This window comes from Gordonia sp. DT30, from assembly GCF_049844915.1.
Classification (GTDB): Bacteria; Actinomycetota; Actinomycetes; order Mycobacteriales; family Mycobacteriaceae; genus Gordonia.
In genome coordinates, this window is the sequence record NZ_JBNCLY010000003.1 from 114,976 (window position 1) to 230,318 (window position 115,343).

At 67.9% G+C, this 115,343-nt stretch carries 107 protein-coding genes, 2 tRNA genes and 1 pseudogene (2 of these 110 only partly in view); 38 read left to right on the plus strand and 72 right to left on the minus strand.

Annotation, left to right across the window (positions count from 1 at the left end; translation table 11 throughout):
* Positions 1-159, plus strand: partial view of an RNA degradosome polyphosphate kinase gene (locus tag ACLQ3C_RS04230; protein ID WP_425703728.1) — the 3' end only. It extends 2,025 nt beyond the left edge of the window; 159 of the gene's 2,184 nt are visible here — the last part of the coding sequence; its start codon lies off the left edge, out of view; its stop codon occupies positions 157-159.
* A 114-nt stretch (positions 160-273) separates the two neighbouring features.
* Positions 274-1,212 (plus strand): NUDIX hydrolase, encoded by a 939-nt coding sequence (locus ACLQ3C_RS04235; protein ID WP_425703729.1) that lies wholly within the window; start codon positions 274-276, stop codon positions 1,210-1,212.
* A 137-nt stretch (positions 1,213-1,349) separates the two neighbouring features.
* Here the strand turns inward: ACLQ3C_RS04235 and ACLQ3C_RS04240 are convergent, their stop codons facing one another.
* The 3 genes from ACLQ3C_RS04240 to leuC form a co-directional block, all read right to left on the minus strand.
* A complete protein-coding gene (locus tag ACLQ3C_RS04240; protein WP_425703731.1) occupies positions 1,350-1,955 on the minus strand; it encodes an HU family DNA-binding protein in 606 nt (201 codons plus the stop codon).
* Positions 1,956-2,135: 180 nt separating this feature from the next.
* Complete coding sequence (gene leuD, locus ACLQ3C_RS04245) at positions 2,136-2,729, minus strand: 3-isopropylmalate dehydratase small subunit (protein WP_425703733.1); 594 nt, start codon at positions 2,727-2,729, stop codon at positions 2,136-2,138.
* Positions 2,730-2,832: 103 nt separating this feature from the next.
* Positions 2,833-4,275, minus strand: coding sequence for a 3-isopropylmalate dehydratase large subunit (leuC, locus tag ACLQ3C_RS04250; protein ID WP_425703734.1), 1,443 nt, complete (start codon positions 4,273-4,275; stop codon positions 2,833-2,835).
* 105 nt (positions 4,276-4,380) lie between these two features.
* Between leuC and ACLQ3C_RS04255 the strand changes: the two genes are divergently transcribed.
* Positions 4,381-5,112, plus strand: coding sequence for an IclR family transcriptional regulator (locus ACLQ3C_RS04255; RefSeq protein ID WP_425703736.1), 732 nt, complete (start codon positions 4,381-4,383; stop codon positions 5,110-5,112).
* Positions 5,113-5,170: 58 nt separating this feature from the next.
* Positions 5,171-5,668: a pyridoxamine 5'-phosphate oxidase family protein gene (locus tag ACLQ3C_RS04260; protein ID WP_425703737.1), complete on the plus strand. Its 498-nt coding sequence runs from the start codon at positions 5,171-5,173 to the stop codon at positions 5,666-5,668.
* A 119-nt stretch (positions 5,669-5,787) separates the two neighbouring features.
* Here ACLQ3C_RS04260 and ACLQ3C_RS04265 read toward each other — a convergent pair.
* From ACLQ3C_RS04265 to ACLQ3C_RS04285, 5 genes are all read right to left on the minus strand, one after another.
* Positions 5,788-5,860, minus strand: a tRNA-Glu gene (locus ACLQ3C_RS04265).
* A gap of 16 nt (positions 5,861-5,876) precedes the next feature.
* Positions 5,877-5,948 (minus strand) — tRNA-Gln (locus ACLQ3C_RS04270).
* A 75-nt stretch (positions 5,949-6,023) separates the two neighbouring features.
* Positions 6,024-7,553: a glutamate--tRNA ligase gene (gene gltX / locus ACLQ3C_RS04275; RefSeq protein ID WP_425703739.1), complete on the minus strand. Its 1,530-nt coding sequence runs from the start codon at positions 7,551-7,553 to the stop codon at positions 6,024-6,026.
* Positions 7,554-7,587: 34 nt separating this feature from the next.
* Positions 7,588-8,412 (minus strand): alpha/beta fold hydrolase, encoded by an 825-nt coding sequence (locus tag ACLQ3C_RS04280; protein WP_425703741.1) that lies wholly within the window; start codon positions 8,410-8,412, stop codon positions 7,588-7,590.
* A complete protein-coding gene (locus ACLQ3C_RS04285) occupies positions 8,409-9,182 on the minus strand; it encodes a fumarylacetoacetate hydrolase family protein (protein ID WP_425703742.1) in 774 nt (257 codons plus the stop codon). The genes ACLQ3C_RS04280 and ACLQ3C_RS04285 overlap by 4 nt, the downstream gene beginning before the upstream one ends.
* Before the next feature lie 149 nt (positions 9,183-9,331).
* On the opposite strand from ACLQ3C_RS04285, the gene ACLQ3C_RS04290 reads away from it, so the two are divergent.
* Positions 9,332-10,555 (plus strand): MFS transporter, encoded by a 1,224-nt coding sequence (locus ACLQ3C_RS04290; RefSeq protein ID WP_425703744.1) that lies wholly within the window; start codon positions 9,332-9,334, stop codon positions 10,553-10,555.
* 43 nt (positions 10,556-10,598) lie between these two features.
* On the opposite strand, the gene ACLQ3C_RS04295 is transcribed toward ACLQ3C_RS04290, so the two are convergent.
* Both ACLQ3C_RS04295 and serA read right to left on the minus strand, forming a co-directional pair.
* On the minus strand, positions 10,599-11,609 hold the full coding sequence (locus ACLQ3C_RS04295) for a 3-isopropylmalate dehydrogenase (protein WP_425703746.1): 1,011 nt from the start codon (positions 11,607-11,609) through the stop codon (positions 10,599-10,601).
* Positions 11,606-13,201, minus strand: a complete 1,596-nt coding sequence (gene serA / locus ACLQ3C_RS04300; protein ID WP_425703748.1) for a phosphoglycerate dehydrogenase — start codon at positions 13,199-13,201, stop codon at positions 11,606-11,608. The genes ACLQ3C_RS04295 and serA overlap by 4 nt, the downstream gene beginning before the upstream one ends.
* Before the next feature lie 296 nt (positions 13,202-13,497).
* Between serA and ACLQ3C_RS04305 the strand changes: the two genes are divergently transcribed.
* On the plus strand, positions 13,498-14,163 hold the full coding sequence (locus ACLQ3C_RS04305) for a serine protease (protein WP_425703750.1): 666 nt from the start codon (positions 13,498-13,500) through the stop codon (positions 14,161-14,163).
* Positions 14,164-14,280: 117 nt separating this feature from the next.
* On the opposite strand, the gene ACLQ3C_RS04310 is transcribed toward ACLQ3C_RS04305, so the two are convergent.
* From ACLQ3C_RS04310 to ACLQ3C_RS04340, 7 genes are all read right to left on the minus strand, one after another.
* The gene (locus tag ACLQ3C_RS04310) at positions 14,281-14,649 is read right to left on the minus strand and encodes a hypothetical protein (protein WP_425703751.1); all 369 of its coding nucleotides are present in this window, start codon (positions 14,647-14,649) and stop codon (positions 14,281-14,283) included.
* A complete protein-coding gene (locus ACLQ3C_RS04315; protein WP_425703753.1) occupies positions 14,642-15,502 on the minus strand; it encodes a hypothetical protein in 861 nt (286 codons plus the stop codon). Before ACLQ3C_RS04315 ends, ACLQ3C_RS04310 begins: the two co-directional genes overlap by 8 nt.
* Positions 15,499-16,782 (minus strand): hypothetical protein, encoded by a 1,284-nt coding sequence (locus ACLQ3C_RS04320; RefSeq protein WP_425703755.1) that lies wholly within the window; start codon positions 16,780-16,782, stop codon positions 15,499-15,501. Before ACLQ3C_RS04320 ends, ACLQ3C_RS04315 begins: the two co-directional genes overlap by 4 nt.
* Positions 16,779-17,081 (minus strand): hypothetical protein, encoded by a 303-nt coding sequence (locus ACLQ3C_RS04325; RefSeq protein WP_425703757.1) that lies wholly within the window; start codon positions 17,079-17,081, stop codon positions 16,779-16,781. The genes ACLQ3C_RS04320 and ACLQ3C_RS04325 overlap by 4 nt, the downstream gene beginning before the upstream one ends.
* 174 nt (positions 17,082-17,255) lie before the next feature.
* Entirely contained in the window at positions 17,256-18,269 is a 1,014-nt protein-coding gene (gene ilvC / locus ACLQ3C_RS04330) for a ketol-acid reductoisomerase (RefSeq protein WP_425703758.1), read from the minus strand.
* Between the two features lie 74 nt (positions 18,270-18,343).
* Complete coding sequence (ilvN, locus tag ACLQ3C_RS04335) at positions 18,344-18,844, minus strand: acetolactate synthase small subunit (RefSeq protein WP_425703759.1); 501 nt, start codon at positions 18,842-18,844, stop codon at positions 18,344-18,346.
* Positions 18,841-20,796 (minus strand): acetolactate synthase large subunit, encoded by a 1,956-nt coding sequence (locus ACLQ3C_RS04340; RefSeq protein WP_425703760.1) that lies wholly within the window; start codon positions 20,794-20,796, stop codon positions 18,841-18,843. Before ACLQ3C_RS04340 ends, ilvN begins: the two co-directional genes overlap by 4 nt.
* A gap of 354 nt (positions 20,797-21,150) precedes the next feature.
* Between ACLQ3C_RS04340 and ACLQ3C_RS04345 the strand changes: the two genes are divergently transcribed.
* The 3 genes from ACLQ3C_RS04345 to ilvD all read left to right on the plus strand — a co-directional run bounded on the left by ACLQ3C_RS04345 (position 21,151) and on the right by ilvD (position 23,977).
* Positions 21,151-21,666: a PH domain-containing protein gene (locus ACLQ3C_RS04345; RefSeq protein ID WP_425703762.1), complete on the plus strand. Its 516-nt coding sequence runs from the start codon at positions 21,151-21,153 to the stop codon at positions 21,664-21,666.
* Positions 21,667-21,763: 97 nt separating this feature from the next.
* Complete coding sequence (locus tag ACLQ3C_RS04350) at positions 21,764-21,892, plus strand: hypothetical protein (protein WP_425703763.1); 129 nt, start codon at positions 21,764-21,766, stop codon at positions 21,890-21,892.
* Positions 21,893-22,132: 240 nt separating this feature from the next.
* Positions 22,133-23,977, plus strand: coding sequence for a dihydroxy-acid dehydratase (gene ilvD / locus ACLQ3C_RS04355; protein ID WP_425703764.1), 1,845 nt, complete (start codon positions 22,133-22,135; stop codon positions 23,975-23,977).
* A 92-nt stretch (positions 23,978-24,069) separates the two neighbouring features.
* Here the strand turns inward: ilvD and ACLQ3C_RS04360 are convergent, their stop codons facing one another.
* Entirely contained in the window at positions 24,070-25,251 is a 1,182-nt protein-coding gene (locus tag ACLQ3C_RS04360) for a DoxX family protein (protein ID WP_425703766.1), read from the minus strand.
* A gap of 82 nt (positions 25,252-25,333) precedes the next feature.
* Between ACLQ3C_RS04360 and ACLQ3C_RS04365 the strand changes: the two genes are divergently transcribed.
* Positions 25,334-26,533 (plus strand): PQQ-dependent sugar dehydrogenase, encoded by a 1,200-nt coding sequence (locus ACLQ3C_RS04365; RefSeq protein ID WP_425703768.1) that lies wholly within the window; start codon positions 25,334-25,336, stop codon positions 26,531-26,533.
* Between the two features lie 26 nt (positions 26,534-26,559).
* On the opposite strand, the gene gatB is transcribed toward ACLQ3C_RS04365, so the two are convergent.
* The 4 genes from gatB to ACLQ3C_RS04385 all read right to left on the minus strand — a co-directional run bounded on the left by gatB (position 26,560) and on the right by ACLQ3C_RS04385 (position 31,306).
* Positions 26,560-28,062, minus strand: coding sequence for an Asp-tRNA(Asn)/Glu-tRNA(Gln) amidotransferase subunit GatB (gene gatB / locus ACLQ3C_RS04370; protein WP_425703770.1), 1,503 nt, complete (start codon positions 28,060-28,062; stop codon positions 26,560-26,562).
* 56 nt (positions 28,063-28,118) lie between these two features.
* Positions 28,119-29,153 (minus strand): 6-phosphofructokinase, encoded by a 1,035-nt coding sequence (locus tag ACLQ3C_RS04375; protein ID WP_425703771.1) that lies wholly within the window; start codon positions 29,151-29,153, stop codon positions 28,119-28,121.
* 127 nt (positions 29,154-29,280) lie between these two features.
* Positions 29,281-29,964 carry a LuxR C-terminal-related transcriptional regulator gene (locus ACLQ3C_RS04380; RefSeq protein ID WP_425703773.1) on the minus strand — a complete coding sequence of 228 codons (684 nt, stop codon included), beginning with the start codon at positions 29,962-29,964 and terminating at the stop codon, positions 29,281-29,283.
* Between the two features lie 10 nt (positions 29,965-29,974).
* On the minus strand, positions 29,975-31,306 hold the full coding sequence (locus tag ACLQ3C_RS04385) for a sensor histidine kinase (RefSeq protein ID WP_425703775.1): 1,332 nt from the start codon (positions 31,304-31,306) through the stop codon (positions 29,975-29,977).
* A 176-nt stretch (positions 31,307-31,482) separates the two neighbouring features.
* On the opposite strand from ACLQ3C_RS04385, the gene ACLQ3C_RS04390 reads away from it, so the two are divergent.
* Both ACLQ3C_RS04390 and ACLQ3C_RS04395 read left to right on the plus strand, forming a co-directional pair.
* Positions 31,483-32,112, plus strand: a complete 630-nt coding sequence (locus tag ACLQ3C_RS04390; RefSeq protein ID WP_425703777.1) for a hypothetical protein — start codon at positions 31,483-31,485, stop codon at positions 32,110-32,112.
* The gene (locus ACLQ3C_RS04395) at positions 32,109-33,245 is read left to right on the plus strand and encodes an alpha/beta-hydrolase family protein (protein WP_425703779.1); all 1,137 of its coding nucleotides are present in this window, start codon (positions 32,109-32,111) and stop codon (positions 33,243-33,245) included. Before ACLQ3C_RS04390 ends, ACLQ3C_RS04395 begins: the two co-directional genes overlap by 4 nt.
* Positions 33,246-33,264: 19 nt before the next feature.
* On the opposite strand, the gene gatA is transcribed toward ACLQ3C_RS04395, so the two are convergent.
* Entirely contained in the window at positions 33,265-34,764 is a 1,500-nt protein-coding gene (gene gatA, locus ACLQ3C_RS04400; protein WP_425703781.1) for an Asp-tRNA(Asn)/Glu-tRNA(Gln) amidotransferase subunit GatA, read from the minus strand.
* Entirely contained in the window at positions 34,761-35,051 is a 291-nt protein-coding gene (gene gatC, locus ACLQ3C_RS04405) for an Asp-tRNA(Asn)/Glu-tRNA(Gln) amidotransferase subunit GatC (protein WP_425703979.1), read from the minus strand. The genes gatA and gatC overlap by 4 nt, the downstream gene beginning before the upstream one ends.
* Positions 35,052-35,251: 200 nt before the next feature.
* On the opposite strand from gatC, the gene ACLQ3C_RS04410 reads away from it, so the two are divergent.
* The 3 genes from ACLQ3C_RS04410 to ACLQ3C_RS04420 all read left to right on the plus strand — a co-directional run bounded on the left by ACLQ3C_RS04410 (position 35,252) and on the right by ACLQ3C_RS04420 (position 36,839).
* A complete protein-coding gene (locus ACLQ3C_RS04410) occupies positions 35,252-35,581 on the plus strand; it encodes a YbjQ family protein (protein WP_425703783.1) in 330 nt (109 codons plus the stop codon).
* Between the two features lie 71 nt (positions 35,582-35,652).
* A complete protein-coding gene (locus tag ACLQ3C_RS04415; protein ID WP_425703785.1) occupies positions 35,653-36,321 on the plus strand; it encodes an amino acid-binding protein in 669 nt (222 codons plus the stop codon).
* 8 nt (positions 36,322-36,329) lie between these two features.
* On the plus strand, positions 36,330-36,839 hold the full coding sequence (locus tag ACLQ3C_RS04420) for an O-acetyl-ADP-ribose deacetylase (protein ID WP_425703787.1): 510 nt from the start codon (positions 36,330-36,332) through the stop codon (positions 36,837-36,839).
* A gap of 28 nt (positions 36,840-36,867) precedes the next feature.
* Here the strand turns inward: ACLQ3C_RS04420 and ACLQ3C_RS04425 are convergent, their stop codons facing one another.
* The 5 genes from ACLQ3C_RS04425 to ACLQ3C_RS04445 form a co-directional block, all read right to left on the minus strand.
* Entirely contained in the window at positions 36,868-37,053 is a 186-nt protein-coding gene (locus ACLQ3C_RS04425) for a hypothetical protein (protein WP_425703789.1), read from the minus strand.
* Between the two features lie 43 nt (positions 37,054-37,096).
* Positions 37,097-37,957 (minus strand): 3-hydroxyacyl-CoA dehydrogenase, encoded by an 861-nt coding sequence (locus ACLQ3C_RS04430; RefSeq protein ID WP_425703791.1) that lies wholly within the window; start codon positions 37,955-37,957, stop codon positions 37,097-37,099.
* A gap of 90 nt (positions 37,958-38,047) precedes the next feature.
* A complete protein-coding gene (locus ACLQ3C_RS04435; RefSeq protein ID WP_425703793.1) occupies positions 38,048-38,374 on the minus strand; it encodes a nuclear transport factor 2 family protein in 327 nt (108 codons plus the stop codon).
* A gap of 28 nt (positions 38,375-38,402) precedes the next feature.
* Positions 38,403-39,185 carry an SDR family oxidoreductase gene (locus ACLQ3C_RS04440; protein WP_425703795.1) on the minus strand — a complete coding sequence of 261 codons (783 nt, stop codon included), beginning with the start codon at positions 39,183-39,185 and terminating at the stop codon, positions 38,403-38,405.
* Entirely contained in the window at positions 39,145-39,288 is a 144-nt protein-coding gene (locus ACLQ3C_RS04445; protein WP_425703797.1) for a hypothetical protein, read from the minus strand. The genes ACLQ3C_RS04440 and ACLQ3C_RS04445 overlap by 41 nt, the downstream gene beginning before the upstream one ends.
* A gap of 48 nt (positions 39,289-39,336) precedes the next feature.
* On the opposite strand from ACLQ3C_RS04445, the gene ACLQ3C_RS04450 reads away from it, so the two are divergent.
* On the plus strand, positions 39,337-40,269 hold the full coding sequence (locus ACLQ3C_RS04450) for a LysR family transcriptional regulator (RefSeq protein WP_425703799.1): 933 nt from the start codon (positions 39,337-39,339) through the stop codon (positions 40,267-40,269).
* Here ACLQ3C_RS04450 and ligA read toward each other — a convergent pair.
* Positions 40,229-42,313, minus strand: coding sequence for an NAD-dependent DNA ligase LigA (ligA, locus tag ACLQ3C_RS04455; protein WP_425703801.1), 2,085 nt, complete (start codon positions 42,311-42,313; stop codon positions 40,229-40,231). The genes ACLQ3C_RS04450 and ligA overlap by 41 nt on opposite strands.
* A 124-nt stretch (positions 42,314-42,437) precedes the next feature.
* Here ligA and ACLQ3C_RS04460 point away from each other — a divergent pair, with 124 nt between their 5' ends.
* The gene (locus ACLQ3C_RS04460) at positions 42,438-42,821 is read left to right on the plus strand and encodes an MmcQ/YjbR family DNA-binding protein (protein ID WP_425703803.1); all 384 of its coding nucleotides are present in this window, start codon (positions 42,438-42,440) and stop codon (positions 42,819-42,821) included.
* 131 nt (positions 42,822-42,952) lie between these two features.
* Positions 42,953-44,224 (plus strand): MFS transporter, encoded by a 1,272-nt coding sequence (locus ACLQ3C_RS04465; protein ID WP_425703805.1) that lies wholly within the window; start codon positions 42,953-42,955, stop codon positions 44,222-44,224.
* 15 nt (positions 44,225-44,239) lie between these two features.
* Here the strand turns inward: ACLQ3C_RS04465 and ACLQ3C_RS04470 are convergent, their stop codons facing one another.
* From ACLQ3C_RS04470 to ACLQ3C_RS04520, 11 genes are all read right to left on the minus strand, one after another.
* A complete protein-coding gene (locus ACLQ3C_RS04470) occupies positions 44,240-45,271 on the minus strand; it encodes a vitamin-B12 independent methionine synthase (RefSeq protein ID WP_425703807.1) in 1,032 nt (343 codons plus the stop codon).
* A gap of 3 nt (positions 45,272-45,274) precedes the next feature.
* Entirely contained in the window at positions 45,275-46,429 is a 1,155-nt protein-coding gene (gene mnmA / locus ACLQ3C_RS04475) for a tRNA 2-thiouridine(34) synthase MnmA (protein WP_425703809.1), read from the minus strand.
* Positions 46,429-47,634 carry a cysteine desulfurase family protein gene (locus ACLQ3C_RS04480; protein WP_425703811.1) on the minus strand — a complete coding sequence of 402 codons (1,206 nt, stop codon included), beginning with the start codon at positions 47,632-47,634 and terminating at the stop codon, positions 46,429-46,431. The genes mnmA and ACLQ3C_RS04480 overlap by 1 nt, the downstream gene beginning before the upstream one ends.
* Before the next feature lie 87 nt (positions 47,635-47,721).
* Positions 47,722-49,095: an FAD-binding oxidoreductase gene (locus ACLQ3C_RS04485; RefSeq protein WP_425703813.1), complete on the minus strand. Its 1,374-nt coding sequence runs from the start codon at positions 49,093-49,095 to the stop codon at positions 47,722-47,724.
* Between the two features lie 131 nt (positions 49,096-49,226).
* The gene (locus tag ACLQ3C_RS04490; protein ID WP_425703815.1) at positions 49,227-52,697 is read right to left on the minus strand and encodes a BTAD domain-containing putative transcriptional regulator; all 3,471 of its coding nucleotides are present in this window, start codon (positions 52,695-52,697) and stop codon (positions 49,227-49,229) included.
* A gap of 65 nt (positions 52,698-52,762) precedes the next feature.
* Positions 52,763-54,229: an MFS transporter gene (locus tag ACLQ3C_RS04495; protein ID WP_425703817.1), complete on the minus strand. Its 1,467-nt coding sequence runs from the start codon at positions 54,227-54,229 to the stop codon at positions 52,763-52,765.
* A 169-nt stretch (positions 54,230-54,398) separates the two neighbouring features.
* Complete coding sequence (locus tag ACLQ3C_RS04500; RefSeq protein ID WP_425703819.1) at positions 54,399-54,896, minus strand: DUF4334 domain-containing protein; 498 nt, start codon at positions 54,894-54,896, stop codon at positions 54,399-54,401.
* Between the two features lie 93 nt (positions 54,897-54,989).
* Positions 54,990-55,871 (minus strand): lysophospholipid acyltransferase family protein, encoded by an 882-nt coding sequence (locus tag ACLQ3C_RS04505; RefSeq protein WP_425703821.1) that lies wholly within the window; start codon positions 55,869-55,871, stop codon positions 54,990-54,992.
* Positions 55,868-56,785, minus strand: coding sequence for a GNAT family N-acetyltransferase (locus ACLQ3C_RS04510; protein WP_425703823.1), 918 nt, complete (start codon positions 56,783-56,785; stop codon positions 55,868-55,870). The genes ACLQ3C_RS04505 and ACLQ3C_RS04510 overlap by 4 nt, the downstream gene beginning before the upstream one ends.
* A gap of 87 nt (positions 56,786-56,872) precedes the next feature.
* Positions 56,873-57,829 carry an electron transfer flavoprotein subunit alpha/FixB family protein gene (locus ACLQ3C_RS04515; RefSeq protein ID WP_425703825.1) on the minus strand — a complete coding sequence of 319 codons (957 nt, stop codon included), beginning with the start codon at positions 57,827-57,829 and terminating at the stop codon, positions 56,873-56,875.
* A gap of 104 nt (positions 57,830-57,933) precedes the next feature.
* Positions 57,934-58,719, minus strand: a complete 786-nt coding sequence (locus ACLQ3C_RS04520; RefSeq protein WP_425703827.1) for an electron transfer flavoprotein subunit beta/FixA family protein — start codon at positions 58,717-58,719, stop codon at positions 57,934-57,936.
* A gap of 140 nt (positions 58,720-58,859) precedes the next feature.
* On the opposite strand from ACLQ3C_RS04520, the gene ACLQ3C_RS04525 reads away from it, so the two are divergent.
* The 4 genes from ACLQ3C_RS04525 (at position 58,860) to ACLQ3C_RS04540 (ending at position 64,044) form a co-directional block, all read left to right on the plus strand.
* Positions 58,860-59,663, plus strand: coding sequence for a class I SAM-dependent methyltransferase (locus ACLQ3C_RS04525; protein WP_425703829.1), 804 nt, complete (start codon positions 58,860-58,862; stop codon positions 59,661-59,663).
* 2 nt (positions 59,664-59,665) lie between these two features.
* Positions 59,666-61,219 (plus strand): 1,4-alpha-glucan branching protein domain-containing protein, encoded by a 1,554-nt coding sequence (locus tag ACLQ3C_RS04530; protein ID WP_425703831.1) that lies wholly within the window; start codon positions 59,666-59,668, stop codon positions 61,217-61,219.
* Complete coding sequence (locus ACLQ3C_RS04535; RefSeq protein ID WP_425703833.1) at positions 61,219-62,490, plus strand: glycosyltransferase family 4 protein; 1,272 nt, start codon at positions 61,219-61,221, stop codon at positions 62,488-62,490. The genes ACLQ3C_RS04530 and ACLQ3C_RS04535 overlap by 1 nt, the downstream gene beginning before the upstream one ends.
* A gap of 267 nt (positions 62,491-62,757) precedes the next feature.
* Positions 62,758-64,044, plus strand: a complete 1,287-nt coding sequence (locus ACLQ3C_RS04540) for a hypothetical protein (RefSeq protein ID WP_425703835.1) — start codon at positions 62,758-62,760, stop codon at positions 64,042-64,044.
* Between the two features lie 26 nt (positions 64,045-64,070).
* On the opposite strand, the gene ACLQ3C_RS04545 is transcribed toward ACLQ3C_RS04540, so the two are convergent.
* Positions 64,071-64,823, minus strand: coding sequence for an acyltransferase (locus ACLQ3C_RS04545; RefSeq protein ID WP_425703836.1), 753 nt, complete (start codon positions 64,821-64,823; stop codon positions 64,071-64,073).
* 143 nt (positions 64,824-64,966) lie between these two features.
* On the opposite strand from ACLQ3C_RS04545, the gene ACLQ3C_RS04550 reads away from it, so the two are divergent.
* Positions 64,967-66,298: a PQQ-binding-like beta-propeller repeat protein gene (locus tag ACLQ3C_RS04550; protein WP_425703837.1), complete on the plus strand. Its 1,332-nt coding sequence runs from the start codon at positions 64,967-64,969 to the stop codon at positions 66,296-66,298.
* A gap of 9 nt (positions 66,299-66,307) precedes the next feature.
* Here ACLQ3C_RS04550 and ACLQ3C_RS04555 read toward each other — a convergent pair whose 3' ends face one another.
* A complete protein-coding gene (locus ACLQ3C_RS04555) occupies positions 66,308-67,321 on the minus strand; it encodes a GlxA family transcriptional regulator (RefSeq protein ID WP_425703838.1) in 1,014 nt (337 codons plus the stop codon).
* A 53-nt stretch (positions 67,322-67,374) separates the two neighbouring features.
* Here ACLQ3C_RS04555 and ACLQ3C_RS04560 point away from each other — a divergent pair, with 53 nt between their 5' ends.
* Complete coding sequence (locus tag ACLQ3C_RS04560; protein ID WP_425703839.1) at positions 67,375-68,814, plus strand: MFS transporter; 1,440 nt, start codon at positions 67,375-67,377, stop codon at positions 68,812-68,814.
* Here ACLQ3C_RS04560 and ACLQ3C_RS04565 read toward each other — a convergent pair.
* Positions 68,737-70,095 (minus strand): annotated as a pseudogene (locus ACLQ3C_RS04565) (THUMP-like domain-containing protein); the annotation flags it as partial. The gene ACLQ3C_RS04560 and the pseudogene ACLQ3C_RS04565 sit on opposite strands and share 78 nt — an antisense overlap.
* Between ACLQ3C_RS04565 and ACLQ3C_RS04570 the strand changes: the two are divergent.
* Positions 69,990-71,204, plus strand: coding sequence for an alpha/beta hydrolase (locus tag ACLQ3C_RS04570; protein ID WP_425703840.1), 1,215 nt, complete (start codon positions 69,990-69,992; stop codon positions 71,202-71,204). The pseudogene ACLQ3C_RS04565 and the gene ACLQ3C_RS04570 overlap by 106 nt on opposite strands.
* Before the next feature lie 138 nt (positions 71,205-71,342).
* On the opposite strand, the gene ACLQ3C_RS04575 is transcribed toward ACLQ3C_RS04570, so the two are convergent.
* Positions 71,343-72,554, minus strand: a complete 1,212-nt coding sequence (locus tag ACLQ3C_RS04575) for a class I SAM-dependent methyltransferase (RefSeq protein ID WP_425703841.1) — start codon at positions 72,552-72,554, stop codon at positions 71,343-71,345.
* A 28-nt stretch (positions 72,555-72,582) separates the two neighbouring features.
* Entirely contained in the window at positions 72,583-73,371 is a 789-nt protein-coding gene (locus ACLQ3C_RS04580; protein WP_425703842.1) for an enoyl-CoA hydratase/isomerase family protein, read from the minus strand.
* Between the two features lie 97 nt (positions 73,372-73,468).
* On the opposite strand from ACLQ3C_RS04580, the gene ligD reads away from it, so the two are divergent.
* Positions 73,469-74,503, plus strand: a complete 1,035-nt coding sequence (ligD, locus tag ACLQ3C_RS04585) for a non-homologous end-joining DNA ligase (RefSeq protein WP_425703843.1) — start codon at positions 73,469-73,471, stop codon at positions 74,501-74,503.
* Between the two features lie 22 nt (positions 74,504-74,525).
* Here the strand turns inward: ligD and ACLQ3C_RS04590 are convergent, their stop codons facing one another.
* A complete protein-coding gene (locus tag ACLQ3C_RS04590) occupies positions 74,526-75,356 on the minus strand; it encodes an NUDIX hydrolase (RefSeq protein WP_425703844.1) in 831 nt (276 codons plus the stop codon).
* A gap of 99 nt (positions 75,357-75,455) precedes the next feature.
* A complete protein-coding gene (locus ACLQ3C_RS04595) occupies positions 75,456-76,313 on the minus strand; it encodes an ABC transporter ATP-binding protein (RefSeq protein WP_425703845.1) in 858 nt (285 codons plus the stop codon).
* Between the two features lie 177 nt (positions 76,314-76,490).
* Between ACLQ3C_RS04595 and ACLQ3C_RS04600 the strand changes: the two genes are divergently transcribed.
* Positions 76,491-77,477: an LLM class flavin-dependent oxidoreductase gene (locus ACLQ3C_RS04600; RefSeq protein WP_425703846.1), complete on the plus strand. Its 987-nt coding sequence runs from the start codon at positions 76,491-76,493 to the stop codon at positions 77,475-77,477.
* An 11-nt stretch (positions 77,478-77,488) separates the two neighbouring features.
* Here ACLQ3C_RS04600 and ACLQ3C_RS04605 read toward each other — a convergent pair whose 3' ends face one another.
* From ACLQ3C_RS04605 to ctaD, 4 genes are all read right to left on the minus strand, one after another.
* Entirely contained in the window at positions 77,489-77,941 is a 453-nt protein-coding gene (locus ACLQ3C_RS04605; protein ID WP_425703847.1) for a cupin domain-containing protein, read from the minus strand.
* A gap of 4 nt (positions 77,942-77,945) precedes the next feature.
* Positions 77,946-78,710, minus strand: coding sequence for an aminoacyl-tRNA hydrolase (locus tag ACLQ3C_RS04610; protein WP_425703848.1), 765 nt, complete (start codon positions 78,708-78,710; stop codon positions 77,946-77,948).
* Positions 78,707-79,924, minus strand: coding sequence for a phosphoserine phosphatase SerB (gene serB, locus ACLQ3C_RS04615; RefSeq protein ID WP_425703849.1), 1,218 nt, complete (start codon positions 79,922-79,924; stop codon positions 78,707-78,709). The genes ACLQ3C_RS04610 and serB overlap by 4 nt, the downstream gene beginning before the upstream one ends.
* Before the next feature lie 83 nt (positions 79,925-80,007).
* Positions 80,008-81,777 (minus strand): cytochrome c oxidase subunit I, encoded by a 1,770-nt coding sequence (gene ctaD / locus ACLQ3C_RS04620; protein WP_425703850.1) that lies wholly within the window; start codon positions 81,775-81,777, stop codon positions 80,008-80,010.
* 276 nt (positions 81,778-82,053) lie between these two features.
* Between ctaD and ACLQ3C_RS04625 the strand changes: the two genes are divergently transcribed.
* The 3 genes from ACLQ3C_RS04625 (at position 82,054) to ACLQ3C_RS04635 (ending at position 87,088) form a co-directional block, all read left to right on the plus strand.
* Entirely contained in the window at positions 82,054-83,118 is a 1,065-nt protein-coding gene (locus tag ACLQ3C_RS04625; RefSeq protein ID WP_425703851.1) for an ABC transporter substrate-binding protein, read from the plus strand.
* A 155-nt stretch (positions 83,119-83,273) separates the two neighbouring features.
* Positions 83,274-86,276, plus strand: a complete 3,003-nt coding sequence (locus ACLQ3C_RS04630) for a DEAD/DEAH box helicase (protein ID WP_425703852.1) — start codon at positions 83,274-83,276, stop codon at positions 86,274-86,276.
* Complete coding sequence (locus tag ACLQ3C_RS04635) at positions 86,273-87,088, plus strand: hypothetical protein (RefSeq protein ID WP_425703853.1); 816 nt, start codon at positions 86,273-86,275, stop codon at positions 87,086-87,088. Before ACLQ3C_RS04630 ends, ACLQ3C_RS04635 begins: the two co-directional genes overlap by 4 nt.
* A gap of 28 nt (positions 87,089-87,116) precedes the next feature.
* On the opposite strand, the gene ACLQ3C_RS04640 is transcribed toward ACLQ3C_RS04635, so the two are convergent.
* From ACLQ3C_RS04640 to ACLQ3C_RS04675, 8 genes are all read right to left on the minus strand, one after another.
* Positions 87,117-88,715 carry a chloride channel protein gene (locus ACLQ3C_RS04640; RefSeq protein ID WP_425703854.1) on the minus strand — a complete coding sequence of 533 codons (1,599 nt, stop codon included), beginning with the start codon at positions 88,713-88,715 and terminating at the stop codon, positions 87,117-87,119.
* Complete coding sequence (locus ACLQ3C_RS04645; RefSeq protein ID WP_425703855.1) at positions 88,715-89,164, minus strand: MarR family transcriptional regulator; 450 nt, start codon at positions 89,162-89,164, stop codon at positions 88,715-88,717. Before ACLQ3C_RS04645 ends, ACLQ3C_RS04640 begins: the two co-directional genes overlap by 1 nt.
* A 106-nt stretch (positions 89,165-89,270) precedes the next feature.
* Positions 89,271-90,272, minus strand: a complete 1,002-nt coding sequence (nrdF, locus tag ACLQ3C_RS04650) for a class 1b ribonucleoside-diphosphate reductase subunit beta (RefSeq protein WP_425703856.1) — start codon at positions 90,270-90,272, stop codon at positions 89,271-89,273.
* 108 nt (positions 90,273-90,380) lie between these two features.
* Positions 90,381-91,481, minus strand: a complete 1,101-nt coding sequence (locus ACLQ3C_RS04655) for a hypothetical protein (protein ID WP_425703857.1) — start codon at positions 91,479-91,481, stop codon at positions 90,381-90,383.
* 37 nt (positions 91,482-91,518) lie between these two features.
* Entirely contained in the window at positions 91,519-93,726 is a 2,208-nt protein-coding gene (nrdE, locus tag ACLQ3C_RS04660) for a class 1b ribonucleoside-diphosphate reductase subunit alpha (RefSeq protein WP_425703858.1), read from the minus strand.
* Between the two features lie 99 nt (positions 93,727-93,825).
* On the minus strand, positions 93,826-94,302 hold the full coding sequence (gene nrdI, locus ACLQ3C_RS04665; protein ID WP_425703859.1) for a class Ib ribonucleoside-diphosphate reductase assembly flavoprotein NrdI: 477 nt from the start codon (positions 94,300-94,302) through the stop codon (positions 93,826-93,828).
* 247 nt (positions 94,303-94,549) lie between these two features.
* Positions 94,550-94,783 carry a glutaredoxin-like protein NrdH gene (nrdH, locus tag ACLQ3C_RS04670; protein WP_425703860.1) on the minus strand — a complete coding sequence of 78 codons (234 nt, stop codon included), beginning with the start codon at positions 94,781-94,783 and terminating at the stop codon, positions 94,550-94,552.
* 446 nt (positions 94,784-95,229) lie between these two features.
* Positions 95,230-95,844: an NAD(P)H-dependent oxidoreductase gene (locus ACLQ3C_RS04675; protein WP_425703861.1), complete on the minus strand. Its 615-nt coding sequence runs from the start codon at positions 95,842-95,844 to the stop codon at positions 95,230-95,232.
* A 93-nt stretch (positions 95,845-95,937) separates the two neighbouring features.
* Between ACLQ3C_RS04675 and ACLQ3C_RS04680 the strand changes: the two genes are divergently transcribed.
* The gene (locus ACLQ3C_RS04680) at positions 95,938-96,561 is read left to right on the plus strand and encodes a TetR/AcrR family transcriptional regulator (RefSeq protein WP_425703862.1); all 624 of its coding nucleotides are present in this window, start codon (positions 95,938-95,940) and stop codon (positions 96,559-96,561) included.
* A 106-nt stretch (positions 96,562-96,667) separates the two neighbouring features.
* Positions 96,668-97,831 (plus strand): FAD-dependent urate hydroxylase HpxO, encoded by a 1,164-nt coding sequence (gene hpxO / locus ACLQ3C_RS04685; RefSeq protein ID WP_425703863.1) that lies wholly within the window; start codon positions 96,668-96,670, stop codon positions 97,829-97,831.
* Between the two features lie 10 nt (positions 97,832-97,841).
* Here hpxO and eccB read toward each other — a convergent pair whose 3' ends face one another.
* A complete protein-coding gene (gene eccB / locus ACLQ3C_RS04690; protein ID WP_425703864.1) occupies positions 97,842-99,350 on the minus strand; it encodes a type VII secretion protein EccB in 1,509 nt (502 codons plus the stop codon).
* Positions 99,351-99,653: 303 nt separating this feature from the next.
* Here eccB and eccE point away from each other — a divergent pair, with 303 nt between their 5' ends.
* Complete coding sequence (gene eccE, locus ACLQ3C_RS04695; RefSeq protein ID WP_425703865.1) at positions 99,654-101,417, plus strand: type VII secretion protein EccE; 1,764 nt, start codon at positions 99,654-99,656, stop codon at positions 101,415-101,417.
* On the opposite strand, the gene manA is transcribed toward eccE, so the two are convergent.
* From manA to ACLQ3C_RS04710, 3 genes are all read right to left on the minus strand, one after another.
* Positions 101,408-102,655 (minus strand): mannose-6-phosphate isomerase, class I, encoded by a 1,248-nt coding sequence (gene manA / locus ACLQ3C_RS04700; protein ID WP_425703866.1) that lies wholly within the window; start codon positions 102,653-102,655, stop codon positions 101,408-101,410. The two genes, eccE and manA, sit on opposite strands and share 10 nt — an antisense overlap.
* Positions 102,652-103,764, minus strand: coding sequence for a hypothetical protein (locus tag ACLQ3C_RS04705; RefSeq protein WP_425703867.1), 1,113 nt, complete (start codon positions 103,762-103,764; stop codon positions 102,652-102,654). The genes manA and ACLQ3C_RS04705 overlap by 4 nt, the downstream gene beginning before the upstream one ends.
* 179 nt (positions 103,765-103,943) lie before the next feature.
* Positions 103,944-104,417, minus strand: a complete 474-nt coding sequence (locus ACLQ3C_RS04710; RefSeq protein ID WP_425703868.1) for a DUF3499 domain-containing protein — start codon at positions 104,415-104,417, stop codon at positions 103,944-103,946.
* 148 nt (positions 104,418-104,565) lie between these two features.
* Between ACLQ3C_RS04710 and ACLQ3C_RS04715 the strand changes: the two genes are divergently transcribed.
* Positions 104,566-105,069 (plus strand): metallopeptidase family protein, encoded by a 504-nt coding sequence (locus tag ACLQ3C_RS04715; protein ID WP_425703869.1) that lies wholly within the window; start codon positions 104,566-104,568, stop codon positions 105,067-105,069.
* A 62-nt stretch (positions 105,070-105,131) separates the two neighbouring features.
* Here the strand turns inward: ACLQ3C_RS04715 and ACLQ3C_RS04720 are convergent, their stop codons facing one another.
* Positions 105,132-105,365, minus strand: coding sequence for a WhiB family transcriptional regulator (locus tag ACLQ3C_RS04720; RefSeq protein ID WP_425703980.1), 234 nt, complete (start codon positions 105,363-105,365; stop codon positions 105,132-105,134).
* A gap of 711 nt (positions 105,366-106,076) precedes the next feature.
* Between ACLQ3C_RS04720 and cofD the strand changes: the two genes are divergently transcribed.
* From cofD to ACLQ3C_RS04735, 3 genes are read left to right on the plus strand one after another with little or no spacing between them, the layout of a single operon-like run.
* Positions 106,077-107,135 (plus strand): 2-phospho-L-lactate transferase, encoded by a 1,059-nt coding sequence (gene cofD / locus ACLQ3C_RS04725; protein WP_425703870.1) that lies wholly within the window; start codon positions 106,077-106,079, stop codon positions 107,133-107,135.
* Positions 107,132-108,496: a coenzyme F420-0:L-glutamate ligase gene (locus tag ACLQ3C_RS04730; RefSeq protein ID WP_425703871.1), complete on the plus strand. Its 1,365-nt coding sequence runs from the start codon at positions 107,132-107,134 to the stop codon at positions 108,494-108,496. Before cofD ends, ACLQ3C_RS04730 begins: the two co-directional genes overlap by 4 nt.
* On the plus strand, positions 108,493-109,056 hold the full coding sequence (locus tag ACLQ3C_RS04735) for an NUDIX hydrolase (RefSeq protein ID WP_425703872.1): 564 nt from the start codon (positions 108,493-108,495) through the stop codon (positions 109,054-109,056). The genes ACLQ3C_RS04730 and ACLQ3C_RS04735 overlap by 4 nt, the downstream gene beginning before the upstream one ends.
* A gap of 56 nt (positions 109,057-109,112) precedes the next feature.
* Here the strand turns inward: ACLQ3C_RS04735 and glgC are convergent, their stop codons facing one another.
* Positions 109,113-110,327, minus strand: a complete 1,215-nt coding sequence (gene glgC / locus ACLQ3C_RS04740) for a glucose-1-phosphate adenylyltransferase (protein WP_425703873.1) — start codon at positions 110,325-110,327, stop codon at positions 109,113-109,115.
* Between the two features lie 145 nt (positions 110,328-110,472).
* On the opposite strand from glgC, the gene glgA reads away from it, so the two are divergent.
* Positions 110,473-111,633 carry a glycogen synthase gene (glgA, locus tag ACLQ3C_RS04745; protein ID WP_425703874.1) on the plus strand — a complete coding sequence of 387 codons (1,161 nt, stop codon included), beginning with the start codon at positions 110,473-110,475 and terminating at the stop codon, positions 111,631-111,633.
* 26 nt (positions 111,634-111,659) lie between these two features.
* Here the strand turns inward: glgA and ACLQ3C_RS04750 are convergent, their stop codons facing one another.
* The 6 genes from ACLQ3C_RS04750 to ACLQ3C_RS04775 form a co-directional block, all read right to left on the minus strand.
* Positions 111,660-112,514: a putative RNA methyltransferase gene (locus tag ACLQ3C_RS04750; protein ID WP_425703875.1), complete on the minus strand. Its 855-nt coding sequence runs from the start codon at positions 112,512-112,514 to the stop codon at positions 111,660-111,662.
* Positions 112,515-112,549: 35 nt separating this feature from the next.
* On the minus strand, positions 112,550-112,717 hold the full coding sequence (locus ACLQ3C_RS04755) for a DUF3117 domain-containing protein (RefSeq protein WP_425703876.1): 168 nt from the start codon (positions 112,715-112,717) through the stop codon (positions 112,550-112,552).
* Between the two features lie 171 nt (positions 112,718-112,888).
* Complete coding sequence (locus tag ACLQ3C_RS04760) at positions 112,889-113,314, minus strand: DivIVA domain-containing protein (protein WP_425703877.1); 426 nt, start codon at positions 113,312-113,314, stop codon at positions 112,889-112,891.
* Positions 113,315-113,393: 79 nt separating this feature from the next.
* Positions 113,394-114,428 (minus strand): glucosyl-3-phosphoglycerate synthase, encoded by a 1,035-nt coding sequence (locus ACLQ3C_RS04765; protein WP_425703878.1) that lies wholly within the window; start codon positions 114,426-114,428, stop codon positions 113,394-113,396.
* Entirely contained in the window at positions 114,425-115,315 is an 891-nt protein-coding gene (gene folP, locus ACLQ3C_RS04770) for a dihydropteroate synthase (protein WP_425703879.1), read from the minus strand. The genes ACLQ3C_RS04765 and folP overlap by 4 nt, the downstream gene beginning before the upstream one ends.
* Before the next feature lie 27 nt (positions 115,316-115,342).
* Position 115,343: a 1-nt sliver of a long-chain-acyl-CoA synthetase gene (locus ACLQ3C_RS04775; protein WP_425703880.1), read on the minus strand. It continues 1,769 nt past the right edge of the window; only 1 of the gene's 1,770 nt is visible here; its start codon lies off the right edge, out of view; only part of the stop codon is in view: it crosses the right edge, with 1 base visible at position 115,343.

The following is a 115,343-nucleotide window of genomic DNA, read 5'->3' on the forward strand; positions in this document are numbered from 1 at the left end:
CTGGACGATGTCTTCGCGTCTGCGCTCGATCCCCGGACGCGGTGCTGGGTGCTGCACTCGGACGGCAGCTGGGTCGCGTCCCCCGCGGCAGGCGAGGAAGTGCGCGATCACCAGCGACAGATGATGCGCCGCAATCGCCGCCGGGACTCGGGCGCATGACACCGCCAGGACTCGGGCGCATGACACCGCCAGGACTCGGGCGCATGACACCGCCAGGACTCGGGTGCTTGATACCCATCGACGCTGCCCGAGACCAGAGGTGTGCACGCGGGAATGTCTAAGTCGGGCAAGTCCGGTTCCGCGAAGAATGCTGCGGCCAAGACGGTCTGGGCGGCCGGCGGGGTGCTGTGGCGCGCCCGGGCGGGCACGGTGCAGGTCGGTCTGGTGCACCGGCCCCGCTATGACGACTGGACGTTACCGAAGGGCAAGGTGGAAAGCGGCGAGACGTTGATCGATACCGCCGTCCGCGAGATCATCGAGGAGACCGGGCATGTGGTGCGTCTGGGTCGGCATCTGGCGAATGTGACCTACGACCTGCCGAACGGCCGCAAGCATGTCCGGTACTGGTCGGCGCAGTCCGTCGGCGGCGATTTCGACGTCAATCACGAGGTCGACGCCTTGGAGTGGTTGTCCGCCGAGGAGGCGACGCAGCGTCTGAGTTACCGGCTCGACCGCAAGGTGTTACGCGAGTTCGCGCGCCTGCCGGTGGATTTGAGGACACTGCTGCTGGTGCGGCATGCGCGGGCCGGCAGTCGCTCGCGGTATCGGGGCGAGGATCGGCAGCGCCCGCTCGACAGTGTTGGCCGGGAGCAGGCCCGGGCCCTGGTGCCGCTGCTGTCGGCGTTCGGGGTCATCGCATTGCACAGTGCCGATCAGGTCCGGTGTGTACAGACGCTCGAGCCGATGCGAGAACGACTCGGCGCCACGATCATCGAAGAACCGACGTTGTCCGAGAGCGCGTACGCCGACGATCCGGTGCCGACTCGGGATCGTATTCGTCGGCTTGCCGGACTCGATGACGGACAGGTGCGGGCAGTGTGCAGTCAGGGCAAGGTGATTCCGCCACTGATGGATTGGTGGGCGACGCACGAAGACGTGACCCTGCCGGCGGCGCGCAACCGTAAGGGCAGTGTCTGGGTTCTCTCGACGTATGCCGGTCACCTGGTTGCTGCCGATCACATCGACAGCCCGCTGCCGAAGCTCGATCACTGAGCCATCTCCGGCTCCGCGGTGGGCTGAACCGGGATGCCCCCCGGCCCGTCCACACACCAACTCACCCCTGACGAGGGAAGTCCGTCAGGGGTGAGTGTGGTTGCTCAGGGTCTGGCCGGTTGCGGCCGGCCCGTGGCTCAGCGCCGAGTTGCCTTCTTGGCCGGGGCCTTCTTGGCCGCGGTCTTCTTCGCGGCAGTGGTCTTGGCCGGGGCCTTCTTGGCGGGGGCCTTCTTGGCCGCGGTCTTCTTCGCGGCAGTGGTCTTGGCCGGGGCCTTCTTCGCCGCGGTCTTCTTCGCGGCAGTGGTCTTGGCCGGGGCCTTCTTCGCCGCGGTCTTCTTCGCGGCAGTGGTCTTGGCCGGGGCCTTCTTCGCCGCGGTCTTCTTCGCGGCAGTGGTCTTCTTCGCCGCGGTGGTCGTACCCGCGCCGCTGCCGCGCTTGACGGCGGGTCCGGATGCCGAGAGCTTCTGCTTACCCGCTACGACCGCCTTGAACTGCGCGCCGGGGCGGAATGCCGGCACCGAGGTGGCACGCACCTTCACGGTTTCACCGGTCCGCGGGTTGCGAGCGACGCGCGGTGCGCGACGACGCTTTTCGAAGACACCGAAGCCGGTGATGGTCACACTCTCACCGCGGTTGACCGCACGCACGATCGTGTCGACGATCAGCTCCACGGATTCGGTCGCTACCTTGCGATCCGCGTCGAGCTTCTTCGTCAGCTCATCAATGAGCTCTGCCTTGTTCATTGGAATACCTCCGCAAGCTGTTCTGGCCGTGTCTGATATAGCCAGCTAACCCCACACGGTAAACGTCGTGGGCGAAAACGTCCATCTTCCACGCCAATCGGCGGAACGTGTTGCGAAAATTTCACGCCGCTAACACGTTCCGTCGATGGCGTCGGTGTGGGAGTAGGCCTGCGGAGATACTCAGCCCGGCAGGGTGACCGGCTTGTACGCGGGGCGGGACCTCTCGTACTCGGAAATCGCGTCTACCTGGCGCAATGTGAGTCCGATGTCGTCGAGACCCGCCATCAGGCGCCACCTGGTGTACTCATCAATTGTCAACGGCACCACGAGGTCTCCGGCGGTAACCGTCCGCTCTTGGAGACTCACGGTCAATTCGAGGCCGGGCTGCTCCTCGAGCCGCTTCCAGAGCAGTTCGACGTCGGATTGCTCGACCTGCGCGGCGACCAAGCCCGCCTTGCCTGCGTTGCCACGGAAGATGTCGGCGAACCGGGAAGAGATGACCACCCGAAATCCGAAGTCCGACAGTGCCCAGACGGCGTGTTCGCGCGACGATCCGGTGCCGAAGTCCGGTCCGGCGACCAGGACGGACCCGCGGCTCCACGGTTCTGCGTTGAGGATGAAGTCGGGATCGGTGCGCCAGCTCGCGAAGAGTCCGTCCTCGAATCCGGTTCGGGTGACTCGCTTGAGGTAGACGGCCGGGATGATCTGATCGGTATCGACGTTGCTGCGGCGCAGCGGTACTCCGATCCCGGTGTGCTCGATGAAGGGTTCCATGTTTGGCTCCGGTGTGCGTTGGGAAGTCGTGCTGGGTGGTGGTGGGACGATCGACCGACGGCCATCCTCTTACGACGGGGCGCGGGTCAAGGTCCTTGCGTCACTAGAGGTCTGCCGGTGCGGACAGGGTGCCGCGCACGGCGGTGGCGGCAGCCACGGCCGGGGAGACCAGGTGAGTTCGCCCACCTTTGCCCTGCCTGCCCTCGAAATTGCGGTTCGACGTCGAGGCGCACCGCTCGCCGGGAGCGAGTTGATCGGGATTCATGCCCAGGCACATCGAGCATCCCGCCTGGCGCCACTCGGCGCCTGCGGCAGTGAAGATCTCGCCGAGCCCCTCCGCCTCGGCCTGCGCTCGCACCCGCATCGAACCCGGTACCACCAGCATCCGCAGCCCGTCGGCGACTTTGCGGCCCTTGAGGATTTCGGCAACCGAGCGCAGATCTTCGATCCGTCCGTTGGTGCACGAGCCGACGAAGACCGTGTCGACCGAGATCTCACGCAGCGGGGTGCCGGGGGTCAGATCCATGTACTGCAAGGCCTTGACCGCCGAGCCGGCCGCGTTTTCATCCCCCAGGTCGGCCGGATCGGGCACGACCGAGGACAGTGGTGCACCCTGGCCGGGGTTGGTACCCCATGTCACGAAGGGCGACAACTCGCCCGCGTCGATGTGCACCTCGGCGTCGAATTCGGCGTCGGGGTCGGTACGCAACGAGTTCCAGTACGACACCGCGGCATCCCAGTCCGCGCCCTGCGGCGCGTTCGGCCGGCCGGAGAGGAATTCGTAGGTCACCTCGTCGGGGGCGATCATCCCGGCGCGGGCGCCGGCCTCGATCGACATGTTGCAGATGGTCATCCGGGCTTCCATCGACAACTTCTCGATCGCGGAGCCCCGGTACTCCAGGACGTAGCCCTGCCCGCCGCCGGTCCCGATCTTGGCGATGACGGCCAGGATGAGGTCCTTGCTGGTGACTCCTTCGGGCAGTTCTCCGTCGACGGTGATGGCCATGGTCTTGAAGGGGCGCAACGACAATGTCTGGGTCGCCAGGACATGCTCGACCTCAGAAGTCCCGATACCCATTGCCAGCGCACCGAATGCGCCATGGGTCGAGGTGTGCGAATCGCCGCAGACGACGGTCATTCCGGGCTGGGTCAGGCCCAGCTGCGGGCCGACCACGTGCACGATCCCCTGCTCGTCGTCGCCCATGGGATGCAGGCGAATGCCGAACTCCGCACAATTGCGACGCAGGGTTTCGACCTGGGTGCGCGACACCGGGTCGGCGATGAGGTCGGTCTTGGTGGTCGGGACGTTGTGGTCCTCGGTGGCGATCGTGAGGTCGGGCCGCCGGACCGGGCGGCCCGCGAGGCGCAGGCCGTCAAAGGCCTGCGGGCTGGTCACCTCGTGGACCAGGTGCAGGTCGATGTAGATGAGGTCGGGCTGCTGTCCCCCGTCGGCGTCGCCGTGAACGACGACGTGGTCCTCCCAGACCTTCTCGGCGAGAGTACGTGGGCCCGTTGGGGTGCCCGTCGCGGTTGGGCTGTTGGTCATGGCTCTGCTCACATCCGTCTGTTGCGAGTCGGTGTCGCCGAACCAGCTGGGCGGCGGTTCACCGACCGACGTGCGTCTCACTATTTGGACGGCTAGTATCGTCCTATGGGAAATGGTAGCGCATCGGAGCCCAGCAGCGGAATCGGTGTCCTCGACAAGTCGGTCACCGTGCTGCGCGCCATCGCCGAGACACCGTGCAACCTCACGGAGTTGTGTGAACGGACCGGACTACCCCGGGCCACCGCGCACCGGTTGGCGGTGGGACTCGAGGCGCACCGACTGCTCGCCCGCAACGCCGCCGGACGCTGGCATCCCGGTCCGGCACTGGGCGAACTCGCCTCCTCTGCACACGATCCGGTGCGCGAGGCGGCCCTGATGGTGTTGCCACGGCTGCGCGATATCACCGGTGAATCTGTCCAGATCTACCGCCGTGAGGGCTCCGAGCGGGTGTGCATCGCCGCGATGGAACCACCGACGGGGCTTCGCGACACCGTGCCCGTGGGTACCCGCTTCCCGATGACGGCCGGGTCGGCAGCCAAGGTCCTGGCGGCCTGGGCCGATTCGGGTACCCGGCGTCATCTCCTGTCCGACAGCGCCTTCAGCGACCGTGCGCTGCACGAGATCCGGCGCCGCGGATGGGCTCAGAGCGCCGGCGAACGGGCGGCCGGGGTGGCCAGCGTGTCCGCCCCGGTGCGCGACGCCACCGGTGAAGTCGTTGCCGCCATCTCGGTTTCGGGCCCCATCGACCGGATGGGCCGCCGACCCGGAGCCCGCTGGGCCGCCGACCTGCTGGCTGCCGCGGAGGCGATCCACAAGCGGTTGGCGTCGGTCCGGTAGGGAAATGCGTTAGCGTCGGTGTCGCACACCACTCCGACGAGAGAAAGCGACCCAGCGCATGGGCGTGAATCAACGCAGCCAGATCGTGATGAGTCCCGAGGAGATCGAGGAGTTCATCACACGCAGTCGCACCGCGACCCTCGCGACGACGGGTCCCGACGGCGGTATCCACCTCGTCGCGATGTGGTACGGGATCGTCGATGGCGAGATCTGGTTCGAGACGAAGGCCAAATCGCAGAAGGCCGTGAATCTGGGTCGCCAGCACCGGTGTTCGGTACTCATCGAGGACGGCGACACCTATGACACGCTGCGCGGCCTCGCCATCGAGGGTATCGCCGAGATCCGCGACGACCCCGACTCCTGCCTGCGCGTGGGCATCTCGGTCTGGGAGCGCTACACCGCGCCCTACACCGAGGAGGCCAAGCCGTTGGTCGAGCAGATGATGCACAAGCGGGTCGCGGTGCGGATCGTCCCCACGCGCACGCGTAGCTGGGACCATCGCAAACTCGGCCTGCCGCCCATGCCCGTCGCCGGTTCGACGGCCCAGCATCTCTGAAGAACCCGAGCATCTCGGAACCGCCGTTTCGCTGAACCGGCAAGGTCGCCGGCCGGACCCAGCGGTCCGACATGACGAAGGCGCCCTCCCCGGTGTTCCGGGAAGGGCGCCTTCGTTTGTAGCCCCGACGGGATTCGAACCCGCGCTACCGCCTTGAGAGGGCGGCGTCCTAGGCCACTAGACGACGGGGCCAAGACCTTGGTGGTCGCTGGGGTACCAGGACTCGAACCTAGAATGGCGGTACCAGAAACCGCTGTGTTGCCAATTACACCATACCCCAAGGGGCTTCTTTCCCCTCGGAAAAGAACCTGCGATAGATTAGCAGAGCAACACCCCTGGACTACAAATCGCCAGGTCAGGACGACTTCGCTGCGAGATCGCGCGCAGCGCGCAGGCGCGCGATACTCACGTCGCGACCAAGCAGTTCCATGGACTCGAACAGCGGCGGCGAAACCTGCGACCCGGTGACGGCCACCCGCACCGGCCCGAACGCCTTGCGCGGTTTGAGGCCCAGATCGTCCACCAGAGCGGCATTGAGCGCATCATGCAACTCCGACGCCTGCCACGCCGGTACGCCCTCTGCGGCGGCGATGGTGGCGTCGAGGACCGCCACCGAATCGGGCCCGAGGTTCTTCGACGCCGCCTTCTCGTCGATCGTGAACTCGGCCTCGCCGACGTAGAGGAACGACATGAGCGGCCAGGCGTCGCCGAGCACCTGGATGCGTGTCTGCACGAGTTCGGCGAGGGCGGTGAACGCGACGTCGTCGAACGGTTCGGCCAGGTATCGGTGCTCGACGAGGTAGGCCTTCAGGCGGGCGGCGAAGTCGGCGGGTTCGAGCAACCGGATGTGCTCGGCGTTGATCGCGTCCGCCTTCTTCTGATCGAAGCGCGCCGGATTCGAATTGACGTCGCGCACATCGAAGGCGTCGATCATCTGATCGAGCCCGAAGATATCGGTCTCGTGTGAATAGCCCCAGCCGAGCAGTGCGAGGTAGTTGAGCAAGCCCTCGGGCAGGAAGCCACGGTCGCGGTGATGCAACAGATTCGACTGCGGATCCCGCTTGGAGAGCTTCTTGTTGCCCTCCCCCAGCACGAACGGAAGGTGCCCGAATTCCGGAACCCGCTCGGCGACACCGATGCGAATCAGCGCCTCGTACAACGCGATCTGCCGGGGCGTCGACGACAGCAGGTCTTCGCCGCGCAGCACATGGGTGATGCGCATGGTCGCGTCATCGACCGGATTGACCAGGGTGTAGAGCGGGTCGCCGCTCGCGCGGGTGAGCGCGAAGTCGGGCACGGTACCCGCCTTGATCGTCGTGGTACCTCGCACGAGGTCGTCCCACGAGATGTCGCGGTCCGGCATGCGAAGTCGCACAACCGGATTGCGACCCTCGGCGCGGTAGTCGGCGCGCAGGGAGTCGGTGAGGTCGCGGTCGAAGTTGTCATATCCGAGTTTCGGGTCGCGGCCGGCCGCGCGGTGACGTGCCTCGACCTCCTCCGGGGTGGAAAACGCCTCGTAGGCCTCGCCGGCGTCGAGCAACCTCCGGACCACGTCGAGGTGGATGTCGCGCCTCTCGGATTGCCGGTACGGCGCATACGGACCGCCGACCTCAGGACCCTCGTCCCAGTCGAGTCCCAGCCAGCGCAACGATTCCAGGATCGCGTCGTAGGACTCCTGACTGTCGCGGGCGGCGTCGGTGTCCTCGATCCGGAAGACGAAGGTGCCCTTGTCGTGCCGCGCCTGCGCGAAGTTGAACAACGCGGTGCGCACCATGCCGACGTGCGGGGTGCCCGTGGGTGACGGACAGAATCGGACGCGTACGGCGTCGGCGCCGGCGGACTTGGCGCCGTCGGAATCTGGACGGGCGGAATCGGTACTGGCCATGGGCCTCAGCGTATCGAACGCGCCGTGGCCGCGGTCAGTCCCGGTGACGGTCCAAGAAGTCGACGATCAGGCGATTCACCTCGGCGGGTTGTTCCAGGTAGCCGAAATGACCGGCCTTGGCCACCTCGGCGTACTCGGCTGCCGGGATCGCGCCGGCGACCTCCCGCGCGAGCTTTGGCGGGAGCGTGCGGTCGTCGGCGAATCCGACGACGAGGACCGGACGGGTGATGGCGCGGTAGGCCCCCAGCCGATCCTGCTCTCGGTGGTGCAACCCGAGTTGGGCCCGTACACCCGGGGTCACCATCTGCGGGGAGAAGCCGATGACGTCGAGCCAGTCCCGCGCCGACCGATCGTCGTCGAGGGTGTGTGGGGAGAGGTTGAGATGCGCGGTGATCGCCGCCGCGTATTCCGGCGGCAACGTCACCCGCTGGTCGTAGAGGGCGCGCTCGCCGGCCGAGATGGCTTCTTGCAGCGGGGTGTTGCGTCCGTAGGTGGCCAGCAGGACAGCGGCCCGCACCACATCGGGCCGGGCCAGCGCCAATTCCTGGACGATGCGCGCACCCAGGGATGTGCCGACCACGAACGCCGGGGCACCCAGATGCTCGATCAGCCCGGCGGTATCGGCCACCATGTCGGCCAATGTGAAACCGTCGGCGCATTCCGACGACGGCGCGATACCGCGGTTGTCGAACAGCGCAACGCGATATCCGGCTTTGCGTAGTGCGGGTTCCTGATTGGCCTTCCACACACGTCCGGGGCTCCCGGTGCCCATCACCATCACCACGAGCGGCCCGGTGCCCGACACCTCGTAGGCCAGCTCGATGCCGTTGATGTGTGCGGTCCGCGCCGCCGCGGTCACGGCTTGTCCACCACCGGATTGCTCAACGTCCCCAGGCCCGAGACCGAGATCGAAACCCGTTGTCCGGCAGTCATCGGCCCGACACCCTCGGGTGTTCCGGTGAGGATCACGTCGCCGGGCAGGAGTGTCATCACGCGCGAGATCCATTCCACGATCGCACCGATGTCGTGCAGCATCAACGATGTTCGGCTGCGCTGGCGCACCTCACCGTCGAGCTCGGTGGTGATCTCGGCGTCGGACGGGTCGAAGGTGGTGTCGATCCACGGCCCCAGGGGACAGAAGGTGTCATAGCCCTTGCCGCGGGTCCACTGACCGTCGGATTGCTGCTGATCGCGGGCGGTGACGTCATTGGCGACGGTGTAGCCGAGGATGACCCCCGCGGCGTCGGCGGCCCTGACGTCCTTGCACGGCCGCCCGATGACGGCCGCGAGTTCTCCCTCGTAGTCGACCCGCTCGGAGGACGGGGGCCGCACGATCGGGACCTCCGGGCCGATGATCGAGGTGTTGGGCTTCAGGAAGATCACCGGATCGGCGGGGGCCTCACCGCCCATCTCGGCCGCGTGCGCCGCATAGTTCTTTCCGATGCAGATCACCTTGGTCGCCAGGATCGGTGCGAGCAACCGGACGTCGGCCAGCGGCCAGCTCCGTCCGGTGAAAGTCGGCGTACCGAAGGGATGCTCGGCGATTTCCTTGGCGACGACATTGCCGTCGAAATCCTCGAGTGAGACAAAAGCGACACCATCAGGACTGGCAATTCGACCAAGACGCATAACCAGAGCGTAGCGCACGGGCGGTGTCCACATTGCGGGACATCGGTTGGCATCACACCACATTCGGGTTCTAAGATATGGACACGTCATCTCATATGGTGAGATATGAAACGTGCCGGCCCGCGGGCCGCATCGGCCGAGGAGGCGACATGTTGTCCACCGACACCATCGGCACCGCTCACAGATGGGTGATGCTCGGGTGTTCGCTGATCGCCGCCATGACGACGACCTGCGTGGTCTCGGGCTTCGCCTATCTCATCCCGGCGCTGCACGCGGGTGGCATGACCATCTCGCGGGCCTCGGTCCTCGCCGCCGTCCCGACTGTCGGACTGATGCTCGCGATCATCGGCTGGGGCGCGCTGCTCGATCGGCACGGCGAGCGGTCGATCCTCATCATCTCCGTCTCGATCACCCTCGTCGCCGCCGTCGCCACCGCGTTGGCTGCGTGGCGGGCCGCGCCCTATCCGCTGCTGGCCGCGTTCCTGTTCCTGGGCGGCCTCGGTTCGGGCGCCGCCAACGGCGCGAGTGGACGAATCGTGGTGGGATGGTTCCCACCGACCCAGCGCGGTACCGCGATGGGCATCCGGCAGATGGCCCAGCCGCTGGGAATTGCGGTGTGTGCCTTGACCATGCCGGTGATCTCCGAACACTTCGGCATCGGTGCGGCGTTGCTCGTGCCGGTCGTGGTGACGGCGATCGGGCTGTGTGCGTGCGTCTTCGGCATCGTCGATCCGCCGATGGCGGCAGCAGGGTCATCGGCCGCCCTCAGCGCTCGAAATCCCTACCGCGACAGCTGGTTTCTGGCACGCGTGCATGCGGTCAGCGTGCTGCTGGTCATTCCGCAGTCGATGCTGTGGACGTTCGTGCCGACCTGGCTCATCGTCGCCCGGCACTGGTCCCCGGCGACCGCCGGTGTCCTCGTCACCGTCACCCAGACGATCGGCGCCCTGGGCCGGATCGCTGCCGGCAGATGGTCCGACGCGTGGTTGTCACGGATGCGTCCGATCCGGCTGATCGCCGTCGTCGCCGGGCTCGCGATGGCGATCCTGGCATTCACCGACTGGGCCGGCAGCCCCGTCTCGGTGGCGATCATGATGGTCGCGTCGATCGTGTCGGTGGCCGACAACGGTCTGGCCTTCACCGCGATCGCCGAATTCGCCGGGCCCCGGTGGAGTGGGCGCGGCCTGGGCGTCCAGAACACGGCGCAATATCTCGCGACGGCCGCCACCACGCCGATCTTCGGCGCGATCATCACCGCGGCCGGATTTCCGCTCGCGTTCGCGCTGAGCGCGGTGGCACCGGTGATCGCGGCCCCCCTGGTGCCGAAAGACCCGGCGCCCCAGGGCGAATCGGTACCCGTGGATACCCGATGACTCTTCGCCCGCGGCGGGCCGGACCGCCGCGGGAACCGGTGCGCTACAGCCGCTCGCGGATGCTCTCGCCGATCTCGGATGTCGAGAGCCGGCGACCGCCGCGCTCGAGCAGATCGTCGGCGACCGCCTGTTCGACACGCCGCGCGGCCTCGGCATTGCCGAGGTGCTCGAGCAGCAGCGCCACCGACAGAATGGCCGCGGTGGGGTCGGCCTTGCCCTGCCCGGCGATGTCGGGAGCGCTGCCGTGCACCGGCTCGAACATCGAGGGGTTGGTGCGGGTGGCGTCGATGTTGCCCGAGGCGGCGAGACCGATTCCGCCGGCGACGGCTGCGGCGATGTCGGTGATGATGTCACCGAACAGGTTGTCGGTGACGATCACGTCGAAACGCCCTGGATCGGTGACCAGATAGATCGTGGCGGCGTCGACGTGGCAGTAGTCGGTGGTGACGTCGGGGTATTCGGCGCCGATCTCGGCGACGGCCCGGCTCCACAGTGAACCGGCGAAGGTCAGCACGTTGGTCTTGTGCACGAGCGTGAGGTGTTTACGACGGCGACTCGCCCGCTCGAACGCGTCGCGCACCACCCGTTCGACACCGAAGCGGGTGTTGACGCTGACCTCGGTGGCGACCTCGTGCGGGGTCCCGACCCGGATGGAACCGCCGTTTCCGGTGTAGGGACCCTCGGTGCCCTCACGGACCACGACGAAGTCGATGTCGGGGTCACCGGCCAGTGGCGAGGTCACGCCGGGCAGGCGCCGTGCGGGGCGCAGGTTCACGTGGTGGTCGAGCGCAAAGCGCATCGTCAACAGCAGACCACGCTCGAGCACACCCGACGGGACCGACGGATCACCGATCGCGCCGAGCAGGATCGCGTCGTGTTCGCGCAACGACTCCAGATCGGCCTCGGTCAGCAATTCGCCGTTGCGGTGATAGCGGCGGGCACCGAGATCGAACTCGGTGGTGTCGACGTCGGGCACCACGGCGCGTAATACCTCGAGCGCCTCGGCGATGACCTCGGGACCGATCCCGTCGCCGGCGATGACGGCAAGTTTCACGACAGATCCACCTGTTCGATCAGGGTGGCGTCGACAGCCGCCTCGATGGCCCCGATCACGGATTCGTCGATCTCACGACTCACCCGCAGGATCATCGTGGCGCCTTCGCCCTCGGCGTCCTGCGAGAGGGCGGCGGCGAGAATGTCGACGCCCGAATCACCGAGGAGGGTACCGATCTTGCCGAGCGACCCGGGCTGGTCGGTATAGCTCACGAGCAGATTGAGACCCTCGGCGCGCATGTCGAAGTTGCGGCCGTTGATATTGACGATCTTCTCCACCTGGCGCGGCTCGGACAGCGACCCGGAGACGTTGTGCACCGAGCCGTCGGCGAAGACCGCCCGGACGTCGACGAGGCTGCGGTGGGTGGGGCTCTCGGTGGCGGTGACGACCTCGCTGGTGACGCCGCGATCCTCGGCCACCTTGGGCGCGTTGACAAAGGTGATCGGCTCTTCGAGCGCGGCCTCGAACAGCCCGCGCAGCGCCGACAGGCCCAGCACCTCGACATTGCTCGCGGCCAGCTCGCCGCGCACGTCGACCACCAGTGACGTCGGCAGCTCGGGACTGATGGCGCCGACCAGCACGCCGAGCTTACGGGCCATCTCCAGCCAGGGGGCGACCTCTTCGTCCACGGCGCCGCCGACGATGTTGACCGCATCGGGGACGAAGTGCCCGGCCAACGCGAGTCGGACACTCTTGGCGACATCGGTGCCTGCGCGATCCTGCGCCTCGCTCGTCGACGCGCCCAGGTGTGGGGTGACCACGACCTGCGGGAGTTCGAACAACGGCGAATCCGTGCACGGCTCGGTGGTGAAGACGTCCAGGCCTGCGGCCCGCACCTGCCCGGCGGTGATCGCATCGGCCAGTGCCTGCTCGTCGATGAGACCGCCGCGCGCGGCGTTGACGATGATCACGCCCTTCTTGGTGCGTGCGAGCTGTTCGGTCCCGATGAGCCCCAACGTCTCCGGGGTCTTGGGCAGGTGCACGGTGATGAAGTCGGCTCGCTCGAGGAGCTCGTCGAGCGAGACCAGCTCGATGCCCAGTTGCGCGGCTCGCGCCGGCGACACGTACGGGTCGTAGGCGATCACATGTGTCTCGAACGCGCCCAGGCGCGCGGCGACGAGCTGCCCGATCCGGCCGAGCCCGACGACGCCGACGGTCTTGTCGAAGATCTCGACACCGTTGAACGAGGAACGCTTCCAGGTGTGTTGGTGCAGGGTCGCATCGGCGGCCGGGATCTGGCGGGCCGCCGAGAGCAGCAGCGAGATCGCATGCTCGGCGGCGGTGTGGATGTTGGAGGTCGGCGCGTTGACGACCATCACACCGCGCTCGGTGGCGGCCGGAACGTCGACGTTGTCGAGTCCGACGCCGGCGCGGGCGATGATCTTGAGCTTCTTACCCGCGTCGAGGACTTCGGCGTCGACGGTGGTGGCCGAGCGCACCAGGATCGCGTCGGCGTCGACCACGGCCTCGAGAAGCTTGGGACGGTCGGGGCCGTCGACCCAGCGCACCTCGACTCCGTCGCCGAGTGCTTCCACGGTCGAGGGGGCCAGTTTGTCGGCGATGAGGACGACCGGCAGGCCTGCTGAGGTCACAGTTTTCTCCAGGATCGGTGGCGAGAACGGGGGCGATGCCGTATGGGCATCCGCCAGTCAGCTTAGAGACCCTCGGTGACAGCACGAACAGCCGGGCGGCGAGGACGGTCGAATCCTCAGGATCGACGTGTACATTGTGATCGGCATTACGGAAGAGTTGCGATCCTGCGGCGAACTTTCGCGGGGGCACCGCGCCGGGCACATCCGTCGATACGGTGTTCTTTCGCCGGGGATGTGACGACAATCGATTTCGTGGCAGGCAAGCCGCAGTGGTCGGGTATGAGAGTGGAGTGTGCATGAAGAAGAAGCTGACAATACTGTTGGCTGTGCTGGCAGCGACGGTGCTTGCCGGCTGGGGGGCTCCCGGAACCGCGATGGCGGCGCCGGCCAAGATCTTCCTCGGCGGCGGGTCGGGAATCCTGATCCTCAAGGGCGGCAACTCCGCGGCGGCATGCACGCTGACCACCATCGGCCATGCGAAGACCGGTGAGCTCATCGGCATCACGGCCGGACATTGCGGTGAGCCCGGGCAGAAGGTTCTGTCGGAAACCTTCCAAGACCGCGGTCAGGCCGGTGTCATCACGTACTCCAACCCCAAGGACGACGTCGCGATCATCCAGTTCGACCAGTCGCGCGTCGTGCCGTTGCGGACCGTCCGGTCGGTGACCATCCGCCATATCGACCCGCGCCCGATCGGCTTCCCGACGGTGGCATGCAAGGAAGGCCGTACCACCGGCAGCACCTGCGGGGTCGCCTGGTTCTCCGACGGCGACGTCCACTTCTCCCAGCTGTGCGTGATCGAGGGCGACTCCGGCAGCCCGGTGGTCGTCGGCGATCGCCTCGTCGGCATGGTCAACGCCTATTACTTCGTCGGTTGCATCGGTCCGGAGACCGGAACCAACATCGGCCCGGTCATGAACTACGTCAACAGCACCAAATACAAGGGCTTCACCGTCTTCTGATCGGCGACCAGCTCATCAACGAGTGCGCCCTCTCCGTTCGAACGGAGAGGGCGCACTTTTTTGACCGGGATCTGTTCACCGCGGATCTCTACCACTGTCTTTGTGCCGCGTCGCGGGTCAGTGCCCGCGCCATGCGGTCAGCTCGGCGTCGAACTGCCGACCGGTCCACTCGGCGATGCGCCCTCGGTCGACGGGGTCGATACCGCCGGTCCGCCAATTCCATCCGCCGGTCTCGATCCACTCGTCGAGTGAGGCGGCGATCCGCCGCCGTAACTCGGCGTCCCGGACCCGGCGGTCCCGGCAGAACAGCGCGTAGTCGTCGGCCCGCCAGCTCGTCGGCATCGGTGCGACGGCCTCGGTGAGGGCGGCATCGTCGAGTCCGGTGACCATCTGCCGGACCGCGTCGGCGTGGTCCGGATCGCGCGCCAGATCATGAAGCACCGCAACATATTCGGCGGGTAGCACACCCGGCTGCGGCTCAGACATGACGGTGCGCATCCTCGACGAGCGACCCGTCGGCCAGCCGTCCCAGCACCCGGCCATCGCCGAGTTCGTGGCGCAACTCGGGATGCCGATGGTAAAAGTCCACCAACCAGAAGGTGACCGGCGCGCCGAGCCAGGCGGCATCGAGACGTATCGGATCGAGAGGTAGCGGATCCGGACGCTGCGGCTCGAGGTCACCGTCACCGATCGTCAGCCAGGCGCCGTGGCGCCGACTGCCCTCGACGGGCACACCCCTCGGCTCTATCGTCGTCACCGCATCCCAGGTCCACTCGGCTCGCCGGCCACCCTTGCCGACGACCAGGCCCCGCGGCGACACGGTCAATGCGGGCCCACGCCGCACCGACAGCCGGATCGCCTCGAAGGCACACAGGGCCGCAACGACCACGAACGCATAGGGCGAGAAGGGTTTCGGTGAGTGCTCCGTGAACGAGAGGTCGAGTTCGCCGGTGCCCACGGCATAGAAGGCAAGCCCGCAGCCGACCATGCCGCATACCGCAGATCCGAGGTCGGCCGCGAACTCGCGGTCGTCGCCTCGCAGCAGCAGCGCCGATCGGAACATGCGCGCCCCGGCCGGATGGGGCGAGCGGGCTTTCTGCCGCGTCCTGCGTAACCGGTCGGTCCGGAGTTGTAGCACGAATGTCATCGCGGCCAGCACGGCCGCGGTGGCCACGATGAGATGGTGGTCGCGGGCAGTCACCCAAGCTGTGACCAGGAATATGCACGCGAACGTGAGGCAGAACGCATACCCGAAGCGAGCACGACGACCGATGTGCGCCCACGCGCGTGGAAGCGGATAGGTCACCGACCGACCGCCGATCTCCCGCGCCGACGTCATTTGCACACCACCTGGCCGACGAGGTTTCCCACCACGGCTGCGCTGAGGCCGGCGACGACCGCGCGAACTGCCGCTGTCACCGGCGCCGCTTCGGGCGCCGCGATCATCGTCAGATCCGTGGTCAGCCCGACCGCACCGGTGACCCCGGCGACACATCGCTGGTAGGAGTCCTCGGCGGTGGCGACGCCGACCGCGGTGCCGAGCAGTGTCAGTCCGGGACCGGCCAGCTTCGCTCCCATTTTCAGTCGCGCCACCTCGGCTTGCGTCAGATACGGAAGACCTTGTGTGACCTGGGATTCGGTGGCTGCCATGCCGCCCGACGCCAGCGCGAGCGTGTAGTCACGCGACGACGGCAGCGAGAAGGTGATGCCGTCGACCACGGCCTCGGTCGTCCCGTCGGGCCGCTCGGTCACCACGGCCGGCGGTTTGCCCGGCCGGGTCAGGGTGACGGTGGCGGTGCCGTCGCCGGCCACCGTGCGCGTTGCCGTCAGAACCCCTCGCGGATCGAAGAATTCCGTCTTGTTCACGCCGGGACCACCGGTGTAGATCTGTCGGCTGCCGTCGAGCATCCGCAGCGTCGTCGTGGTGGTGGCTCCGGAGGCGGTGGTCGTGGTGTCGACGACGGTGCCCATCATGTGCTCGGCCAACCGCGCACGCTGATATCCGCGTCCCACAGTCGGATTCGTGCCACCGGTGTTGTCGCCGCGTGGCGCGGTGGTGAAATCCGCGGGGGCATGCGGGTCGGCATCGATCTCGGGTAGAGCGATCCCGAGGGCCCTGCTGTTGAGCTGATCCCGGATGAAGACAGCGATGCTCAGGTCGGCCTGGCTCAGGTCTACCAGGAGCGGGTTGAGTCGGACCTGGAAATTGTCGGCCACGGTCGCCAGGGTCTTGGCCATCGGCGCCGAATATCGCTTGACCCGCGGCAAGACGATCCAGTCATCGGTGACGAAGAGGTCACCGGATTCGATGATCGTCAGCATCTTCCGGATGGACGCGGCGGCACCGACGAGATCCGGCAAGTATCTGGCGATCCCGATCGCGGAGTTGTCGGCGATGGCTCCGACGGCCTCTGCGCGGTCCTTGCCTGCGGTGAACGCCGACTCGCCGGACTGCTGCGCAACCCCCGTCCACAGACGGTTCTTGCCCAACGCCAGCATGGCGTACCACGCGGTGGACACCATCTCCTCGAAGGTGTCGCCGGCCGCCCGCAGGGTGTGACCGGCCTCGCCGACGGAATCGGTCTGCCACGTATCGAAGGTCTTTCGGCTCGGGATCATGATGCCCGGCGAGGACCAGGTAGCTGCGTGAACTTGTCGGCCAGCACCGTGTCGGTGGACTCGAATCCGCCTGCCGCGTTGTACACGGCCCCGGACAATCGATCGAAATACGTGCTCACCCCGGCCAATTGGGGTCTCATCTCGTCGGCAGTGGTCTGCGCCGCATACGCGGTCGTCGAGCCGGGCAGCAACGCCGCGAGTGACTCGAAGTCTGCCGGGATGGGCGATGCGGCGACCTGTTGCGCCAGATCGTCGACCACATTCGAGAACTGCCGCAACGCTTCCGGATCGACATCCATCGCTCCCCCTTCGTCGGCTCCCCTGGCCGGAGACAACGATAGCCCGGTTTCGTACCGGTGCCGGAGTATTCATCCACAGGCTCGGAAACGACCGACCGGAGCAGCCCGGGTCCGGAAACAAGAGCGGCCCCGTTCCCACCCGGGAACGGGGCCGCACCTGTCAGTTGCCGGACCTCAGGCGGTCTCGGTGATCGGGCGGTCGACCCAGCTCATCAGGTCGCGCAGCTTCTTGCCGGTGACCTCGATCGGGTGCTCGGCATTCTGCTTGCGCAGACCCTCGAGCTCCTTGTTGCCGCCCTCGACGTTGGCGACGAGGCGCTTGACGAAGGTGCCGTCCTGGATGTCGGTGAGGATGCCGCGCATCCGCTCCTTGGTGTCGGCGTCGATGACCCGCGGGCCCGACACGTAACCACCGAACTCCGCGGTGTCCGACACCGAGTAGTTCATCCGCGCGATACCGCCCTCGTACATGAGGTCGACGATCAGCTTCAGTTCGTGCAGCACCTCGAAGTACGCCATCTCCGGCGCGTAGCCGGCCTCCACCATCACCTCGAAGCCGGTCTTGACCAGTTCCTCGGTACCGCCACAGAGGACCGCCTGCTCACCGAACAGGTCGGTCTCGGTCTCTTCCTTGAAGGTGGTCTTGATGATTCCGGCACGCCCGCCGCCGATGGCGCTGGCGTAGGCGAGCGCCAGCGCCTGGCCCTCACCCTTGGGATCCTGATCGACCGCGATCAGGCAGGGCACGCCCTTGCCGTCGACGAACTGCCGGCGCACCAGGTGGCCGGGACCCTTGGGAGCGACCATCCCGACGGTCACCTCGGCCGGCGCCTTGATCAGATCGAAGTGAATGTTGAGACCGTGGCCGAAGAACAGCGCGTCGCCGTCGTTCAAGTTGGGCTCGATGTCCTCGGTGAAGATCTTGGCCTGGCTGGTGTCGGGGGCGAGCACCATGATCAGATCCGCCCAGGCCGCGGCCTCGGCCGCGGTCATCACCTTCAGGCCCTGCTCGGCGGCCTTCTCCCGAGACTTGCTGCCCTCGCGCAGGCCGATCGCGACGTCGACGCCCGAGTCGCGCAGCGACAACGCATGCGCGTGCCCTTGGCTGCCGTAGCCGATCACTGCGACCTTGCGGCCCGCGATGATCGACAGATCGGCATCGTCGTCATAGAACAATTCGATCGCCACAGTTCTGGTTCCCTTCGATATATGTTGTGCCCCAGGCAAATCGAACTCACGCTAGGGCGCTATTACTTACTACGTCAGCGGTTGGCCGACATGCTCTTCGGACCGCGGCCCAAGGTGACCGCACCGGATTGGGCGATCTCGCGGATACCGTACGGATCGAGCATCCGCAGCAACGCCTCCAGCTTTTCGGCGGTGCCGGTGGCCTCGACGGTCAGCGACTCCGGAGAGACATCGATCACCTTGGCGCGGAAGAGATCCACAACCTCGATGACCTCCGAGCGCACCGTGGAATCGGCGCGCACCTTGACCATCATGAGTTCCCGGGAGACCGAGCCGGCCGGGTCCTGCTCGACGATCTTGATGACGTTGATCAGCTTGTTCAGCTGCTTGGTGACCTGCTCGAGCGGGAAATCCTCGACCGAGACCATGATGGTCATCCGCGACATCCCTTTCAGCTCGGTCGGGCCCACCGCCAGTGATTCGATGTTGAATCCGCGCCGCGAGAACAGCCCCGACACCCGGGCCAGCACGCCGGGACGGTCCTCGACGAGGACGCTGAGAGTGTGGGTACTCATTTCTTTCGAGCCTCCTGGCCGAGGTTGGTGCTCTGGTTGACGACCTCGTGGATGTCGGCCGGATCCGAGGCCGACGCGTCGTCGTCGAACAACGGCCGAATGTCGCGCGCGGCCATGATCTGATCGTTGCCGGTGCCTGCCGCGACCATCGGCCACACCTGCGCGTCGGCACCGACGATGAAGTCGATGACCACCGGACGGTCGTTGATCTCGCGCGCCTTGGCGATCACCTCGTCGACCTCGGCTTCGTTCTCGACGCGAAATGCCGCACAGCCCAGCGCTTCTGCGAGTTTGACGAAGTCGGGAATGCGCTTGGAGTGGGTGGCCAGATCGGTGCTGGAGTAGCGCTGGTCATAGAACAGCGTCTGCCACTGTCGCACCATGCCGAGGTTGCCGTTGTTGATCAGGGCGACCTTGATCGGGATGCCCTCGATCGCACAGGTCGCCAACTCCTGATTGGTCATCTGGAAGCAACCGTCTCCGTCGATGGCCCACACCTCGGTCTCCGGCGCGGCCATCTTGGCACCCATCGCGGCGGGCACCGCATAGCCCATGGTGCCGAGGCCACCGGAGTTGAGCCAGGTCCGCGGCTTTTCGTAGGCGACGAATTGCGCCGCCCACATCTGATGCTGACCGACACCGGCACAATAGACCGCATCAGGTCCGGCGAGCTTGCCGATCCGGGAGATCACGAACTCCGGCGACATCGACCCGTCGGCGGGGCGGTCGTAGCTCAGCGGATAGGTTCGGCGGATACCGTCGAGATACTCCCACCACTCGCCGAGTTCCGGCACCGCATCGGTGGTGGCGCGTTCGGCCCGCAGTGTCTCGATGAGGTCGATGATGACTGCTTTGCAGTCACCGACGATCGGGACGTCGGCATGACGATTCTTGCCGATCTCCGCCGGATCGATGTCGGCGTGAATGACTTTGGCGCCCTGCGCAAATGACGAGAGCTGCCCGGTCACCCGGTCATCGAAGCGCGCTCCGAGAGTGATCAGCAGATCGCTGCGCTGCAGCGCGGCGACCGCGGCGACGGTGCCGTGCATACCCGGCATGCCCAGGTGCTGGTTGTGCGAGTCGGGGAAGGCGCCGCGCGCCATCAGTGTGGTGACCACCGGGATTCCGGTGAATTCGGCCAATTCGAGCAGTTCCGGCGAGGCGTTCGCCTTGATGACGCCGCCACCCACGTAGAGCACCGGATTCTTTGCGGCGTTGATCAACCGGGCGGCCTCGCGCACCTGCTTGCCGTGCGGTTTGGTGACCGGACGGTAGCCGGGCAGGTCGATCTGCGGCGGCCACGAGAAGGTGGTCTGGGCCTGCAGGACGTCCTTGGGGATGTCGACCAGAACCGCACCGGGACGGCCGCTTTCGGCGATGTGGAACGCCTCGGCGATGATCCGCGGGATCTCGAGTGCGTTGCTCACCAGGAAGTTGTGTTTGGTGACCGGCATGGTGATACCCGAGATATCTGCTTCCTGGAAAGCGTCGGTACCGATCAGCGCGCGACCGACCTGGCCGGTGATCGCGACCACCGGCACCGAATCCATCTGGGCGTCCGCGAGCGGTGTGACCAGGTTGGTGGCCCCGGGACCCGACGTCGCCATCATCACTCCGGCCCGGCCGGCGACCTGCGCATAACCCGTCGCGGCGTGGCCTGCGCCCTGCTCATGACGAACGAGCACATGACGAACCTTGGAGGAGTCGAGCAACGGATCGTAAACCGGGAGGACCGCACCGCCAGGAATGCCGAAGACCACGTCGACGCCGAGCTCCTCGAGTGAGCGGACCACCGACTGCGCGCCGCTGACGCGTTCGGGCGCGACGGTGTTCTGCCGTACAGCCCGGAGGTTGCCCGCCGCCGGAGACTCCTGGTTGTCCGCCGCCGGCGATGCCGGGCGCGACCCGGCGCCCGGTGCGGCGGTGTCGGTACGTGCTGTTGGTGCACTCACTGCACGGTCCTTTGTGTTCGTGGTCGAATGGTGTGTTCGAGGTCAACAGGGATGGGCAACAAAAAACCCCCGACAGCAGTTGCTGTTCGAGGGTGGCGCGTCGATGCTGGAGGCCGATGAAGTGACCGATCAGGCGACGACGCGCCGGCCGATTACTACGAGAAGCTCATTCTGCATCACGTCGAACACGGTAGGACTGCGGATAGTGCAGAGTCAAACTCACTCCCACCCCGTCCCACATCTTGGGAACACACTGGTCTGTGCTGCGCAGGCGCTCTAGGGCAGCCGACGGTCGGATGCCACAATGGTGAGGTGTCCCGTTCTTCCTCCGGCGCCCGGTCGTCCACACCGTCGGTGTCATCCTCCCCAGCGTCACCCCCGGCAGCGTCACCCCCGGCAGCGTCACCCTCGGCAGCGTCACCCTCGGCAACGTCACCGGATTCGGCACCGAAGCCGTCCGGTCAGCAGTCGGACGAGATCGAGCTGCCGCAAGAGTTCAAGCTGAGCAGACTCGCGTACTTCGCGGTACCCGCGACGTTCCTGGTGGCGCTGTTCATCGCCGGGGCCAATGTGGCGTGGTTCGGCTGGACGTTCGTGGTCCCGGTACTGCTCGCCGTATGGATCTGGCGGATCAAGACCGTTGTGACCCAGAACGGACTGCGCGCGGTGGGCACCTTCGGGACCCGCGAGGTCGTGTGGCCGGAGATCGATGGCCTCCAGTTCAGCCGTTGGGGTCCGGTGCGCGCAGTTCTCGCCGACGGCGGCCGGGTCCGGCTACCGGCGATCACCTTCCGGGACATGCCGCGACTTTCCGCGGCCAGCGGTGGCCGGGTCCCCGACCCGTTCGCCGAGGCACCGGCCGCACGCTGAAGGGCGCCACCTCCGGTCGGTGACCGCCGACGCATGGCCGGTGACCTGCAGGTGAACACCGCCGGCCGCCGACACGTGCCGGGTTGGGGTGACTGCCGTGCCGCAGACGACGAATCCTCACGAGTTCGCAGACCTGATCGATGCGGGCCGGCTCGGCGAGTGCACCATGGCGGCGACGGTCGGCGGGGTGATGCCGATGATCGCCAAGGCGGTGCTGGACATCTGAGCCGGCACCGGCGCGAACGGTTTTGTCGGCGTATGTCAGCGGGGAGTAACGTTGGCGCGGCAGATCGTCCACGCCACCGTGTCGACGGTCGCAGTCAGCGCAGGCCGGAGATGTCACGCCCATCCGTGACGGTCGACCGGAATCCGTTCGCGAATATCCGCAGCGATTCGTGCGTTGACCCCGAGTCTGTCCCGTGCGCGTCGCCCCGCGCGCTGAAGCGAAACCGATCGAGGAAATCTCATGCCACCTTTGCGGTCACGAACCACCACCGTCGGACGAGAAGCCGCCGGAGCCCGTTCCCTGTGGCGGGCCACCGGGATGACCGACGACGACTTCGGCAAACCGATCGTCGCCATCGCGAATTCGTATACGCAGTTCGTGCCCGGCCACGTGCACCTCAAGGACGTGGGTGAGATCGTCGCCGACGCGGTCCGCGCGGCCGGTGGGGTGCCCCGCGAATTCCACACCATCGCCGTGGACGACGGCATCGCGATGGGCCACGGCGGCATGCTCTACTCGCTACCGAGCCGCGAGATCATCGCCGACTCGGTCGAATACATGGTCAACGCGCACACCGCCGACGCGTTGGTGTGTATCTCCAACTGCGACAAGATCACTCCCGGCATGCTCAATGCCGCGATGCGCCTGAACGTCCCGACGGTCTTCGTCTCCGGAGGACCGATGGAGGCGGGCAAGGCCGTCGTCGTCGACGGTGTCGCGCAGGCTCCCACCGACCTGATCACCGCGATCTCGGCGAGCGCCAACTCCGCGGTCGACGACGACGGACTGTCCGAGGTCGAGCGTTCGGCGTGTCCGACGTGTGGGTCGTGCTCGGGAATGTTCACCGCCAACTCGATGAACTGCCTCACCGAGGCTCTCGGTCTGGCGTTGCCGGGCAACGGGTCGACGCTGGCCACCCACGAGGCACGCCGGTCGTTGTTCGAGCGGGCCGGCCGGGTTGTGGTCGAGGCCGCCAACCGGTGGTACCGCGACGACGACGCGTCGGTGCTGCCTCGAAATGTCGCCACTCCCAACGCATTCCGTAACGCGATGGCACTCGATGTGGCCATGGGCGGGTCGACCAACACCGTGCTGCACATCCTCGCCGCCGCGCAGGAGGGTGAGATCGACGACTTCGACCTGTCGGTCATCGACGAGATCAGCCGCGGTGTGCCGTGTCTGTCGAAGGTCGCTCCCAACTCCGACTACCACATGGAAGACGTCCACCGGGCCGGTGGCATCCCGGCCATCCTCGGCGAACTCCGGCGGGCCGGACTCATCGACGACACCGCCTCGACGGTGCACTCCCCGACCATCGGGCAGTTCCTCGACGAGTGGGACATCCGCAGCGGAACCGCCTCGGACGCGGCGCTCGAACTCTTCCATGCGGCGCCCGGCGGCGTGCGCACCACGACGCCGTTCTCGACCGACAATCGTTGGAGTTCCCTCGACACCGACGCCGCGGGGGGATGTATCCGGGACCACGCGCACGCCTACACCGCCGAGGGGGGGCTGTGTGTGCTCAAGGGCAATCTCGCCGAGGACGGCGCTGTCCTCAAGACCGCGGGCATCGACGAGGAACTGTGGCATTTCGAGGGCCCGGCGCGGGTCGTCGAGTCACAGGAAGATGCCGTGCAGGTCATCCTGTCGAAGACCCTGCAGGCCGGCGAGGTGCTCGTCATCCGTTACGAAGGCCCGTCGGGCGGGCCGGGAATGCAGGAGATGTTGCACCCCACCGCCTTCATGAAGGGCACCGGCATGGGCCGCAAGTGCGGTCTGATCACCGACGGGCGGTTCTCCGGCGGGTCGTCGGGGCTCTCGGTCGGGCACATCTCCCCCGAGGCCGCCGCCGGTGGTGTCATCGGCCTGATCGAGGACGGCGATCCGATCCTGATCGACGTCGCGACCCGCACACTCGCGGTCCGCGTCGACGACGAGGTGCTCGCCGAGCGGCGGGCGAAGATGGAGGCCTCCGAACGCCCCTGGCAGCCGAAGGATCGTGAGCGCACCGTGACGACTGCATTGCGCGCCTACGCGAAGCTGGCCACCTCGGCCGACAAGGGCGCGGTCCGCAAGGTCGACTGACCCGGCACCGGCGGACCTCTACTGCGCAGCGGTGGACATTTCTTTCCCTTCCGAGAGAGATGTCCACCGCTGTCGGCGTATCGGGGGGCCGATCAGCGCGGGTTGCCCGGCGACTGCAGCGGGTTGGTCCCGTTGAACACCATCCAGACCGCCACCGCGGCGCCGATTCCGACGATCAGCCAGGCCACCGACCCGAGGAAGGGCCGACGCGCCCAGCGGCGTGGCGCATCGAACGAATACAGTCCCGGCCCGGTGAGGATGAGGGCCGCCGCGGCGACGGCCAGAACCAGCTCGTATTCGATGCCACCGCCGGGGGCGAAGAACAGGAAGCCGCCACCGGACAGCGTCGTCCGATAGGCGGCGGCGAGCAGCATCACCGCCAGGACCGCGCAGGCACCGATCGGCGTGAACAGACCGAGGATCACCATCGCGCCGCCGATCGTCTCCGACAGCGCGCCGACGATCGCGAGCGGCCGCGCCGCGTCGGCGTTGAAGCCGATCGCCGGATTCGCGTTGTTCACCAGCATGTCCTGGTAGCCCGACAGGCCCGGCCCGCCCCACAGGCCGAACAACTTCTGCAGGCCGTGGGCGAGCGCGACGCTCCCGATGGCCAGACGAAACAGCAACAGTCCCAGGTCCAGGGTGCCGCGCGGCGCGCGGACCGGCGCCTCCGGCTGATCCCGATAGGTCTCGTCGCGGCCGCCCTGCCCGGGCTTCTCCCAATCGGTCTCATCCCGGCCGGGCCCCACCTCCGGCTCGCCCAGTGCCATCGTGACGGGCAGCGGTTCCTCGTCGTGTCGCAGGCCGCGGGTGGCGTCGTCGGGTTCGGAGGGCTGGGCACGACGGGTACGAGACAGTTCGGGAAAGGTCGCCTCGACCGAGGGGATCGGTGGTGCGGGGTCCAGCTTGGCCGTGGGGGGCTCGGCAGGCGTCGGGGTGGGCCCTGCGGTCTCGGTCGGTGCGGTCGGCGCCTCCGACGGCCCCGGGTCGTCGGCTGATCCCCGGACGTGTGGAGGTGGCATCGGCGCCGGGTTGCGCCGGCCCGACGAGGGCGGCGGCACCCCGATCGGGGTGGTCTCGATCTCGCCGGGGTCGAGGTCATCGAGTGAATCCACCCGCGACAACCGGCCCAGCCTGCGACGGTGCCGTTCGTAGAACGTGTCCCGGTCGGCGTCGCTCATCTCGGGTACGCGAAACGCTCCCGTCGGCTCGTCGTACGGGCTCGACGGCTGGAACGTCTGATCCGGCGGGTCGGAAGGTTCGCGATCGCTCACCTGGCCGATGCTAGAGGTTTCCGGTCGGTGAGCGTCCGATCGCCGCGCGGTCCGCGCAACCCGATCGCCTACTGTGGTGGGCATGCGACAGGGGCGGCGAACTCATCGACGACGGGCCGGGGACGGCCCGCACCGCGCGCCGATCGCGGCGTCGCGCGTCCGGCTCGGGGCGCTCGCCGGCGCGATCATCCTCACGTTGAGTGTGGCCGGTTGCGCCGATTTCTCGCAGCAGGACCGCGAGCAGGCAGCGGGTCAGTTCAGCGCGAACAACGAGTCGTTCCAGATCCAGTCGACGCCGCCGCAGTCGACACCGCAGAACCCGACCAGCGCGCCCCCACCGCCGCCCGGACCATGCGTGGACCCCGACCCCGCGGTGATCGCCACCTGCCTGGCCTCCACCGGCGGACTGCGCGCCGGCGACGACGAGGGCGCGGTCACCATCGTCGCCGAACGCACCACCGGCAAGATCGTCACCACCAAACGGTATGGGCCACAACGAGTTGTGGCGTCCTTCGATGTGGACGGTTCAGGTGACGGCGGACTCGTCGACTTTGCGTTCTCGCCGACCTATCAGCAGGATCAACTCATCTACGCACTGATCACCACGCCCACCGACAATCGGGTCGTCCGGCTCGCTCCCGGCGACGTGCCCAAGCCGATCCTCACCGGAATCCCCAAGGGCGCCACCGGCAACATGGGCGCACTGCTCTTCGCCTCGCCCACCCAGCTCCTCGTGGCGACCGGCAATGCAGGCGACCCCGCGGCCGCGAACGACCCCGGCTCACTGGCCGGCAAGCTGCTCTCGCTCACCGACCTGTCGTCGGGCACCACCGCCCGCCCCAAGGTCCTGACGTCGGGTCTCGGTTCGAATGTCGCGTTGTGCCCGGGGTCGTCGGGGGCGCTGTACATGTCGGATCAGGGGCCCACCGAGGATCGGCTGCAGTCGGTGGACGGGTCCGGCGCGGCGACGGTCCTGTGGACGTGGCCGGACAAACCGCAGATCGCCGGCTGCGCGGCCACGGCCGGACAGATCTTCGTCACCGAGACCCGCACGCAGCGCATCGAGGCCATCAACCAACCGACGCGCCAACGGCCCACGATCAACCCGCCGGTCCTGGTGCTGGAGAAGCGCTACGGTGCGCTGGGCCGGATCACGGCGGTCGGCACCGACACCGGGCGACTGCAGGTCGCCACCGTCAATCACGATCACGGACAACCGGTTCCGGCCGACGACCGGGTCATCTTCATCTCGCCGCCACCGCCTGCCGGCTCCAACGCCTGACGGGCGAGGGGTGCGGCGGGCAAGACTTACTGGCAGGCCGCGAGCACCAGCTCCTGGACACGAGCCGGGTCGGCCTGACCGCGCGTGGCCTTCATGACATCACCGACGATCTTGCCCGCGGCCTTGACCTTGCCGCCCCGGATCTTTTCCACGATGTCGGGGTTGGCGGCGAGCGCCTCGTCGACGGCCTTCTGCAGTGCCGAATCGTCGCGCACGACCTCGAGGCCGCGGTCGGCGACGATCTGTTCGGGGTCACCCTCACCGTCGAGGACGGCCACGGCGACCTGCTGGGCGAGCTTGGTGGTGAGTGTGCCGGCATCGACGAGACCGATGACGGCCGCGACCTGTGTCGGGGTGATCGGCAGGTCGGCCAGTTCGGTGCCACGTGTATTGGCCTGTTGGGCCAGGAACGAGACCCACCATCCGCGGGCGGCCTCGGGGGCTGCGCCCTCGTCGACCGTCGCGATGATGAGATCGACGGCACCGACGTTGACGAGGTCACGCATCACCTCGTCGGAGACGCCCCACTCCTCCTGGATACGTGCCCGGCGCACCCAGGGCAGTTCCGGCAGGGTCGCGCGGATCTCCTCGATCCACTCCGCGGCCGGACGCACCGGTGGCAGGTCGGGCTCCGGGAAATAGCGGTAGTCCTCGGCGGTTTCCTTACGACGTCCGGGCGAGGTGGTGCTGTCGGTCTCGTGATAATGGCGGGTCTCCTGGATGATCTCGCCCCCGGTCACCAGCACTGCCGCCTGCCGCCGCATCTCATAGGTCACCGCGAGCTCGACGCTCTTGAGCGAGTTGACGTTCTTGGTCTCGGTCCGGGTACCGAATTCGGTGGCGCCCTTACGCATCAGCGACAGGTTGGCATCACAGCGCAGCGAACCCTGATCCATTCGTACGTCGGAGACCCCGAGCGATTTCAGCAGGTCACGCAGCGCGGTGACGTAGGCGCGGGCGACCTCGGGGGCCCGTGGCCCGGCGCCGACGATGGGCCGCGTCACGATCTCGACGAGCGGGACACCGGCGCGGTTGTAGTCGAGCAGGGAGTGGTCGGCGCCGTGGATACGGCCCGCGCCACCGATGTGCAACGACTTCCCGGTGTCCTCCTCCATATGCGCGCGTTCGATGTCCACGCGCCACGTGGTGCCGTCGGCGAGGGCCACGTCGAGATACCCGTCGTGGGCGATCGGCTCGTCGTACTGGCTGATCTGGTAGTTCTTCGGCTGATCCGGATAGAAGTAGTTCTTGCGGGCGAACACACTCGACGGGCGGATCGAGCAGTTGAGTGCGAGCCCGATGCGAATCGCATATTCGATGGCCTTGGCGTTGACCACCGGCAGCGAACCCGGCAGTCCGATACACACCGGGCACACCTGGATGTTGGGGTCGGCACCGAAAGCCGTCGGGCACCCGCAGAACATTTTGGTGGCGGTGCCGAGTTCGACGTGGACCTCCAGGCCCATCACCGGGTCGAAGTCGGCGATGACCTGGTCGTAGTCCATCAGTTCGGCAGCTGCGGCAGTCATGGCCGTCAGTTTATGCGGCCCGGGGACCGCGGAGGTACCGGGGACGCCGCGCCGGGTCAGCCGAAGATGACGCGGACTTCCTGATACTGGTCGAGCGGCACGGTCTTGGGATTGGCGAGCGCCTCGTCGAAGGTGATGCGCGCCATCTCGGTGCCGCGCAGCGCGATCATGTGACCCCACGCCTTGTCGGCGACCAGATCGGCGGTGGCCATCCCCATCCGGGTGGCCAGCACGCGGTCGAAGGAGGTGGGCGTCCCGCCGCGCTGGATGTGACCGAGCACGGTGGCCCGGGTCTCGATCCCGGTGCGCTCCTCGATCATCGGTGCCAGCACCTCGCCGATGCCACCGAGGCGGGGACGGTTGAAACCGTCGAGCCCCTTGGTGGAGTGCGCCTCGCCCATGTCGGGCAACGTGAATCCCTCGGCGACCACGACCATCGGTGAACGCCCGCGGTTCTTGACGCTGGTCACCCAGGCGCAGATCTGATTGATGCTCTCCGGCTGCTCCGGGATCAGAATGGCGTGCGCACCCCCGGCGATCCCCGAGTGCAGGGCGATCCAGCCGGCGTGGCGTCCCATCACCTCGAGGACCATGCACCGCTTGTGCGAGTTGCCGGTGGTCCGCAGCCGGTCGATGGCCTCGGTGGCGATGTTGACCGCGGTGTCGAAGCCGAAGGTGTAGTCGGTGGCGTTGATGTCGTTGTCGATCGTCTTGGGGACTCCGACGATGTCGATGCCGTCCTCGTAGAGACGTTTCGCGGCCGACGCGGTGCCCTCGCCGCCGATCGCGATGACGCCGTCGATGCCGAGATTCTTCAGGACCCTCTTGATGTTCTCCGGGCCGCCGTCCGGTTCGGAGTACGGCCCGAATCGGCTGGTGCCGAGGATCGTGCCACCCTCATGCGAGAGTCCGCGTACCACCGACCGGTCGAGATCGATGATGTCGCCGTACACCAGCCCGTACCACCCGTCGCGGAAACCGACGAACTCCTGCCCGTAGACCGTCTCGCCCTTGAGTACCGCCCCGCGGATCACCGCGTTCAGTCCGGGGCAGTCGCCACCGGAGGTGAGAATCCCGAATCGCTTGGCCATACGCTGTGCCCCTCCTGCCGCGTCGAATCGCCACTGCCGACGACCACCTCTGCATACGGCACTCAATCTAGTGCCGGCGACGCACTCGTGCCGTCCGACGGCGGCCGACGCGGCGGCGGGGGCGGTACTACTTCAGTCCGTTCTCGTAGGCGAAGACCACGGCCTGGGCGCGGTCGCGCAGCGACAACTTTGCCAGGACACCGCTGACGTGGGTCTTCACGGTCTGCTCGGCGACGAAGAGGTCGGCGGCGATCTCCTGATTGGACTTGCCCTCCGCGACGAGGTCGAGCACCTCACGTTCCCGCGGGGTCAGCGCGTCGACGGCGGCGGGCATACGCGGACGTGGCCGGCGGCCGGTGACCTCGCTGATGAGCCGCCGGGTGATCGACGGCGCCAGCAATGCCTCGCCCGCGGCCACCACCCGCACCGCGCGGACGAGTTCGTCGGCCGGCGCGTCCTTGAGCATGAAGCCCGACGCACCGATCCGCAGCGCCTCGTACACATAGTCATCGATGTCGAAAGTGGTCAGCATGAGGACCTTGGTGCGGCCGGCCGTACCGTCGGCGGGCAGCTGCGCCGCCTCGGCGCCACGCGCACCGAGGATCTGGGCGGCCGCCCACAACCCGTCGCGCCGTGGCATCCGCACGTCCATCAGCACCACGTCGGGATGCACCCGGCGACACAGTTCGACGGCGTCGACACCGTCGGCGGCATCGCCGAGGACCGACAGATCCGGTTGTGCGGCAAGCAGTGCCGAGAATCCTTGACGGACCATGGCCTGGTCATCGGCGACGACGAGCGTGATCGGCACGGCCGCAACGTTACCCGTTGCTACCGCGGCCGACGGCCGGCGCCCCGGCCGGCAGTCCTACCGGCACCGGCACGTGACCGCGGGCGGCGGCCGGGATGAGTGCACGGACGACGAATCCGCCGTCGGCGGTCGGGGTCGCGGTCAACCACCCGGCCACCGCGCGCGCCCGGTCGGTCATGCCTGCGATACCCACCCCGGCACCGGACAGATGCAGCGGCGGATCGGTGGGAGCGGTGTTGGTGACGATGATTCCGGCCGCCGCACCCCCGTCGCCGTGCTCGCCGGCGACTCGTTCACCGACCTCGGCTTCGCCGGTCGCCGGTGTCAGGCGCACGTCGATGAGTCCGCCGGGCGCGTGGCGGGTCGCATTGGCGAGGGACTCCTGCACGATGCGGTAGATCACCAGCGCCGACGATTCGGCGAACAACGCGTGATCGAGTCCGTCGTGGAACGCGATCTGTGCGCCGGCGCGGCGGGTCTGGGTGATCAGTGAATCCACCTCGGACAGACCGGGACTCGGCGCGGCCGCGGCGGCCGAGCCGTCGACGCGCAGGACCCCGAGCAGCTGACGAACTTCGTCGAGGGAGGTGCGGGCCGCCTGTGCGATGGCCTCGAATTCACCCGCACAGTCGTCGTTGACCTCGGGCAGCCGGTAGCGGGCGGTCTGCGCCATCACCACGACCATCGACATGCGGTGGGCCACGACGTCATGCAGGTCGCGGGCGATGCGCGCGCGTTCCTGCAGGACCGCCGTCGTCGATTCGGCGACCTTGGTCTCCTCGGTCCGGACGGCGAGTTGCCGCCGCGACGCGAGCAGCCCCCGCAATAGCGCCACCACCACGGCCAGGAAGGTCAGACCGACCACCCACCCGGCACGGGCGTCGGGCGGTGCCGCGAGCGCGAGCACCACCGACGAGCAGATCCAGACCGGGGCCAGCAACCGCAACGGGCACCGCAGGTAGGCCATGAAGGTGAGGATCAGGAACGAGATGATGTGGGTGACCTGGATGGTCCATGGCCAGCCGTGGGCGGTCGGTATCACCAGGCCGATGACCTGAGCGCCGACCACCGAGATCGCCCACCCCAGCATCGGCGCGCTCCACGCCATCGCCAGCGGCCAGGACGCGACTGCCGCGATGACGGGCCAGGCGTAGGCAGGCAGGTCGTGTGTCGCCGGCACCGTCGGCCAGGCCACCGAGTAGAGCACCCCGGCGAAGACCAGGAAAAACCAGTTACCCGGGGACCGGAGGTAGCGCTGCACCCCCGGATGCGTCGCCACGGGAAGCGTGCGCAATTCGTCGACGGCCGCATCGCGCGCCGTGTGGACCCACCGTCCCAACATGTGATCACCTCGCGGTCCACGCTATGCGGGCCGGACGGGAAAGTCCTCATACCCGAGAGTGGGATCGCGGCCCTACCGACGGACTACGCCCATCGGTGGGTACCGACTGTTCGGGTGAGCACGGTCGGTTCTCGCGGCCGATGTGGCTCGGTGCCTACCGTTCATAGCGTCACGGCATGACTTCCGAAGATTCCTCGTACACATGGCGGCGGGCGGCATTGCGCCGGACCGTCTGGCTGCTGCTGGGTCTGGCCGTGATCGCGGTCCATATGATGTCGGCCGGTCGCGCGCCGGCCACCGCCGACGCCGGGACCCCCATCGGCGCGAACGCGGCGGCCCAGACGCTGCAAACCCTCGTCGGCCCTCGGCCCGAGGCCACAATACGTTATCTGCCGGCGGATTTCGCGACGGTGATGGGTTACCGTCCACGACTCGACGGCGCCTATCCGATCAACCCCGACGGCGGCTGTTCTTCACCGATACCGTTGCCGACACGATTCGAACCGGCCTGCCGCACACACGACTTCGGCTACGACCTGTTGCGATATGCGCAGCGCACCGGAAAGCCGTTGGGGCCGTGGGCGCGTCCGGCCCTCGATCACATGCTCGTCGAACGGATGCGCGCGCTGTGCCATGATCCGGCGTGCGGGACGGCCGCCGAACTCGCCGGCGCCGCGCTGGCGGTCAACACGTGGCGTCAGCACTCCGGGCCGCCGGCGGCGTCGGAATCGATGACCACGATCGTGGCCTCGACCGCAGTCCGGGTGATCGCCGAAATCGGTGGCGGCGTGGGTGGTTCACGATGAGCATCACGCCACCCTCCGCACGGATCAGCATCGGCGCGACGATCGGTTCGGCGATCGCGTTGTGGCCCGCCTCGTTACCCCGCGGCCCCGTGCCTGCGATACTGCTCACCGCCGCCTGCGTTCTGGTCGCCACCACCGTGGTACGTCTGTCCGGCACCGCACGCCCGGGTAGCCGCGTGTTCGGGTGGTCGGCGGCGGCGATGTTCGCGGTCGTCCTGGTCGCGGGTGCCGTGATGGACGTGCTGTGGCAGAACATTATTCGTGTTGACGCGGGGACGACAACCATCGGGGCCGGATACGGTGCGGGACTCGTCGCGGCCGGGGCCGCCGGCATGGCGGCCGTCACCTGGTTTCCGCGGCGAACCGCGATCGCCGCGCTGGCCGCGCTCACCGTCACCGGTTTGTTCGCGTCACCGGCCGCCTCGGCGGCTGCCACGCAGAGTGACCGCGCTTCCGATACCGAGGTCGCGGCGCGCGCTCTCACCGACCGCTGGTTGCACGCGGACGGGCTGCACAAGGGCGCGGTGGTGATCGCGGTCCCCACCGGCTCGGGGTGGGTGGATCCCGAGGCGACGACGGCGCTGCGCGCACGGCTGCACGGTGACGTGGCATTCCTGTCACTGCCGTACGCGTCGACCGCGTCGTGGCGGGTCTTCGTCACCGATCGGGAGGCGGCAGGCAATTCGGCGATCGCGGTGCTGCGCCGGGTACTCGCCGCGCGCGACACCCTGCCCCCGACAGCATCACGGCCGAAGGTGTACCTCTACGGGCAGAGTCTGGGTGCGCTGGGCGCCGACCGGGCCAGAGCCTGGGCCGAGGCACATCATCCGGGCGCGGTGACCGGCACCGTGCTTGTGGGCGTGCCCGCCGACACCGTGGATCCGCACGGCGGCGCCGGCGCCCGGATCGTCCTCGCCAATGCCTCCGACCCGGTCACCCGGTGGTCGTTGGCGTCGCTCTGGCGACCGCCGAGCCGGCCCGATGAGACCCGGACCGTGGGACGCGCGGTACACCGCCCACCGTGGCTGCCGGTGGTGTCCTTCGTCCAGACCTCGGTCGATCTGCTCGCCTCGCTCGACGGACCCGACGGCACCGGCCATCACTACGGCCCCGAGCAGGGGGTCCTTCCGTAGTGGTGGCCGTTCGCCCCGGTCAGCCGATCGGGCCGCGGGCCGCCTCGTAGGCGGCGCCCACGCGGTAGAGGCGATCGTCGGCGAGCGCCGGGGCCATGATCTGCAGACCGACCGGCAGTCCGTCGTCGGACGACAACCCCGACGGCACCGACATCGCGCCGACACCGGCGAGATTCACCGGCAGTGTGGCGAGGTCGAACAGATACATCGCCAGCGGATCGTCGACCCGCTCGCCGATCGGGAATGCGGTGGTGGGGGTGGTCGGCGAGACCAGCACGTCGACGTTCCCGAAAGCCGCGGTGAAGTCACCGGCGATGAGCGTGCGGACCTTCTGCGCCTGACCGTAGTAGGCCTCGTAGTAGCCCGACGACAGCGCGTAGGTCCCGATCATGATGCGGCGCTTGACCTCTGGGCCGAATCCGGCCTCCCGGGTCAGCGACATGACCTCCTCGGCGCTGTGGGTGCCGTCGTCGCCGACCCGCAGGCCGTACCGCATGGCGTCGAAGCGCGCGAGATTGCTCGACACCTCGCTCGGCAGGATCAGGTAGTACGCGCCGAGCGCGTAGGTGAAGTGCGGGCAGGAGACCTCGACGACCTCGGCACCGCGCGCCGAGAGTTCGGCGACCGCCTGCTCGAAGGACGCCAGCACCCCGGGCTGGTAGCCCTGACCCTGCAATTCGCGGACCACGCCGACGCGTACGCCGGTCAGGTCGCCCTCCGCGCCGGCCCGCGCCGCGGCGACCACATCGGGGACCGGCACGTCGATGGAGGTGGAATCGCGCGGATCGTGCCCGGCGATGACCTCGTGCAGCAGCGCGGTGTCGAGGACGGTGCGCGCACACGGCCCGCCCTGATCCAGCGACGACGCGCAGGCGACCAGGCCGTAACGCGAGACGGTGCCGTAGGTCGGCTTGACGCCGACCGTCGCGGTGACCGCCGCGGGCTGGCGAATGGAACCGCCGGTGTCGGTGCCGATGGCCAGCGGTGCCTGGAACGAGGCGAGCGCTGCCGCGCTGCCACCGCCGGAGCCACCGGGAATCCTGGTGACATCCCACGGGTTTCGCGTGACCTGATAGGCCGAGTTCTCGGTGGAGCTACCCATCGCGAACTCGTCCATGTTGGTCTTGCCGAGAATCGGGATACCCGCCGCGCGCAGCCGAGCGGTGACGGTCGCGTCGTAGGGCGGCACCCAGCCCTCGAGGATCTTCGAGCCGCACGTCGTGGGCGCGTCGGTGGTGGTGAAGACATCCTTGAGCGCGATCGGGACGCCGGTGAGCGCCGACGGTGCCGTACCGGCCGCGATCGCGTCGTCGGCGGCCTTGGCCGCGACCAGCGCCTCGGCGCCACTGACGTGCAGGAACGCACCGAGTTGATCGTCGATCTCGGCGATGCGATCGAGATGGGCCTGGGTGACCTCGACCGAGGACACCTCACGCGCGGCGATCTTCGCCCCGAGTTCGGCCGCGCTGAGCCCGGTGATCTCGGTGGACGTGCGGGTCGACGGGGTCGCGCTGCTCATTGTTCCTCCCCCAGGATCTGCGGGACCGCGAAGCGATCCTGCTCGACGGCCGGCGCACCGGAGAGCGCCTGTTCGGTGGTCAGTCCCGGCACCACGACGTCGGCGCGCAGCACATTGGCCAGTTCGGCCGGATGCGCGGTCGGCGGCACGTCGTCGGCGGCGACCTCGGATACCTGTGCGACGTGAGTCAGGATCGAATCGAGTTGCTGCGCATAGACGTCGAGTTCGTCGTCGCTCAGGGCCAACCGCGACAGCCGCGCCAGATGCGCGACCTCGTCACGCGTGATCGCGGATCCGGTGGTGGCGGACCCCGAGGTGACGGGCCCCGAGGTGACGGGCCCCGAGGTGGTGGACTGGGACGTGGCGGACTGGGTGGTGGCGGACTGGGGGTCCACTGGCATGTCGATGGTGTCCTTCCTGCCCGACGGCAACGCACCCAGCCTAGACGTCGCGCCACCGCCGGCTGCGCGCGCGTACACTCGCCGCCGTGATCATCGTCACCAGTAACGACATTCCCGGTTATCGCATCGGACACGTCTTCGGCGAGTGCTTCGGGCTCACCGTTCGTTCCCGCAACATCGGATCGAACATCGGCGCCGGATTCAAGGCGATGGCCGGCGGCGAACTGAAGGGCATCACCAACCTCCTGCACGAATGCCGCGAAGAGGCACTGGGCCGGCTGTCGGCGGAGGCACAGCAGAAGGGCGCCAACGCCGTGGTCGCGTTCCGCTTCGAGACCACCGAATTCGGCGGCAGTGGCATCGAGGTGTGCGCGTACGGGACCGCGGTGGGTATCGAACCGCTGAACCGACCTTGACCAGCGGCCTCGCTGCCGGTCGCCGGGCGCTCGACGCCCGCGGCCAGCGGCACCGCGCCGGCGGTGGAACAATGTCGGTCGTGTCCTACCTGCTTCGGGTGTACCTCGAGGACCGGCCCGGCAGCCTCGGCCTCCTCGCCGTTCAACTGGGGTCGGTCGGCGCCGACATCCTGTCGCTCGAGGTCGTCGAGCGCGGTGACGGCTACGCCGTCGACGATCTTGTCGTCGAGGTGGCTCCCGGCTCGCTGCCCGACACGTTGATCACCGCCGCCGAAACGGTCTCCGGTGTCCGGGTGGATTCGATCCGCCCGTACTCGGGTGTGCTCGACACCCATCGGGAACTGGAGTTGGTCGACCAGGTCGCGGCGACCGACGACGACCGCCTGCAGACCCTCGTCGACAATGCGCCACGTGTACTCCGGGTGTCGTGGGCGACCGTGATCACCCGCGCCTCCGGTGGGGTGCTGCAGCTGTTCGGCAGTTCCGGTGCACCCGAGACCCCGCTGACCACCGCCGACTGGCTGCCACTGGAGCACGCCGCCCAGCTCGACCCGGAAGCCGACTGGGTACCGCAGGCCTGGCAGGAGATGGACACCCGGCTGGCGGCTGCCCCACTCGGCGACGGCGCGAAGGCAATCCTGTTGGGGCGCATCGGCGGACCGGACTTCCGGCCCTCGGAGATCGCCCGGCTCGGCTATCTCGCGGGCATCGTCTCGACGGTCCTGCGCGCGGAGAGCTGAGCGGCACGATGGCCGAGCTCACGCTGATACTCGGCGACATCACCGGTCAATCGGTGGACGCCATCGTCAACGCCGCCAACTCCGGTCTACTCGGAGGCGGCGGGGTCGACGGGGCGATCCATCGCCGGGGCGGCCCGGCGATCCTCGCCGAGTGCCGGGACCTGCGTGCGACCCGCTATCCGGACGGCCTTCCGGCCGGGCAGGCGGTGGCGACCACCGCCGGCGACCTCGATGCCCGCGCGGTCATCCACACCGTCGGTCCCGTCTATTCGACGACCACCGACCGCTCACCGATCCTGGCGTCGTGCTATCGCGAATCCTTGCGCGTCGCAGATGATCTCGGGCTCGTATCGGTGGCCTTCCCCGCGATCTCCACCGGCATCTACGGCTGGCCGATCGACGACGGCGCCGGCATCGCGGTCCGCACGGTGCGGGCCTCGCAGACCTCGGTCGCCGATGTCCGCTTCGTCGTCTTCGACGATCGCGCCCGCGCGGCATTCGCCGACGCCCTCGGTTGACCTGCCGCCCTCGCCGCTGCCCCGGGCGTCACGAATAGTCGCGCAACGTCATGAGGAAACCGGCCACCGCGACCACTGCGGCGACGACGTACACGATCACCTGCACCCACAGTGCGGGGTCGGCGCGGTACACGAAGAACGCCACGAGCAGCGCCGCGACGATCATGACGCCCCCGTAGACCGGGGTGCGCCGGGGATGATCACCGCGGGCCATTGTCCGACCTCACCGGCTGTCCGACCTCACCGGCTGTCCGACCTCACCGGCGCGGGTACTTGTAGAACCCTTCGCCGGTCTCGACACCGAGCTTGCCCTTGTCGATGTAGTTGTCCTTGAGGTACTTCGCGAACTGCTTTTCCTTCTCGGTGCCTACCGCCGCGATGTTGTACGCCGTCGTCAGGCCCACGACGTCGAAGATCTCGAACGGGCCGTCGGGCGCGCCGGTCGCGATGCGCCACGTCTTGTCGACCATGTCCGGTTCGGCGATGCCGTCGGCGACGAGTTCGCCCGCCGCGTTGAGGAACGGTACGAGCAGCGAGTTCAGCAGATACCCGGCCTTCTCCTTCTTGATCTCGATCGGCACCATCCCGATCTGCGACGCGAACCGCACCACGTCGTCGTAGACGGCGGGGTCGGTCTTCTCGGTGCCCATCACCTCGGCCGTGTTGTGCGACCACACGTGGTTCGCGAAGTGCAACGCGAGGAACTTGGCGGGCCTACCGGTGAACTCCATCAGGTCGCTCGGCAGGAGCGTCGACGAGTTGGTCGCGAACACGGTCTTCGCCGGTGCCGCCTTGCCGAGCTCGGTGTAGGTGTCGCGTTTGATGTCGATGTTCTCCGGGACCGCCTCGATCACCAGGTCGGCGTCGGTGGCGGCGTCGGCGAGATCGGACGAATACCGGATCCGCTTCAGTCCCGCGTCGGCCTTCCCGTCGGCGGCACCGTCGACCTCCTTGGTGTATGTGCGGGCCAGGTCGGAGAACCGGGATCGCCCCGCGTCGAGGGCCTTGTCACTGATGTCGTAGACGGTGACGTCGAACCCGCTGTAGGCCGTCTGGAAGGCGATCTGCGAGCCCAGCACGCCGGTGCCCAGCACGGTGATCTTGTGGAACTCGGTCATGGCGTTCCCTTTCGCCGGATCGGTGCGTTCCTTCCCAGCGTGCCAGATACCCGGTGGCGTCGAGGTCAAACCGTCGACGCCTGCCTGCGGTCATTCCCGGATCGTCATACGCGCCACCTTGGCGCCATCGAGGGTGTAGGTGAACGTCGACGGACCGTTGAATCCGTCGCCGCCCACCGTCACCCGCACGACGACCGTCGTGTCGTCGGAGAGTTCGGCGGAAACGACGTCGAGCGTCAGATTCTTACCGATGTACTCGGCGTCACTCCATCCGGTGATGGCCTCCGGGCCGGTGAAGATCCTCCCCCAATCGTCCACCGCCCCATCGGGAGTGAACGTGGCCAGGAAGGCGTCGAGGTCGCCGGCATCGGTCGCGTCGATCGACGCCTGCACCGGTTGTGGCAATGCTTCGGTCATGGTTGCTCCTCGCAGTGGGCCCGCCGGGTCAGCGGGTGGTGTAACCGCCGTTGGCGAACAGGGTCTGACCGGTGATCCAATGCCCTTCGGCGGCAAGGAATGTCACGATCGGCGCGATGTCCTCGATCGTGGTCAGTCGACCGCCCATCGCCTGGGACTTGTGGAACTCGACCCGTTCGGGGGTTTCCTGCGGATAGAAGAACGGGGTGTCCATCGGCCCGGGGGCGATGGTGTTGACGGAGATGCCGCGATCGGCGAACTCCTTGGCGGCCGCGTGGGTGAAATGTTCGACGGGGCTCTTGCTGCCCGCATACGTCGAGTATCCGTCGGTGAACGCGGCCAACAAAGACGTGACGATACCGATCAGCGAACCGTTGTCGGACAACCGCTTTCCGGCCTCGGAGATGAAGAAGAACGCGGCCTTGGAGTTGATGTCGAACATCGAATCATATTCGGCCTCGGTGATCTCGACGATCGGCTTGCGCAGCACCTTGCCCACGGTGTTGACCGCGATGTCGACCCCGCCGAAGGACTCCACCGCCTGATCGAAGAGGGCGGTGACGGCGTCGGGCCGGGTGAGGTCACCGGCGACGGTGATCGCTTTGGCGCCGAGCGCCTGGATGTCGGCGGCGGTCTTCTCGGCGTCGGGCCGCGACGACTCGCCGTGGTGATGGACGACGATGTCGGCACCGAGTCGTGCGAGCTCGAGGCTGATCAACCGGCCGAGGTTCTTGGCTCCGGCGGCCACGACGGCGGTCTTGCCGTGCAGGTCACGCTGCGGAGTCGTAGGTTGCGTCGAAGTGCTGGTCATCGGACACCTTCCGTAGTCGGGCGGCGCGTGCCATCTCGGGCAGCACGCTCCCGGTCGCGATGCGCGACCGGATACCTGACATCGACGCTAAGAGCGAATTCATACAAACGCTAACGAAGATATTTGGATTCCGATCAAGTATGGTTTGTGTATGGCTGAGCTCTCCACCTCACTCGAGACGCTGCCGATACCGGACATCCGCCGACTCGAACAGTTCGTGGCGGTCGCCGAGTCGGACACCCTCGCGGTTGCCGCAGCCCGGTTGTTCGTGACACAGCAGGCCCTGTCCACCGCCATCCGTCGGCTGGAAAGCGAACTGGGCGTGACCCTGTTCGACCGAGAGCATCGGGGTCTGACGCTGACACCCGCCGGCGTGGAGTTACTGCGCAATGCGCGCCCGCTGCTGACCGGCGCGCGGCATCTGACCCGGTCGGTACGTGCGGTGGCCGCGCAGCAACCACCGGCGTTCGTCGTGGGCCATTCCCCGGCGCTGTCGGGCGCCGAGGTGTTCTCGATCATCGAACCCGCCCTGGCGCGCCACCCCGACATCTCGGTGACCGCACGGCCGGTGTTTCCCGCCGAGTTCGTCGACGACCTGCGCAGCGCGCGCGTCGATCTGGTCCTGCGGCGCGGCATCGACACCCCCGACGAGGTCACCTCCACCGTGGTCGGCTATCAAGAGCTCCGGCTCGCGGTGACGTCCGATCATCCCCTGGCGACGCTGGACAAGGTCCACATGTCGCAGGTGGCCGGTCATCCGGTGATCGTGTGGGCACCCGAACGGCATTCGTACTACACGGATTTCCTCGTCGCCCATTGTCGGCGTTCGGGTTTCGAGCCGAACCTGCGGATCGACCGCGTGCAGGGCACCCCACCGACCACCGCGGTACTCGTCGACCTCACCGCATGCGCATTCGTGACCGCGCCCGCCGGTCCGGCGCACGGCGGCCGGGTGATCGTGAAGGAGTTCACCGATCCGCCGTTCACACCGGTCCAGGCGCTGTGGCTCTCACACACCCTGTCCGACTTCCGGACCGACATCCTCAACTCGGCGCCGGATCGCCTGTCTCCAGAAGGCGCTTGAATCCGGCCTCGTCGAGGATCGGCACGCCGAGTCCTTCGGCTTTGTCGGCCTTGGTCCCGGGTGAATCCCCCACGACCACATAGTCGGTCTTCTTCGACACCGATCCCGACGCCTTGCCGCCGCGGGCGAGGATCGCCTCCTTGGCGCCGTCGCGGGAGAAGTCCTGCAATGATCCGGTGACGACGACGGTCTTGCCCGCCAGGGTGCGCTCGATCGACTCGTCGCGTGCGTCCTCCATGGAAACGCCTGCGGCGCGCCACTTCTCGACGATCTCGCGATGCCAGTCGACCGTGAACCAGTCGTGGATGCTCTGCGCGAGGGTTGCGCCGAGTCCCTCGACGTTCGCGAGCGCCTCGGTGTCGGCGTCCTCGATGGCCTGTAGCGAGCCGAATTCGGTGGCCAGCGCGCGCGCTGCGGTCGGGCCCACATGCCGGATCGAGAGCCCCACCAGAACTCGCCACAGCGCAACGTCTTTGGCCTTGTCGAGGTTGGCGAGCAGGCGTTTGCCGTTGGCCGAGAGCGCACCGTTCTTGGTGGTGAACAGCTCGGTCCGGATGAGGTCGTCGGCGGTCAGGGAGAACAGGTCGCCCTCGTTGGCGAGTACCCCGGCCGACAGCAACGCGGTGGCCGCCTCGTAGCCGAGGGCCTCGATGTCGAAGGAGCCGCGCCCGGCGAGATGAAAGAGCCGCTCGCGCAGTTGCGCCGGGCAGTTCTCGGCGTTGGGGCACCGGATGTCGACGTCACTGTCCTTTTCCGGGCGCAGCGGTGTCCCGCATTCCGGGCACCGCTCCGGCATCACGAATGCACGCTCGGTGCCGTCGCGGAGGTCCACGACGGGCCCGAGCACCTCGGGGATGACGTCGCCGGCCTTGCGGATGGTCACCGTGTCGCCGATGAGCACACCTTTGCGTTTGACCTCCGACCCGTTGTGCAAGGTGGCGCGCGCGACAGTGGAGCCGGCCACCAGGACCGGCTCGAGCACCGCGTACGGAGTGACCCGGCCGGTGCGCCCGACGCCCACCTCGATGCCCAGGAGCGCGGTGGTGACCTCCTCCGGCGGGTATTTGTAGGCGATCGCCCAGCGCGGCGCCCGCGACGTCGCACCGAGGCGACGCTGACAGGTGACGTCGTCGACCTTCACCACGATGCCGTCGATCTCGTGCTCGACGTCGTGGCGGTGTTCGCCCCAGTAGGCGATCTTGTCGAGGATCGCATCGGCTCCGCTGACCTTGGTGGTGTGCGCCGACACCGGCAGCCCCCACGCGCCCAGCGCCAGGTAGGCGTCGTGCAGCGAGTCCGGTCGCCAGCCCTCGGTGTGCCCGATGCCGTGGCAGATCATGCGGAGTCGGCGGCGTGCGGTGATCTGTGGATTCTTCTGCCGCAACGAGCCGGCCGCAGAGTTGCGGGGATTGGCGAAGGGCGGTTTGCCGTCGGCGACGAGTGCGGCGTTGAGCGTCGCGAAGTCCTCCAACCGGAAGAACACCTCACCGCGGACCTCGAGCACATGCGGAACCGGATGATCGTCGGTGCCGGACAAGCGCTGCGGGATGTCCTCGATGGTGCGGGCGTTGAGGCTGACGTCCTCGCCGGTGCGTCCGTCCCCACGTGTCGTCGCATGATCGAGCACGCCGTCGCGGTACACCAGTGCCAGCGCCACGCCGTCGATCTTGAGCTCACACAGATACTCCGTGCCCGCCCCGACCTCCTCCTCGACACGCGCTACCCACGTCCGCATCTCGTCGGCGTCGAACACGTTGTCCAGCGACAGCATTCGCTCGAGATGATCGACCGGGGTGAACGCGGTGGAGAAGCCGCCGCCGACGAGTTTGGTCGGCGAGTCCGCAGTGGCCAGCCCGGGATGTGCGTCCTCGAGTTCTTGCAGTCGCCGCAGCAACCTGTCGAACTCGCCGTCGGAGATGGTCGGCGAATCTTTGACGTAATACCGGAACTGATGCTCACGGATCTCATCGGCCAGCGTCGACCACTGCTCCCGGGCATCGGCGTCCGGTGCGCCTTCGGTTCGGACCTGATCTGGTTCTGCCACGCACCGAGGGTATCGAAATGCCCCGACACCTTCTGCCACAAGATCTGATCGCTTCGTCGCGCCGGCCGCCCCGCCGGGTAGCGTCGGTGTCCGACCCGGAAGCGCCGTACCGAGGAGAGCCCCCGTGCCGCACCCCATCATGTTCGACGACGCCGACCCCTTCTTGATCCGGGTCCGCGAGATCGCCTTGGCCTTTCCCGATGCCACCGAGGTCGTCGCGCATGGGCGGCCCACCTTCCGATGCCGCAAGATGTTCGGCAACTATGGCGGCGGGGAGAAGGGCGGGGTGCGCCACGACCAGTCGCTGCTGTTCGTCCCCGATCCCGCCGAACGCACGCCACTGTTGAGCGACTCCCGGTTCTTCGTGCCCGCCTATCTCGGCGCGTATGGCTGGCTCGGGCTCCTACTCGACGACTCGACCGACTGGCCGGAGGTGTGGGAGTTGCTCGACGCGAGCTACCGGCAGATCGCACCGAAGCGGTCGATCGCGAAACTCGATGTCCGATAAGCGAGAATTGCGCGCTGCCGGCCTTGTCCATCACGCCTGAACGCTCGTCAATCCCGCCTGAACTCCCCGCATCACCGACTACAGTGAGTCGGGCGAGAAGCGAGATCTCAACGTAAGCAGGAGATTCGGGCATGGCCACCTCATCCGCCCCGCGAGAACGTCTCACCGCCGATCAGCGCAACTCCTTTGCGGCGGCATACCTCGGTTGGGCGATGGACGCCTTCGATTACTTCCTCGTCGTCCTCACCTACGCCGACATCGCCAAGGACTTCGGCGTGCCGCTCGAGCGGATGGCCCTCATCACCACGATGACGCTGATCATGCGTCCGGTGGGCGCGTTCATCTTCGGGCTGTGGGCCGACCGCAAGGGCCGGCGTATCCCGCTGATGACCAATGTGGCGTTCTACAGCGTGATCGGATTCCTCTGCGCCTTCGCGCCCGGTTTCTGGGTCCTGATGGTGCTCCGGATGCTCTACGGCATCGGGATGGGCGGCGAGTGGGGCCTTGGGGCGGCGCTGGCGATGGAGAAGATCCCCACGTCCCGGCGCGGGTTCTTCTCCGGGTTCCTGCAGAGCGGCTACTCGATGGGCTATCTCGTTGCCGCACTGGCTTTTCTGGTTCTCAACACCTGGCTTGGGCTGAGTTGGCGCTGGATGTTCGCGCTGTCGATCATCCCGGCGCTGATCAGCCTGCTCATCCGGGCCCGCGTCGAGGAATCGCAGGCGTGGAAAGCCACCCGCGATCGGGTGAGACAGACCAAGACGACAGCCCGCGAGATCTGGTCCAGTCCGACCATCTGGCGCCGCTTCATCTTCTTGGTGCTGTTGATGACGGCGTTCAACTGGATGAGCCACGGCACCCAGGACGTCTACCCGACGTTCCTGAAATCGACGCACGACTCGGGTGCAGGCCTCGCCGCGAGCACCGCCACGTGGATTGCGGTGCTCTACAACATCGGCGCGATCATCGGTGGGCTGACCGCCGGTGCCCTCTCGGAGCGGTACGGACGCAAGATCCTGATCATCGCGTGCGCGATCCTCGCGCTGCCGATCATCCCGCTGTTCGCCTATTCCACAACCGCCGGCGCCCTCGCGCTCGGTTCCTTCCTGATGCAGGTGATGGTCCAGGGCGCGTGGGGGGTGATCCCGGCGCACCTGACCGAACTGTCGCCCGATGAGATCCGCGGGTTCTATCCGGGGGTCACCTACCAACTCGGGAACTGTCTGGCCGCCTTCAATCTGCCCATCCAGGAAGCGATTGCGGGATCGCACGGATACCCGTTCGCGCTGACAGTGACCATCGTCCCGGTCCTCATCGCAGTCATCGTGTTGACCGCGATCGGGCGCGAACGCAAGGGCGTTCGGTTCGGCAGCGACCAGAGCAGCGTCGAACGCACCACCTGACGCGCCGGTTCCCGGTCAGAGTGCCTGTGGGTCCGCGGCCAGCAACTCCCCGGCACGTGCGCAGATACCCAGCGCGGTACGCGCCCAGTCCGGCGCCGCGCCGGCCAGACCACACGTCGGGGTGACGACGATGTTCTGCGCCAGCACTTTTCGTGGGAGCCCGATGCGATCGGTCAGTGCCGCGAGCCCGGTGGCCACGGTTTCCGCGCGAGCCCGCCGGTCCTCCCGATCGGCCGGCAGCACCCCCGCGACGAGCACGTCACCACGGTCGATGAGCACACCGATCCCGTCGAGGGTCACACGATCGAGGTTCTCGAGGTCGCCGAGGACACGGGTCACGTCGACCCCGTGGCCTATCCCGGGCAGTGCCTCGATCAGATCCCAGCGCGGTTGCCCGCAGTTGTGCACGATCATCGGCACACCGACCCGCTCGGCCACCGAGCGCAGCGCCTCGGCGACGTCGGTGAGCGCGATCGGCGGGATCACATCAAAACGGGTCAACGGCGGCACCGTGCCGTCGATCACCGCGCCCACCATCGGTTCGTCGAGTTGTACGATCACCGTGGCACCGAGGCGCCGGTTGACCTCGGCGACGTGCTCGACGAGACCCTCGGTACCCGAGTCGACGAGGTCACGTAATGCGCCCCGATCGCGAATTGCCTTGTGCCCGTTGACCAATTCGATGGAAGCGCCCAGCGTGAAGGGACCGGCGACCTGCACCTTGACCGGCCGGCCGGTACCGATGAATCCGGCGTTGTCCCAGACCTCCTCGATCGCGTCGAGGTCGGCGCCGAGGAATCCGCGGGCGCGCCGGGCGACCGACGAGCCGCGCGAACCCAGCCGGTAACCCCAGGTCGCCGTGTCGATCGGCATGTCGACGAGCAACGCCGCCATCCGGCCGATCATGTCGGCGCCGATCCCGCGTCCGGGTAGTTCGCCCAGATACGCGAGGTCGAGTTCGCCGTTGATCACCGTGGCGGTCTCGGGCGCGTCGACGCCCGGCATCGAGCCGATACCCGTTCCCACGCCCGTGGGCAGAGCCGTCATCGGTTACTCGGACACCGGGGTGCCCGGCGCAGCGGCCGGAGCCGAAACCCCTGAAGAGGTGTGGGCCGAAGAGGTGTGTGAGATCCGGCCGGAACCGAGTACCAGGTCACCGCGCGCGTCGTCCGGCAGGTACAGCACGGCGGCCTGGCCGCGTGCCACACCGGTCAGCGGCTGCGTCAGCGCGATCTCGATGTACGGACCGTCCGGCCCGTCGACCGCGGTGGCCACCGCCGGCGCGAGACCACCATGGGCGCGTACCTGCACCATGACCTCGACCGGGCCGTCGGGAGCCTGCCCGGACGTCCACACCGCGTTACGGGTGCGGATCGACCACACATCGAGATGGTCGGCGGAACCGACGCTGACGGTGCCGCTGTCGGGATCGATGTCGGTGACGTAGCGGGGCCGGCCGTCGCCGGCCGGAGCCTCGATCCCGAGCCCCTTGCGCTGCCCGATGGTGAAGCCGTGCACACCCTCGTGCTCGGCGAGCTGCTCGCCGGACTCGGCGTCGACGACCGCACCCGGGCGGATCCCGATGCGTGCACCGAGAAATGCCTGGGTATCGCCGGTCGGGATGAAACAGATGTCGTGCGAGTCGGGTTTGGTGGCCACCGACAGACCGCGTCGGGCGGCCTCGGCCCGGATCTCGCTCTTGGGCGTGTCGCCGATCGGGAACATCGCGCGGCGCAGCTGCTCGCGCGTCAGTACCGCCAGCACGTAGGACTGGTCCTTGTCGGGATCGACCGCGCGGCGCAGTTCGTCCCCGGCGAGCTGCGCGTAGTGGCCGGTGGCCAGCGCGTCGAAGCCCAGTGCCATCGCCTTGTCGGCGAGTGCGGCGAACTTGATCTTCTCGTTGCACGTCAGACACGGGTTCGGGGTTTGACCTGCGGCGTACGCCTCGACGAATTCGTCGATGACATCGTCTTTGAAGCGGTCCGCGAAATCCCAGACGTAGAACGGGATGCCGAGGACGTCGGCCGCGCGACGCGCGTCGTCGGCGTCCTCACGCGAACAGCAGCCGCGGGAGCCGGTACGCAACGCGCCGGGCGCCGCGGACAACGCCAGATGCACTCCGACCACGTCGTGGCCTGCTTCGACCGCGCGGGCCGCGGCGACGGCCGAGTCGACTCCGCCGCTCATCGCCGCCAACACCCGCATCAGGCCGACCTCCCGCCGGGTGAGGCGACCAGTCCGGCGACGCGAGCACGCTCGACGACCTCACCGATCACCTTGCCGACGGTCTCGATGTCGGATCGGGTACTCGACGAGGCAAGGGAGAATCGCAGCGACCCACGGGCACCGGCCATATCCAGCCCCATTGCCAGCAACACATGACTGGCCTGCGCGACCCCGGCGGTGCAGGCCGAGCCGGTGGAGCACTCCACTCCCTTGGCGTCGAGCAGCATCAACAGCGAATCGCCCTCACACCCGTCGAAGGAGACGTGGACGTTGCCGGGGAGCCGGCGCTCATCGCGCGGCCCGTTGGAGCTGGTACCCGGGAGGTCGAGCACGGTGGCGAACAGTTCGTCACGCAACGCAGCGACCGCGGGCATCGACTCGGCCAGTTTCTGTGTCGCGATCCGCAAGGCGGTGGCCATGCCGACGATCGCCGCGACCGGTTGGGTGCCCGAGCGTACGTCGCGCTCATGACCGCCACCGTGAAGAAGCGGCACGCACGCCACATCGCGGCCCAGCAACAGGGCACCGATACCCTGCGGGCCACCGAACTTGTGCGCAGCAAGGCTCAGCGCGGCAAGACCACTGCCACCGAAGTCCACCGGGACGTGCCCGACCGCCTGCACCGCGTCGGAGTGCATCGGTACGCCGTACTCGGTGGCGATCGCGGCCAGTTCGGCGATCGGTTCGATCGTGCCGACCTCGTTGTTGGCCCACATGATCGACACCACTGCGGTCTCGTCGGCGTGTGCGGCGAGCTCGTCGCGCAGGGCGGCCGGCGCGACGAACCCGAACTCGTCGACGGGCAGGATCACCAGGTGCGCGCCCTGCGTGGCGAGCCATTGCGCCGAGTCGATGATCGCGTGATGCTCGATCGCCGAGATCACCACTCGCCGCCGCCGATCGTCGGCCTGCCTGCGCGCCCAATAGATGCCCTTGAGTGCGAGGTTGTCGGCCTCGGTTCCGCCGCTGGTGAAGATGACCTCCGACGGGCGCGCGCCGACCGCGGCGGCCACCGTTTCTCGCGCCTCCTCGAGCCGGCGCCGCGACCAGCGGCCGGCACCGTGCAATGACGAGGCGTTACCCGGTTGGGCGTGGACAGCATTCATCGCCTCGATCGCCTCGGGAAGCACTGCGGTCGAGGCTGCGTGATCGAGGTAGACGGGGGCGCGGCGGAGAGTGGACATGTCGATGCCAAGGATAAACGCGTGCGGGGCCCCAACCAATTCCCCCAACCGATTCCCCCGACCGATTCCCCCGGACGGTCGTTGCCGTCAGCGCACGACCTGCCCTACGTCGAGCACGCCGTGCGGGTCGTGTTGGGCGGCCAGCGCGGAGAGCCACGCGTAGGTGTCCTCGTCGTAGCAGCGCCGGATGCGCGCGGCGTCGGCGGTCGCGGCGAAGTTGGGCAGCTCGCCGCCGGTGGCCCACGGTGTCATCGCCTCGACGGTGTGGGCCGCGGCGGCGATCACCGCCTCGGCGATCGGCGGGACGAGCACGCCGACGGTATGCAGGTTCGCCGCGGCGCGACGATGGCACAGCGCGCTGCGCACTCGTGGTTCGTCGGCGAACGCCCCGCCGAGCAAGCGTAGTTCGACGACCGTCAGCGGCGACGAGGACGCCGGACCGGCGGCGGCGAGCAGTGCACTGATCGCCGCGTCGGGCAACTCCCGCAGCAGGGCGCCGCGTTCGGTGACGGGCATCGGCGCGGTGGGATCGGCATGGATGAGTCCGATCTGGGCATAGGGCATCGGCCCGAGGCCGTCGAGCAACGGCTCCCCGAGCGCTCGGATCGGCGCAACGAGGCCGGCGGCAGCCGCGAGATCACCGGCGGCGGCCACCCGGACCGCCACACTGAGGCGCCCGGCCAGCGGCTCGGGGATTCCGGGCATCTCGGGCAGGCGCAGCAGAGCCAGTGAGGTACTGACCTCCCGCGGCAGTCCCACTGCCCAGTCGCGCCAGCGGTGCGCCACCGCATCCGCATCGGCGCCATCGAAATAGATTGCGCCACCGTATATCTCAGCTATCGGCAGCAGATCCACGACCACCTCGACGATAATCCCCAGGGTGGCCTTGCCCCCGCGCAGACCCCAGAACAGTTCCGGGTTCGACTCGGGGGTGGTGTGCTTGAGGACGCCACCACCGGTGACCACCGTGATCGACCGGACGTGATCCGACGACGCGCCCACGGTCCGTACGAGTGGCCCGATACCGCCGCCGCTGAGGAATCCGGCGACCCCGACGTGCGGGGCGGAGCCGCACAGCGGTGCGAGACCGAGCGGAGCGGCGGCGTCGAGGACCTGTTGCCAGCGCACTCCTGCCCCGATCCGGGCGGTATGGGCAGCCGGATCGATCTCGCAGACATCGAGAGCGGTGGTGCGCACGAGAATCGACCGGCCGTCGACGCCGGTGGCGCCGTGCCCGGTGGCCCACACCGACACGGTCATGTCGTTGGCGGACGCGAATCCCATGACCGCACCGACGTCGGCGGCATCGAGGACGTCGACCACCGCCCACGGGTGCGCGGTGACGGCCACGTTGAAGCCGACGGTGGCGTATCCGGGGTCGGTCCGGCGGTGGACGGCGCCGCGCACGGCCCGTCGCAGCGCGGCGATGTCGGCTTGGTCGACACTGCGGGTCGAAGTCATCGGAAGCTCCTCGTGGGATCGGTGATCTCTGCCCGAGAAGCGTTCGCGCTCCCGGGGCGACCGGTCGTGGTCGCCCCATCACGCTGTCGCGGGTCGCTTGGCCGCCTCTTGGAGCAGGCTTGGCTCGACGCTCAGCGCACCCGGCGCGACTCGGCGATCAGCGCATCCGCCGCCTCGGCGGGCCCGGTGAGGCCGAGTCGGTGCGCGTGGGCGGCGATGTCGGCGAGTTCGGCGTCGCGCGCCGCCGACGAGGCGGCTCGTCGTGCCGCGAGCAACCGGCAGCGCAGCATCGACGGGACCCCGTCGCCTGCCGCGGATACCCGCGTCGCCTCGGCAAGGGCTCGCTGCCCGTCCTCGTCACGGCCGAGCAGGAAACACAGACGTGCCAGCGCGTACCCGACCGGGCCGATGCAGCCGAGCTGTCCCAGCGTTGCGACATATGAGCGGTAGGGGGTCAGATACTCCACGAATCGTGGTGCGTACGAATCGAGTTCGAGATCGGCCACGACATGCGCCAACAGCACCGCCTGACACAGCGAGGTCCAGATCATCGGCCGGTCGTCGGCGAGCCAGGAGACGATCATCTGCTCGGCCAGGTCGCGGTCGCCCTCGGCGCCGGCGATCATCGCGATCCCCGCGGCGAGCAGGATCGTGACCTGGTCATCGGTGAAGTCGGCGGCCATCATGCGGGCCCACTCCATCGGGGAAAGTTCTCCGGTGTCGGCGATCTCGTCGAGCATGCCGCGTTCGGCCGCCAATGCGAGCAGCGCGATGGTGCCCGTCCCCGCCACGTAGAGTTCGGTCATCTGGTGCACGGTGACCGCAGTCCTGAAGTGCGCCTTGGCCGTTGCGAAATCGCCGTGCCACACCGCCAGCGAGGCCTCCATCCACCGCAATTGGGCACGCAGGATCGGCAGCCGGAGCCGTTCGCTGCCGACGATCGCGCCGCGCACCAGTGATTCGGTCGCCGCGACATCACCGAGCGTCATGGTCGCCATTGTCAGTGCCGTGTCGATGATGACCTCGTCGATGTCGTGATCGGCATGGGGTATCGCCCGCAGTCGGGCGGCGAGCTCGATGGCGGACTCGGCGTACTGCGCGACACCGGAATAGGTGATCAAGCGCGCCATCAGCACATCGGCGGTGATGTCGTCGTCGTCGAGCGCTTCGGCCACGATGTCCGCACGGGCGAGGAGCCCGGCCGGGATCGCCGCATCCTTGTGATAGCACTGGCCGATCGCCGACGCCGCGAGTACGCGGGCCAGCGCGACCGGGTCGTCGGCGACGGCAACCTCGGCCCGATCGAGGACCGCCTGCAGGGTCTCGTTGTCCACGTGCGGGCCCACCCACGGCCACGAACCGCCGGAGCGGATGAGTGCGCTGGCCAGCCGGCCCACGGTCGTGGTGGCACCGCCGACGACGGCCTGGTGCATCCGCTCGCCGACGGTGGCCAGGACCGTCTCCACGTGCCCGGCGCGGGCCTGCGCCGCGAGCATCCCGATCAGCAGGTCGTCGCGCTCGGCACCGTCGGGCAGCCCGGCCGACTCGTGGGTGCGCAGTGCCACGGCGAGCCAATGCGCGGCGCTCTCCGAATCCCAGTGGGCGGTCGTCTCCTCGGCGGCCGCTCGGCATCCGGCGACCACCTCGGCGGCATCGGCGACCGGCAACGCCTCCAGCAGATGGGCGGCCCGGCGGGCCGTCGAACCGGCGGTCCGGTGGCGGGACACCACGTCGGCGACCGCGAGGTGGATCCTGGCCCGGCGCAGGGACCGGATACCGGCCAACGCCTGATCACGCAGCAGGGCGTGCGCGAATCGGGTCGACCCGCCACCGGTGGTCACGAGGATCCGGTCGTCGGCCGCCTCGTCGATGCGGTCGGCGATCTCGCCGACATCACGATCCATCACGGTGGCCAGTAGCGCGACGTCGATCTCCTCGCCGAGCACTGCCGCGTGGCCGAGGACGTCGAGCACAGCCGGATCCAATGAGGCCAGGCGTCGATCGAGGACCGACCGGATCGCGGCAGGCACCTCTTCGGTGCGGCGTTCCTCGGTGGGCAGGCGGGAGAACTCGGTGACGAACAGCGGATTGCCGCCGGTGCGCCGGACGAGCGTGTCGAGTTCGTCGACAGTCGGTTCCTCGGCGGTCACCGCCCGCACGAGCTGGGCCACCTCGCTGCGGCCGAGGTTCGGAATCTCGATCGCCACCCCGCCCGCGCGCGCCACCGCGGTGCGGTAGCGCTCCAGGTCCGCGCCGCCCTCGGGGTCGCGGACGGTCACGATCATGCAGATCGGCGCGTCGCGCAGCACCGTGGTGAGGTAGGTGAGCGATCCCAGCGTCATCGGGTCGGCCCACTGTGCGTCGTCGACGACGACGGTCAGCGGGTGCCGTGCCGACGCTTCGTCGAGCATCGTGTGCACGCGCTCGTAGACGGCGAACCGCGCGGTGTCGGCGTCGACCCCGTCCGGCACCGACAGCACCTCGACCGGGTCGGCCCCGACCGCGCGACACAGTTGCCGCAGCGGCCACCACGCGGGCACTCCCTCGGCGTCGGGACAGCGGACCCACACCACCTCCGAGCCCAGGTCGACGGCGGCCCGGGCGGCCTCCTGCGCGACCCGGGTCTTGCCGATCCCCGCCGGGCCGCTGAGGAGCAGCCAGCGGGTGCGGGTTCCGGTCATGCCGAATAGCGCTCGGATGCGGTCGATCTCGGCGACACGACCCACGAGCGGGATCTCACCGACGAGTGCGCCGGGGGTCGGCTCGGGGTCGGCGGGGCGATCGTCGCCACGCGCCGGGACGGCGACCGCGGTGGCGCCCGACCAGCCTGGTGGACGCGGCCACGCCGCGATCACCGGGTCGTGACGCAGGATCGCGCCGTGCAGGTCGACGAGCTCGGCGCCGGGCGACAACCCCAGTTCGTCGTCGAGGACGTGCTGGTGATCGGCATAGACCTCGAGCGCCTCGGTGGCCCGGCCGGCGCGGTACAGCGCAGCCATGTGCAGCCAGACTCCTCTGTCGCGCAGTCGATCCCGCGACCGAAGGGCGACGATATCGCTCAACGCCCCACCGATGTCACCCTCACCCAGGAGTGCAGTGATGTGGATTTCTTGGGTGGCCATGAGGCTTTCGGCCAGCGCCGCCGACTCGGCAGTCACCCAGTCCACGTCATCGAGTTCGCCACCGAGCAGTTCGCCGCGCCACCGGGCCAGTGCCGCCCGCGAGTCGGCGAGTGAGTCGGCCCACCGGCCCTCGTCACGGGCGCTGCGGGCGCTGCGGGCGAGGTCGGCGAAGTCGATGACGTCGAGCCGGTCCTCGCCGAGCTCGATCCGGTAGCCGCCGCCGATCCGTTCGATCGGTGACGCCTCCCCACGGCTGCGCAACGCCCGCCGCAAGTTGGAGATGTAGGCCTGCAGGCTCGTCGTCGCCGCCGGCGGCGGCCCGTCACCCCACAACGTGTCGACGAGCCGGTCGACCGAGACCACCTTGCCGCGCGCGAGCAGCAGGGTGCCGAGCACGGCACGTTGCTTGGGCGGACCGAGCTCGACCGAATCCGGGTCACGATGCACCTGCAGGGGGCCGAGCACCAGATACTCACGCACGCCGGATTCCTCACTCGCACCGTCTTCTTCGCCAGAGTGTATGCGCAGCACGGGCGCGAGGGCGGTCATCGCGTCACAATCGGCTCGTCGCTTTTGCCCGATTGGGTACCGGCCGGGTCTTCGACATCCGAACCGCCCCGCGCGTGGGCATGCCGCATGGTCGCCGTGACGGCCAGCGCACCGATGAGCGCGACGGCGCACGCCGTCCACAAGGCGGCATGCAGTCCGGCGACGAACTCGGCCGGCGAACCCCCCTGCAGCACAGAGCGACCCGGGAAGAACGCGCCGAGCGCGGCAACGCCGAGCGCGATCCCCGATTGCCGGAACACATCGTTGATGCCCGTGGCGAGACCCGCATCGTCGTGGCGGCTCTCGGCCAGCACCACACCGCTCATCACCGGGTTGAAGACGCCGGCACCGACACAGGCGAGCACGAAGCCGCCGACCATGTCCCATCCCGAACCGGACCGGCCTGCGACGGTCATCCAGGCGAGGCCGCCGGCCACCGCCACCAGCCCCCCTGCCAGCAGCGACCACGGTGCCACCCGCCCGACGAGACGGTCGGTGAGCCCCGCGACGACGAACATCGCCATGGTGCCCGGCAGATAGACCAGACCCGCCTCGATGGCGCTCATCCCGACGACACCCTGGAGGTAGATGGTGACGTAGACGAATACCGCGAACATCGACGCCGAGATGGCGAACGTGGCCACCTGCGCACCCGAGAACGCGGCATTGGCGAACATCTTCAGCGGCAATATCGGCTGCGCCACGCGACTTTCGATGACCACAAAGACGGCCAGCGCAACCGCCGCGACGCCCAGCGCCGCGATGGTGACCCGGTCGCCCCAGCCGCGGGTGTTCGCCTCGATCAGCCCATAGGTCAGTGCCGCGAGTCCCACCATCACGGCGAGCCCGCCCATCCGATCGCCGCGTCGCGGTGTCGCACTCCGCGACTCGTCGACCCACCGGGCGCCGACGATCATCGCCAGTCCGACCGGTACGTTCAACAGGAAGATGGCACGCCAGTCGAGCAGTTCGGTGAGCAGACCACCGAGCAGCGGACCGATCGCAAACGACGCGCCGATTGTCGCGCCGTACGCGGCCAGCGATCGGCTGCGCTGCGCCGCTTCGACAAAGGCGTGCGCCAGCAGGGCCAGCGAGGTGGCGAACAGCAGCGCCGCGCCCAGTCCCTGCACGATGCGCGCGAGATTGAGGGTCACCGCGTCAGTAGCGAGTGCGCACAGAGCCGAGGCTGCGGTGAACACGACCGCCCCGATCAGAAAGACCCGGCGACGCCCGATCCGGTCGGCCCAGGCGCCCGCCGACAACACGGCGGTGGCCAGCGCCAGGGTGTAGCCGTCGATGATCCACTTGAGCGCGGTGAAGTCGGCGCCGAGATCGCTGGCGATAGATGGTAGCGCCGTGTTCACCACGGCGATGTCGAGCATGAGCATCGCGGTGGCGGCACACGCCACCGCGAGGGTGACCCATTGGGTACGGGTGAATCGTCGAGTGCTCTCGGCAGGCATGGGTGAGGTCTTTCGTCGGGGCCGGTCGGTCGGCCCACCCTCACCTCATGCGCTTGGAAGCCCCTTGCCTGCCGCTTGGCCCGGCGGAGAGGTTGCCCGATGGTCCGGTCGGCGACTCATCCGGCAACCTGTCCCGCCGCCAGGGCAGAGCCGGTCCCGGCGCAGATGTTCAGTCCCGGTCGAGATAGAAGTACAGGTGCCGGCCGTCCACGACGCCACCCTTGCTGTTCATGATGCCCATCACGGTGTTCGCGTCGACCTTCTTGAAGTGGTCGATGACGGGCTGACCGTCATAAACCATCGACGCGGTCACCTCGCCGCGGAACTCGATCATCCAGAGACTGGCCTCGCCCTTGCCGAGTTCGGTGTTGGAGTACAGCTCGCCGTCGGCGTTGCGGCAGACCAGTGGCTGTACGTCGGAGTCCGAGACGAAGGTCTTGCCGTACCAGCCCACCTTGGGCAGCATCCCGTTGATCCGGTGGCCGGTGGTGAACTCACCCCCGCGCCAGCGCCCCAGCATCTCCTCTGGCCGCAGGGTCGGCAGTGCCGCCCAGATGACGTCGAGTTCGGCGTCATCGACGGTTGCGTCGCAAGCGCGCAGTTCGGCGAAGCGGGCGCGCGCCTCGTCGAACCTCGACTGCGCCGGTGAGGACAGTGTGTCGGACATGCAGGGCCCCTTCCGGCCTCGGGAACGAGGGTGTAACACTCGTCACCCCCGTCCAGCCATCGTATATGTTGGCCGATGCGGTGGGCGCGGCGGTCACCACGGCCCGCCCGATCGGATCAGCCCCTCGCACGCGGCCGCGAGCGAGCGCCGGTCGCCCGTGGGCAACTGGGGTCGGTGCAGGCCGACGTGGACGGCCACGTGCCGGCTGCGCAGCACCCGCCGGAGGGTGTCACCGGGGCCGTCGTCGCCGATGAAACCCGGTTGGGCAGTGCGGATTCCACGCGCAGTGAACCCGATCGAGATCGGCAGGATCGGCACCCCCGCGTCGAGTGCGGACTGGAAGAACGCCGGCCGGAAGCCGCCTTGGGCACGCCCGCACCAGGTGGTGCCCTCCGGGAAGACCGCGACCGATGCGCCTCGATCGAGCCCGGCGACGGTCTGCTCGATCACCGATGGCAGGGTGCGCAACGACGCGCGGTCGATGCCGATCACCCCCAATCTCCGTGCCAGCAGCGAGATCCCGGGCATCGTCGTGACGTCGGATTTGGCGACGAAGTGGGCCGGTTGCACCACCGCGATCGCCAGGATGTCCAAATATGAGATGTGGTTGGCCACGATGAGTCCGCCTGCCGGCGATCCACTGGGGCGCCGGTCGTCGATGTCGACCCGGATTCCCAACGCCCGCAGAAGCTCTCGCGCTACGCGACGCAGATAAACCCGACGCATCGAGCGCGGCGAGCAGATGATGAACAGGCCGGCGATCCCGGCCATCGCCACCACCGCGAGCAGATGGGCGATCCGCAGACCCAGCACTACCCGCCCCACCTGCGGGCCGGAGTGCTCCAGACAGTGTGCCGCGCACGGACTCGTCGGATACCAGGCGTGCGGCCGGGCAACTGCGGGCCGCGGTGGTGCGGTTGCGGGTACGACAAGCGGTTCGGCCTGCGGTTCGGCGACGCCGACCGCGGCGCTCACGACGTACCACCCAGACGCCCGATCGTGTCCCGGAAACGATCGAGATAGCGGGTGTTGGCGCCGTGCCGGTCGAGAACGGTGAGGAAGTCTCCGACGTCGAACGCCGGATCGATGGCCGGGGCGCCGCACACCTGCGCACCCAGTCTCAGATAGGCCCGCATCAGCGGCGGCAACCGCAGCCGCTCGGGTGGCTCGATGTTCTCGAGCAGCAGGCCGCCGATGCGCGGCGCAACGTGCGGGTATGCCCGCCACGGTGCGCGGTGACGTTCCTGCAACACAGCCCAGGCGCCACGTAGTGCACTCCCCCGGGTCAGACCGTCGATTCCGGGCCCGCCCAACGGCATCGACACCGAGCCGATGAGGTAGCGGTATCCCGACTCCTCGAGGTACCCGAACACCGCCGCCCACAGCAGCGCGGTGATCGATCCGTCGCGATGGCCGGCGGCCACGCAGGCCCGTCCCATCTCGACGGTCGCCGCGGCGATGCCGTCGAGTTCGGTCAGGTCGAATTCGGTGGCGCTGTACCAGCCGCCGGCGGCGATGGCCCGCGGTGGCGGCAGCAGGCGGGCACAACCGACGATGCCGTGTTCGTCATGGTGGGCGACGAGGTGTTCGCAATGGTCGTCGAAATGGTCTGCGTCTCGCTGTGACCGCGGGTCACCGATCGTGTCGGAGAACCCGGGCTCGGCCGCGAAGAGGTCGAATCGGAACTCCTGGACGGCCACCGCGTCGGCTGGGGCGTCGGTCAGCACGATCGTCAGCGGCCCGGCATGGATCAGCGTGCGACCCGACAACCGGGGCCGCGACCGATCGGGGCGGTACGGGATCGGAGTTGTCATGCCCCGAATGAAAGCCAGACCCGGCATCGCGAAGGCGACGGTGGGCCGTCGTGTCGGTGCTGGGTCGGTGAACACGTGCCGCACGACCCACCGACGACCGATCGCCGAAGAAACGCAGACGCCCCCGGCCATGAGGGCCGGGGGCGTCTGGGAAGCGGGTGACTACTTGCGCTTGTTGACCTCTTCGGTCAGCTGTGGGGCGACGTTGAACAGGTCGCCGACCACACCGAAGTCGGAGATCTCGAAGATCGGCGCCTCTTCGTCCTTGTTGACGGCGACGATGGTCTTCGAGGTCTGCATGCCGGCGCGGTGCTGGATGGCACCGGAGATGCCGAGCGCCACGTACAGCTGCGGCGACACCGTCTTACCGGTCTGGCCGACCTGGAACTGGCCGGGGTAGTACCCGGAGTCGACGGCGGCGCGCGAGGCACCGACCGCGGCACCGAGCGAGTCGGCGAGGTCTTCGACGACCGAGAACTTGTCGGCGCTGCCCACACCGCGGCCACCGGAGACCACGATCGAGGCCTCGGTGAGCTCGGGGCGGTCGCCGCCGACGTTCGGCTCGACCTTGGTGATCTTCACCGCGTTCTCCGCCTGCTCGGGAACCTCGACGTCGACGCGCTCACCGGCACCGGCCTGCGGAGCCGCCTCGACGCCGCCCGGGCGCACCGAGAACACCGGTACGTCACCCTTGGCCTGGGCTTCGACGGTGAAGGCGCCACCGAAGATCGAGTGCACCCCGACGCCGCCCTCCTTGACCTCGATGACGTCGGCGAGGACGCCCGAGCCCAGACGCACCGCAAGGCGTCCGGCGATCTCCTTGCCGTCGGCGGAGGCGGCGACCAGGATGCCGGCCGGCGATGCCGATTCGGCGATCGACGCGAGCACGTCGACCTTCGGGCTGATCAGATAGCTTGCCGCAGCCTCGGACTCGGCGACGTAGATCTTCTCGGCGCCGGCCTGCGTCAGTCCGTCGATGATGCCGTCGGCCTTGCCGGGCGCGCCGACCACGACAGCCGACGGGGCGCCCAGCACGCGGGCGGCGGTGATGAGTTCGCCGGTCACCTTCTTCAGGGCGCCCTCGGCGTCCTGCTCGACCAGAACGAGTACTTCTGCCATTTCGATTACTCCTGGATGTTCTTGGGGCCCTGCGGAATTCGCACTTGGTGCACTGATGCACCGGCGCGTGGTCCCGCGGGCAGGGTCATGTCGGCCTGGGTTACCTAGATGATCTTCTGCGCGACCAGGTACTCGGCAACCTTCACGCCGCCATCGCCCTCGTCGGTGACCCGCTCGCCCGCCGACTTCGGCGGCTTCGGGGTGGAGCTGGTGACCTGCGTGCCGGCGTTGGCCAGCCCGACCTCGTCGGGCTCCACGTCGATCTCGGCCAGCCCGACGACCTGAACTTCCTTCTTCTTCGCAGCCATGATGCCCTTGAAGGACGGGAAGCGCGGCTCGTTGATCTTCTCGTTCACGCTGACGATCGCCGGCAGCTCCGCGGTGATGTGGTAGATACCGTCATCGGTCTCGCGCTCACCGGTGAGGGTCTCGCCCTCCAGCGTCAGCTTGCGCAGATGCGTCAGGTGCGGGAGCTCGAGGTATTCGGCGATCATCGCCGGGATCGCGCCGACCCGGCCGTCGGTGGCCTCGTTACCGGCGATGACCAGTTCCACGCCCTCGACGGTGCCCAGCGCGCGGGCCAGCACATACGCGGTCTGCACCGCGTCGGAGCCGTGCAGCGCATCGTCCTTGACGTGAATGGCCTTGTCGGCACCCATCGACAGCGCCTTGCGGATCGCCTCGGTGGCCCGCTCGGGACCGGCGGTCAGCAGGGTCACCTCGCCGCCGTTGGCCTCCTTGATCTGCAGAGCTTCCTCGACCGCACGCTCGTTGATCTCGTCGAGGACGGCGTCGGCGGCCTCGCGATCAAGGGTGTAGTCGTCGTCGGAGAGCTTGCGCTCGGACCAGGTGTCCGGGACCTGCTTGATGAGAACGACAATGTTTGTCATGGGTCTTCGTCGACCTCCTGCGTCGGGTTCGGCAACTTACCGGCGGGTAAGGCCATCGGTCTCACCCACTTTAGCCCGTCCTATTATCGGGCAGAACATCGACTACCTCACAAAATGGACGGTGGACTATTGTCGTGCGGATGACCGACGTACCCCGGAGCGCCGCCCCCGGCGCGCCGCAGGCCCTTTCACCCGATGAGCAACTCGCACTCACCGGCGAGCGGACGGTCCCGGGGATCGCGGCAGAGAACTACTGGTTTCGCCGTCACGAGATCGCCTACGCACACATCCTCCGCCGATGCTCGGGCCGGCGCGTCCTGGAGGCCGGGTCCGGCGAGGGATACGGCGCGGCGATGCTCACCGATGCGGGCGCCGAGGTGCTCTGCGTCGACTACGACGAATCGGCGGTCGCGCACACCCGCCGCCGTTACCCGCAGGTCGAGATCGTGCAGGGCAACCTCATCGCACTCCCGGTCCCCGACGCGTCGGTCGATGTGGTCGTCAACTTCCAGGTGATCGAGCATCTGTGGGATCAGCCTTCCTTCATCGCCGAATGCGCGCGCGTACTGCGGCCCGGCGGCGAGCTGCTGATCTCGACACCCAACCGGATCACCTTCTCCCCCGGCCGCGACACCCCGCTCAATCCCTTCCATACCCGTGAACTCGACGCACGCGAACTCGCCGAGTTGCTCACCGACGGCGGCTTCGCCGTCTCCGCGATGCTCGGGGTGTACCACGGCGCAGGGCTGGCGCGACTCGATCGCAAGTGGGGTGGGTCGCTCATCGACGCACAGATCCAGCGCGCGCTGGCGGGCCGGCCCTGGCCCGAGGACCTCGTCGACGATGTCGCCGGGATCGAGGTCGGCGACTTCGACGTCCGCGGGGCCGGTACCACCGACATCGATTCCTCTCTGGACCTGCTTGCGATCGCGGTGCGGCCCTGACCGTGAGCCATCCCGACTCCCCGGTACCCGGACAGTTCGTCCTGGTCCTGCATTCGCATCTGCCGTGGCTGGCCAACCACGGGCGCTGGCCGGTCGGCGAAGAATGGCTCTATCAGTCGTGGGCGGCCTCGTATCTGCCCGTGTTCGCGATGCTGCGCCGCCTCGCCGACGACGGCTACTCCGACATGCTGAGCCTGGGCATCACCCCGGTCCTGGCGGCACAACTCGACGACCCGCATTGCGCAGCGTCGATGTACGAGTGGCTCGCCGACTGGCAATTGCGCGCCACCGAGGCGGCGGTCGCGACCGATACGCAACGCCGCGAGCTGGGTGCCCGCGAATATCGCAGTGCGAGTGCGGCACTCGCCGATTTCGAAAGTCACTGGCGCCACGGCGCCGCCCCCATGCTGCGTCGAGTGGCCGCCAGCGGGGTGGCCGAGATCCTCGGTGGGCCGCTGGCCCACCCGTTCGCCCCGCTGCTCGATCCGCGGCTGCGCCGGTTCTCCCTCGCCGAGGGCCTGGCCGATGCCGCACTGCGCTGCGGTACCCGGCCGCGCGGTATCTGGGCGCCGGAGTGTGCTTTCGCGCCAAGTATGGAAGTCGAATACGCCGCCGCCGGCGTCGGACACTTCATGGTCGACGGGCCGACGCTGCACGGCGACACCGCATTGGCACGGCCGGTCGGCGACACCGATGTGCTGGCCTTCGGCCGGGATCTGTCGGTCAGCTATCGGGTGTGGTCACCGAAGTCGGGGTATCCGGGTCACCCGGCATACCGCGACTTTCATACCTACGATCACGCCACCGGCCTCAAACCCGCCCGCGTGACCGGGAAAACCGTTGCAGCGAAGGATAAGAAGCCCTACGACCCGCAGCGCGCCGATCCGGTGATCGACCGTCATGTCGACGACTTCATCGGCCACGTCCGCCACCGGCTCGTCGAGGAGTCCGCACGCATCGGCCGGCCCGCGCTGGTCGTCGCGGCCTTCGATACCGAATTGTTCGGTCACTGGTGGCACGAGGGCCCGATCTGGTTGGAGCGGCTGTTGCGCAGGCTCCCCGAGGCCGGTGTGCGGGTGGGCACCCTCGCCTCGGCCGCCGCGAACGGCCATACCGGTGCGGCCGTGGGCCTTCCGCCGTCGTCGTGGGGATCAGGCAAGGACTGGCGGGTGTGGGAAGGGCCGCAGGTGTCGCATCTGGTGCAACTCAATGCCGAGGTGTCGGCGACTGCGCTCGACGCCGTCGACAAGCTCGTCGACCCGCGCGGCAGTCGTAGTCGGGTGGCCGACCAGATCGTCCGCGAGACCCTGTTGACGGTCTCGTCGGACTGGCCGTTCATGGTGTCCAAGGACACCGCCGCCGACTACGCGGTGCGGCGCGCACACACGCACGCCCACGCCACCCGCGAACTCGTCGACGCCGCCTTGCGCAGTCACGTCGGGCAGGCAGAACAGTTGCGCCGCAACTGGTCTCGCGCCGATAACCTCTTCGCCGACCTGGACGCACGCCGGCTGCACACCACCGAAGCCCTCTCGACCCGACGAGGGAGCCACTGATGCGGGTGCTGATGGTGTCCTGGGAGTATCCGCCGGTGGTGGTCGGCGGACTGGGCCGACACGTCCATCACCTGTCCACCGCGCTCGCGGCGGCGGGTCATGATGTCGTGGTGCTCACCCGGCGGCCGCCGGGCACCGATGCGGTGTCGCATCCGACCACCGACCGCGTCGCCGAGGGAGTTCGGGTGATCGCCGTCGCCGAGGATCCTCCGGAATTCGCCTTCGGTACCGACATGATGGCGTGGACGCTGGCGATGGGGCACGGATTCATCCGCGCCGGGTTGACCATCCTTGCCGGCGAACGCGGTTCGCGCGCCACCAGCTGGGCACCGGAGGTGGTGCACGCACATGACTGGATCGTGGCCCACCCGGCGATCGCCCTCGCCGAGATCTTCGACGTCCCATTGGTATCGACCATCCACGCCACCGAGGCCGGCCGACACAGCGGCTGGGTGAGCGGGCGCATCAACCGGCAGGTCCATTCGGTCGAATGGTGGCTGGCCGCGGACTCCGATGCACTGATCACATGCTCGGAATCCATGCGCGACGAGGTGAGCAGGCTCTTCGGCCCCCGGCCCGCCGACATCTCGGTCATCCACAACGGCATCGATATCCGGGCATGGCCGTTCGCGCCGCGCCCCGAGCCCACGGGCCCGCCGAAACTCTTGTTCGCCGGCCGCCTCGAATACGAGAAGGGCCTACAGGATCTCCTCGCCGCGCTGCCCCGGATTCGGCGCACGCATCCCGGCACGGCACTGATCGTCGCCGGCGCAGGTACACAGCTCGCCTGGCTGACCGAGCAGGCGCGCCGGCACCGGGTGAGCGGGGCGGTCACCTTTCTCGGCACCGTGGATCATCACGGGCTCGTCGACCTGATGCACCGCTGCGCGGCGATCGTACTGCCGAGCCGCTACGAGCCCTTCGGCATCGTCGCCCTGGAGGCCGCGGCCACCGGCATCCCGCTGATCACCTCGACGGCCGGCGGTCTCGGCGAGGCGGTACGGGACCAGGCGACCGGACTGAGTTTCGCACCGGCGGACGTGGCCGGGCTGGCCGCTGCGGTACGCACCACCTTGTCCGACCCCACCGCCGCCGCCGACCGCGCGCGGCACGCCCGGGACCGGCTGTCGGAGGACTTCGCGTGGTCAGAGGTGGCCGACCGGACCGCGGCCGTCTATGCCGCCGCCAAACGCCGCGTCCGCCCGCCACTGGCCCGACCGGTCATCGCCGAACGCCCACTGCCCGAGCGCGATCCGGGTACGGCCGACTAGCAGACCACTCGAGACTCCTACGTTCTTCCCCCACTTATCGTTTCGCTCCCCAGAAGCTTCCGGGGGACGAATCGAAAAGTGGGGGACGAAGCATTCGTCCCCCACTTTCAGCAAGTTGCGGGCCGGAGAGAATCGGCGTGCGCATAAGGGTTGGTGACGCGGTCCCGGTGAACCATCATGGCGCCGACATGCCTGGAGCCGAGCATGCCGCGAAGGAGAGCACCGGATGCCATCGATCACCGCACAACCGCGTCACCCAGCCGCCGCATGAGCGTGACCCTCACCGATCGAGAACGGGCCGCGATCGACGGTCTCGCGCAGTTCCCTCTGCTCGCCGCCATCAACGGCCGTCGCTCACGCCGGTTCCCGGTGGGCGGTGCAATCCCCTCCGGAGCCTTGTCGTTCTCCAGTTCACAAGCGCCCCAACCACTCAGCGAGGTCGAGCGGGCGCTCGTGCTGGCCACGGTCACCGGTGTCACCGGCTGGAACTTCGGCATCAGCCATCACCCGGGCTACGCGCCCGCGCTGCCCAACTACTCGGGGTCCGCGGTGGGCCGGACGTTCCCGTCGGCCGCCGGCTTCCACACCACCGACTTCTTCTTCACCGACGATTCGGGCACCTATTTCCTCTCCAGCCGCGACGCACAGCCCGCCGGCGAGGTCGACGACGGCCGGACCGACGTCGAAACATGGCTCGAGGCAACAGTTTCCCGCTACCGCAAACTATCGGACGAGCGGATATATCTGCCTCGCGAGGAACCGTACCTGGAGGGCCACAACACCTGGATCGCCAACCACCCCGGTTCGCTGCTGGTGATGCCGATCGCCGATCTCGCCCAGCACTTCATCGCCAACCTCGCGTTCTTCCTGCAGAACGGATATGGCGTCTACGACGACATCAACAACCGCGACATCCCCGGCGGCGACGACGCATCCCTACGGCACGCCGGAGATCGGTTTCCGCTGTCGTTCGTGGAGCAGTACACGCTCGCCGAGGCCAGCGCGGAACTGATCACCGCGCCCTACAACGGCCATCTGCTGCTCGGCGCGCTCGGGCTGGGCGGCTGGACCTTCGACGGCATCGACCGACTGTCCATCCTCGGCGCGTCGGGCGACCCGGACGTACCGGGACTCGGCTTCCATGTGCAGACCGACGACCGCTGGCCGCTGCCCAATCCCACCGGACTGGCGGGCGTCTTCGAAACCCTGTCGCGTCCCCACGTCGCCGACGGCGCCGAGGCCGTCGCGCAGTTCGTGGCGCGAAAGTTCGGGCCGGGCGGGCCATTTCACCCCGACACCGCAGGACCATGGCGCGAGACCGCGGCCGTGCGCGGCTGCGCCGCACCGTATGACGAGCGGTTCGTCCGGCTGCTCACCGAGCAGGTGTCCTACGTCGACGACACCTTCGGCAAGATTCCCGGAACCGTGCCGACGGTGCACGTCCTCAACTATCTACAGGCCCAGCACATCGACACCGACTTCTACGATCATCACTTCGACCCGGGCGCCTATCTGGCCACCCACCGCGATCACCAGCAGGTCTGGCACTCCTGAGCGGCAGGCCCAGGTGTGATGTCCGGCTACGACGCCGGCCCCTCGGCTTGCGCCTTCTTCCGTTCGATGTCGGCGAGGGCACGTTCGAGCTCGGCACGCTGCGCGGCGTTCGCCTCCCAGGCGTCCTTGCGGTTCTTCACCACGCGCGCCGGGGCACCGACCGCGATCGAATAGTCCGGTATCTCCCCGCGCACCACCGCATGCGAGCCGAGCACGCAACCACGCCCGACGATGGTGTTGCGCAGCACCGACACCTTGGTGGCCATCCAGGTGTCGGGGCCGATACGCACCGGGCCCTTGACGATGCCCTGATCTTTGATCGGCAGGTTGATGTCGTCCATCCGGTGATCGAAGTCGCAGATGTAGCACCAGTCCGCGATGAGCGTCGACCCACCGATCTCCAGATCAAGGTAGGAGTTGACGACGTTGTTGCAGCCGAACACCGTCTTGTCGCCGATGCGCAGGCTGCCCTCGTGGCAGCGGATCGAGTTGCCGTCCCCGATGTGCACCCACCGGCCGATCTCCATCCGGCTCATCTCCGGCGTGGCGTGGATCTCCACGTTGCGGCCCAGGAACACCATGCCGCGCAGCATGATGTGCGGGTTGGCGAGACGGAATCGGGCCAGCCGCACATACCGCACCAGATACCACGGCGTATAGGCGCGGTTGCGCAACACCCACCGCAGCGAGTCGAGGGTCAGGAACCGTACCTGTGCGGGATCTGTCCGCCGTCCGGCCCGCCACCGCGACCGGTAGCTTGCGTTCCACATCGTGGTCACCACGACACGATAGAACATCGGCCGGACGGGCCGGACCGCCAGACGCGCGTCGCGCTGCCGGTGGCCGGCGGCCCACACGATAGGCTCTACCGTTGGCGCCGCCGGTGAGAGGTTCCGACGGCCTGGCACAGAGGAGCTCGCACATGGCGGTTGCCCGACGATCCCGCGCGCGTCGGCGCCTGCCCGCAGCCGTTGCCGTCGTGCTGGGTGCGGTGACCGCGCTGGTGATGTCCGCATGCTCCGATGGACATATCGATGTGCGCTCGACCGCCGGAGTCGGCTGGTCGAGTTTTGGCGGCAACGCCGCCAACTCGAACTTTGCCTATCCGGCCGTACCCGACGACCTGGCCCTGAGTTGGACGCGCCCGACGGGTGGCACCGTGACCGCGCCGGTCACCATCTCGGCCACCGGCAACGTCGGCGTGACGTCGAACTCCGCCGGCTGCGATCTGCTGGTGCTCGACCAGCGCAACGGGCGCAAGAATTTCTGCAAGAACATGCGTGACGGCGTGTCCGGCAACGCGATGCTCACCGATCAATACGACCAGCCCTACATCGGCGAGGCGACCACCTTCCTCGCGTTCAATGCCGGGGGCGCCATCCGCTGGCGCATGCCGGTCATCGGTGTCCCGTTGTCGGCCAAGCTCGCCGATTCCGGGACCGTTCTCATGGTGAGCACCCAGGGCCAGATCCTGCTGATCAACACCCAGACGACGCGGTTGGTGGCACCCGAGGTGCGGTTGCGGCCCGACGCGGATCCGGCGGACCCGCTCTACGGTTTCGGCGACTGCGTCACCAACGGTCCGCGCTGTACCGTGCCGGCACCGCCCGCCGTCGACGTCGCGCATCAGCGGTTCTTCCTCAATGTCTGGCCGACCGGTGCCATTGCCAGCGAGATCCGCGGCTATTCCTACGCGCAGCACGACGGCGCGCGCACGGTCGACGAGATCTGGAAGGCGCAGGTGCCCGGCGGAGTCGTCGGACCGGCTACGTTGTCGGCGGACGGCGCGACCGTCTACGCCTTCAGCCGGCTCGGCCAGATCGTGGCGCTCGATGCCGCCACCGGCCACACGCGGTGGACCTATGACAACGGCGGCTACGGATTCGCCAGCATGACCGTCTCGCCGGATGGACTGATCATCCCGACCGGCGTGATCGGCGCGCCGTTGACATTGCTGCGCGACAAGGGCGATCATGCCGAAAAACTCTGGCAGCGAGACGATCTCGCGACCGTCAGTCTGTCCGCACTCACCAGCACCGGAACGGCCTGGACCGTCGTCCGCGACGCCGGCCGGCAAACCCTCTCCCTGACCGAGGTGTCGGCGACCGACGGCAAGACGAAACGCTCACTGCCACTGCCCGATTCCGGTGGATTCGCCACCGGGATCGCGGTGTCGGCGTCCGGCCAGATCGCCACCGCCACCAACATCGGCGAGGTCTACTTCTTCGACAGCAAGAAGAACATCGGCGGATAGCAGCTGCGCTCAGGCGCCCCGAAAGGTCTTGCGGTAGGCCGACGGCGTGATGCCGAGTTCGGTGCGCAGGTGGTGGCGCAGGTTGTCCCCGGAACCGAGGCCCGACCGTTCGGCGATCTCGTCGACGGACGCCTCGGTGGTCTCCAACAGTTCACGGGCGAGATCGAGGCGACGGTCGCGCAGCCACGAGCCGGGTGCCATACCGGTCTCCTGACCGAATCGTCGGATGAAGGTGCGGGTGCTCAGATGGGCATGTGCGGCAAGGCGTTCGACCGTCAGCGGCTCGTCGAGATGCGCCAATGCCCAGTGCTGCGTGGCGGCGGTGGCAGACCCGGTGTCATCGGGCACGCCACGTTCGATGAACTGTCCTTGTCCACCGTCGCGCCAGGGCGGCACCACGCAGTGCCGGGCCACCCGGTTGGCCACGGCCGCACCGTGATCGCGCCGGATGATGTGTAGGCACAAGTCGATTCCCGCGGCGAGCCCGGCCGAGGTCAGCACGTTCCCCTCGTCGACGTAGAGTACGGATTCGTCGAGGTCGACGTCGGGGAAGAGGCGGCGGAAGTCGCCGGCGTAGCGCCAGTGTGTGGTGGCACGCAGGCCGTGGAGATGGCCCGCGGCCGCGACCAGAAAGGCGCCGGTGCAGATCGACACGATCCGGGCATCCGGCCGTATCTCCGACAGCACCTGGCGTAGGCGGTCGGTGAGGGTGCCGCTGCGGCGACAATGCTCTTCCGTCGTTCCCGGCACGATGACCGTGTCGGCCGCGGCCAGCGCTTCGGGTCCGGATTCGGCGACGATGCGGTACGCGGTCGTGGTCGGCACCGAGTGCCCGTCCACCGCCGCCGTCGTCACCTCGTACAGTGCGCGGCCTGCGTCGTCGCAGGCATTGCCGAACAACAGCGGCGGGATCGTTGCGTCGAATCCGACGACCGGCGCGACGAGCAGCACCGCGACGCGGTGCGGACGCGGCACGCGCTCGGTCCTCGGCAGGCGAACCACACTGGCAGAATTTTCCGACATATTGGCAATCATGCCAGTGGTGCGACGACGTGTCGATCGTCGATGCTGATCCGGTGACCGCATCTGCCTCGCCGACGTCGGCTCTCCCCCACGGTTCCCACCCCTCCCGATGGCCGTGGATCGTCGCCACCGTCAGCTTCGTCGCCATCCTCGGCGCCGCCGGCTTCCGTGCCGTGCCCAGCGTCATGATGGATCCGCTGCACATGGAGTTCGGCTGGTCACACGCCACTGTGGGGTTGGCGATGTCGATCAACATGGTGCTGTTCGGTGTCACCGCCCCCTTCGCGGCCGCGCTCATGGATCGGTTCGGCGTCCGGCCGGTCCTCACCGTGGCCCTGGTGTTCATCGCGGCAGGCACCGGGCTGGGGGTCTTCATGACGGCCGGCTGGCAGCTCTTGCTGCTGTGGGGTGTGCTGGTCGGGCTGGGCACCGGGTCGATCTCCATGGGCTTCGTCGCAACCGTGTCGACCCGGTGGTTCGTCGAACGACGCGGCCTGGTCACCGGTGTGCTCACCGCGGCGTCGGCGACGGGGCAGCTGATCTTCCTGCCGATTGTCGCCCACCTCACGGACTCCCACGGCTGGCGCTGGGCGTCGGTGGTGGTCACGCTCGCCGCCCTCGCGGTGGTGCCCCTGGTCTTGCTGTTCATCCGCGATCGTCCGGCCGACGTGGGCGCCGCTGCCTACGGCGCCCCCGATGACGCCGTCGAACCCGCACTGCCGAACAGCGGATTCGGTGCCGCGGCAAGCGGATTGGCCCGGGGTGCGCGTCAGCCCGCGTTCTGGCTGCTGGCGGTGAGCTTTGCGATCTGTGGTGCCACCACCAACGGGTTGATCGGCACCCATTTCATCCCGGCCGCCCACGATCACGGCATGCCGACGACCGTCGCGGCGTCGCTGCTCGCGACCGTAGGCATCTTCGACGTCGCGGGCACCGTCTTCTCGGGGTGGCTCACCGATCGCGTCGACCCACGAGTGCTTCTCGTCGTGTACTACCTCGGTCGTGGTGTCTCATTGATGCTCTTGCCGATGCTGTTGTCCGCCACGGCCGAACCGAGTACGTGGGTGTTCATCGTCTTCTACGGCCTGGACTGGGTGGCCACCGTCCCGCCGACGATCGCGATCTGTCGCCACTACTTCGGCGCCGACACCCCGGTCGTATTCGGCTGGGTCTTCGCCTCCCACCAGGCCGGGGCCGCGATCGCGGCATTCGGGGCCGGATACATCCGGGACGCACAGGGCTCCTACGACAACGCCTTTCACATCGCAGCCGGTTTGTGCGTGGTCGCCGCGGGCTGCTGTGCGGCCATCCGCCTGCGGCCGGCCGGCGCCGACCCGTCAGGCCTCGCGGACGCCGGGCTCGCAGACGAACGCCACGCCCTTACGCCCGATCCGGGTGAGGACCAGCGCCAACGGCCGCGCACCCTTCAGCTTGAGCCGCTTGCGCAGCGTATCCGGGTCGACGTCGAGGCCGCGGACGAGAATCTCCAGTGACCCGCAGTCCTGTGCCGCAAGCGCCTTGCGCAGCACCTTGTCGCTTGTCGACGCGAGTCGCTCGATGATGCGGAAGCCGCGCTCACCTACCGGCACAGAATCCCCGGTGAGATAAGCGATCTGGGGGTCGAGTTGCCAGAGTCCGTGGCGGTGGGCGTAGTGACGCACCAGGCCGGCCCGCACGACCGCGCCGTCGGGGTCGATCAGAAAGGTTCCGGGGTCTCCGGCACCGACGTCGTCGGGTTCGGCATCGGTGATCTCCCACGTCGTGACGGCGCCCCCCGCTCCGCTCCGCATCACCGTCGCACGACGGCCGTCGTCGGATCCCGGCCCCGACCACAGGCAGGTCTCCCGCACCGCCGAATCCAGCGAGGTGACCTGGACCTCGCCGGCGAATCCGTAACGATCGCGCATCACCCGATAGTCAAGACCCGGAGCACATTTCACCAACAACGGCCGTCCCGAATAGGTCATCAGGACGTCGAGCAGCGGCGGGGTCAACGCGTCGAGGCGGAACACGCGTCCGCTTCCGGAGCGTCGGGCCGGATCGGCGATGAACACATCGGCGCGGCTCGTCGGGCACAGCGCATCGGCGACGAGCAGAGTCGGTGGCCGCGCCGTGTCGGTCCCGATCCTGGTGTTGTGCAGGGCCATCGCCACCCGTACCGGGTCGAGATCGCTGCCGATCACGCCGGAGATCCCCGGTGTCCGGCTCAACTCCACCAGCTCACCACCGATCGAACACGTGACGTCGTGCACGACCGCCCCGCCGAACCGCCCGGCGATCTCGGCGGCCCGCCGACCGGCGACCGGCGATGCGGTGGCCTGTTGGAGAGCGTCGTCGGAGAGCAGCAGATCGCCGGCATCCCGCAACTTCACGACCGCACGTCGCCGGCAGCGAATCGTCTCCACCAGGGCCGCGTCATGCGGGGCGTAACGGCTTCGGACCTCGGTCAGGTCGGCGAGCATCGAGTCCGGCGTCAGGGCGAGTTCGTCGACGACCTCGAGAGCCCGGGTACCGTGGCGCGATCGTAGAAAGGCGACGTCGTCAACCGTGAAGCGATACGCCATGGCCTGCTGACACTCCCCGCCGTGTAGTCCCGAACTCCTCCAGCGTGTCACAGCCGGCGCGCCGCAATGCCCACGGGCCGCCCCACCTCGGCGATAATCACCCGGTGGAGTCCAGTGAGCACGCCGGCGACGAGGCGTCGGGCCGCCCGGCAAACGTCCCATCAGAACTCGACGGCCCGCCGGCCGTTCGTGCGGCCTGGTGGTCGTCATTGTCCGGCGCCGAGCGCGCACAGTTCCGCAACCGACACCCTGGGCGCATCGGCAATTCCGACGGGATCGCTGCACCTGACCGAGATCTGGCCAACCGGGCGATGCTGCCGCGCGTGCTCGCCGAACTCGAGCAGCAGCGACAGACGCTCACCGAACGACTGTCCCGCAAGCGTTTCCGCGGCACGTTCACCTCCGATGACGCCCGCAGGTGGTACGTCGAACGCAAGATCGCCGACATCGGCGCGATCGAATGGGAGCTGGGCCGCGCCGACGCGGCCAACCCGCGGCTGCTCATCTCCTTCGACATGCACAGCGGCGAACGCGGGCACGCCGCCGTCGCCGTCGGCAATCCCGACACCGCCGACCACATCGGCGTCACCACCCCGGGTCTGGGTACCACCATCGCACCGTCCCTGACCGGCGAGCTGCCGTATCAGGGCATGGGCGGAGAGAGCCGGCTCCTCCGTGAGGAGACCCGACGCCAACTCGGCGTCGTCGGGCGCGCCGACGAGGCCGTCGCCGCGGTTGCCTGGATCGGCTACGACACACCCAATTTCACCGGCCCCGGCGGTCGGATCTCCACCGCCCGCGGCGCGTTGCACGTCGCCACCGCAGGCAAGGCCCGCGACACCGCGCCGATCCTGTCCCGCTTCCTCGCCGGTCTCGTCGCGGCGTCGGACCGCCGGCCACATCTGGTGGCCCTCGGCCACTCCTACGGGTCGCTGGTGACCGCAGAGGCACTGCGCCTGACACACGGGCTCGTCGACGACGCCATCTTCTACGGCTCGCCCGGACTCGGTGGGGACCGCGGGTTCGACCTCGACTACACGCCGGCGAGTTTCCACCTCGTCGACGGCGCCGCCTACGTCCTCAAGAACGATGACGACCAGATCGCCGACCTCGGACTCTTCGGCAGCGACCCCGTCGACAGCCCGGCGCTCATCCGCCTGACGACCCGTGCGGGCGTCGACACGACCGGCGTCGCGCGCGTCGGCTCACGCGGCCACGCCACCTATTCGCGTGACGTCGAAGGCAAATCGACGATGGCGCAATACAACATGGCCGCGGTACTCGGCCGGATGCCCGAACACCTCATCACCGGACCGTGACGGGCTGGGTATTCGAGCCGGGTCATCGAGTCCCACCGACGTTCTTCCCCCAGTTCTCGTTACTTCCCCCGAAAGTTTCCGGGGAGCGAAACAAGTTGTGGGGGAAGAGTATTCGTCCGCTACTTGTGGCAGCGCGGATCAGGCCTGCGGCTTGTATCCGCTCACCACGACGTTGTAGAAGAACTTCGGCGGCACGATCCGGCGCAGCACGTTCTCGTCGAGCCAGGTGAGCCGCTTCCAGGCGCCGAACGCGAAACCCGCCCAGCCCCAACCGAGTTTGCCCGGCGGCACAGCTGCCTCGAAGGTGCGGACCGGCCAGCCGAGCATCGCGGCGGCGAACTCCTCGGTGGCGGTGTGCACCGAATCCGCCCCTGCCGCGCGGGCGATACCCGCCAATTCGTCCGGATCGAAGGTGTGGATGTCCACGACCGCCTCGAGTGCGGCCGCCCGCGACGACTCGTCGAGCTCCTCCTGCGGCCGGCGCCACGACTGCAGCGGACCGGCCTTGGTGATATTCGTGGTCAGATACCAGGTCGCACGGCTCAACCAGCGGGCGTAGAAGTCGCCGATCGTCGACGGCTCCCCCGCGAAGACGAACCGGCCGCCCGGCTTCAGCACACGCAACACCTCGCGCAGCGCCTGTTCGACGTCGGGGATGTGGTGCAGCACCGCGTGTCCCACCACGAGATCAAAGGTGTTGTCGTCGTACGGGATCTTCTCCGCGTCGGCGACGCGACCGTCGACGTCGAGACCGAGGTTCTCGGCGTTGCGCAGCGCCACCTTCACCATTCCCGGCGAGAGGTCGGTCACCGACCCCTTCTCGGCCACCCCGGACTGCATCAGGTTCAGCAGGAAAAATCCCGTGCCGCAACCGAGTTCCATGGCCCGTCCGTAAGGCAGCCCTTCGCTTCCGGCGGCGGTACCATTCGCCCCGCTCGCTCCGCTCCCGGCGGCGGAAACATTCGCCCCGCTCGCTCCGCTCCCGGCGGCGGTACCGTTCGCCCCGCTCGCTCCGCTCCCGGCGGCGGAAACATTCGCCCCGCTCGCTCCGCTCCCGGCGGCGGAAACATTTGCCCCGCTCGCTCCGCTCCCGGCGGCGGAAACATTCGCCCCGCTCGCTCCGCTCCCGGCGGCGACCGCGTCGAAGCGGCCACGCGCATAGTCGATGCACCGCTCGTCGAAGCTGATCGACCACTTCTCGTCGTAGGTCTCGGCCTCCCAGTCGTGATAGAGCACCTGGGCGAGTTTGGTGTCGGACATCGCCGCCTGTACCTCTTCGGCGGTGGCGTGCGGGTTCGGCGCCGGATCCCCGGCTCCCGCGGTGCGCGGATCGTTCTCGGTGGTCGTCATCGTCTTCGGTATCCTCCTCTGCCGCAGCTCACTTCCCGGTGAACTGCGCCTTCCCCGGGCCGTTCTCCACGAACGACTTCATTCCGATCGCGCGATCCTCGGTCGCGAACAGTGCAGCGAACAATTGCTCCTCGATCTTCAGGCCGGTGTCGAGGTCGACGCCGAGTCCCTGATCGACGGCCTTCTTGGCGGCCGCGAGTGCCACCGACGCCGCCGTGGTGAACTGGCCGGCCCAGCGCAGTGCCGCGTTGTACACCTCGTCGGGGGCCACGACCTCGTCGACGAGACCGATCTGCAGCGCCTCCGCCGCACCGACGAACCGGCCGGTGAAGATCATGTCCTTGGCCTTGGCCGGGCCGACGAGTCGGGCGAGCCGCTGGGTACCGCCGCCACCCGGGATGACGCCGAGCAGCGCCTCGGGCACCCCCAACTTCGCGTTGTCGCCGGCGATCCGGCGGTCCGCACTGAGCGCCACCTCGAGTCCGCCACCGAGCGCGTATCCGGTCACCGCGGCGACCGTGGGCTTCGGAATCTCCGAGATCGCCCCGAGCGCACGCTGCAACCGTCCGGCGACCTTGGCCATCCCCGGATAGGTCATGTCGTTCATCTCTTTGATGTCGGCGCCGGCGGCGAGCACCTTGGGGCCGCCGTAGACGACGACGGCCTTGATGTCGTCGCGGTCGGTGGCCTCGGCCGCGGCCGCGACCAGCTCGGATTGCACCTGGCGGTTCAGCGCGTTCATCGGTGGCCGGTCGAGCAGAATGGTGCCCACACCGGGGTGATCGTCGGAGGTCTCGAGGGTCACGAACTCAGGCATGTGGGTAGCCTACGCGGCGGCTCTCGGCGGGTTCGCGACAGTTCGGGCATCGTGTGCCGGCACTGGCGGTTACCGACCGAACAGCGCAAGCGCCCCAATGAACCGACAGCAGGCACCCGGACTCACTACGCTCGCAGGAGTGGCCGACCAGCGCGGGGAAACCATCGAACTGATCGCTGGTGAGCGCGCGATCAGGTTCACCAGTCCCGATCGCGTCTACTTCTCCGAACGCGGCGAGACCAAGCTCGACCTCGCCCGGTACTACGAATCCGTCGGCGACGGAATAGTGCGCGCCCTCTACGAACGTCCCTGCATGCTGCACCGCTTCCCGAAGGGTGTCGACGGAAAGAAGGTGCACCAGAAGCGGATTCCGGCCGGTGCGCCCGACTGGGTGCAGACCACCGAACTCTGGTTCCCCCGCTTCGGGCGCACCGCCGACGAGTTGTGCGTCACCGAACTGGGCAGCGTGCTGTGGGCCGTGCAGATGTCGACGGTGGAGTTCCACCCGTGGAACTCCCGCCGCGCCGACCCGGAGTCCCCCGACGAGTGGCGCATCGACCTCGATCCCATGCCCGACTGCGACTTCGCCCGGATCCGCCGGGTCGCCGGGGTGGTCCACGAGGTGCTCGACGAACTCGGGATGCGCGGGTTCCCGAAGACCTCCGGCGGCCGCGGCCTGCACATCTACGTCCGCATCGTCCCGGAGTGGGGATTCACCCAGGTGCGCCGCGCCGCGCTCGCGTTCGCCCGCGAGGTCGAGCGCCGGACCCCCGAGGACGTGACGACCACCTGGTGGCGCAAGGACCGCGACCCGGCGGCGGTGTTCGTCGACTACAACCAGAACGCCCGCGACCACACGATGGCCGCAGCGTATTCGGTCCGCGGCAATCCGCGCGGCACGGTGTCGGCCCCGGTCACCTGGGCCGAGATCGCCGACATCGAACCCGATGACTTCACCATCGCGACGATGCCCGAGAGGTTCGCCGAGCTCGGCGACCTGCACGCCGAGATCGACGACGTCGCCCACCGGATCGACGAACTGCTCGAGTGGGCCGATCGCGACGACGCCTCGGGCGAGAAGCCCGTCGACGCCACGACCGACGATTCCGGAGTGGTCGATCTCGACCCGTGACGTGCGCCGGCGGGCCCCCGGGTCAGAGCCTGATGTCGGGCGGCGTCTGGTTCCCGAGTCCGGCGAAGTAGTCGTCGGATCGGGTGAAAGCCAAGCCCGCCAATCCTTTTCCGGCGCTCACCGACGGCTCGACGGCCTCGATCGTGCGCGTGGCGGCGAGCAGATCGGCGACCGTCGCGTGGCCGGCGACCTCTCGCAGTTGCGCCCACGTCGGCGGCAACAAGAAGTGCTTGCCCGCCGACCATGCGGCGAGCGCGCCCTGCGCGCTCGCCCATTGGGCGACGTCGGCCTCGGTGGTCGAGTCGTCGGGCTCCTGACCTGGCGGTACCGCAGCGAGGAAGAACCTGGTGTCGTAGCGCCGCTTCTCGTTCACCGGGGTGATCCAATGCGCGAGCGGGCGTAGCAGATCGGCGCGCAATGTCAGTTCCCGTGCGCGCAGGAAGTCGGCAAAGGAGATCGACTTGTCGACAAGGGCCGCGCGCTCGGCACGCAGCGAGGCCGGATCCGGGAAGCTCTCGCCCGAGGACGCGAGCAGCACCCCGCACTCCTCGAAGGTCTCACGCACCGCCGCGCACACCAGGGCCTGCGCGAGTTCGACTGTGGTGGAGAACTGTTCGGCCCACCAGTCAGCTTCGGGCCCGGTCCACGCGAGGCCGGCGTCACGGTCGCGGGGATCGACCCCGCCACCCGGGAAGACCGTCATCCCGCCGGCAAATGCCATCTGCTTGACGCGACGCTGCAGAAAGACCTCGATTCCACCGTCGCCCTCGCGAACCAACACCACCGACGCGGCGTCGCGCATCGGCACCGGTGTCTGTTGTGCCGACGACTCCTGCGCGGATGTCTCTCGCATCACTCGAACTCCCACCTGCCCGGCCGACGTGTGCCAGGTCACGTTCCGACACTATCGCCGCGGTCCGCGACGTCGGCACCCAGGGGGATGGGGGCGGTCCTATCCCGCCGAACGCCGGTGTCCACCGGCACGGCGGGATCGCCGGGCGAAGAAGCGCCCGTCGACCTTCGACAGGGAGATCTGCTGCCGGAAGGCGGTCGACAGATTGTCGCCGGTCAGCACCTCGTCCAGCAGGCCCTGCGCCATGACCTCCCCCTCGGAGAGCAGCATCGCATGCGTGAAGCCGGCCGGAATCTCCTCGACGTGGTGGGTGATCAACACGATCGCCGGCGAATCCGGGTCCGCGGCGAGCGCAGAGAGCCGTTCGACCAGCTCCTCCCGGCCACCCAGATCCAGGCCGGCGGCGGGCTCGTCGAGCAGTAGCAGTTCGGGATCGGTCATCAAGGCGCGCGAGATGAGAACGCGCTTGCGTTCGCCCTCGGACAGCGTGCCGAAGGCGCGATCGGCCAGATGTTCGGCGCCCATCGACTCCAGCGACTCGAGCGCCTGAGCACGGTCGACGTCGTCATAGGCCTCCCGCCACCGGCCGATCACCGAATAGCCGGCGGAGATGACGACGTCACTGACCCGCTCGTCGTCGGGGATGCGGTCGGCCAGCGCGGCACTGGCCACGCCGATCCGGGTGGACAGCTCGCGCACCTCGACCCGGCCGAGCAACTCGGCCAGCACAAAAGCCAGGCCGGCCGACGGATACAACTCGGCAGCGGCCAGGCGGAGCAGGGTCGTCTTGCCCGCACCGTTGGGACCGAGAACGACCCAGCGCTCGTCGAGCTCGACCTGCCAGGTGACCGGACCGACCAGCGTGGAACCGCCCCGAACGACGGAGACGTCACGAAAATCGATCAGCAGGTCGGGATCGGACGTCGGTTCGGCTGGCACGGGATCACGGGCGCTCACAGGTCTATCGTGCCTTACTCGTCGGGGACGTCGCCATCATCACCGACATGCGTGTCCATCGACCGCATTCGCCGGGGCACGCACTCGTCCACACCCAAAGACGCCATCGGACAACGCAATAGCGGGCCATGGTGCGATCTGGGAATAGCGGTCGCCACAAACGCCTTGTGCACCGGTATGAGTGTGCCTCTCTCCATCCTCGATCTCGCCCAGGTCGGCACCGGTGAAACCGTCGCCGAGTCGTTGACCGCCTCGACGGATATGGCCATCCGCGCCGACGAGTGGGGCTATGAACGCATCTGGTACGCCGAGCACCACAACATGTCGTCGATCGCCTCGTCGGCTCCGGCGGTGCTCATCTCCCACATCGCTGCCCGCACCTCCCGCATCCGGCTCGGGTCCGGCGGGGTGATGCTGCCGAACCACTCCCCACTCGCCATCGCCGAGCAGTTCGGCACGCTCGGTGAGCTCTACCCGGGCCGGATCGATCTCGGGCTGGGCCGCGCGCCCGGCGGAGACCAGAACACCTTCGCGGCGCTGCGTCGCGACATCGCCGCGGCCGACCGCTTCCCCAACGACGTACTCGAGCTGCAGGGCTACCTGACCGGTCAGACGCGGGTTCCCGGGGTGAACGCGACGCCAGGCAACGGTACGAACGTTCCGCTCTACATCCTGGGGTCGTCGTTGTTCGGCGCGCAGCTCGCCGCGGCACTCGGCCTGCCGTACGGGTTCGCGTCGCATTTCGCGCCCGCGGCCCTGACCCAGGCGGTGCAGATCTATCGCGAGCAGTTCCGGCCGTCCGAGCAACTGGCCGAGCCGTATGTGATCGCGGGCGCCTGTGTGATCGTCGACGACGACCCGCAGCGCGCGCAGGAACAGCTCCACCAGGCCAAACGCCACCGAGTGACCGCACTCTTCGGCCGCGGACGAACCTTCACCGACGAGGAGGCCGACGCGATCCTGTCGATGCCTCAGGGCCGGCAGATCGACGAGATGCTCACCTACTCCGGCGTGGGCACTCCCGCGCAGGTGCGCGAGTATCTCGACTGGTTCGCCGGCCACGCCGACGCCGACGAGATCATCGTCGCCTCGCTCGCTCCCGACCGTGAGATCTGGTTGCAGACACTCGCCCATCTGGCGCCCGCCCGCGTACCGGCGGCGTGACGGGCTGCGCGTCAGGCCAGCCGGAAGTCGGCGAAGTCGAAGCCGGGCACCACGATGCAGCTGACCAGCGACGCCTCGTCTCCCGAACAGCGGGCGCGCTGCCAATGACCGGGCGGCACCAGCACCTGAGGCCGCTGCCCACCGGTGAGGTCGGCACCGACCACCGCCCGTTCGATGTCCTGCGGCGCCGCGCCCGCACCGCCGAGATCGAGGTGCACCGGCGCACCCCGGTGATACAGCCAGATCTCGGCACCGCGCACCGTGTGCCATGCCGACTCCTCGCCGGGCAGCAGCACGAAGTGGATCGCCGTACCCGCCGGGCGATCGCCCTCGTAGCCGGGTAGGGCCGCGGCGGGCAGCATCAGATCGCTGCGCCACGTCTCGGCGTACCAGCCGCCTTCGGGATGTGGTGCGAGCCCCAGGCCGTGCACCCAATCCGGCAGTGCTGCATGCTCGTCGGTCATCGTCTCAGCCCTCTCGAATCTCGGCGATCACCGTCACCGAGCCGGGCGCGATCTCGGTGAATCCGGCATCACGCACCGCGACGGCCCGGCCCGCGCCGTCGTCGTCGAGCAACCGCGCCCAGACGGGGTCGTCGGCTGCGCATACCGACAGCGGACATCCCGTATCGCGCCACGTGCGTGCCGACGCCTCGTCGAGCAACGTGACCGCAAGCATGGCACCGTGGCCCACCTGCGCGGCGAGTTTGCCGACCGTCATCTCCAGGGCGGGATTGACCCACAGGCATATCCCCGCGCGAGCCGGCGCGACCGGCAGGTCGCCGGCGATCTCGGTACCACCGATCTGCAGCCTCGAGATCCGCTTGTCGACGGCACCCACCCGACCAGGCACCAGCGCCCGCGCCTGCGCGCCGCCTGCGGTGGCGGTCACCCCCCAGACCTCTTGGGCCGCAACCCAATGCGCGCCCCGAGCACGGCGGGCGATCTTGCGGATCCGGGCGTCACACCACGCGTCCATCGGCGACGCCCACGGGCCGTCCCCGCCGGCCCTATCGTCGAGACACAACAGCGCCACCGCCCGCGCGGCCGCCTCCAACACCTCGCCGCGCGCGGGCGGGTCGGCCTTCTCGAGACGCAGCACCATCTGCATGGCCAGCACGTCGGCGGGGTCGGGCGGATCGTCGTGACCGCCCACATATGCGGTCAGTCGGCGGTAGGTGTCAGGGAACGGATCTGCAGCGATCGGATCGATCCCCACCGCTTCGTCGCTCATACGAGCGGCACCCGGCGCAACACCCCGTCTGCTGCGTCGGCCGCCTCGATCTCGTCGCGGGTCACACCGAGGATGAACAGCACGGCGTCGAGGAAGGGATGGCTCAATGCGGCATCGGCGACCTCGCGCAGCGCCGGCTTCGCGTTGAACGCGATGCCGAGTCCGGCGACCGACAGCATGTCGATGTCGTTGGCACCGTCACCGACGGCGATGGTCTGTTCCATCGGCACCCCGACCTGATCGGCGAAGGATCGGAGCGCACTGGCCTTGCCGGGCCGGTCGACGATCTCGCCGATCACCCGGCCGGTGAGTTCCCCGTCGACGATCTCGAGGGTGTTGGCGCGGACGAAGTCGAGTTCGAGTTCATGCGCGAGCCCGTCGATGACCTGACGGAATCCGCCAGAGACCACACCGCAGTGGTAGCCGAGTCGGTGCAGCGTCCGGATGGTGGTCCGGGCGCCGGGCGTCAAGGTGAGGGACGCGGCGACCTCGTCGAGCACGCCGGCGTCGAGGCCGGCGAGCGCGGCCACCCGTTGGTGCAGCGATTGTTCGAAGTCCAGTTCGCCACGCATCGCCGCCTCGGTGACGGCGGCGACCTCGGCCTCCCGGCCGGCGTGTGCGGCGAGCATCTCGATGACCTCGCCCTGGATGAGGGTGGAGTCGACGTCGAAGACGATCAGCCGTTTGGCGCGGCGCGCGAGCCCGCCGCGTTCGACCGCGATGTCGATCCGATGCCTTGTCGCGACGCGCGCGAGCCCCTTGCGCAGGGCCGAGTCGGCGGCGACATCGTCTCGGCCACCCACACTGACCATCAGTTCCAGCCCGGTCAGCGGATAGTCCGCCACCCCGCGGATCGAGTCGATGTTGCCGTCCTGTCCGGCGACCTCGGCCGCCACCGCCGAGAACGCGCGGGCGGTCACCGGACTGCCGAGCAGCACGACCGCATGGCTGGCGGGCCGATGCCCACCGGACCGCGCATCGACCTCGACGTGGACGTCCATCCCGATCGACGACATCGCTTGCTCGATGACGTCCTGGACCTGTTCGGGATCGGTGGCCGCCGCGACCAGCACACCGAGCGTGAGTCGGTCGTGGATGACCACCTGCTCCACGTCGAGCAGTGAGACCTCTTGCCCGGCAAGGGCACCCATCAGCACCGAGGTCACCCCCGGCTTGTCCGGGCCGGTGACGGTGATCAGCAATGTGGCCGTCACGACCGCACCCGGAGCGGTCGAAACCGTTCCGGGTGCGGAAGTGGTGTGTGAATCCGGGGAATCGCCCACCGTGGTCAGCCGTGTCAGTCGGCGGAGGACTCGTGGTCACCGACGGTGAGCGGATCGCGCCGTGCGTGCTCGGCGGCCTCGCTCTCGTGTCCGTGACCCGGGCCGACGTGCGCCTCTGCGCGCATTCGATCGATCATGTGTGGGTAGTGCAGTTCGAACGCCGGACGCTCCGACCGGATGCGGGGCAGCTCGGTGAAGTTGTGCCGCGGCGGCGGGCAGCTGGTCGCCCACTCGAGCGAGTTGCCGAAGCCCCACGGATCGTCGACGGTCACGACCTCGCCGTAGCGGTAGCTCCGGAAGACATTCCACAGGAACGGCAGCGTCGAGAGACCGAGGATGAACGCACCCGTGGTCGAGACCATGTTCAGCGTGGTGAACCCGTCCGACGGCAAATAGTCGGCGTAGCGGCGCGGCATGCCCTCGTTACCCAGCCAGTGCTGCACCAGGAACGTGGTGTGGAAGCCGATGAACGTGAGCCAGAAATGCCACTTGCCCAGGCGTTCGTCGAGCATGCGGCCGGTCATCTTCGGGAACCAGAAGTAGATGCCTGCGTAGGTCGCGAACACGATCGTGCCGAAGAGCACGTAGTGGAAGTGCGCCACGACGAAGTAGCTGTCGGAGAGGTGGAAGTCCAGCGGCGGGCTGGCGAGCAGCACGCCAGTGAGGCCACCGAAGAGGAAGGTCACGATGAACCCGACCGAGAACAACATCGGGGTCTCGAAGGTCATGTGACCTTTCCACATGGTGCCTATCCAGTTGAAGAACTTGACACCGGTGGGCACCGCGATGAGGAAGGTCATGAAGGAGAAGAACGGCAGCAGGACCGCGCCGGTGACATACATGTGGTGCGCCCACACCGCGACCGACAGTGCCGCGATGGCCAGGGTCGCATACACCAGTCCCGAGTACCCGAAGATCGGTTTGCGGGCGAACACCGGGAAGATCTCCGAGACGATGCCGAAGAACGGTAGCGCGACGACGTAGACCTCGGGATGTCCGAAGAACCAGAACAGGTGTTGCCAGAGGATCACACCACCGTTGGCCGGGTCGTAGATATGCGCTCCGAACTGACGGTCGACCTCCAGCGCGAGCAGTGCAGCGGTCAGCAGCGGGAAGATCATCAGGATCAGAATCGTGGTCACCAGGATGTTCCAGGTGAAGATCGGCATGCGGAACATCGTCATGCCGGGGGCGCGCAGACACACCACGGTGGTCACCATGTTGACGCCACCGAGGATGGTGCCAAGACCCGAGACACCCAGACCCATGATCCAGAGGTCCGCACCCGGACCGGGCGAGTGGATCGCGTCGGTCAGCGGGGTGTAGGCGGTCCACCCGAAGTCGGCCGCACCGCCCGGGGTGATGAAGCCGGCCAGTGCGACGGTCGAGCCGAACACGAACAGCCAGAACCCGAAGGCGTTCAGCCGTGGGAAGGCGACGTCGGGGGCACCGATCTGCAGGGGCAGCACGAAGTTGGCGAACCCGATGACGATCGGGGTCGCATACATCAGCAGCATCACCGTGCCGTGCATGGTGAACAGCTGGTTGAACTGCTCGGTGGACAAGAACTGCATCCCCGGATGTGCGAGCTCGGCGCGCATCAACAGGGCCATCAGACCGCCGATGAGGAAGAACACGAAGCAGGCGACGATGTACATCATGCCGATCAGCTTGTGATCGGTGGTGGTGACCAGCTTGTAGATGAACGAACCCTTGGGCTGGTACCGCTCCGGGAACGGCCGTACTGGTTCCACCTGCGTGGTGGGCTGGTCTACCGCGGTCACAGATCCTCCTCTTGCCCGACCGGTGCTCGGGATTGCTCGCCCCGGCCGGCACATGAACAAACCGAGCGCTGGATATCGATCCTAAACCCTCTCCCCCACCCCGGCCGAGTGGGTCCTACGATCTGTCGTACTCGAATCTCAGACGGTGTCATCGGCGCAGGTCACCACTGCTGTATGCGGCGACGCGCCGCCGTTCCGAGCGCGCCCTGGCGCGCCGTCGCGGCACGACGGTGGCGACCGGGCGGCCGGGCGCAGCCGTGCTGCTAGGTTGGGCGGGTGCAGGGTGGCGGGCAGAGCCGGACGAAACATGGGTCCGGCGACGGTTTTTCGGGTCGATTCACGACACCCGGTCGACGGCGGGGCCGGCGCGCGGTCGTCCTCGGCGCGGCGGCACTGTGCACCGCGGCGCTGACCTTCAGTGCCTGCTCCGGCGACAAGCCACTGCTGACGACGCCCGACGGCAAGACGATCTCGACGTCGACCACCCGCATCGCCGAGGTCAACGTCGTCTCCCCCGACCGTGACTACGCGACCACCTGTCTGGCGCCGACCGCCGCAACCGACCCACGTGCCGATGTCGGGCGCATCGTCGTCACCGATCCCGCGTTGCTCGACGATCTGTGCGCGCTCGGGCTGGGCCCCAAGGTGACCGCGGTGACGTCGGCACCCGGCAGCGTCCCGGCATATCTCGGTCCGCAACTGTCCTCGGTGCCCGCGATCGGCACCACCCCCGACGCGAGCGCCGCGCGTACCGCGGCCCCCGACATCGTGTTGACGACCCCGGCCACCGCGGGATCGGCGCAGGCGTTCGGCGGCATCAAGACGGTCGACGTCGGCACCGACGACACGTGGCAGAAACGTTTCCAGGCGGTCGCCGACGCACTGGGCCGCTCGTCGGAGGGCACGCGTCTGCTCACCGAATTCACCGACGAGGCCACCAAGACCGGTAAACGCATGGACGCCCCGCACAACCAGGTCTCACTGGTGCGCTTCACCAAGGACTCCGAGGTCATCGCCGGCACCGGGACCTTTGCCGGGCAGATCCTGCAGACGATCGGAGTCGCGCGCCCGGCGACCCAGCGCGGTGCCGACAGCGTCACCGTCACCGACAAGAACTTCACCGACGCCGACGGCGACCTCATCTATGTCTCGTTCGAGGGCGACGGCGGCCTGGCGCACGGCAAGGAAGTTCTTCTCAGCGACCGCTGGCTGGACATGGGGGCACCGACATGGAAGCGGGTGCTCTCCGTCGACGACGAGATCTGGTACGGCGGCTCCGGCCTGGCCGCCGCGTGGTTGGTCCTCAACGACGTGAAGGGCTCGCTCAACAGCAACTCATGACCGTGACTCGCATCCTTCGGAGGCGATACCGGTCACCCGTCCCACGGTCGGGCGATCTGTCAGGGTCGCGAACTACCCTTGATCGCATGGTCCACCACCACCTCGCCGGCGCCGCAGGCCGCACCGTGTCGGTTCGTCGCTGAATGACATCATCGATGACCCGCGCTGCCGATCCCGGTCCGGCCGATCCCGGTCCGGCCGGCGCCGCGTACGGATTGCACGCGTTGTGGCGTCCGGGAGTCGGACTGGCTGTGTGGGACGCCGGCCCGGGGGCCGAGGGGCTGCCCGAGCCGTTTCGCTCGCTGTTGTCCGGCAAGCGTTTTCGGCGTCAGATCGACATCATCGACGCGGCCGGGCACCGGGATTTCGTCGCCACCATGACATTGGGCACGGCCATGGCGGTGTCCTTCCTCGACGCTTCCCGTTCGGTGCCGGTCGGCGGTGACATCGCCTGGTACCGGCACCTGCTCGACGGCGTCCGGCGCTTCGTCGCCGCCGGCACGGTGGCACCGACACTCGCCGATGTCGCCGGGGAGACCGTGTTCGTCTGGCGTCCGCTGGCGACGTCGGCGTGGCGGGCCTGGAGCGCGGGGATCACCGGCGGGGCACCCACCGCCATCGCCGAGAATGGTGGAGCGGGCGCGCTGATGGATTTCGCCGCCGAGCTCGTCGACCATGAATGCCGTTACCGCATCGGCGCATCGGCGGCCCGCCTCGGCCGAGCCGAACCGGCAGGCCCGTTGATCGCAGCCCTCGTGGGCGACGGTTCGGCGCCGGCTGCGGCCACACGGCCGGCCGCGGTGTCGGCGTGGTCGGTCTGGGGTACGAGTGCCGCGGCGAACGAGTCGACCCTCGTCTTCCGGCTGCACGAGCCCGATGACCCGTCCGCACCGATCGACGGGTTCGGTCCCGACGACGACATCGATCGCGTGATCATCGATCCCGAGCGGTTGCGCTGGCGGCTGACAGTGTGCCGGCGCTCGCTCGACGGCCACGTCGACCCGGTCTATCCGCAGCGGCTCGACGCCACCGAACTCGACGAGGTGACCACCGAACTCGCCGCCGCGGTGCGCGCATTCCCGAAACTGCACCAGGCCGATCCCGACCGCACCAGTCTCGACTTCCTGTTGCCCACCGAACTGGCCGAGACGCTGTTCACCGACGGCGCCGCCGCGCTGGCCGATGCGGGGTTCCCGGTGTTGCTGCCACGCACCATCGCCGAGGTGCGGCCGAGCCTGGGTATCCGGGCGCGCCCGACGGTCGGCGGAGGTGCGCCGGCGCGCATGGTCGGGCTACGCGAGATCCGAGAGTTCGAGTGGCGCCTCGCCCTCGGTGACGGCCCCGACGCGGTCACTCTCAGCGAGGTCGACCTCGACGAATTGTCCCGGCAGAAGGGCGATCTGGTACGGATTCGCGGCGTGTGGGTGCGGGCCGAGGGCGCATCGCTCACCCGCGCGGCGGCCTATATCAGATCCCAACGAGCCCTGGCTGCGTCTGGGGCCCGCGCTGATATGGGCGAGCTGTTGGGCCTGATCACCCACGACACCGCAAATCTGCCGGTACCGGTGAGCTCGGTGCGGGGACTCGACTGGCTCGACGAGATCGGGGCGACCGGGGTGCTGCGTCCCCGGCCGATCGAGCCCCCGGCCGGGCTCGAGGCCGAACTGCGCCCCTATCAGCAGCGCGGCCTGGAATGGCTTGCGCATCTGGCACATCTCGGAATCGGCGGGGTACTCGCCGACGACATGGGCCTCGGCAAGACCGTACAGGTCATCGCCCTGCTCGCCCACGAACGCCGGCCCGGTGAGCCCGGCGATGCCGGGCCCACCTCGGTTGCCGGACCCACCTCGGTTGCCGGACCCACATTGATCGTGTGCCCGATGTCGGTGGTGGGCAACTGGTCTGCCGAACTCGCGAGGTTCGCACCCACACTGCGGGTCGCGGTCCATCATGGCCCGGCTCGAGCGAAAGGCGCGGATTTCGCTGCCGTGCACGGCAACTCCGATGTCGTACTCACCACCTTTGCCATCGCCGCACGCGATCGGGAGATGCTCTCCGGGCACCGGTGGCAACGTCTGGTGGTCGATGAGGCCCAGCACGTCAAGAACGTACGAACCGCAGCGGCGAAGGCACTTCGGTCGGTGCCCGCCGAACACCGCATCGCGCTGACCGGAACCCCGGTCGAAAACCGCCTCGAGGATCTGCGGGCGGTCATCGACCTGGTCAATCCCGGGCTGCTCGGATCGGCATCGACATTCCGCAACCGCTATGCCGAACCCATCGAACGCGACCGCGACCCCGACGCCGTGCGTCGCCTCTCGGCGCTGACCCGGCCGTTCATCCTGCGGCGCGAGAAGACCGATCCGTCGATCATCGACGATCTGCCGGAGAAGACCGAGATCACGGTACGGGCCAATCTCACCGTCGAGCAGGCCGCGTTGTACCGGGCGGTCATCGACGACCTGATGGAGGCGTTGCGCGATCGACAGCAGCGCGCCCTGCGACGCCGGACGGTGCTGGCCGCGCTGACCCGGCTCAAGCAGATCTGTAACCATCCGGCGCACTACCTCGCCGACGGCACCGCTCTCGTACGCCGGGGCGCGCATCGATCCGGCAAGCTCGAATTGCTCGACGACATCGCGACCACGCTGGTCGCCGAGGGCGATCAGGCCTTGGTGTTCACCCAATTCGCGGCCTTCGGCGAGTTGCTCTCGGGCTGGCTCACCGAGTTGCTGGGAACCGAGATCCCGCTGCTGCACGGTGGTCTCGGCCGCGGCGAACGCGACCGGCTCGTCGAACGCTTCCAGCACGGCGAGCCGGGTTCGCGTCCACCGATCCTGCTGGCCACCCTCAAGGCCGGTGGTACCGGTCTGAACCTGACGGCGGCCAATCATGTGGTGCACGTGGATCGTTGGTGGAATCCCGCGGTCGAGGACCAGGCCACCGACCGCGCGTATCGCATCGGGCAGCGCCAACGCGTGCACGTACGACGCTTCGTCTGCGTCGGCACGCTCGAAGAACGCATCGACGACCTGATCTCCAAAAAGCGCGAGCTCTCCCGGCTCACCGTGTCGACGGGCGAGAACTGGCTCGGAGATCTCGCCGGCGACGAACTGTTCGAACTGTTCCGCCTGCGTGATGATGCGGTGAGCGAATGAGCGCTCGGCGTGGAACCGTTCCGGTCCGCGGCTATGGCCTGACGCCGTGGTCTCGGGCCCTCGTCGACGTGGCCGAGGGCCGCTTCGCCGGCGACGGCATCCAGCCGTCGGTCGAACATCACAAGATCACCAAGGCCCGCAGATACTTTCGCGATCGGCACGTGCACCGGCTGACGATCGGCACCGGGCGGATCACGTCGTCGGTCGAGGGCAGCCAGCTCGATCCGTTCGGGGTGACGATCGAGATCCGCACCGTCGACACGGCGACCGTGGCCACGCTGCTGCGGGCCGCCGACGGCGTCACCGAGGTGATGTCGCTGGCACGCGGTGATCAGCCCAGCACCGTCGGCGAGCTGCTGCTGCCCACCGAGAGCGCCGACATCGCGGGCGACTGCACCTGCCCGGATGTCTCCGGGCGGTGTATCCATGTGCTCTCCACCCTCTACGAGGTGGCGGCCGAGGTCGACCGCAGTCCCAACATCCTGCTGAAGGTGATGGGCACCTCACTGCCGGACCTGCTCGACGCCATCGAAGAACTCACGCCGTCGCGCACGGAGTCGACGTCCGCGGGCGCGGCGCCGGCCGGCGAGTCATCCGACGACGAGAATGCCTACACCCCACCGCAAATCGATTTCTACGGTACCGGCGCCACCGCGCCACCGCTGCCATCACCGCCCCGGATGAACCCGCTGACCGACCTCGACGGCGCAGCCCTGCGTGCCGCCCTGCGCACCTCGGGCGTGGCGCCCGGTGACATCGCCGAAGCGGTCGACGAGCTCGGCGACCTCTATGACCGGATCATCGACGAGTGAGAGCGGTCCGCGCACAACGGGTGGAACCTCACCCGTTGCGACCGACCATGAACCGCAGGGTTCGGTCGCGGACGGTGGCTTCGGTCAGATCATGGCGCCGGGCCACCAGCAGATCGGACAGCCGCACCACTCCGACGACCGAATCGTCGTCGACGATCGCGACATGATCGAGTTGGTTCTCGGCCATCACGTACGCCGCATGCCGCAGCGTATCGCGCGGACCGAGTACACATTCGGCGGGGACCGACTGTGCCAGTGCGATGCTGTCGGGGTCGGTGTGCACGATATCGCGGCAGAAGAATGTCTCGAGCGGATCGGTGCTGTAGTCCCGCGTCAGATGCAGCCCGCGGCGGGCGATCTTCTCGGTCAGCACCGAGCGACGAAGGGCCAGAACAGATATCGCGTAGGCCGTCGCCGAGGCGATGAGGACCGGCAGCGCAGCCGACCAGGCCTGGGTGAGTTCGAGGGTGAAAACCACCCCGGTCAGTGGTGAGCGCATGACGCCGCCGACGACCGCGGCCAGCCCCAGCAGTGCCCAGAAGCCGGGGAAGACTCCGGGCATCACCAGGCCGACCGCGGCGCCGAGCGCACCACCGATCATGAATATCGGGGCCAGCACACCGCCCGAGGTCCCCGATCCCAGTGACAGCGACCAGATCAGGGTCTTCACGACCAGGATGCCCACGATCAAGTCGGTCGTCGCACGACCGGTCAGCAGATCGTCGATCACGTTGTACCCCACGCCGAGTGCGCGTGGCTCGATCAGACCGCCGGCACCGATGATCAGACCACCGATCGCGGGCCACCACATCCAGTGGATGGGCAGCCGGGCGAAACCGTCCTCCGCCCGGTAGACCAACCAGGTGGCAACGACCGCTACCAGTGCGCCGCTGACCCCGATCACCACGGCCAGTGCGTCGACGCCCGCGGTGGGGACGACTCCATGTGTGTCGACCGGAAAGATCGGTCCGCTGCCCAGCAATGGTGCACGCACGATGGTGGCGACCGCCACCGACGCGCATACCGGCACGAGACTTCGCGGTGACCACTCGAACAGCAGCAACTCCACGGCGAGCAGTATTGCGGCCAGCGGCGAGTTGAAGGTCGCCGCCATTCCGGCCGCCGAACCTGCCACCAGCAGCGTCTTGCGTTCATCCGCCGTCAGATGAAGGTGTTGTGCCAGGATCGAGCCGACCGCACCGCCGGTCATGATGATCGGCCCCTCGGCCCCGAACGGGCCACCGGTACCGATACTCACAGCCGCCGAAACCGGTTTGAGCACAGCTACTTTCGGCTCCACCACGCTGCCGCGGGTGAGGATCGACTCGATCGCCTCGGGCATGCCGTGGCCACGGATCTTCTCCGAGCCGTACCGGGCCATCACCCCGACGATGAGGCCGCCTGCGACGGGGACCAGCAGAATCTGATACCACGGGTGCGCGACACCGCCGGGTGCGACGAGGTCGGTGGCGAACCGTCCGTAGAAGCACAGATTGGTGACGAGTCCGATCAGCCGCAGCAGCACCCAGGCCGCCGCCGCGCCCAGAGCCCCGACCGGCATGGCGATCAGCGCGATCAGCAGCATCCGGCGGTCGACGCGAAAGTCCCCCAGGTCGGTCGCCCGCATCACCGGCCGGCCGTCTCGGTCGAGCGCGGCGACAACGCATCGTGCAGCGCATCGGCACCGGTCAGCAGTCCCGTACGGGTGGTGTCGTCGAGGCGGGCGAGGGCATCGCGCAGGACTCGCGCCCGCGACGCGAGCACGCCGTCGATGGTGGATTGACCCGCCTCGGTCAGCGACAGCAGCACGAGGCTGCGGTTGTCGGCGCCCGGACGGCGATCGAGATGGCCCGACGCGACGAGGCGATCGGCCAACCGGGTCACCGATGAACCACCCACGCCCAGCTCGCGGGCGAGTGCGCCACACGACATCGATCCGGCGTCACCGACCGCGAACAGCAGACGCATCTGCGGCATCGAGACGTCGGTTGTCTGTCCGACGCTGGTCATCGCGACGGCGAGCAGATCACGCGTGAGCCGTTGGAGGACATCCACCTCCCGGGAAACGTTTGCCATTCGGCAAGTCTTGCATAGTGCAACGTCTCCGTTGGACGGCACCCATGAGCGGCCCCACCACCAGCGGGATCACCGCAATCTGAGCGGGCCGCGCGGGGCCCCTGACTCAGAAGTCCCAGTCGTCGTCCTCGGTGTTCACGGCCTTACCGATCACATAGCTGCTTCCCGAACCGGAGAAGAAGTCGTGATTCTCATCGGCGTTGGGCGAGAGCGCCGAGAGGATCGCCGGGTTCACGTCGGTCTCGTCCCGCGGGAACATCGCCTCATAGCCGAGATTCATCAAAGCCTTGTTGGCGTTGTAACGCAGGAACTTCTTGACATCCTCGGTGAGACCGACTTCGTCGTAGAGCGTCTCGGTGTAGTCGGACTCGTTGTCGTAGAGCTCGAAGAGAAGCTCGAACGTGTAGTCCTTGAGTTCCTGACGCCGCTCGGGTGACTCGGTTTCCAGCGCCCGCTGGTACTTGTAGCCGATGTAGTAACCGTGCACCGCCTCGTCCCGGATGATCAGCCGGATCAGATCTGCGGTGTTGGTCAGCTTGGCCCGCGAGGACCAGTACATCGGCAGATAGAAGCCCGAGTAGAACAGGAACGACTCGAGCAGTGTCGAGGCCACCTTGCGTTTGAGCGGATCCTCGCCACGGTAGTAGTCCATGACGATCCGCGCCTTGCGCTGCAGCTGCTCGTTCTCCTCCGACCAGCGGAACGCCTCGTCGATCTCCTTGGTCGAACACAGCGTGGAGAAGATCGAGCTGTAGGACTTGGCGTGCACCGATTCCATGAAGGCGATGTTGGTGAGTACCGCTTCTTCGTGCGGGGTGACCGCATCCGGGATCAGTGACACCGCACCGACGGTGCCCTGGATCGTGTCGAGCAGAGTCAGGCCGGTGAACACCCGCATGGTGAGTTGCTTCTCGTACTCGGTCAAGGTGTTCCACGACGGGATGTCATTGGACACCGGCACCTTCTCCGGCAGCCAGAAGTTGCCGGTGAGTCGATCCCACACCTCGGCGTCCTTCTCGTCGGGGACGCGATTCCAGTTGATGGCCGAAACCCGGCTCACCAGCTTGATGGGCGCGCCGTCGGCGGGGCTGTGGGTGCCTGCGGTCATGATGGTCGCCTCCTGCGGCGGTGTTCTCGGAATTGGCGGTGAGTACCAGTGTGACAGTGCTTCTGTTCGGGGCTGGTGTTCTGCTCGGGTTCGACTCAGTGGCCAGGGCTATGACTCGGTGCGCTGATCGGCGATCTGGACGTGCGGCACCAGTTGCCGCAGCCATGGCAGAAGCTGTTCGATCGTCGGTTGATAGGAGACCTCATAGGTCGGTCGGAGTCGCCTTTCCTTGCCCTTCGTATCCGTCAGGTTCGTCACGAAGACGAGCCGCGGGGTACGGCTGGTTGTGCCGCCGGTCCCCGAACTTCCGGTGGTGGTGTGGATATCGGTGACGGCGATCACCGCCGTGATGGCGTTCCACGGTACGAAATCCGACCGCACGGTGACCCCGGCGCCGTCGATGCGGAGCTTCTCCTTGCCTCGTCTGGTCCGTACCGTGATGCATCCCGTTGCGGCGTACTGCTGGTGCAGCGACTGCTGTGTTGTCGGATCGACCTGGTAATCGTCCACGTCGAGCGCGGTCCAGAATCCGATGTGGGGCGCGAACTTCTTGGCCGCTGAACGGAATTCGTCAAAATTGCCGGTATTGAACTGGTAGAGCGTACTCCCGTACTGCAGTGGCCGACCTTGTTTGTCCACCTCGGTACCGGTGATGACGAGCGAGGTTCGCCGCCGACGCGATGCTCTGACCTTGTGCGGATTGATCTTCGCGTATTCCACGCAATCCTGCTTGAAATCCAGGGCGCGGACCTGACTCCACGTCAGTGTGAAATACGGCGTCCAAATACCTTCCGGCCCAGCACTCACCTGTCTCCTCCCGATCGCCGACGTCGCGCCCCATACCATCAGGAGCGCAAGGATCAGGACGAACGCCCCGATGATTCCGAGGAAGACGGCACCTCCCGCCGATCCGGTGGCAGCAGAGATGATGGCTCCGACCAGCAGAACCACCGCGGCACCGCCGAACACCCAGTGGCCAGTCCAGCTCGACGGCGCTGTTCCGGTGATCTCGACGGCCGGAACCGTCGGCACACCCGGCGAATTCGTCTGCGTCTGCGTGGATTGGTGCTGCTGCTGCGGTGCCTGCACCGGGTATTGCTGCTGCGGCGCCTGCACCGGATATTGCGGCACCGGCACCGGCTGCGGTGTTTGCGGCGCACTGTCCGGGCTTGGTCGCAGGTACTGGTTGTAGTCGAATGTGCCACTCACGCGTAATCCCCCCGAGGTCGATCCGTCTTTTTATGGCCTACAACATGCACGACACGCAGTTCTCCACCTCGGTGCCCTCGAGGGCCATCTGGCGCAGCCGGATGTAGTAGAGCGTCTTGATGCCCTTGCGCCACGCATAGATCTGCGCTTTGTTGACGTCCCGGGTGCTGGCGGTGTCCTTGAAGAACAGCGTCAGGCTCAGGCCCTGGTCGACGTGCTGCGTCGCCGCGGCATAGGTGTCGATGATCTTTTCGTAGCCGATCTCGTAGGCATCCTGGTAGTACTCCAGGTTGTCGTTGGTCATGTACGGCGCCGGGTAGTAGACGCGACCGATCTTGCCTTCCTTACGGATCTCGATCTTGGCCGCGACGGGGTGGATCGAACTGGTCGAATGGTTGATGTAGCTGATCGAGCCGGTCGGCGGAACCGCCTGCAGGTTCTGGTTGTAGATGCCGTCACGCGCCACCGTGGCCTTGAGTTCGCGCCAGTCGTCCTGGGTCGGGATGTCGACCCCCGCCTGTGCGAACAATTCCCGCACCCGCTCGGTCTTGGGCAGCCACTCCTGGTCGGTGTATTTGTCGAAGAACTCGCCGCTGGCGTACTTCGAGCGCTCGAAGCCGGCGAAGGCGGTACCTCGTTCCCGCGCAATGGCATTCGAGGCGCGTAACGCGTGGAAGAGCACGGTGTAGAAGTAGATGTTGGTGAAGTCGACGCCCTCGTCGCTGCCGTAGAAGATCCGCTCACGCGCGAGGTAGCCGTGCAAATTCATCTGGCCGAGACCGATCGCGTGGGAATCGTTGTTACCCTTCTGGATCGAGGGCACCGAGGTGATCGCGGTCTGGTCGCTGACCGCAGTCAGCCCGCGGATCGAGGTCTCGATGGTGTGCCCGATGTCGGGCGAGTCCATCGTCTTGGCGATGTTGAGTGACCCCAGATTGCATGAGATGTCCTTGCCCACATGGGAGTAGGACAGATCGTCGTTGAACGTCGAGGCCGTCGAGACCTGCAGGATCTCCGAGCACAGGTTGGAGTGGGTGATCTTGCCGTCGATCGGGTTGGCCCGATTCACCGTGTCCTCGAACATGATGTAGGGGTAACCCGACTCGAACTGCAGCTCGGCGAGGGTCTGGAAGAATTCGCGCGCCTTGATCTTGGTCTTGCGAATCCGCCTGTCCTCGACCATCTCGTGATACCTCTCGGTCACGTTGACGTCGGCGAAGGGCACCCCGTAGACGCGTTCGACGTCATACGGGCTGAACAGGTACATGTCGTCGTTGTTCTTGGCCAACTGGAAGGTGATGTCGGGGATCACCACGCCGAGACTCAACGTCTTGATGCGGATCTTCTCGTCGGCGTTCTCCCGCTTGGTGTCGAGGAAGCGGTAGATGTCGGGATGATGGGCGTGCAGGTACACCGCACCCGCCCCCTGTCGCGCGCCGAGCTGGTTGGCATAGGAGAACGAATCCTCGAGCAGCTTCATGATCGGGATGACGCCCGAGGACTGGTTCTCGATCTTCTTGATCGGTGCACCATGCTCGCGGATGTTGCTCAGCAGCAATGCCACCCCGCCACCCCGCTTGGACAACTGGAGAGCCGAATTGATCGATCTCCCAATGGATTCCATATTATCTTCGATGCGCAAGAGGAAGCAGCTCACCGGCTCACCGCGTTGCTTCTTGCCCGAGTTGAGGAAGGTCGGGGTGGCCGGCTGGAAGCGGCCTTCGATGATCTCGTCGACGAGGTTGCGGGCGAGTGCGGTGTCGCCGTCGGCGAGCGTCAGCGCAACCATGCACACGCGGTCCTCGAAGCGCTCGAGGTAGCGCTTGCCGTCGAAGGTCTTGAGCGTGTAGCTCGTGTAGTACTTGAACGCGCCGAGGAACGTCGGGAACCGGAACTTCTTGGCGTAGGCGTGCCCGAAGAGCAGTTTGACGAACTCACGGTCGTAGCGCCCGAGGACCTCGGGTTCGTAGTAGTTCTCCTTGACGAGGTAGTCGAGCTTCTCGTCGAGGTCGTGGAAGAAGACCGTGTTCTGGTTGACGTGCTGAAGGAAGTACTGCCGCGCCGCTTCCCGATCCTTCTCGAACTGGATCTTGCCGTCCCGGTCATACAGGTTGAGCATCGCGTTGAGCGCGTGATAGTCGAGCTCGCCGGGATCGTGACCCGCCGGACCGGCATGTACCCCCGATTTGCTGGCCGAGGCGGTGGTGTCGGTGGTCACGTCGGAGACGGAAGCAGTGGGCGACACGAGGACTCTCCTGTGCTTGGTGGGATGGGACGATCGGTGGATTTGGATTGAATGATCGACGGTTCGGGAGGATGGAAGTGCGGGCCGGGCACCCGACGGTTACCGGGAGACGGTACTGCCGGCGTCCGACAGTTCCGCGACGCCAGACGCCGCGCCGAACTCGGCGAGACCGTCGCGCACCCGCGACACGTCATACTCGGTGCCCATCAACTCGAAGCGGTACAGGTAGGGCACCCGGCATTTGCGCGAGATGATGTCACCGGCGAGGCAGAACTCCTCGCCGAAGTTCGTGTTACCGGCAGCGATCACCGCGCGGATCAACGAACGATTGTGGGGATTGTTGAGGAATCTGATGACCTGCTTGGGCACGAATCCCCCACCGACGGCCGACGACGACCTACCGCCGCCATAGGTCGGACAGATCAGCACATAGGGTTCGTCGACGCGAAATGACTCGATGCGGGCCCGGTCGAGCAGCGGAATCCGGACCGCGCGGACTCCGAGCTTCTCGACGAATCGGTGCGTGTTGTCCGACACCGACGAGAAGTAGACGACCAACGGTGTGGTGTCCGTCATCTCCCTCACCCCTGCCGATCTCTGTGAAGCAATCCGGTGTGCACGCGACCCGGTGCAAACGCGGCCCGGTGCAAACGCGGCCCGGGAGTGCAGTCCGGTGACCGATACAACGCCGGTGACGCCGGATGAATTTCTGGTCCGGTTGCCTGCCCCGGATTGCTCACAGGGCAGGCAACCGCGTACGGGTGCCGCATCGCACGCCTGCGTCTCGATCCCGACTTCCCCTCCGGATCGAACGTGGCGGCGGTCAGGCGGCCGCGGCGGCCAGTGCCTTGATCCGGTCCGGACGAAAACCGGACCAGTGGTCGTCACCGACGACGACGACCGGCGCCTGCAAATAGCCGAGGGCCATCACGTAGTCGCGTGCCTCGTCGTCCTGGCTGATGTCGACGACCTCATACGACAGGCCGTGCTTGTCGAGTGCCTTGTACGTCGCATTGCACTGCACGCATGCCGGCTTGGTGTAGACGGTGATGGCCATTGATGAACGCTCCTCGGGTCACGTGATGATCGGCAGATGGACGGTCGTTTGAGCCAGTTTTCCAGCGTGAAGAACGAGACGTAGGTCACTACTCCAACTCTTCACCGCGGCCGCTGACGCCTCTGCACATCTTGGCCTCGCTGGTGTTGGAAACACTACACCTAGTGTCTGACATTTCCGAACACCACAAGAAGTTGTGAATCACATTCATGAAACTCGCAGGTCGGGCGTGGTGCAGGATCACGAATCCGGGCGTGTCCCGGCGTGTCTCGGCGTGTCGGATTCGCACATGTCCGCACGCCCCGCCAGGGTCGATCCGCCGAGACAACTGTGGCCCGGCCAGGGCCCACGGCACAAACACCGAGGACGCGGCCGGGCCACAGGGCCTGCGGAGGCGATTCCGGCTCTACCGCCGGACGCGCCGGAGCCTTACGCGGCGGCTCGACTCACGCACGTGCGGCAACCTGATCGGCGAGTACGCGCACCGCCGCGCCGACACCGTCGACGACCTCATCGGGCAGCGCGCCATCGGTCAGGCCCGACGTCTGGAACCCGAAATCGACCTCTTCGACGACCCGGCCACCCGCCACGCCGATCGATTTACGGGTGTCCGCACGCGACCAGCTCCCGGCGTAGCGGCCCAACGCGGCACCGATGACGCCGACCGGCTTGTCTTTGAGCGCTCCGCTGCCATACGGGCGCGAGAGCCAATCGATGGCGTTCTTCAGCACCGCCGGGGTGGAGCCGTTGTACTCGGGCGTGACCACCAGCACCGCGTCGGCCGCGCCGACGTGCTCGCGCAGGTCGGTGACCGCGGGATCGAGCGCACCGGCCTCCGGCGACGTCGACGGATCGATGTCCTTGTTATCGATGTCCTCGTTATCGATGTCCTCGTTATCGATGTCCTCGTTGTAGAACGGCAGCCGGCCCAGTCCATCGACCAGGCGCACCCGTACTCCGGTCGGCGCGTTGTCGGCGGCCGCCTGCGCCAGCCGCCGATTGATCGAGTCGCGGCGGAGACTCCCCACCAGGACCACCACTTGCACCGTCGAATCAGACATGAACTTCCTCCTGTTGTCGCCTACCTCGATTGATAGAATCAACCGGACCACAGTCCGAATATTTCGGTCCACGTCAAGAGTTAGGTAGATCACGTGTCCCAGCGAGAGCACCGGGGGCCATTGCTGCGTCTCTCCGGCAGCGAGCCCGAGCGCGCCGATGCCGCGCGCAACCGTCGTCTGCTTCTCGCCGCCGCGCAGGCGCTCATCGACACCCACGGCGCCCCCGGAGTCACGATGGATGCAGTGGCCGCCGCGGCCGGAGTCGGCAAGGGCACCGTCTTCCGCCGGTTCGGCAGCCGCACCGGGCTGATGCACGCCCTGATCGATCACTCCGAGTCGGAGCTACAGCAGGCCTACCTCTCGGGTCCGGAGCCGATCGGCCCCGGCGCGCCGCCGCTCGATCGGTTGCTGGCCTACGGCCGGGCGCGGCTGAAGATGACGGTGGCCCATCTCGACATCCTGCTCGAGGCCGGCGCCGACAGCGGCGAGTTCATGAAGCACCCCGTCTGGCGCGCCTCCACCCAGCACGTCCAGATCTTGCTGCGGCAGTTGGGTTTCGGCGACGACGTCCATACCGTCGCACTCGCCGTCCAGGCGCCGTTGGCCGCCTCGTCGGTACAGCACCTCACCGAGACGGTCGGTCTCGACGTCGCCACCATCACCGATCAGTGGGAGGCCATGGTGCGCGCCCTGATCGCCGGCGCCACCGGCGGCTGAGCGCCGTCCCCCGCGTTGCCGACCGTCTCGCTCGTCACACCGGCTCGACGCGCGCGGTTTCGGTAACCGCCTTAGCCTGAGTGGGTAACGCGGGAAGGAATGAATTGTGAAGGTTGTCATCATCGGTGCCGGCATGGGCGGGCTCAGTGCGGCCATCGCGCTCAAGCAGATCGGCGTCGACGTCGAGGTGTACGAGCAGGTCACCGAGAACAAACCGGTCGGAGCGGCGATCTCGGTGTGGTCCAACGGCGTCAAGTGCCTCAACCATCTCGGGCTCGAGGCGCAGGTCGCCGAACTCGGGGGCATCGTCGAGACGATGAGCTATGTCGAGGCCGAGACCGGACAGACCATGTGCCGGTTCTCGATGCAACCGCTCATCGACGAGGTCGGTCAGCGCCCGTATCCGGTCGCCCGCGCAGAGTTGCAACTGATGCTGATGAAGGCCTACGGCATCGACGACATCCACTTCGGCAAGAAGATGGTGGCCGTCAGCGACGGGACCGACCACGCCACAGTCGAATTCGCCGACGGCACCACCGTCACCGCGGATCTCGTGGTCGGCGCCGACGGCGCGAGATCACTGATCCGCGAATACGTTCTCGGCGGGCCGGTCACGCGCCGCTACGCAGGCTATGTGAACTTCAACGGGCTGGTACCGATCGACGAGAAGATCGGTCCGGCCACCGAGTGGACCACGTATGTGGGTGCGGGCCGCCGGGTCTCGGTGATGCCGGTGGCCGATGACCGCTTCTACTTCTTCTTCGACGTGCCGATGCCCCAAGGTCAGCCCTATGAGCGGGGTACCGCGCGCGAAGTCCTCGCGGCCGAGTTCGCCGACTGGGCGCCGGGCGTGCAGAAGCTGATCGAGGATCTCGATCCGGCGACGACCAACCGAGTCGAGATCCTCGACCTCGATCCGTTCGACACCTGGGTCAAGGGCCGGGTCGCCCTACTCGGCGACGCGGCCCACAACACCACGCCCGACATCGGTCAGGGTGGCTGTTCGGCGATGGAAGACGCTGTCGCACTGCAGTTCGCGCTTCGAGAGCATCCCGATGATCTCCACGCGGCGCTGGCGGCATATCAGTCGGCCCGCACCGAACGCGCCGGCGAGCTCGTGCTGCGGGCCCGAAAGCGCTGCGACGTCACCCACGGCAAAGACCCCGAGAAGACCGCGCAGTGGTACAGCGAGCTGCGGGATGAAGACGGCACCAACATCCTGCGCGGAATCGTCGGCAACATCGTGGGCGGGCCCCTGACCCCTGCCTGAGGCGCGCGCATCAGTTGCCCGGCACCGCGACGGGCGCGCCGGAAGGGTCCGCGGCGATGGCGTCGTGGGCGACCAGCGCATCGCGACGCGACAGGGTCGGCCCGGGGGTGAGCAGCGAGACAACCGCCCACGGAGCGGGCGCGGGGGCGTCCCCGAGACCGAGGATCTTTCCGGTGACCAGATCGGCGATCCCGAAACGTACACCCGAATCACTGAGGTAGAACAGCGATTCCGCGCGTGAACTGTTCGGCTCGTTGCCGGTGACCCGCAAGTATTCACCCGACCCCGGGCGCACATAGACCTCGTCGATGCCCTGTCCGCCGCCGTCGGAGCTCGTCAGCACGACCGGCCGGTCCGATGATGCGATCGGGAGGGCGCGGCCGACGAGCATGGTGGTCGATGTGCGCGGATCGCCCGAAGCGCGCGACGACACCGAACACAGGGTCGGCGCCGACGACGCGTCGACCAGATGCGGTGGCCGTTGCGGGAACTCGGCGACCGGCAGTGCGCTGGTGGAGCGCCGGGCGGCGTTGATCACCGACGGCGCGACGGTGGGCACCTCCGCGGTGCCGGTGACGTCGGCGAGCCGCAACATCTCCGCAGTCGCCGGGCCGACGGGTTGCACCACATCCGCCAACACCGCGTAATAGCTTGCGGCGCCGTCGACACCGACGGTGCGCACCACCGATCCGGCCCGCACTCCGGGCGCCGAGATCGCCGCCGTACGCGCGCTCTTGTCGAGTACCGGCGTCTGCAGCGCATCCGCCTCGGGCAGTGTGTTGAGCAGCCCCGTGCTGACCGTGCGAGCAGGTGCACCGTCGAGCCCGAAAGCACGCATGACAGCCGCGTCGGTCGTGTCGACCTCGGCGCGTACCGGGATGAGTTCGTCGCCGCGGCGTACCGAGTAGAGCAGGAAGGTCGACCTGCCATCGGTGACCAGTACGCCGTCGTCGGCGGCGGCCCTTCCGATCTGCTCGCCGAGTACCGGACGAGCGCCGATGACGGCCAGGCGCACCGCATGTGGGCCGGCGGGCCGGTCGGCCACCTGCTCGGCGTCGAGTTGATCGCACACGCTCCATACCGACATTCGGGGGTGCGCCGAGCCGGGGAGGCCGGCGGGAGCACCCGGAATACCGAGCAGCGGGCCCCGCGGATATCGCGACAGTTTGGCGTCGGCGACCGAGGCCGGGATCGCGTCGTGTCCGATGATCAGGCGCGCCGAGGCGAGATTGAGCGCCGGATGCAGGGTGCCGTCGACAAGGACGTAGAGCGCACCGCTGTTCTTGCTGACCAGGATCGCCGAGTTACCCACGCTGCCCTGTGGTTTCACCAGTCCCCAGATCCCGAAACCGGCGAGCGCCAGGAGGGCCAGCACCGTCCCGACCGCCAATGCGCGGCTCTGTGCACGCATCGGATCATGCAGCATCCGCGCGTCGCGACGCACCAGTGCGTGCTCGAGTCTGCTCAGCAAGAAGCGATAACCGTTGACCTGAGCCTTCGTGGTCAGTTGTCGCGCCACCCTGTCCCCCTTCCCCCTGCGGCCACGCCCGCTCGTCACCTGATTGGACGCATCCCACGCCCGTCCGGTTCCCCCCGTGGGTTGTGGAAATCCACGCTGCCCGATCGGCCCGATATGCGCCGTTCGGGTAGTAGCCTAACCGAAATCCCTCGCGCCGATCGGCCGTTGCACACCGTCACACCGCAAGATTGCGGCACGGGGCACGGGGCATGGGGACGCAGGGCACGGAAACGCAGGGCACGGGGACGCAGGGCACGGAAACGCAGGGCATGGGGACGCCCACAGACAGCAGGGGGACAACAGATGATCGCAGGCAGCGGAATCACGAGCAGCGGTTCACCCGCATCAGCACGGCCGCGTCCGGCGCCGCGCCGGGCGACCACGACCGCCCCATTGGTGCCGGCCCTCGTACTCGTGGAGGTGCTGCTCGCACTCGGCCTGCTGATCTGGGCTCTCTCCGGATCCCCGCTCGGTTGGCTTGCGCCTGCGGTGACTGCGGTCGTCGCACTGACGGTGCTTCCGTTGCGCAACGGCACCTCGCCGATTCGGCGGCTCGGCCGTCGGCTGTCTTTTACCTGGTCGCGGATGACCAGGCGGACAACCGATCTCACGCCGGCACCCTTCGATATCCCGGCCCGTACGGACGCCGGGAACCGCGTCGCATCCGGTATGCCTGCCGCACCACCGGAACCCCCGATCGGCGCGCGGTGGGCCGGCGAGATGCTGATCACCGCGCTGCGGGTACGCCCGGGTACGCCCTCGGTCACCCGACTCTTCCGGGATGCGGCGGTCCCGGCCGATACCCCGGGCACGTGTGTCCCGCTCGAGATACTGGCCGAATGCATCGATCCGTTCGACATCCCGTTGTCCTCGATCGACGTCGTCAGTCACGGATCCCGCATCCGGGGCCGCAGTCGTCCCGCAGCGACATATCTGCGGACCCTCGGACGACTGCCCGCAATCGCGCAGCGCACCGTTGTGGTGATCCTGCGTCTCGATCCTCGTGACTGCCCCGACGCCGTGGCCCGGCGCGGTGGCGGCGCCGTGGGAGCGTTGCGGGCGGCGACGGTCAGTACCAGGCGGGTGGCCCGCCGACTGAGCGAACACGGACTCGAGGTCGCTGCACTATCGGCCGCCGAGATGACCGCTGTCACCGACCATCTCACGGCCGGACACGAACTCGGCCGCCTTTCCGAGGATTGGGACGGGCTGCGCTCCCCCGCCGGGCGCATGCGCCTGGCCACCATCGACCCCGAGATGCTGCCGGAGGTCGTGCACGGCATCTGGACGCATCCGGCGGCCACGACCCTCGCCATCCGGCTCGCCCACACCGTCGACGGGCGGCTACGCGTCTCGGGGCTGATCCGCCTCGACGATGCCGGTGCCGAAGTCGACGGGTATCCCGGCACCACACCGCTGCGCGGACGCCAGTTCGAGGCGCTCACCACCGGTTTGCCGGTCGCCTCGCCGGTCCGGCGGGCACGCAGGCTACCCGGGCTCGAGGGCGCGGCAGCGCATGGTGTGCTCGCCCGGCTGACTTTGCCGGCCGGCGGGTGTGGGCAACTCATCGGCGCCGACCGGTCCGGAACCGCGGTCGCATTACCTCTGGTCGGGCCGGGTATCGATCTCGTCGCCTTGCGGGCAACACCGGCCGCGATCGCCCAGACGGTCCTGCGGACGGTCGCGATCGGAACACCGGTGACGATCCACACCGACAATCCGCAACGCTGGCGTGCCCTCGTCGGCGCGGTCGCCGACGCCCCGGCCCTCGACCTCGCTGCCCCCGGTGCCGCACCGAGAGGTGGTCTGCACGTGGACCTCTACGACGGGATCACACCTCCGCCCGGCTCCCCGCCATCGGGGTGTACGCGCTTTGTTGTCAGCTCCGACCATCCGGCAACGCGAGATGTCGGCGGTGCCGCAACGATCACCATCACACAGAACCCGCAAGCGCCACAGCGTCTTTCGGTCATCATGCCACGATCGAGAATTGAGGTGACCATGGTGGCACTACCGGAGGAGTGGGCCCTGACCGGCGCGGGAACGCCCGTCCCCACTCACTCGTGAACCGGCACCAGCGCCCGGAAGAAGACCGCGCGGGATGATGCGGCGCGGACCACGGCATCGGGGTCGGAGTCGGTCAGCCAGGCGGCACGCCCGGCCGGGATGGTCAGCGGCGCTCCGCCGATCGGACGCACCTCGACCGTCCCGGAGAGCACCGCGAGGATCTGCGGGCCCGGCATGTCGAAACTGATCGACGACGGCTGGGTCAGTCCGGTGCCGTCGAGTTCGACCCGCGAGAGGCGGAACTCGGGTGCGGGTGTGAGATAGATGCGTTCGGCGCCCACGGTGCGCACAGCCGGAACCAGGTCGGAAATGTCGACCGGGGTGAAGTCGAGGATTCGCAGCAGTTCGGGGACGTCGATGTGTTTGGACGTCAACCCGCCGCGTAGCACGTTGTCAGAGTTCGCCATCACCTCCACCGCGGTGCCGTTGAGGTATGCGTGGAGATTTCCGGCCGGTAGATAGAGCCCTTCGCCCGGTTGCAGACGCATCCGGTTGAGCAGCAGCGAAGCCAGCACGCCCGGGTCGTTCGGGTACATCTCGCCGAGCTCGAGAAGTGTGCGTAGTTCGTCGACGAAGTCCGTCTCGCCCTCCTCGAGCAGACGCACCGCCCCGCTGAGCACCGCCGGAGTCACCCGTTGGATCAATCCCTCCGGCAGGGTCAGCCACGTGGTGAACACGGCGCGCAGCCCATGCGAATCCGGTTGGCCGGCAATCATTCCGAGGTACGGGTCCAGTTCGCTCACCTGCAGCCGGCGCAACAGCTCAACAGTGGCCGAGGGAGCGCGGAAACCGGCGAGGACATCGAATTCGGTAAGTGCGACAACCAATTCCGGCTTGTGCCAGGGATCGCGGTAGTTGCGGTCGCGGGCGTCGAACGCCAGTCCTTGTGCGTTCTCGCGCTCGAAGCCCTCGCCCGCCTGTTCGGCCGACGGGTGCGCCTGCAACGAGAGCGGCTCTTCGGCGGCGAGGACCTTCAGCAGGAAGGGCAGGCGTCCGGAGAACTTCTCGACGGTGGCGGCCCCCAGCGCACCGACTCTATCGTTCTCGATCACGGTGAGCAGATCGCTGCCGACCGGCTCCCCGTCCGCACCCACCACGCACGCGGGTCCCGCGCTGTGCGCACCGAACCACAACTCGGCCTCGGGATGTGGCGATGGCACCGCCTTGCCCCGAAGAGACGCGATCGCGGTGCGCGATCCCCACGCGTACGTGCGGACGACTCCCTCGATGACCTTCATCCCCGCCCGGCTCCGATCAGACGCACATACACCGCCGCCATCTCGATTCGCAGCGCCAGCACCAACAGGGACGTGAGATCCGCGGGCGTATCGGTCGGCTCCTCGGGCTCGCCCCACCCACCAGGTGGTTGGTCGTCGTCTGTCCCGACGACCACCTCCGCGGTGTGCAGGCCGCCGACACGCCGCCGGGTGCGCCATTCGCGCGCCGACGTCGACGCCACCAGCACGCGCGGTGGCGCATCTGCTCGCGGCCCATCGATCTCCGGGTCATAGAAGATCGAGTTCTGCGAGGCCGGGTCGGCCGCCGACCAGATGTCGCGCGATGCCACCGAGACGTCGGCCAGATCTGCTGCGCTGCTGGGGGTTCCGGTGACCGCGAAGACGAGTCCGGCCGCGCCGGCGGCAACCGCGAGCGTCGCCGGGGAGTCTCCGGACCACATCACCGGACGCTCACCGATACGCGCCGCGAGGAGCTTTGCCCGATTGTGGAAGGTCTCACGCGCGGGGTGGCCGGCCGCGGCCTCGGTGTCGAGGGCGTCGGCGATGTCCGAGACGGCCGGTGCGGACCCGGTGAAACGCACCTGCGTGAGCGAGGTGAACACCGCCAACAGCACGGCCGCAAAACCGGTGAACCGGAACCGCGGGTCCACGTCGACGCGCGGGGACAGATCGATACCGTTGCCGCCCAGCGCCTCTCGCAGTGGCCCCTCGATCGGCGCGGCGATGACGACCTCGGCACGGCGACGCAGCGCACGCGCCGCGGCATCGGCGAGCACCATGTCTCCGCCACCGGCCCCGGCGAGGACCACGACGTCGAGCGGACCGATCCAGCCCGGCAGCGCCGGCGCACAGACGATGGGGACGTCGATGCGGGTGGTCATCACCGAACTGACCATGGCCGCCGCCGCGGCGGCCCGGCTACCGGGCGCACATACGATGACGACACTGCGGGGCCGCAACTGCGAGAGCGGTTCGGTGACCCCTTCGCGCACCGCCTCGCCCACCGAACGCACCTGCGCCCCGGCGAGTGCGACGCTGTGGAGCAATCCTTCGGTGTCGGCCGCGGTCAGATGATCGACATCGTCGAGATCTGGGGCACCGGTTCGCATGACACCCAGCGTAGCCACGCGCCGTGGGCGGCGGCCACGTGCGGTCGATACCCGCTCTCGGTCCACGCCGTCCCCCGCAGATCCGCGCTCGCCGGATCCGCGCTCGCCGGATCCGCGCTCGCCGGATCCGCGCCCGACACGTCCGTGTCCGATACCGGCCCGGCGGTCGCGTATGCCGTTCAGTCGACCGGGTCGGGCAAGACCCGAAGATGTCCGCGCCGACCCGGACGCGGCTTGGTGGCGCCCGCGCCCCGCGAACCCACCTCGCCGGGCCGACCATCTGAGCGTGCCGACGCGCGATGGCGGCCCGATTGCAGGTCGTCGAATCCGTCGAGCGGGTCGGCGCGCGAGACATCGGCAGCGACGCGGCCGGCGCGGCCCCCGGTACTGGCCTCCCGGACTGCCTCGGCCAGCGCAGTCAGCTCGTAGTCCTCGGCGACGGGCGCGGAGAACCCCCGCTCGCTGCGCAGCATCTCCCAGCCACGCGGGACCGTGATCCGGCGGGCGTGCTCGTCGCACAGATCCCAGGAATGCGGTTCGGCAGAACTGGCAAGGGGACCGATCACCGCGGTCGACTCCGCATAGACGAACGTCAGGGTAGCCACCGCGGAACGGGCGCAGCCGGGCCTGCAGCACTGGCGGGGAAGCTTCACGCCATCGAGGTTAGCCCCGCCGGGTTCGAACCCCGCGGCCGACACGCGCGTGAACCGTCGACACCGAGGTCACGAGATGCCGGCCCGCGACATCCGACACGAGATACCGGCACGCGACATCCGGCGAGCGCCCTCCTAGACTCGCGCCATGCGTTTCGATGGTTTTCGGCCACCGCGAGCGGGCCATGACGGCCCCCGGCGTCCACCCCGGCGCCGCGAGCGGCGCGGACGGGGGCTGCGGACCCCGCTCCTACCGCCTGATGTGCCCGCGTGGCGCAGCAGATCCGACGAATTCGACGCGGTGGCCATCGAGGCCTTCGCCGAGATCGACGCGCGCTGGCACGACGAGCTGGCGGGGCTCGACGTCGCCGTCGACGAGATTCCGCGGATGCTGCCCCACGATCCCGAGACGATTCAATGGCCCGACGAGGTGACCGCCGACGGCGCGGTGCCACTCGCCCGGCTCATCCCGGCGGGCATCGACGTCCATGGGCAACCGACACGCGCCAAGATCATCCTGTTCCGGCGTCCGCTCGAGAGCCGCGCGCGCCGAGATGCCGAGCTCATCGAACTCGTCCATGAGGTTCTGGTGCAGCAGGTCGCAACCCACCTCGGAGTCGACGAGGACACGATCGACCGCGGATTCGACTAGCGGCCAACCATTCCGGCCGATTTTCCGGGACCGGGCGTCAGCTCCTGATCACCATGCCGGCGTCAGATGATGCCGCGCTTGAGGCGACGACGCTCCCGCTCGGAGAGGCCACCCCAGATACCGAAACGCTCGTCGTTGCCAAGCGCGTACTCGAGGCACTCGGACTTCACCTCGCAACCCGAGCAGATGCGTTTGGCCTCGCGGGTCGATCCGCCCTTCTCCGGGAAAAAGGCCTCAGGATCGGTTTGGGCACACAGTGCCTGGTCTTGCCACTGCTCCTCCATCACGTCGAACATGTCGTCGAAGCCGTTGGGCACCAACGACAAATGGCGTCGCGGCGAATCGGCGTCGGCATCGACCGCTCCGGCCTGCGTGGAGGCCAGGAATGTCTCGTCTACCGGACCCAGACCGCGATACAACGAATCATCGGTCATGGAGTCATCGGTCGCCGAGCCGTCGACCTGAGCGGCGAAGCGTGAAGGATCTTGTGGTTCAAGGGGATTGCCGATCGGGTTGTTGAATGCCATCGTCGGCCCCTCCTGCCTGGGAAGTCGTTCTGCTGCTGCTGTCTCGCGTCACGGCACCGCTGCCGCGTCGCCCCGTCACCTAGTGCGTCGTTCGATCTTCACCAGTGCCCGGCGCTTTGGGTCGTACCAACCTACCCGAAGCGACAATCGGTCGAACATCCTGTCGAAAGCACTTAACGCTCAGTGATTCTCGATCTCGAACCGAAAATGACACTGATGTGATTACACACGCTGGCGGCCACTCAGGTCAAGCCGAGAGCGAAGAGTTCTCAATACCATCGACCGACGAAAACCCGAGTCGCGACACGTACGGGAGCGGATTCGTCGCCAATCTCACATCGCCCGAGCCGCCGCATGGGCGAGCCGGCCGCCGACGACCGCACACGCCGGCCCGTCCGGTGTACCGGACGAGCCACCGATTCGCCACATGGTGATCGGCGGTCGAGCCCTTCGGCGCGCCGGTCACTACAGTGGATCGCTGTGAAGGTGACCGTTCTCGTCGGCGGCGTCGGTGGCGCCCGTTTTCTGCAGGGTGTCCGCGAATTGTTCGGGCCGACGCCATTTCCCGTGCCGGCCGGGCCCAGGACATCCGGCGAGGCGACATCCGGCGGCGATGGACCGACCGGTACCGGCGAGCACGAGATCACCGCGGTCGTCAACGTCGGTGACGATGCCTGGATGCACGGCGTGCGGATCTGCCCGGACCTCGACACGTGTATGTACACCCTCGGCGGCGGTATCGACACCGAACGCGGATGGGGACGCGCAGCCGAAACATGGCATGCGAAGGAGGAACTCGCCGCCTACGGGGCCGATCCGGACTGGTTCGGCCTCGGCGATCGCGATCTGGCTACACATCTGATCCGCACGCAGATGCTCGATGCCGGCTACCGGCTCTCCGATATCACCGCCGCCCTCTGCAAGCGCTGGCAGCCGAACGTCCGGCTGCTGCCGGCGACCGACGACCGCCACGAGACCCACGTCGTGGTCAGTGCGCCGGACCGTACCGACGGCGCACAGATGGCGATCCACTTCCAGGAGTGGTGGGTTCGCCACCGCGCGCAGATCCCGACCTTCGGTTTCACCCAGGTCGGTTCCGACGACACCACCGCCGCGCCCGGGGTGCTCGAGGCGATCACCGGCGCCGACGTCGTCCTGCTGGCCCCCAGCAATCCGGTCGTCAGCATCGGCGCCATCGTCAGCGTGCCCGGCGTGCGTAGTGCCCTGCGCACCACCTCGGCGCCCGTCGTCGGGGTCAGCCCGGTGATCGACAACCGGCCGCTGCGCGGCATGGCCGACGAGTGTCTGTCGGTGATCGGCGTCGAGACCACTGCCGAGGGGATAGCCGCCCACTACGGCGCACGCAGCGGCAACGGAATCCTCGACGGCTGGCTCATCGCCGACGGTGACGACGCCGCCGTGGCGGGCCTCTCGATCGGCGCCGCTCCCCTGCTGATGACCGACCCGGTGACCACCGCCCGGATGGTTCGCGACGCATGTGCACTCGTCGGCGTCGACACTCCGGAGATCCGGTCGTGAACGCACCCGAACCTTCCGACGTCATCGATCATCGCGCACCGGGGGGCATCGAGATCCGGCCGGTGACCGGACTGCCCGAATTCGACACGACCGCTGACCTGGCCGCGGAGATCATCGCTGCCGCACCCTGGTTGACCTCTGGCGACGTCCTCGTGGTGACGAGCAAGGTCTTTTCCAAGACCGAGGGCCGGATGGTCCCGGCGCCCATCGATCCCGAGGAGCGCGACGCCCTTCGGCGCAAACTCGTCGAGCAGGAGTCGGTCCGGGTCGTCGCCCGGCGCAATCGCACGCTGATCACCGAGAACACCCTCGGACTCGTCCAGGCCGCGTCCGGGATCGACGGCTCGAATGTGCCTGCCGATTCGCTCGCGCTGCTTCCGGAGAACCCCGACGCGAGTGCCCGAACACTACGCGACTCGATCGCCGCGACGACGGGTGCGGACGTGGCGGTGATCGTCACCGACACCATGGGTCGCGCCTGGCGGACCGGCCAGGTCGACGTGGCGATCGGGTCGGCGGGCATCGAGGTGACACATCCGTACGAGGGTGGTGTCGACGGTCACGGAAACCCGCTGGTGGTCACCGACATCGCGGTCGCCGACGAGATCGCGGCGGCCGCCGATCTGGTGAAGGGCAAACTCGCCGGAGTGCCGGTGGCGGTGGTGCGCGGCCTTCGCGTCGTCGATGACGGTTCGCGCGCAGCAGATCTCATCCGGCCGGTCGACGAGGATCTGTTCCACCTCGGCACCGCCGAGGCGATCGCGCAGGGCCGCGAGGAGGCACTGCTGACCCGTCGATCGGTCCGATCGTTCAGCGATCTGCCGGTGGAACCCGGCCTCGTCATGGCCGCCTGCGGTGACGCGCTCACCGCGCCCGCCCCCCATCACTCACATCCGGTGCGATTCGTGTGGGTGCGTGACCGCGAACGCCGTACCCGGCTGCTCGATGCCATGGGCCGAGCCTGGCGAGACGACCTCGACTCGGACGCGAAGAGCCCGGAGTCCATCGACCGGCGGCTACGTCGGGGCCAGATCCTCTACGACGCACCGGAGTTGGTCATCCCGTTCCTGACGCCCGACGGCGCGCACACCTACCCTGATGCGCATCGGAACGCTGCCGAGCACACCATGTTCACCGTCGCCGGTGGTGGCGCCGTCGCGGCATTGCTCGTCGCACTGTCGGTGCGGGGGCTGGGATCGTGCTGGGTGGGTTCGACGATCTTCGCCCCCTCCGTCGTCGCCACCGAGCTCGATGTGCCGGCCGACTGGGAGCCGTTGGGCGCTGTCGCCGTCGGACATCCTGCCCAGGGGCCGGGGCTGCGCGCGCCGGCACCGACCGACGAGTGGGTGATCACCCGATGACCACCACCTCCCTCCACGAATCCGCGGTGTCGGCGCTGGCCGCGTGGAATGCGCCGTCGCCCGAACAAGATTCGTTGCGGCACACCTACCTGGCATTCCTCGACGCGGCACCGCAGGCGTGTCTGCGGCGCAACGTGCCCGGCCATCTGACCGGCTCGGCGATCGTCTTCGACGCGACCGGTGATCATGTGCTGTTGACGCTGCACCCGCGGGTGGGCAAGTGGATTCAGCTCGGCGGTCACTGCGAACCCGACGACGAGACACTGGCCGACGCGGCGCTGCGCGAGGCTCGCGAGGAATCCGGCATCGAGGACCTGCGGTTGTGCGGCCTCGCCCAATTGCACACACATCCGATCACCTGTTCGCTGGGTGCGGCGACCCGCCATCTCGACGTCCGGTTCGCCGCGGTGGCACCGGCACAACCCGACGGCGGACTGCCGCCGATCCAGATCAGCCCGGAGTCCGACGATCTTCGGTGGTGGCCCGTCGACGCGTTGCCGCGCGACACCGACGGCACCGACATCGTCTCGCTGGTCGCGCTCGGGCGCCGATACCTGTAGTCGGCCGCCGAATTCCGGAACGCGCAGCCTGCACCGGCGAGTCGGGTGCCGAACGGTCAGACGCGAATGTTCTTGCCGACGGTGACGACGCCCCCGGCGCTGACCGCGAAGCGTTGCCGGTCGGCCTCCGGGTCGGTACCGACCTGTTCGCCCTCGCCGACGACGACGTTCTTGTCGAGGATCGCCCGCCGGACCACGGCGCCCTTGCCGACCCGCACACCGGGCATCAGCACACTGCCCTCGACCACTGCGCCATCCTCCACGATCACGTTCGCCGAGAGCACCGAGGCAGAAACGGAGGCCGCCGACACGATGCAGCCGGCACCGACGACCGAGTCCTGTGCGTGCCCGCCCTGGACGAACTTTGCCGGCGGAAAATGCATCGTCTCACCGCGGATGGGCCAGCGGCGGTTGTAGAGATTGAAGACCGGGTGCACCGACACCAGGTCCATGTGCGCGTCGTAGAACGCGTCCAGCGTCCCCACGTCGCGCCAATAGCCCTTGTCGCGCTCGGTGGCTCCGGGAACGTCGTTGTCCTGGAAGTCGTAGACATAGGCGCGTTGGCGGCGCACGAACGCGGGAATGATGTCGCCACCCATGTCATGATCGGAGTCCGAATCGGCGGCGTCGGCGCGAATCGCCTCCACGAGGGCCTCGGTGGTGAACACGTAGTTCCCCATCGAGGCGTAGGTGACGTCCGGGTCGTCCGGAGTCCCGGGTGGATCGGCCGGCTTCTCCAGGAATCCGGTGATCAATCCGGACTCGTCGGAGTCGATGCACCCGAATGCGGTCGCCTCGGCGCGCGGCACCCGGATGCCCGCGACGGTGACGTCGGCCCCGGATGCGATGTGCGCGTCGACCATCTGCGACGGGTCCATCCGATAGACGTGGTCGGCACCGAAAACGACGATGTACTCGGGCTGTTCGTCCTCGATGAGATTCATCGACTGGAAGATCGCATCGGCACTGCCGGTGTACCAGCGTGGCCCGAGCCGTTGCTGGGCGGGAACCGGGGTGATGTACTCGCCGTGGAAACCAGATGACCACCAGGTTTGCGAGATGTGGCGGTCGAGTGAATGCGACTTGTATTGCGTGAGAACGCAAATCCTTTCATACCCGGCATTCACCAGGTTGGACAGGACGAAGTCGATCAACCGATAGGCACCGCCGAACGGAACCGCCGGTTTGGCACGGTCCATCGTCAGCGGATACAGGCGTTTACCCTCACCGCCGGCGAGGACGATACCGAGCACGTGCGGCTGTGATCTCACACTCACAACTTAACCGCGAAATCGTGCTCCGGCCAGATGAACACTCACCTCGATCGGCCGCCGGCCGCCGATTCCACGGTGAGGGTGCGATGGCCGTGTCGCACTTCCGTGGCGATCGGCCGTCACGCGCACTAGCGTCGTGGACATGAGGGTGGCGATGATGACACGGGAGTACCCACCCGAGGTCTACGGTGGCGCCGGGGTGCACGTGACCGAACTGGTCCGCCATCTGCGCAGCCTGATCGACGTCGACGTGCATTGCATGGGGCTCCCGCGCGACACCGCGCAGGTGTACTCGCCCGATCCGGGACTGGCGGGGGCGAATGCCGCGATCACCACACTCTCGACGGATCTGCGGATGACGGTGGGCGCCGCCGGTGCCGACCTGGTGCATTCACACACCTGGTACACCGGTCTGGCCGGGCACCTGGCCGCCGAGCTCTACGGTGTGCCGCACGTACTGACGGCACACTCGTTGGAGCCGATGCGGCCATGGAAGGCCGAGCAACTCGGTGGTGGATATCGGGTGTCGAGCTGGGTGGAACGCAACGCCGTCGAATACGCCGATGCCGTGATCGCGGTCAGTTCCGGGATGGCCAACGATGTGTGCGACACCTATCCACGTCTTGATCCCGCACGAGTTCATGTGGTGCGCAACGGAATCGACACCGCCCAGTGGTTTCCGGCCGACGATCCGTTCGGCCCCGAGTCGATGTTGACCGCACTCGGCGTCGACCCGGGACGACCGATCGCGGCATTCGTCGGCCGGATCACCCGACAGAAGGGGGTCGCCCACCTCGTCGCCGCAGCTCACCATTTCGATCCGGAGATCCAGCTGGTCCTGTGCGCGGGCGCCCCGGACACCCCGGAGATCGGCGCCGAGATCGAGGCCGCGGTGGCGTCTCTCTCGGCGTCGCGGCCGGGCGTGCACTGGATACGAGAGATGCTGCCGCTACCCCGCATCCGTGAGATCTTGACCGCGGCAACCGTCTTCGTCTGTCCATCGGTATATGAGCCGTTGGGCATCGTCAATCTCGAGGCCATGGCCTGCGGCACCGCGGTCGTCGCATCAGCGGTCGGCGGCATTCCCGAGGTGGTCCGCGACGCGGTGACCGGGGTGCTCGTGCCCTATGACGCCGCCGACCCGCAGGGCTTCGAACGGGGTCTCGCCGACGGCATCAACCGTGTCGTCGCCGATCCGGCGACCGCCGAGTCGATGGGCCGGGCCGGGCGCGAGCGGGCGGCGGCGGAGTTCTCCTGGGCGGCGATCGCCGAACAGACACTGGCCGTGTATCAGGCGGTCTAGGCCTGATGAGGCCGGTCGGGAATCATTCACCCGGCCGGGCGGCACACGGTGAGGGTCACCGCCACGGTCACCGCCACGCTGCCGCCGAATTCTGCGGCAACCGCGTCCGCGACCTCGTCGACGTGGGCACGGTCGTGATGGAACGCCGACGGTCCCATCCCGACGAGATCGGCGATCTGCGATGCGCCCACCGACCGCACGGCGCGCACGGTACGGCGCTCGGTGATCTCGAAGAGCGGTGACAATGCTGCTTCGATCCGGTCGTCCTTGTCCGGGGCGACCGTCACCATGCCCAGCGGGCCGACGAGTTCGTTCAGATGATCGGGCTGCGGCGAGACGATCACCAGATGCCCGGTCTCCCCGAGCACGCGGGCCGACTCGGTGACATTGCGGGGCGCGAACACCGACAAGGCGATGGTGGCGGCCCCGGTACGCAGCGGGATCTGCCGCCACACGTCGGCCACGACGGCCGCTGCCGCGGGTTCGGACCGGACGACGGCGCGTGCACAGTATTTGGACAGATCGACGACGACTCCCCGGGCCGGCGGGACGCGACGCAAGCAGGCCCGCAGATAGGCGCCCGGGCCGCCACCGAGATCGGCGACGAGCGGCGCCACCTCATCGGTACGACCGATCAGTCCGGCGACGACCCCGGCGGTGGCGTCGACAACCGGGTCGAGAATCCCGGCGTCATGTACTCGCAGTCGCGCGGCGACCATGTCGGCCGTGTCGGCGCGAAGCGAACCCGAGTGCCCGTCGAGCAGGGAGACGTATCCCTGGCGGGCGATGTCGAAGGAATGCCGATGATCGCACCGCAGCGCGGCGCGATCATCGGTGAGGTGCAGCGGTTCGGTACAGATCGGGCACCGCAGGTCGGGCACGAGCTCGGCCAGAGCCGAGCGGTCGCGGGCGCCGGTCAGCCGGTGACCCCGCGAAGTTCGGCACCCAGCGCGGCCGCCTCGTCCGGGGTCAGCTCGACCACCAGGCGTCCCCCACCCTCGATCGGAATGCGAACGACGATCCCACGCCCCTCCTTGGCCGCTTCGAGTGGCCCATCCCCAGTCCGTGGCTTCATCGCCGCCATTCTCAAACTCCCTTCAGAGTCTCGCGTCGCCGAGTGCTCCCGGCAATCACCACACGATCGGTCCCGACACGACGGGCAGGCCGAATCGCGGCCTTTTGGCCGGTGACGGTAATTGCCGCCAGAGCAATGATACGTGGCGGGCGAACGCACAGACCCCCACGCACCCACATGTCAGTCGCCGGACTCGGCCGGCGACTGATTCCGACTCGCCTCACCCGTCTCCGCCGACGCCTGCGACGCTGCGCCGTCGGCCTCGTGCCGTCCGGGCTGCGACGCACCCGCGGGCGTCGCGGCGAACTCAACCGGCGACTCCCGCTCCTGCAATTGCTGCACGAGTGCCCGGAGATCGTCGATCTCGTCGGCGAGTCGGGCCAGTGCCCAGTCGACCTCACTCTGCTTGTACCCGCGCAGGGTCAGGGCGAAGGTGAGTGCGCGCACGTCGTATCCGTTGACGCCGGAGCGAGGTAACCGCGTGAGCGTCGATGCGTCGTCCACCGGCGGGAGGTCTTCGCCGCGTCCGAACACGAACCAGACCACGGCGAAGACGACGGCCACCACCACCGCCATGATCAGCAGGTACAGCAAGAGTGTCTGCATATCTCCATGGTGTCAGATGCGGCGGTGTCGAAGGTGTGGCCGCCGACTGCGTACGGACCCGCCGGGCTGCACGCCCCTGCTAGGAGGCCATCTCCTCGTCGTCGACCTCGAGGTCGACTGCGCGCAGGGTCCGCATCGGCGGCCGATCCTCGAGATGGACGTCGGTGGTGTGCGAGGTGAAACTGCCGTCCGGTTCGGCGGTGAACTGGGTCAGGCCCACACCCGAGTCCGCGATCCCGCACCGGCGCATCAGCGTGCCGACGATCTGCCGGCTCATCACGCCGAGCTCGATGAGCGGGCGGTTGCGGTGGGTGCGCACACCCAGATTCACCTGACCGATACCGGGCAGCCCATGGCGGTCGTAGGTGTCGATCAGCAGACCGATCTCGACGCCATACCCCGGCGCGAACGGTACCGACGCCAGTAGCTCCCGCGTGCCGGCGTACTCGCCGCCGAGTGGCTGGAGCACCGCGGTGAGTTCGGGCTTCTGCGAGGCGAGCAACGGGCGCGCGACGAGTTCGGTCACCCGGCCCCCGCCGTTGGCGTCCTCGGTGCCCCCGGTGCGCAGCGGGCGCCGATAGTAGCCCTTCACCAACTGGATGTCGGGGTCGATCAGCAACGGCCCGAGCATCTTGGGCACGAACATCGGATCCGGATCGATGAGGTCGGAATCGACGAAGGCGATGATGTCGCCGGTCGCGACCGCGATCGAACGCCACAACACCTCACCCTTGCCCCCGACCGGTGCGAGTTCGGGGACCGCCTCCTCGCGGCTGATCACCTCGGCGCCGGCGCGACGGGCGCGTTCCGCGGTCGCATCGGTGGAACCGGAGTCCAGCACGATCAGTTCGTCGACGAGCGTCCCGACCAGCGGGCGGATGCTGGCGATGACGTCGGCGACCGTCTCTTCCTCGTTCAGCGCGGGCAGGACGACCGACACCGTTCGCCCCTGTTTGGCGTCGACGAGTTCGTCGATCGTCCAGTCGGGTTGTTCCCAGGTGTGGGTCGATGACCATGAACTGTCCGTGGACGTCTCGGCGGCGGACCACCGGGCGGTCGTGTCCCGACCGGCCACCGGTCGGCGATTCTGGGTTCGACGTACCTTCTTGGTCATGCGAGTCCCCTAACTGTTCTGGCTGGAGGTCGTGTACCCGCTATCGCGGCAATCATGTCGACCACGCGACGGGTGGCGGCGACCTCGTGGACGCGGAAGATGCGGGCGCCGTGTTCAGCGCTCAGAGCGGTCGCCGCGAGGGTGCCTTCCACCCGGTGTTCGAGGTCCACCCCCAGAGTCTCCCCCACAAAGTCCTTGTTGCTGAGCGCCATCAGCACTGGCCAGCCCGTATTAACAAGATCTTTCACGTGGCGTAACAAGGTCAGCCCGTGGTGGGTGTTCTTACCGAAATCGTGCGTCGGATCGATCACGATCGAATCACGGGCGACGCCGGCGGCGACAGCGCGGCGGGCCGCCGAGGTGACCGCATCGATGACGTCGGCGACGACATCGGTGACGTCATCCCCATAGGCGACCCGGTGCGGCCGGGTGCGGACCACCGCCCCGCCGGTGTGTGAACACACGATTCCGGCGCGGTGCGCGGCGGCCACCTCGACCAGCCCCGGGTCGGCGCCCGCCCAGGTGTCGTTGATGAGGTCGGCACCGGCGGCGCACGCCTTGTCGGCGACTCCGGCGCGCCACGTGTCGACGCTGATCAGCAGATCGGGGTACCGCTCGCGAATCCAGGCGATGAACGGCACCACGCGGGCGATCTCGTCGGCGGCACCGACCTGCTCGCCCGGCCCCGCCTTGACGCCACCGATGTCGACGATGTCGGCACCCTCGGCGACGACCTGGTCGATGCGCGACCGCGCGGCGGTGTCGGCGAAGCTGGCGCCGCGGTCATAGAACGAATCCGGTGTGCGGTTGACGATGGCCATGACCAGCGCCCGGTCGGTGGCGACCCGGCGCCCGCACAGCGTTGCGGCCACGCCACAAGACTCCATGCGACAAGAGTACGGAGCGCGCGCGATT

Coding starts and splice junctions, on each gene's coding strand:
- ACLQ3C_RS04425 (WP_425703789.1), bottom strand. CDS start 37,053: ATGGCCCGCGGTGATCATCCCCGGCGCACCCCGGTCTACGGGGGCGTC.
- ACLQ3C_RS04675 (WP_425703861.1), bottom strand. CDS start 95,844: ATGTCTGATTCGACGGTGCAAGTGGTGGTCCTGGTGGGGAGTCTCCGC.
- ACLQ3C_RS04720 (WP_425703980.1), bottom strand. CDS start 105,365: ATGTTCGACGTGATGGAGGAGCAGTGGCAAGACCAGGCACTGTGTGCC.
- ACLQ3C_RS04390 (WP_425703777.1), top strand. CDS start 31,483: ATGACTTCCGAAGATTCCTCGTACACATGGCGGCGGGCGGCATTGCGC.
- ACLQ3C_RS04735 (WP_425703872.1), top strand. CDS start 108,493: ATGACCACCACCTCCCTCCACGAATCCGCGGTGTCGGCGCTGGCCGCG.
- leuC (WP_425703734.1), bottom strand. CDS start 4,275: ATGACCAACAGCCCAACCGCGACGGGCACCCCAACGGGCCCACGTACT.
- nrdI (WP_425703859.1), bottom strand. CDS start 94,302: ATGACGGACACCACACCGTTGGTCGTCTACTTCTCGTCGGTGTCGGAC.
- ACLQ3C_RS04575 (WP_425703841.1), bottom strand. CDS start 72,554: ATGACGACCACCGAGAACGATCCGCGCACCGCGGGAGCCGGGGATCCG.
- ACLQ3C_RS04325 (WP_425703757.1), bottom strand. CDS start 17,081: ATGGATGTCGATCCGGAAGCGTTGCGGCAGTTCTCGAATGTGGTCGAC.
- ACLQ3C_RS04395 (WP_425703779.1), top strand. CDS start 32,109: ATGAGCATCACGCCACCCTCCGCACGGATCAGCATCGGCGCGACGATC.
- ACLQ3C_RS04765 (WP_425703878.1), bottom strand. CDS start 114,428: ATGACCAAGAAGGTACGTCGAACCCAGAATCGCCGACCGGTGGCCGGT.
- glgA (WP_425703874.1), top strand. CDS start 110,473: ATGAGGGTGGCGATGATGACACGGGAGTACCCACCCGAGGTCTACGGT.
- ACLQ3C_RS04465 (WP_425703805.1), top strand. CDS start 42,953: ATGGCCACCTCATCCGCCCCGCGAGAACGTCTCACCGCCGATCAGCGC.
- ACLQ3C_RS04715 (WP_425703869.1), top strand. CDS start 104,566: ATGCGTTTCGATGGTTTTCGGCCACCGCGAGCGGGCCATGACGGCCCC.
- ACLQ3C_RS04630 (WP_425703852.1), top strand. CDS start 83,274: ATGACCCGCGCTGCCGATCCCGGTCCGGCCGATCCCGGTCCGGCCGGC.
- ACLQ3C_RS04385 (WP_425703775.1), bottom strand. CDS start 31,306: ATGTTGGGACGGTGGGTCCACACGGCGCGCGATGCGGCCGTCGACGAA.
- ACLQ3C_RS04590 (WP_425703844.1), bottom strand. CDS start 75,356: ATGCGAGAGACATCCGCGCAGGAGTCGTCGGCACAACAGACACCGGTG.
- ACLQ3C_RS04440 (WP_425703795.1), bottom strand. CDS start 39,185: ATGACCAGCACTTCGACGCAACCTACGACTCCGCAGCGTGACCTGCAC.
- gltX (WP_425703739.1), bottom strand. CDS start 7,553: ATGGCCAGTACCGATTCCGCCCGTCCAGATTCCGACGGCGCCAAGTCC.
- ACLQ3C_RS04290 (WP_425703744.1), top strand. CDS start 9,332: ATGTTGTCCACCGACACCATCGGCACCGCTCACAGATGGGTGATGCTC.
- ACLQ3C_RS04315 (WP_425703753.1), bottom strand. CDS start 15,502: ATGACGTCGGCGCGGGAGATCGGCGGTCGGTCGGTGACCTATCCGCTT.
- ACLQ3C_RS04305 (WP_425703750.1), top strand. CDS start 13,498: ATGAAGAAGAAGCTGACAATACTGTTGGCTGTGCTGGCAGCGACGGTG.
- ilvD (WP_425703764.1), top strand. CDS start 22,133: ATGCCACCTTTGCGGTCACGAACCACCACCGTCGGACGAGAAGCCGCC.
- ACLQ3C_RS04610 (WP_425703848.1), bottom strand. CDS start 78,710: ATGAGCGACGAAGCGGTGGGGATCGATCCGATCGCTGCAGATCCGTTC.
- ACLQ3C_RS04580 (WP_425703842.1), bottom strand. CDS start 73,371: ATGCCTGAGTTCGTGACCCTCGAGACCTCCGACGATCACCCCGGTGTG.
- ACLQ3C_RS04635 (WP_425703853.1), top strand. CDS start 86,273: ATGAGCGCTCGGCGTGGAACCGTTCCGGTCCGCGGCTATGGCCTGACG.
- folP (WP_425703879.1), bottom strand. CDS start 115,315: ATGGAGTCTTGTGGCGTGGCCGCAACGCTGTGCGGGCGCCGGGTCGCC.
- ACLQ3C_RS04605 (WP_425703847.1), bottom strand. CDS start 77,941: ATGACCGACGAGCATGCAGCACTGCCGGATTGGGTGCACGGCCTGGGG.
- ACLQ3C_RS04495 (WP_425703817.1), bottom strand. CDS start 54,229: ATGCCTGCCGAGAGCACTCGACGATTCACCCGTACCCAATGGGTCACC.
- nrdF (WP_425703856.1), bottom strand. CDS start 90,272: ATGACCGCAGGCACCCACAGCCCCGCCGACGGCGCGCCCATCAAGCTG.
- ACLQ3C_RS04705 (WP_425703867.1), bottom strand. CDS start 103,764: ATGCGAACCGGTGCCCCAGATCTCGACGATGTCGATCATCTGACCGCG.
- ACLQ3C_RS04755 (WP_425703876.1), bottom strand. CDS start 112,717: ATGGCGGCGATGAAGCCACGGACTGGGGATGGGCCACTCGAAGCGGCC.
- ACLQ3C_RS04240 (WP_425703731.1), bottom strand. CDS start 1,955: ATGAACAAGGCAGAGCTCATTGATGAGCTGACGAAGAAGCTCGACGCG.
- ACLQ3C_RS04365 (WP_425703768.1), top strand. CDS start 25,334: ATGCGACAGGGGCGGCGAACTCATCGACGACGGGCCGGGGACGGCCCG.
- ilvN (WP_425703759.1), bottom strand. CDS start 18,844: ATGAGTACCCACACTCTCAGCGTCCTCGTCGAGGACCGTCCCGGCGTG.
- ACLQ3C_RS04310 (WP_425703751.1), bottom strand. CDS start 14,649: ATGTCTGAGCCGCAGCCGGGTGTGCTACCCGCCGAATATGTTGCGGTG.
- ACLQ3C_RS04480 (WP_425703811.1), bottom strand. CDS start 47,634: ATGTCCACTCTCCGCCGCGCCCCCGTCTACCTCGATCACGCAGCCTCG.
- ACLQ3C_RS04255 (WP_425703736.1), top strand. CDS start 4,381: ATGGGAAATGGTAGCGCATCGGAGCCCAGCAGCGGAATCGGTGTCCTC.
- ACLQ3C_RS04645 (WP_425703855.1), bottom strand. CDS start 89,164: ATGGCAAACGTTTCCCGGGAGGTGGATGTCCTCCAACGGCTCACGCGT.
- ACLQ3C_RS04535 (WP_425703833.1), top strand. CDS start 61,219: ATGCGGGTGCTGATGGTGTCCTGGGAGTATCCGCCGGTGGTGGTCGGC.
- ACLQ3C_RS04235 (WP_425703729.1), top strand. CDS start 274: ATGTCTAAGTCGGGCAAGTCCGGTTCCGCGAAGAATGCTGCGGCCAAG.
- ACLQ3C_RS04550 (WP_425703837.1), top strand. CDS start 64,967: ATGGCGGTTGCCCGACGATCCCGCGCGCGTCGGCGCCTGCCCGCAGCC.
- mnmA (WP_425703809.1), bottom strand. CDS start 46,429: ATGCGGGTGTTGGCGGCGATGAGCGGCGGAGTCGACTCGGCCGTCGCC.
- ACLQ3C_RS04760 (WP_425703877.1), bottom strand. CDS start 113,314: ATGCAGACACTCTTGCTGTACCTGCTGATCATGGCGGTGGTGGTGGCC.
- ACLQ3C_RS04470 (WP_425703807.1), bottom strand. CDS start 45,271: ATGACGGCTCTGCCCACGGGCGTGGGAACGGGTATCGGCTCGATGCCG.
- ACLQ3C_RS04450 (WP_425703799.1), top strand. CDS start 39,337: ATGGCTGAGCTCTCCACCTCACTCGAGACGCTGCCGATACCGGACATC.
- leuD (WP_425703733.1), bottom strand. CDS start 2,729: ATGGAACCCTTCATCGAGCACACCGGGATCGGAGTACCGCTGCGCCGC.
- ACLQ3C_RS04375 (WP_425703771.1), bottom strand. CDS start 29,153: ATGGCCAAGCGATTCGGGATTCTCACCTCCGGTGGCGACTGCCCCGGA.
- ACLQ3C_RS04525 (WP_425703829.1), top strand. CDS start 58,860: ATGACCGACGTACCCCGGAGCGCCGCCCCCGGCGCGCCGCAGGCCCTT.
- ACLQ3C_RS04415 (WP_425703785.1), top strand. CDS start 35,653: ATGTCGGTCGTGTCCTACCTGCTTCGGGTGTACCTCGAGGACCGGCCC.
- ACLQ3C_RS04435 (WP_425703793.1), bottom strand. CDS start 38,374: ATGACCGAAGCATTGCCACAACCGGTGCAGGCGTCGATCGACGCGACC.
- ACLQ3C_RS04515 (WP_425703825.1), bottom strand. CDS start 57,829: ATGGCAGAAGTACTCGTTCTGGTCGAGCAGGACGCCGAGGGCGCCCTG.
- ligD (WP_425703843.1), top strand. CDS start 73,469: ATGAACCGACAGCAGGCACCCGGACTCACTACGCTCGCAGGAGTGGCC.
- ACLQ3C_RS04520 (WP_425703827.1), bottom strand. CDS start 58,719: ATGACAAACATTGTCGTTCTCATCAAGCAGGTCCCGGACACCTGGTCC.
- ACLQ3C_RS04500 (WP_425703819.1), bottom strand. CDS start 54,896: ATGTCCGACACACTGTCCTCACCGGCGCAGTCGAGGTTCGACGAGGCG.
- gatB (WP_425703770.1), bottom strand. CDS start 28,062: ATGACTGCCGCAGCTGCCGAACTGATGGACTACGACCAGGTCATCGCC.
- ACLQ3C_RS04430 (WP_425703791.1), bottom strand. CDS start 37,957: ATGACCGAGTTCCACAAGATCACCGTGCTGGGCACCGGCGTGCTGGGC.
- eccE (WP_425703865.1), top strand. CDS start 99,654: ATGATCGCAGGCAGCGGAATCACGAGCAGCGGTTCACCCGCATCAGCA.
- manA (WP_425703866.1), bottom strand. CDS start 102,655: ATGAAGGTCATCGAGGGAGTCGTCCGCACGTACGCGTGGGGATCGCGC.
- ACLQ3C_RS04540 (WP_425703835.1), top strand. CDS start 62,758: ATGAGCGTGACCCTCACCGATCGAGAACGGGCCGCGATCGACGGTCTC.
- ACLQ3C_RS04320 (WP_425703755.1), bottom strand. CDS start 16,782: ATGATCCCGAGCCGAAAGACCTTCGATACGTGGCAGACCGATTCCGTC.
- ACLQ3C_RS04485 (WP_425703813.1), bottom strand. CDS start 49,095: ATGACTTCGACCCGCAGTGTCGACCAAGCCGACATCGCCGCGCTGCGA.
- ACLQ3C_RS04600 (WP_425703846.1), top strand. CDS start 76,491: ATGAGTGTGCCTCTCTCCATCCTCGATCTCGCCCAGGTCGGCACCGGT.
- gatA (WP_425703781.1), bottom strand. CDS start 34,764: ATGAGCAGCGCGACCCCGTCGACCCGCACGTCCACCGAGATCACCGGG.
- ACLQ3C_RS04285 (WP_425703742.1), bottom strand. CDS start 9,182: ATGCGTCTTGGTCGAATTGCCAGTCCTGATGGTGTCGCTTTTGTCTCA.
- ACLQ3C_RS04260 (WP_425703737.1), top strand. CDS start 5,171: ATGGGCGTGAATCAACGCAGCCAGATCGTGATGAGTCCCGAGGAGATC.
- ACLQ3C_RS04640 (WP_425703854.1), bottom strand. CDS start 88,715: ATGCGGGCGACCGACCTGGGGGACTTTCGCGTCGACCGCCGGATGCTG.
- nrdH (WP_425703860.1), bottom strand. CDS start 94,783: ATGGCCATCACCGTCTACACCAAGCCGGCATGCGTGCAGTGCAATGCG.
- ACLQ3C_RS04445 (WP_425703797.1), bottom strand. CDS start 39,288: ATGAATTCGCTCTTAGCGTCGATGTCAGGTATCCGGTCGCGCATCGCG.
- ACLQ3C_RS04420 (WP_425703787.1), top strand. CDS start 36,330: ATGGCCGAGCTCACGCTGATACTCGGCGACATCACCGGTCAATCGGTG.
- ACLQ3C_RS04555 (WP_425703838.1), bottom strand. CDS start 67,321: ATGTCGGAAAATTCTGCCAGTGTGGTTCGCCTGCCGAGGACCGAGCGC.